This is a genomic window from Bacillus massilinigeriensis (assembly GCF_900111815.1).
GTDB lineage: Bacteria > Bacillota > Bacilli > Bacillales > Cytobacillaceae > Mesobacillus_C > Mesobacillus_C mediterraneensis.
Window position 1 is genome coordinate 1,281,996 of sequence record NZ_LT630004.1, and the last position, 115,343, is coordinate 1,397,338.

Below are 115,343 nucleotides of genomic sequence, written 5' to 3' on the forward strand. Positions count from 1 at the left end.
TTGAAAAGGGACGTATCCCAATTCATCCAGTATAAGCAAATCGCACTTCTCAATCTGCCGTTTTAATCTTTGTAAGGTACCTTCTTTCATCGCTTCCTCTAATTGTCCCACCAAATCAGCCACCCTAAAGAAACGAACCTCAAATCCCAGTTCACATGCCTTAACATCTAAAGCCGTTCCTAGATGCGTTTTTCCTGTGCCTGGCGTCCCCATAAGTAGTAGATTCTGTTTTTCCTTTATAAAACGAAGGTCACAGATTCCCTCTTTCGAGGTTGTCGCCGGTAAGTGCAGCTGGTCGACCATTCATAATCCCTAAGCCATTTAAGCTCTCTAAATTTAGCCTTTTTTATCAGTCTAGCGATTTTGGTGGTTTGTCTGGAATTGACTTCAATCGATAGAACATCACGTAAAAATTGTTCTTTGCTTTCAAAAGGGACTTCCTCAAACTCCTCGATAATATGGGCAAGGTGGAGTGTTTTACAAATGGCCTTTAAATCGGTCATCATGAAACACCTCCTTCTAAGGAAGGACAAAGCCTTTTATCATAAGTGTGCAAATCTGTTTCATAGTTAAGCAAAATATCAGGCATGTGTACTTCGGTTAATTTTTCTGGATAAGTAGCTTCCTTAGCTTCTAGGATATAACCCAATTCATGTGGTGCTCTTTCAAGCCGTTCTTCTGCTTCCAAAGACGAGTGAATATCATCTAGTGTATGCTTCTCCAATAATTTTCTGATGCCCTTAACCCGTGATCGGGTTTCCTCCGGGTGTATCGTTAGATACGCTTGAACCCTTTCCGGTAAATACTTAAAGAACCGTGAATAGCTGCCAGACCGCGGCTTTTTCTCCCAATCTATTAAAATATCATTCCATGGAATCGCTCTTTTCGTATTCATATATGGGCGGTCTTCTTGGTAAACAATTTCCCCATCGCTCGTAAAACAAGTGAATCGATCCCATTCCATTTTAAGGACTAATGCTTGTTTCATTCTCGCTTTATGGATAACAAATTTATCGCCGTCAACTTCACTTTCTCCATATTTATTAACCTTTGCGGATTTCACTGAATAAATCGGAAGGTCGGTTAAAGGCAAGGCTTTCAAATGCTCTTTATCCACTCTCCAAAGCTCATCAATCAACACCTTTTTTTCATAGTGGAGACGTTGCCGATCCTTTTCCATTTCCTCCTTCATCCAGTCCGCTAATTGTGAAAAACTCTCCATAATCGGTGCTGTTGTAAACAGGTTATTCCTTGTATATCCCACCTTTTTTTCTACATTTCCTTTCTCATGCCCACTTGCCGGATTACATGGCTGCACTTCAAAACCGTAATGGCATTTAAATCTTAGAAATGAGTCAGTGTAGGTCCGTTTGTCCCCTTTGCCAATTGAAATTACTGCCGCAGCCAGGTTATCAATGCGTAAATAGGTTGGGACCCCTCCAGCCTGGTGAAACAACTGTTTCAACCCTTCAAGGAAACACTCGGTATTTTCGCCCGGAAGCGGGTAGCCAAATCCAGCATTGCTGTGTGGAAAACTCAGGATTAGGCCTTTGATATCTTTATAGGCTCCGTCCTTTACAACAGTCATGTTTCCGAAGTTCACCTGTGCTTCACCCGGAGGGTGTTCTAAACGCTCATGTCTTTCAACCTTGGCTGCCTTGAGTTGGGGCTTTCGGTGCGGATATACTCGCATACAGTCCTATAGGATCCTCTAAAGTCATGATCATTACTAAGATGTTCGAAGATTTTCTTATTGGTTCTCCGTTCTTTTCTCTTGAGTTACATGTCCTCCTCAAGCCAATCGTCAACAATTTGCCCGAATCCTTCCTCGTACATCATTCCTCTTTTAGTGAACTTGAGGGTTTCTTCAAAACTATCTCCGTCAGCGTATTTCTTAACTGTCCTCCAATTACAACCAGTTTTTCTTGCAATTTCATTTATCGACAAGTCTTCTTCTTCTCTTAAATGTTTGATATAATCAACCTTAGGCATTGCTAGCATCCTTTCATGTCCCCCCACTGTTGTGATCTCTCAATCAATACAGTAGGAGATATTTTAGGGGCTGGCAAGCCTATTTTTTATGCAGTTGAGTTCTGCACAAATTCCTCGCAAACCTCTGTACTTTTATTTTGCAATAAACATCGTATTGTACATGATTCTTATCACATAATGATCGATGGCGAAGTTTCAATGCGAGAACGTCATGGATTGGTGGAATCTCCATGATTCCTATAGAAGTAGAGAATCGTATTGCCAAGTATATCTTTCATCATTTTCTTCCTGAAGAGGTAATGGAACAGCTTATAGAGTTGCTTTTACCTCTCTGTCTGGAAACAGACGAAGAGGAGGATTTAGACCAAGATGAGCTTGAACGACAAGCTGTCTTGATGATTGAAGCAAGATTAGAGGGAAAAAGCTTTAAATAACGAACATAGCCATCGAAGAGTTATAGTTTCGATGGCTATGTTCAATATAAATGTCAACGTAAATATGTACATTATTGCTCGTTTAAGAGTGTACAAAATTACTCGCTTTCTGTTGTAAAGTGATCCTTTAGGCGGTAAGAACTTCCCACCATTGCTACTACCGATGCATGGTGTAAAATACGGTCTAAAATCGCATTAGCCAGTTTGGCTTCCTGAAAGATCTCATCCCACGCTTTAAAATTTACATTTGTCGTAAAGATGGTACTTCGCTTCTCATACCTCTGATCAATCAGCTGAAAAAACAGCTTGGCATCCTCTTGATCAATGGGCAAATAACCAATTTCATCAATTATTAATAGTCTATACTTTGTATAATGCTTTAATCGGGCTTCTAGACGGTTCTCTAGTCGTGCTCGCCTTAAATTCTGGATTAAATCATGGCACTTTATGAAATAAGTACTTGTCCGTTTCTTTGCTGCTGTGATCCCTATCGCTGTTGCCAAGTGGGTTTTCCCCACTCCACTTGGCCCTAAGAAAACAATATTCTCATTCCTTTCTATAAACCGAAGGGTTAGAAAATCTAGAATCTGCTGCTGATTTACGGACGTTTGAAAGGTAAAATCAAAATCCTTTATTTCCTTTAAGTGCGGAAAACCTGCGACCTTTACCATTGACTGAATCATATTCTGCTCTCGTACATCGATTTCATAATTAGTGAGCTTGATTAACGTATCAATAAGCGACAGTTGATTCTGTATGCCAAAATCAACCACTTCATTTAGATGTAAGTTCATTTGTTTCAACTTTAGATATTCCAAATTTCTTACTAGCTGTTGATAATTAGTTGCTGGATTCATTACTTATACACCTCTCCAATCGTTGTTAGGTTCTTCTTCGCTAAATCATCAATTTCTGGATAGTTGGGGGCTGAAACCATTAAACCTGCTTTATAATGTGCCTCTTGATAATTTAGCTTTGCTTGACTGATTGGATGCCGTGCAATGAGTTTCGTGTTATAATAAATCCACAAATAGTCATCATACAGCTGTATATCTACTTTCTTTCCTTGATATTCTGGTGGTACAGAATACTGATTAGATTTGTAGGAAATCATGTTGGATGCATTGACTTTTACCGTTCTATGCTTGATACGATAGGAATCTCTTATTTTTTCAGTTGGTAGCTGGAGTAAGTGGTTCCTTTCTTTTTTAAATTCCATAATCGGAATCTTCCCCGTACCCTGATGGATCTGGTGATTAACTCTGTTAGCTAAATCCTGTATAAACTGATGCAGCTCCTCTAATGTAAATTGACCTTGGTAGGCATGGATTTCATCTAATAGCTTCATCGTGGTCTCTATCTTCCCCTTTGTCCGTGGTCGTCCTGCGATACACGCTCTTACTTTAAAGCCAAAGTCTTTTGCGAACTGTTCAAATTTTGCATTCACTTTCCCTGGAGAATGTTCTGTTCTTGCTTCATCCATCACTGTTCTCATATTATCCGTAAGGAGTTCCGCAGGTACACCACCAAATGCTTCAAAAGCTTCCGTTAAAAAGGAAAATAGAGTGCTTTGAGATTTAGATATACTCATATGAAAGGTGCGTATTCTTGAGGTAGAAAGAATGAGTGCAGCTACATTTATCTCGACCTGCTCACCATCTTTTGTCTCATAAAGAATGTTTTCTTTCCAATCCAATTGCGCTTGTTTTCCTGGTGGAGTTTCAAAACGAACCGTCCCCTTTGGGGAAGCTATGCGCTTGTCCTCCGTAAAGTAGGCATTAAATTCTGGTGTACGTGCAATATAGGCACGAAAGGTGGAAGCTCCACACTCCAACCCATGATTATCCTTCAAGTATTGCCATAGTACTCGTCGATAATAAAACACCTGCTTAGAATTNAACAGAGTTTGTTAAAGGTAAGCATTTTGCTAGTTTAGAAGATTTAACAAGAGAATTACAAGATTATGTTCACTGGTTTAATCACATTCGAATCCACGGAACATTAGGCTACATAAGCCCAATTGAGTACAAGCAAAAACACCTTAAAAAAATTGTCTAGATTAGTGTTGACATACCAGTTCTGTTCTTGCTTCATCCATCACTGTTCTCATATTATCCGTAAGGAGTTCCGCAGGTACACCACCAAATGCTTCAAAAGCTTCCGTTAAAAAGGAAAATAGAGTGCTTTGAGATTTAGATATACTCATATGAAAGGTGCGTATTCTTGAGGTAGAAAGAATGAGTGCAGCTACATTTATCTCGACCTGCTCACCATCTTTTGTCTCATAAAGAATGTTTTCTTTCCAATCCAATTGCGCTTGTTTTCCTGGTGGAGTTTCAAAACGAACCGTCCCCTTTGGGGAAGCTATGCGCTTGTCCTCCGTAAAGTAGGCATTAAATTCTGGTGTACGTGCAATATAGGCACGAAAGGTGGAAGCTCCACACTCCAACCCATGATTATCCTTCAAGTATTGCCATAGTACTCGTCGATAATAAAACACCTGCTTAGAATCCTCTGATAGTAAGGCAGCGATTACTTCATAATACTCATCTATTTTCGAAGACTTTTTTCTTGTCCTCTTAGGAATAAAACCGTTTAAATATTTATCAACAGTTCTGCGATCTACACCTAACTCCTCCGCTATTTTGCTCTTATTAATTTTCATCTTCATATGCTCCATTATTTGTTTGAATTTTGTTAAGTCTGAAAGACTATTAACCTTAAAATCAATATCCACATTTAATGATAGATACATAACTAGTCACCTCATGACTAGTATGTAAAATTGAAGCAAGGTTGTACATATTAATTCAAGCGTTAGTGTACATATTTAAAATAGCATTTCTAGTTCAACAGATAATTGGTGTATTGGTGGCTCTATTGCCCACAACGGTTGGCTCCTTCCTCATGCCAATACTCAAGTGGACATCTCTATTGGCAGAGGTGGACCAATTTGATGGCAGAAATGGACCAGAAACATGTCAAAGGTGGAACAATCGCATGGCTGTAGTCAGTTGACCACCAATTCCACTCAAACAGTTTTATTTACAGGATCTAAGGCCACCAAAAAAGAGCCACGTACTACTTACTGTTTGTGTCATCCACATTATGGCCAAGAGAGGTTCGTTTTCATGCCAGGGTTGGGAGTTCAAAAATCATGAGTTTTTTATTTTAACATAAAATATTATTAAGTACCTTGCTATTTTAAGTAATGTAACTTACAATGACAATGTACTTAATAAAGTTAAGTAGTTGACTGGGAGTGGTTGAGATTGAACAAAGAATTGTTAAAGGGAAATATTGATCTGCTGATTCTTTCTGTTGTGAAGGAAAAAGAGAGCTATGGTTATGAGATTTCAAAGACAATAAAGGATAAAACAGAAGGAGAATATGAGATTCAAGAAGCCACACTCTATTTATCGCTCAAAAGGTTAGAAAAGCAGGGAGCAGTTGTTTCTTCATGGGGAAAGGAAAGTCATGGGGGGCGGCGCAAATACTATGCGATTACAGCTGAAGGTGTTCAATTATTAGATCATCTAATAAGTGATTGGAAAAAAGTTACGCATATGGTTAAACAATTTATATAAGGGAGGACAAATGATGAGTCAACATATAAGAAAAATATTTAGTCTCAAAGATATTAAACATAGTTGGATATTGTTACTTTCAGTTACTCTTTTTGGAATATCGTTTTATATTGATCGCCTTTATTCGAATGATCCAATTTGGATACAAGGAAGTTTTTGGATCTCATTTACTCTTGCGGTACTATGGGGCGCACTAAATTATATCAGCCAGATTCGTATGAATAACATGTATAAAAAACAAGATGACATTCAAGAATATGTAAATCAATTAGCTATGAGTGAAGAGGATAGACTCGAATTACAAACTTATTTAGAAGATTATGTCCAAGATTTAACCGAACAAGGCACAACAAAAGAAGATGCTACGAGGGAAGCGATTAATCAATTCAAGGTTAAAGAATTTTTATCCTTATCAAAAAATACAATGTTCTTCAATTTGCATGCTCATTATTATTTAATTGGTTGGACAATCGTAATAATTTTTTCTTTTAGTTTGGTTTGGCTCATAGGAATTATTACTTTCCCTAAGCTATTGATAATCTTAACTATTGAAGTTACTTTGTTTGCATATGGTTTAGGATTTTTTGGAATGTTTTTCATGTATAAGTTAATCGATGCGATTATTTATCGAAAGTTCAAAGAGTTATTTTAATAAAAACTATCCTGAATGGAGGAGAATTTGAAATGGAAAATTGGATTATAAGTATAATGGAGCAATTTGGATATATAGGTATTATCTTATTAATAACCCTAGAGAATCTATTTCCTCCGATTCCATCAGAGGTTATCTTAACATTTGGAGGATTTATGACCACTCATACAAACTTAAATGTATTCGGGGTGGTTATGGCTTCCACAATTGGATCAGTGGCAGGGGCAATTGTTTTATATGGTATCGGGTTACTTATTGATATAAACAGAATAGAAAAAATTGTTGAGAAGTGGGGGAATATCCTTAGACTGTCAAAAGGTGATATTCATAAAGCAAATAGTTGGTTTGCTAAGTTTGGGGTATGGGCTGTTTTTTTGTGTCGTTTTATCCCTTTAATTAGAAGCTTAATCTCCTTGCCAGCTGGAATGGCACATATGAATTTTGGGATTTTTCTGGTATTAACAACTTTAGGAACGCTAATATGGAATGTTGTTCTCGTTAATATAGGTGCTGCGGTTGGGGGATCATGGGAAACTATTGTAGGTTATATGGACGTATACTCAAATGTAGCATATACAGTGTTGGCGTTACTATTGATGATATTTGTTGTTTTATTTATCAAAAAAAGAATAATATTAAATAAATGAGTATTTTTTAATAATGGAATACATTTTCAGAGTCAAATTTTTAATTGTCCTGTAAGGATTAAAATACTTCTTATTTTTTAGTGAATGAATACGCTAATATAGCCTCCGTGTTTAAATCAATACTTTGAAGTGATGAGAATTTTCTTTGTAATACTACACTAAGTGATCTTAAAGAGTCGGGTGCTTTAACAGAGCAAGATTAAAAAAGTTTTCAAGCTTTTTTTCAGTCGAATCAATGGCTTAAAACAAGCTGCCTGACGGGGGGTCAGGCAGGAGGTCTATCAGTCTTTAGCGGAAGAGCTTGTCGTCCATCGGCGGCGTATTATGAAGGCCAGAAGGAGCCGGCTTTAGGTTAGGCCGGTCACCTTCTGGTACAGGGGAGCTGATATATTCGTACTCACCCTGACCATCAAAAGCCTGCCCCTGTGCCCAGCGGCCAGTGCTGCTTTCCTCTCCTTCTGAAAAGTTATACAGCTTGTAGGATACATCTAGTCGTTCTTTTTCCCGTGGAAAAGTGCTTGGTACAAGAAGGCCTTCCTGCTCCTCAAGCTCGGCGATTGCTGCTGCCCATTGGTTCTGGTGGTAAGAATCCCTGGCGATCAAAACGGATAGAAGGTCTTTCACACCACGGTCATCGGACATTTCATAAAGGCGGACAGCCTGGAGCCGACCTTGAGATTCCGCATTTAAATTTGCCCTGAAATCCGCCAGCAAATTTCCGCTGGAGATAATATAGCTGCCCATCCATGGGTTGCCAACACTGTCACTTGGACGGGCGCCGAGTCCTGCAACGATGACATGCTGTGGATTCATACCGCCCATTACTGCACCAATAACAGGGTCCTTTGCTGCTTCTTCCTGGAGCTGGACAGGAGCATCATCAAGTAGACGGGAAACCATTGTAGCCAGCATTTCAATATGGCCAATTTCCTCTGTGCCGATATCTAGAAGCAAGTCTTTATATTTATCATTTCCTCTGACAGACCATCCCTGGAATAAATATTGCATTGCTACACTCATCTCACCGAATTGACCGCCAATCAGCTCCTGAAGTTTCTTTGCATAATTAGGATCAGGTCGCTCTGGTTTTGCTTCAAATTGTAGTTGTTTAATATGGCTAAACATATTCATTCCTCCTATTCATTTTTTGCCCAAGCTTTAAAAGCTTGTTCCAATCGGTCTATTCCCTTCTTATAGAGGAAATTAACGGCAGGAAAATATTGCCGTTTATAAAGGATATAGGATACCGTTCAATATTGAAATGGGAAGGAATAAATTGTAATAGTCATATTTATAAATAAAGGCAGTGGCGTCTTCAACAATGAACTCATAGACGGTAGTAGCCAATGGGGAAATGATGTTATCTTTAATAATGTATTAGATTTATTATTCTCAAGGGGTGATTAATTTATGGTTTTTAATAGAAGTGAAAAAGAGAGTTTAATGGAGACTAATCTATTCATTGTAAAGGTTGAAATTCCTGATTTCATTTGTCTAGCAACTGAGATGATCAAATGACAGTTATGAACAAGGAAACGAACTCACAGTGGACGAAGAAACGTAAAATGTGGGGTTATGGTGCCGCCATAGCAATAACTCCTTATCTGTTAATCAAAATCGTTTGGACTTTGGGTCTCTTCATGCCGACCGAGCAAATGGGAAATGCAAGTTGGCGGACCGCAAACGCGATAACCATGGTTCTCGCTGCGGTAGGCATCCTGCTAGCACTAGCGTTCAGCAGGCCGTGGGGTGAGCGGCTGCACGCTTGGCTGGTTGTCTTGCCCGTCTGGATGGGTACGGGCTTACTTATTCCCATGCTGCTGTTGGCACCGGTACTTGGCCCTGCTGCAATGATGCGTGACCAGGAGGCAGGATCCGCAGATATTTGGGTGTACGAGCAGATTTTAGTAATAGTTTCCCTGGTTGGAGTTGGTATTTGCCTTCCGATCGCCTTCGCAGGGTACGTTAAAGCACGTTGGCCAGAAGCGATAGGAGGTCCAATCGCCCTTGAAGCCCGTCCAGACAACAGTCAGCAACTGCAGATTACCCTAGGCAGGCTCGTAGCGGCCGGCTGCATCCTGCTTGGTGTTATTAAGGTGTATTGGTCAGCAGGCGGGACTGCCGGCATCAACCCTGGCTTATTAGAAAATCGCGATGTATGGTGGTACCTACTGTCGCTGAGTACCGGCGTGTGGGCATTTGCAGGTGCGTGGGGCCTGCTAGTTTTAACTACACGTCGCGGTTCCCGCAGGTTCCTGCCTCCCATGGTGGCATCATGGGTCTCGTCAGGAATGTTGTTCTCGTACAATCTATTTAACCTGCTTTCTGCCACTCGCCCAGATGCACAGCCTGCCCCAGAGTACCCGCTTGCAAGGGTTATGACTACAGAGGCCGGCAGCATCCTGGGTGTAATGATGGTAATGATCATTCTGATGGTGCTGCATGACCGTAGGCAAGGCCTGCGTTGAGCGGAATGTTAAACTTTGTGTACAAATAGATACCGGTGCAGATGACGAATATCTTATGTTTTTTGCACCAGGCAAGGACTGACAAGATTGCACTTTTAAAGTCAGTGATAATGTTAAAATACCATTAACTAAATAATCTAAAAACAAAGATCCGAGCTTTCGTATCGTATGAAAGCTCGGGTCTCTTCATGTCGTTCTCTACGTTTTGTTGAAATAGCTCCATGTAGTGGTTAAAAAATGGCTGTTGAGGAATCCCTCAACAGCCATATGGCGTCTTATTCACTTTGAATTTGTCGGATTCAAATTTGGTTCCAATTCAATTAACTTTCTCGTTATCCACTTCGCTTTTTTTCTCTTCCGTTCCTTCCCTTACGTTCAATTTATCAAGCATGGATATCGTGCTTACAAGATGATTATTGAAGATTTGCCTGGCAACCTGGAGCAGCTCAACAATCATTGGATCTTTTAATGAATAAATGACGCGGTTTCCTTCCTTGATTCCCGCAACAATATTCTTATTTCTTAAGATCATGAGCTGTTGAGAAACAGCTGAACCTTCACTTCCAGCTAGGCTTTGAATTTCATTCACACTTTTCTGTCCTTCTGCTAATATTTCAAGGATTTTTATCCTAAGTGGGTGGGCCAATGCTTTAAAAAATTCAGCTTTAAATTGCTGCATATCAAAATCCATCATTGGTATAGCTCCTTTAATCAAGTAGTAGAAAGAAACGTTCGGCTGTCAGCTTCTATTTTGGACTCTCCGCATAATTGTGCACATTCTCTAAAGGCAAAATGCTTGCAGCCCAAACACTTTTGTTTGTCTAGTTGCTTCAATGCGTAAGTAATAGCATCACCCGTATGTTCAAAAAGGTGATTCTCGCCAATCGTCCGGTATAAGCCAGTTTTTTTCATAACTTCTTTTGGCTGGCTGTTTAATCCTGTTATCAATACAATACCATGTTTGCTGAAATCAGCAATAATTCCAGCTAATCTTGCCTCGCCAGTTGTATCCATAAAAGGAACCTTGCCCATTCTTAATAGAAGTACTTTTGGTTTGTAGTTGATTGTACTCAAAATTGACTGTTCGAAGGTCATCGCAGCCCCGAAAAACAGTGGCCCTTCAATGTTATATATAGATATTTGCGGACAGTCATGGCCGGCGGTTACCATACCGATTTCAACTTTTTGATTTTTTTTCAAATTGGGAAGAGCTTTAGCTGTCACCATAATTTCACTCATTCTCTTTGTAAATAAAATAATAGCTAAAACAAGCCCAAATTCAACAGCTGTTGTTAAATTAACAAATACAGTCAGGAAGAAGGTAAGCAATAAAACGAGCGAATCGCCTGTTTTTGTTTTTAACACGTGCATGAAAACATGCCTTTCACTCATATTCCAGGCGACTACCATCAAGATTGGTGCCATACTGGCCAATGGGATGCTCGATGCATAAGGAGCAAATAGCAGAAGGACCAATAAAACGACAATCCCATGAATGACTCCCGATATTGGCGAGACTGCCCCATTCTTAATATTGGTTGCTGTCCTTGCGATCGCACCGGTAGCCGGAATACCACCAAACATCGGTGTAATTATATTAGCAAGACCTTGGCCAATCAGCTCTTTATTGCTATCGTGTTTACTGTTTGTCATGCCATCAGCTACAACAGCAGACAACAAGGATTCAATTGCACCAAGAAAGGCAATCACCATTGCTGGCTTGATCATATGTACAATGTTTTCAGCAGTTAAATTAGGAAGTGAAAACTGCGGCAATGTATTAGGAATTGATCCATATGCTGTCCCAATTGTGGCAATATGATCTGAATAAAATATGGAAGCAACTGCTGTCGAGAGTACTAACCCAATTAACGGCCCAGGTACCTTCGGAAAGAGTTTAGGTGTAAGGATCACAGTGATAAAACAGATCGCAGCAGTTATAATGCTGTACATATTCACACTATTCAGGTGATGAGCAATTTCGAGAATATTGTCAGTAAATGCTTCGTTCTTCTCAACGCCCTCCAATCCTAAAAAATTCGCAATTTGTCCCGTGAATATGATCACGGCAATACCTGAAGTAAATCCAATCGTTACAGGCTTTGGAATGAACTTAATCAGTGAGCCTAATTTAAATAGTCCCATTAAAAAAAGCATAATTCCAGCTAAAAATCCCGCAATCAGCAAATTTTCAAAACCATAGGTGGCAATGATTCCAAACAAAATGGGTATAAAAGCTCCGGTGGGACCGCCAATTTGGTATTTCGATCCGCCAAAAAGGGAAATGACAATTCCGGCTATGATTGTCGTGTAAATTCCATATTCAGGTTTCACCCCAGAAGCAATCGCGAAAGCCATCCCAAGAGGAATGGCTATAACTCCGACAACAATCCCTGCTATTAAATCCTTTTGAAATGCCTGGAGATTGTAACCTTTGAACTTATTGAACATAGAAAATCTTTGTTGCATGATTAAACCTCCTTTTTTAAATATTGTTATATTTGATTATTTGAATATACAATAATTAAATTTACTTCTTTTCTTTTAAATTGTCAAAAGGATTTTTTTTGGAGAATTGAGGTCGACTATTGAGGATATGCTTCCTGCTGATTATAGTGAAGATGATGTTAAATCTGTCCTTGAGAAAATGGGGAATCCAGCAATGCTCGCAAGCGGTTATCAGGATAATCCATTGCTTCTGATAGGACCACGATACTTCGAGGCATATCTTGCTTTATTAAAAATGATTCTGCCCATTGGGGCTTTGATTGCAATGATTTCTTTAGCTGCAGAGCATATATTTCGCTACAACGAAGGGGAAACAGTTCTTTTGACGTTGAACGGAATAATAATTGAAGGTGTTGGAAGTGTTTGGCAGTTTGCTATGGACGGCGATTTGGTCAACTGTTTATTTTTATATTCGCCGTAATAAGTGTATTCGATGGGTTCCGAAAAGCAAGGACCCGATAATCGTAGAGATAGAAAGATTGATAGGCTCTACAAAAGTGAACCCGGTTTTGGTGAGGGGTTCACTTTCTCTTTGAGGAGGGACGAATCGATCTAAGATTCTGGAATGATTGTCAATGCAACTGTACGGGTTGTAAGGTTTTTATCCTCGTTTTTTAGGTTGTAGTATTTATGCATTAGATCATTTAATTCTTGTTGGAATGCGTCGAAATCTTGATCTGAGATTTTCAATTCTAGTAAGGAAAAGGTCGCCTCATCATTGGTACTACTCTTTTTCTCTAATGTAGAAAGGTAATTTTGATATTGGGTCAACAAGGATAGCTGATAAGAAGAAATATAATTAAGTTTTTTATCCTTGGAGGTTTTTTTCCATTCTTCTGAATCAAGGCGAGCAGCACCCTCATTAAGCACATAATACTTTTCAGAAACGGACCGAACTTTCTTTTCTTTTACAATCCTAATAACACCAGCATCAAGCATCGTCTGGATATGTCTGTATAAAGTCGCCTGTGGAACATCTTGAATGATATCGAGCATTCCTAAAGGTGTAAGACCCTCCTCGGTATTTCTCATCAAAGCCTGTGCTATCTTCATTCTTACGGGGTGCATTAAAATTTCCGCTTTGTTTGTCATTGGAACTCCTTTACCATCTTATTTTAAATGGATTTCTATATTGATAATGATAACATTATCAATATAGAGAATGAAAGTGTCAGTCAAGTAATAATTGTTTTTTAAAGATGCAAAAAACTCGTAACTTTGTTATCATTATCAATAATGATAACAAAGTTACGAAAGGGGATATAAGGATGAAACTTCATTACGGGTGGAATGAACTTGACAATATTGATTTTATGGAAGTGCTGCCGGTTATTTTGCCGTTTGCAGTGGTTGGATTGGTGCTTATTTTTATTGCCTTGGTTGATTTGTACCACCATCGTAAAACGAGAAAGAACATTTTAATGTGGACATTGCTCATTTTGTTTTGCAATACAATTGGTGCTATTTTATATTTTGCAGTTGGACGAAAGGATGATTTTCCTTTATGAGATTAGAGATAAAGAATGTATCAAAGCGGTTTAAACAAAAGAATGCGGTCAGCGAGTTTTCAATGGAGCTTGAAACAGGCCAATGTGTAGGATTGATTGGGCCGAATGGTGCGGGCAAGTCTACGTTAATAAAGATTATTGCCGATGTATTTCGCGCTGATGAAGGCGAGGTACTTCTTGATGGGCAGAGAATCTCAAATATGAAGCGGGAGATCGGTTATTTGCCACAGTATCCAAATTTTTTTCCATGGATGACGGCGAAGGAAACGCTTCTTTTCATGGGGCAGCTTTCAGGAATATCGAAGCAAAAGCTGCTGGAAAAGGTTCCAGTTGTCCTAGAAAAAGTCGGCCTTACAGGGGAAGGAAATGTAAAAGTCCAAACATTTTCGGGAGGTATGAGACAAAGGTTAGGAATCGCACAGGCGATTCTTCATACACCAGCTTTCATTGTTATGGATGAACCTGTTTCCGCATTAGACCCAATTGGCCGCAGGGAAGTACTAAATTTGATTCGCGAAATAAAAAAAGAAACAACCATACTGCTGTCCACCCATATTTTAAGTGATGCAGAAGAAATATGTGAAAGATTTGTTATTATGAAAAATGGCAAAAAAATTAAAGATACGACGATAACAGAGTTGTTGAACCGAAATACAAGGGGGCCAGTCTCATTGGAGATTGCTCCAAAAGATTTGCAATGGATTCAATCAGCCAGAGAATTATCCTTTGTGAAAAAAATTGAAGTGAAGGGGAGCAAGGTGGAATTTACACTGGAATATCCCCAGAAACAAAAAAACATGTTATTAAAAAACGCATTGAATTGTGATGTTGATATTTTAAGATTTGAAGAGGACGGAAGAAAAACGCTGGAAGATATCTTTTTGAAATTGGTGGTGGAAGAATGAATTCCTTATTGGTTCTAATAAATAAAGAGCTTGTTCAGATGAAACGAGACTATAAAATTATTTGGCTTCCTTTAGTATTCATATTCTTAGGTGCGACACAGCCTGTAGTTATGTATTACCTCCCGGCTATTATAAAAGCTATAGGGGGAGGCCAGGGCATTACAATTGATTCTTCAATGGTTCAACAGGAGGGCGGTCAGATAATGGCGGCTACTCTTGGTTCCCAATTTGACCAGCTAGGCATGATGATTATTATTGTTTCAGTAATGGGGGTCATTCAGACCGACAAAGAGAGCGGGATGCTTGCCTTTATATTAACAAGACCAGTTTCGGTGGCAGCTTACATTTGGGGCAAGGTAATATCAAACTATATTATCATTATTCTAAGTGTATCTTGTGGCTTTATTGTTGCTTTTTTGTATGCAAGGTATTTATTCTCCAGCGTTCAACTCACCAGTGTCCTTGCATCTTTATTCATTTATTTTGTCTGGGTGTTGTTTATGGTCACCTTTACATCCATGATTAGTACTATTTTCAACAGTCAGGGCATTATTGCTTTAATCTCCATAGTGTTTCTGCTCTTAAATCGGATGTTAGTCGGGGTGCACCCAGTGCTCGATATGCTGAATCCAGCAGGAATGAGTAATCATGCAATGGAACTATTGAGCACCGGTTCAGCCGTGAATAGCCTATATGGAAACCTATTGATCACCATGCTTTGGGTTTTGGTGACACTAGGTATTTCATATTATTGGATCACTCAGAAGAAATTTCATTAGGCATTGATATCTAGGAAGAGTTCTATCTGATTTGGGAGATTCAAATAGAGTAAAATTTGTAAAATGTTTAAAGTCTGAAAGTAGTTGGGAAGGGAAAAGAGGATAAATGGGTGAATATATAAAATGACAGCAGTGTGTGTGTCAATAAATTTTTCGAGGTGAATATTACGGAAACTGTAGAACATGCATTAACCCAATCATGGACATTATCTTGTAGCCAAAAATTAAAGTTGTTTTCTAATCAAAATGAATACGTACTAATGTTAGAAGATGATAATGATAGCATTTTAAGGTTTAGCATCAATAGTGATGACGAGGTTCACTTTCAATATGTATCTTCCTGGAATACTCAATTTTCTGTAAACCAAAAAAATAGAATGATTAGAATGATAAAAGATCCAACACAGCTAGAAGAGGATGAATAACATACCACAGCTGTCAAGCACTTTCAGAATCAGTGTTTATGCTGTTAGAGGATAATGACGGCTCTTTTTAATTATGGTCATATTGAGGTAACAAAATAATTAAACCGCACAGTGACTTTTCACTTGAGCGGTTTTTGTTTGTTTTAAAAAATATCTTGGTGAATTTTAAAAGTTAAACAAGGATAAAGGTGCATTATGAAAAAGGTGGTACATTCTCGTTTATTCATTGACATTCAAATATATGTTTGAATAAAATATTATCAAATGGATGTTTGAATAAGGAGGTGTCAGCATGCAAAAAAATGATATCTGTCATGTTAATTGTGTCGACAAAATAAAAGTGGATCGTCTAAAAAGTGAATTGGAAAAGCAAGACGTTTTGGGATTAGCTAAAATTTTTAAAGCATTATCAGATGAAACCCGGATGAAGATTGTCTATTCCTTATATATTGAAGAAGAACTTTGCGTCTGCGATGTAGGAAGTATTGTAGGAGCCTCGACGGCTGCGGTTTCTCATCATTTGCGCCTCCTGAACAGACAGGGAATTGCCAAGTATCGCAAGGAAGGCAAACTTGTTTATTATTCATTGGTGGATGATCATGTCAAACAATTGGTTAGGCTGGCAAGTGAACACCAAAAGGAGGTTTTCAATCATGGCTGATTCTAACGGACAACAAGCAGAAAAGCATGTTTACCGGATTCAGGGATTCACTTGAGCAGGCTGTGCCACTAAGTTCGAAAAGAACGTAAAACACCTGGATGGTGTTTTTGATGCGAATGTAAACTTCGGTGCCTCGAAGGTGACTGTATACGGGAATACAACAATTGATGAATTGGAAAAAGCCGGTGCTTTTGAAAATCTAAAAATTTACCCGGAAAAAGGTGGAGTGGAGCAGAGGGGAAAGATTCTTTTATGGAAAGAGTATTCCACTCTCTTAGCATCTTTGTTGTTTATTATTTTAGGATACGTATCGCAATTTCTAAACGGGGAAGAAAATTTTTTTACCATTGCTGCATTCTTAGCGGCTATCGTTATCGGAGGGTTCTCTTTATTCAAGGTCGGGTTCAAGAATCTCATACGCCTGGAATTTGATATGAGGACGCTGATGACCATTGCAATTATAGGAGCCGCCCTTATTGGGGAGTGGAGTGAAGGAGCGGTTGTTGTCATCTTGTTTGCCATCTCTGAGGCGCTTGAGACTTACTCAATGGATAAAGCGAGGGCTTCGATAAGGTCTTTGATGGATATTGCCCCGAAGGAAGCATTAATACGGCGGAATGGGCAAGAGATCATGGTTGATGTGGAAGATATCGTAGTGGGAGACATCATGATTGTAAAGCCGGGACAAAAAATTGCCATGGACGGTGTGGTGGCAAAGGGACATTCTGCTGTAAACCAGGCTGCCATTACGGGCGAATCCGTACCCGTGGAAAAGAGTGTCGATGATGATGTGTTTGCAGGCACATTAAATGCCGAAGGGATTTTAGAGATTGAAGTTACAAAAAAGGTCGATGACACAACCATTGCAAAAATTATTCATCTTGTCGAGGAAGCTCAAGCGGAACGGGCACCATCTCAAGCTTTTGTTGACAAGTTTGCCAAATACTATACTCCTGCAATCATTGTGTTCGCGGCACTTGTTGCCATCATTCCGCCGCTCATATTTAGAGAAGAGTGGAGTGAGTGGGTTTACCAAGGGCTAGCCGTACTGGTTGTAGGGTGTCCTTGCGCTCTGGTGATTTCTACCCCGGTTGCGATTGTGACAGCCATCGGAAATGCAGCTAAAAACGGGGTGCTGATCAAAGGAGGCATTTACCTCGAACAGATTGGTGCTTTAAAGGCAATTGCCTTTGACAAGACTGGCACTCTAACAAAAGGGGTTCCAGTTGTAACTGAGTGTTTAGTGTTTAATAGCTGTAGCGAAAAGGAATTACTTTCTATCATTACTGCATTGGAATATCGTTCCGAGCATCCCCTCGCTTCAGCCATCATAAGAAGGGCAGAGGAAGGTAACATCCCTTATAAAGATTTGCCTGTAGAGGCATTCACTTCGATTACAGGAAAAGGGATTCAAGGGATCATCAATGGAACTTCGTATTATGTCGGAAGTCCTAATCTATTCGTTGAAATCTTGGCAAATGGCATTCCAGAGGAAATATTGATAAAGATTAAGGACTTACAAGCACAAGGAAAGACTATCATGGTTGCAGGGACATCATCCAATGTACTAGGGATAGTGGCAGTAGCCGATGAGGTAAGGGAATACAGCCCTGCCATGATCAAACAACTACATGCAATGGGAATTGAAAAGACGATCATGCTGACAGGAGACAATGAAGGGACTGCTAATGCTATTGGAAACCACGTTGGTGTGACTGACATAAAGGCAGAACTCCTCCCGCATGATAAATTAGAATTAATAAAAAAAATGCGCAGCAAGTACCATCATGTTGCTATGGTGGGGGACGGCATCAATGATGCTCCTGCACTTGCTGCTGCGACAGTAGGGGTGGCAATGGGTGGTGCAGGAACAGATATCGCGCTTGAAACAGCAGATGTTGCCTTGATGGGAGACGACCTGAAGAAGCTTCCGTTCACGGTCAGTCTGAGCCGAAAGGCGCTCGCCATCATCAAACAAAACATTGCTTTTTCCTTGGCAGTAAAGTTGTTGGCATTGCTGCTTGTAATTCCAGGCTGGCTGACATTGTGGATTGCCATTTTTGCCGATATGGGTGCAACCTTGATTGTGACCTTGAATGGATTGCGGCTGTTACAAGTGAAAAAATAGGGCTTCTCTTTTCTAGAGAAGCTTTTCTTAATGGAGTAATTGTTCTTATTTATTCAATAAATAGTAGTTGGAAGAATTGTAAAATACATCCACTAAGAAGTTCAGCTTTGGAGATTTTTATAGCCCTGTTAATGATAAAATCACGTTGTTCATAATTGTTCATTAGCCTAAAAATTTTTAATATTCGAGAAAATATCACTCTTCTTTAGAAAATACATATTATGAGAACAACTAGCACAGTGCTTTTTATGGGAAGGGGAAGCTATTCATGATGAATAAGGGAGCGATTAATATTGAAAATACTATTTACCAATCCACCTCCAATTATAAAATATGGAATGCAGGCAGGCTTTAAAAAAAACGGTTGGATAACCGATCGCTTAGAGGTCCCAGAACAGTCAGAAGAAGGATTGATAAAAAAAATTGAAGAGTTTAAACCTGATTATCTATTTACAGAAGGTGGAGTAGATACAAAAAAATTTGTCTTCCCTGTATTGGAAAAGTATTCAATCCCACATATTTATTGGGCTATTGAGGATCCGGTTGCCAATAGTTCACTGGCTATGGAATGGGCAAGAAAATCTGAACTGACGCTTACGCCTTGCATTGAGATGCTTAGAAATTACAAAGAGGAGAACATAACGGCTATTTGTATACCGTTTGCTATTGATCCGGATTATTATCATAAAAAACCTTTTAAAAAAAATTTTGCGGACTTGGACGCTGTTCATATTGGAAATAACTATGATGTTTTTGATGAAAGATATAATGCTTATAACTATATATTAAAACCTTTTATTGATAAGCAGAAAAAAATCGAAATATATGGTATGGATTGGCAAAATCCGAATCACCGATTTTTCGTCCCCGATCCTTATGCGAAAGGCTATATTGCCCATGAGGAAAGCGTTTATGCGTATTCTTCGACAAAAATCACCCTCGGCGTTCATTCTATCGAAAATTCACTTACCATGCAGTCAATGAGGACATTTGAGGTTTTGGGATGTTGTGGATTCTTTTTGACTCAACGAACAAAAGCAATTGAGGCGATGTTTGTGAATCACGAACATTTAGTTTCTTCGGGAAGCTACGAAGAAACGGTTGAATTAATGAATTTTTACCTTGCAAATCATTCGGCAAGAGAAAGAATAGCTATAAACGGACAAAAGCATGTGTATAACTATCATACGTACGAGCAAAGAGCTAAAGAAATAATAAAGGAGCTTTAAACTATAAATTAAAAAAGAGCTAGGAAAGAGGTATTTTTTTATGGAAGGAATCACTATTGTTTACCCCCCTGCTATTGACTATAAGTTCATGTATCAAAGGCCGCAGCAAATGATGAAGGTGCTTGCCGAACTGGGTGCCAATGTATTATTTATTAACCCGGAAACTTTTTTCAGACAAGATAAGGATATTGAGCTTCCATTTCCGTCACTCCCTAATTTCAAAGTATTGAAAAAGAATGTAGACTTATCTCCTTTTCTTAAAGGGAAAGTAGTGTTATGGTGTGCGGTTAACCAAGGAAAAGAGATCAATAGGCTGAAACCCGATTTGACAATTTATGACTCATGCGATCTTCCTTCAGATGAGTTTTCGGTATGGAAAGATTTAATTCCTGAAATGGAAGAAAAAAGCGACATTATTTTTGCTACTTCTCAGCCTATTTATAAATTCCACCGAAGAAAGGGAAAAGACGTATTGCTGTTACCGAACGGAGCGGATTATGACCATTTTAAAGTTGCGGAAGCACCAATGGGGGATCGCCCAAAGGATTTGCCAGTTACTGAGGGTAAACCTCTAATAGGCTATTATGGTGCCATTTATTCATGGCTGGATGTAGAGGTAATTAAAAAAATAGCTTCCTGGTATCCTGTTGTCCTGATTGGTTCAAAAACTATTGATATCCATCATCCGAACGTTACAATTCTTGATATGAAATTTTATGAAGACTTACCGCAATACCTTAGTTGGTTTGACGTTGCAATCATCCCATTTAAAATGACTCAAATGATTAAAGCTACTCATCCTATTAAATTCTTTGAGTACCTGTCTGCAGGGAAGCCTGTAGTAAGTGCCCCGCTGCCTGAATTAGAGAAATACAAGCATTTATGCTTCTTTGCTGATGAGAATAATGTGTTGCAAAGGATTCAAGCTGCGATTGAAACGAATTCTCCGGAAAAAATCCACGAAAGGCAAAAAGCTGCTCGGGAAAATTCCTGGTTAGACCGTGGAAAGGAAGCATTGCAGATCATTAAATACAAATTATGTGAAAATACCGTGTACTAGGAATTTTTATTCTTAAACACTAAGGCTAATAAACAGCGAAGCCATAGGGGGGAGAAACCGACAATGCGAACCGAGTTATGGGGGAAGTATGAAGTTAATTTGGCCCAAAAAGGATATGGAGGAACAAGTGCTGTATATTTTGGCATTGACTCGCTCAATCAAAAAAAGGTTGCCATTAAAAAAATGGCGAATATAGCCCTTGGACTTAAGGAAGCATGGATAATGAATATCTATGGAAAAAACGAGTGGCTCGTGGAGTTTTTCGATTTTTTTATCCATGATAATCATGCGTGTATTGTCATGGAGCAACTCAGTGGGAGTGTACTTGACTCACTAAGCGAAAAAGAAGCAGTCAAAGTTACGATAAATCTTCTTAAAGGATTACAATTCCTTCATTCAAAAGGTATCTTGCATGCCGATATCAGTCCCCGTAACATTATCCTTACAAATAAAAATACACTGAGCCTTAAAATTATTGATTTTGAATCCGCTAAATTAAAAGACCTTGAAGGAGTTTACAAAGGGGAGGTGAAAAACTGGATTTTCGCTCCGCCTTCTTCTAAGGAAATAGATGACAGTTATGATTTTTACTCAGCGGCTGCAGTATGTACGTACGTTTTGACGGGAGAAGTCAAGACGCAAAACATCACTCATGCAAAGTTAAAAGTTATATTGGAGAAAGCGATGAACAAGGATCCTAAACAACGATATAGGAAAGCAGCAGATTTTATTCAAGACTTAGAAACATATGACGTTTAAAAACATAATTGGGGAGGGTGTGCGAAGTATGGCTGACAAACTTATGGTTGTGGCCCACCCGGATGACGAGCTTCTTTTTGGAGGTGGAGAACTGATTAAAGAAACGGGCTGGAAGGTTATATGTGTTACAAATGGAGAAAACGCTCAGAGGGCAAAAGAGTTTCATCATGTAATGGACAAAGTAAAAGCAGAATATGAGATTTGGGATTTTATTGATGAGTGGAATGGAGATTTTGACAGAAACCTGCTTAGTCAAAAACTAAAGCAAGTATTGGAAGGGAATAATTACAGGAAAATTGTTACACATAATTTAAAAGGAGAGTATGGTCATACTCAGCATATTGCCCTATCCCAGATTCTTCATGGCCTTGTAAAGGAGAATTTATATGTGTTTGGAATTGGTGATCAAAAGCTTCCAACGGATATCTATACAAGAAAGCTGCAGCTTCTCCATCATTATTCCCTTTTTCGCCTTCAAAAAGATTACTTTTTAACACTAAAAGAGTTGGAATACGAACAATTCAAAAAAGTATCCTAAATTACTGGAAATGAACTGAAGAATTAGCTAGAAAGGAGGGATAATTGTTGAGAATTGTTATGCTGGCAGATCATTTGGTTCAGGGAGGATTGGAAACCCATATCACATCAATAATTAATGGACTAACCGGTCGCGGTAATGAAGTTCTTCTCTACTGTGCATCATGCTCGCCATCCATCATCTCCCAAATCAATTCCCGCCATTTTAAATTCTTAAGTTGGTCTGAAGATGCCTTTGATGAAATAAACAGGTTCAATCCGGATATTATTCACTCGCACCCCTTTACAGCGATCATTAAAGGAAAGGAAATCGCGACACTCCTACAGAAACCTTTCGTTGTAACCATGCACGGGTTATACGATTTTGGCTTTGACCAATCTCCGTTGGGCAATGAAATAAGCAACAGTGTAAAAAGGATTATTGCTGTTGACTTTAGAGTTGCGCTTCATTTGCTCAATAACGTTATACAACCTGAGAAGATTTCAATCATAAGAAATGGGATTGATCTTAATACCTTCCGTCCAAGGGCAAGGGATGAGCAACTGATGGACATTCTTGGACTGAACCGCAAAGGGTTTACCATCTCGCTCATCAGTCGTTTTGATGATGATAAAGAAAAACCTATCATCCAATTCTTAAGGTGCATTCCCGAACTAGCAAAAAGAGTGGAAGACTTAAATATTATTATTGTTGGAGATGGAGGGAAACGGAAGGAAGTCCAACATTCCTTTCCAATTGAGGTATCGAATGGGGTTAAAGTAAAGTTAATAAGTTGGCAAGAGAAAATAGAAGATATTTATAATATTTCAGATTTGGTTTTTGGTAGCGGAAGGGTTGCATTGGAGGCATTAGCCTGTAAGGTTCCAGTCTACGCGATGTGGGAAGGGTTTGGAGGACTTATTAGTAAAAAGAACCATGATGCCATAATGCAAGGGAGTACCTTTAGACAAGTAGACGATTATGAACTGTTATCGATCATTACCGGATTGATTAATAATCCGAAGGAGCTTAACCAGGCTGCACAGGAAGGATATGAAGCAGTATATAGGCATCATGATTGTAAAGAAATAGTGATCCAACTGATACGAACATACGAACAATATTGCATGGATAATTAACAAGAGAACGAAGCTTCAAATTAATGAAACAGCCTAGCACCGCCTCTTTAAAGAAGAATATTATATAGTATACACCTGTTGTCTCAGGAGAAAGGGGAAAGGTTATGAATCTGAACGAAATTAAAAACATGCTGGACCAAAGCGATAAAGATCACCATAATGACAAAAGGTCTCATAGAGACTGCCATGGCCATGGAGAGGACGATTGCGACAAAGACTGTCATCGCCATGAGGGGCAGCATTGTGATAAAAACTGTCATTATAAGAATTCTGGCAATTGTATTTGCAGAATTCTTCCTGATTTAGTAAAAGCACATAAAACCCTTCGATTAAGAACAAAAACAGCAGATGAAATCATTGGCACTATTAAGTGCTTCGATAAATGTACAGGATGTATTATTATTATCCAACCTGAAATGAAATCACCGAAACTTCCTGCTGTAGCAGTTATTATTTCTTGTGGGGATATTGAAAGCATTTCTTTTGAAGTCAAGAATAAATGTTATTGATTTAACTGGATTTGGTTGTGGGCAATAACGATGCAGCCTTATCATTAAGTGGACCACATTGTTATGTTGTATGTAATCATATTTATATTACATACAACATAACAATGACTTGCCTGCTTCATTTTCATGTTACTTTTTGACAGAGTAATGGCGATTATCTTCTGTAAGCAGTTTTAAAATGCCTTTAGCTTTTTCATTCCAACTATTATCCTGTGCTTCTTTCTGAAGCAAATCTTTAAGATTTTCATCATTCAGGATGGATAAAGCAAATTCTACCTTTGCTAAAAAGTCATTATGGTCATGAGCAATGAGAACTGACTTATATTTGAGACACTCCGGTAGAGCAGTTGTCACAATCGGATGCCCTAATGCCATATACTCAAATAGCTTGATGGGAGACGTGGAAATCGTTACCTCGTTAACAAGGAAAGGAATAATCGAAACGTCAAATTTTTTGGCGTAAAAAGGTAGTTGGATATAAGGAACCACACCTAGGTAATGAACATTAGGGAGAGAAAGGATACGGCTTTTTTTAATGCTTTGATCATAATCAAGTCCAATCAGGACAATCTGATAATCTACATTGCTTAACGCAAGCTTCTCTACAAGAAGATAATCGAACCAACTTGCCAGCGCACCGAAATACCCGATAATCGGTTTATTTACATGTATTAGATGATCCATTAAAGGAGTACATATATCTTTTGAAACTTCACTGAAATGTGGATAATCTACTCCATTGGTAATTAGTTTGGTACGAATGGGTTTCCTTTTATCCAAAACATCTTTGTATAGCTTATCTGCTGTGGCGATTACGTAACAGGATGGATTAGCAAGGATGCCGAAATGCCTTTCCATAACGCGCCGTGGTACCGGAATACCGGATATTGCAGGCGACAGTTCATCTATATACTCATATAGAAGATCAAACCCTTGATCAATACATGCTTTTACAAACTCATATCCCCTCGTTAAATCCCCTGAATATAAATGGACAATCACCCTGTTGCTTAAAACTTGCAAAAAAGAAAGGATAGCACTTTCGATTAAAGGATCACTCATATTTATCAAATAACAACAAGGTGCAATTTCTTCAATCGTCTCCACTTGATCATAAACATTTACTGTTCCAAAAAGATATAATCCACCTTCTTTTGCAAGATTCAATGCGATATGCTGAGGCCGTTGAAAAAGTGGGATATTCCAATCTAGCAGGGAAGGGAACAAGAAAACTATTTTGTTGGGTTGATTTTTGAGGATTTTTTCCAATTCTTTTAAGATATCTTTCTTTGTAGCAGAAATGGAGCTAAATGTTCCCTCCTCATCCACTGTTTTTCTGTATTCCAAATTCCTTCTCAGCCGTTCTATTTCCGAATAATTTTTATCCATTGCCAACTACCCCCAATTAATTGACATATTCTAAAAAACATTTTGTCTTTACAAGAGGGAGACAGTGGCTTTTTAATCGTCTGTTATCAGCGTCTGAAGTATGATGATAGTATGGATAGCGGATATGTACGTAATGATCCGGAGTAGAAGCATACATTCGTATACGGAGCTTTTTACACTCCTCCAAAAAAGCAGTATCTTCGCCCAACGAAACAGGTTGGAATATCACTCTATCTACTATTTTCTTTTTAAAAATCAGTGTTGATCCGGCTAATGTATCGGATTGGCTTTTGATAAACCTATTTTCTTTCCCAGGAAACAGCAGTGACAATTGCTGGTCAACGATAAAATAGATAAAGAGAGATTGCTTTCCGATTATTTCTACGTCCTTCTCTTCCATTGTTTTAAGCGCTTCGGAAAGGTAGTGTGGACCATAATAATCATCGTCGTCAAATCTTGCAATAATATTGTATTTTGCCTGAAGGATTCCTTCATTTAAACAAGTGCCAAGGGGCTGTTCTATAGAAGAATATACAAGTTTTATTAATGGGTTATTCAGCAATTCACTGCTCAAGTTTTCGCTAAATCCATGTAAAATCAGAACTAGTTCTTTTTCTTTAATATCTTGATTTTCAAAATTACGAACGATATTTTGAAGGAAATCTGGTCTTTTCGTAGATGTGATGATTGATATCAAATCATCCCCCCCTGGGAATTTAGCTTTTCATTTATTTTTATGAAATATAACAATGAAAAATACTTAAATCATGCAAATATGGAACCTTGGGAGAAAACTATTTAATAACTTGTTCAATAATCCATTGACTATTACATATGACTGGGATAAGTTAAAGATAATCAAAAAAAGTTGATGAAGGGGCTGGTTGAGTGAAACAAGGTAAGAATCAAACTCCTCGTATATTTAGTGGCAATATCCCATTATATGATAATGCAGAAACTGAAAGGCTTGCAATGATAGCAAAAGCTCTTAGTGATCCGATAAGGATTCAGATGGTTTACTTTTTGCAAAATCGTTCCGACCTGTGTACTTGTGAATTTGAGGAGTTGTTGGGTCTAGCCCAATCAAAGGTGTCGTACCACTTAAATATTTTATTTAAAGCGAAATTGATAGAACGTGAAATCCATGGTTCATGGAGCCATTATAAACTCCGTGATCAAGATGTATTTCGTAAGCTGCAGACATTGCGTTCCAGTACGGTTAAGCAATCTTAAAATAGTTAGATACATTCAAGCGTTTTGGATGGGAAGCCATCGGGGCTGGGTAGGATAAATACACTTATGTGAAAAAATGAACAATAAAGTGAATGTTTGCGATAATACTGTAGATTTTTGTGGCGGCGAAATAACTTGGTTAAATGTTGATTAGGCCACTAGTTTTTAAAAAGAGGTTGTATCATTGAAACTAAACGAGGGAGCTACACCGATGAAAGGGACGCATGATTTAACTCTTGGTCCGATTACGCCTACGCTAATGAAGCTAACGCTACCGATTATTGCGACAAATTTCATATCAACTACCTATGGGCTTGTTGACATGATCTGGGTTGGAAAGTTAGGAAGTGGTCCGGTTGCAGCAGTAGGGACAGCTAGTTTCTTTGTCCATATGGGAGCTGCTTTGTTTACGATCATTTCGATTGGAATCGGTGTGAAGGTTGCTCATAATATGGGAGCCGGAAATGATGATAAAGCAAAAGAGTTAATTAATAATGGGTTTCTGATGTCTATTATATTGGCAGCTTTATACATGATATTTATCCTTTTAGCCAAAAATAATTTAATCGGTTATTTTGATCTAGGCAGCAAAGAAATAGAGCAGGAGGCTACAAAATTTCTAGTCATATCGATGATTGGGACGATTTTTACTTTTTTTAATACTTTATTCAGCATCGTCCTGAACTCAATGGGTAGCAGCGGAAAACCGTTCCGTGTCTTTACAGTGGGGTTTCTCATCAACATGATTCTCGATCCATTATTAATTTTTGGAGTGAGAGATTTTAACGGATTAGGTGTGTTGGGGGCAGCGCTTGCGACATTAACAGCAAATATAATCGTCACCTTATTGTTTTTCATCCAAACGAGGAACCTACACATGTTCTCCAAACGGATTACCTTCAAAATGAGCTCCATAAAAGCAATCCTCTTAATGGGGCTTCCTATCACGGTACAACGGATTACTTTTACTGTTATTTCGATTATTATTGCTAAAATTATTGTCCATTGGGGGTCGGACGCCATTGCGGTTCAAAGGATTGGTGTCCAGATTGAATCCATTTCGTATATGACGATTGGCGGGCTTCAAGGTGCAGTTGCTGCCTTTATTGGGCAAAACTATGGAGCAAATAGGATGGACCGAATTAAGAGCGGCTATCAAAAGGCATTGATGATTACAGCTGTTTTTGGTGCAATGGTTTCCGTATTTTTCATCGCATTCCCGCAGGAAATTTTCTCCTTGTTTCTTTCTGACAAATCAAGCCTACAAGCAGGCACTAGTTATATGAGAATAATTGGATTATCACAATTGTTTATGGGTATGGAACTAATGACAGTTGGAGCATTCAATGGAATTGGCAAGACGCATCTACCTCCTATTTCCAGTATTATTTTCACTGCGTTAAGAATCCCTTTAGCGATTGTATTATCAGCTCCATTTGGCTTGAATGGTGTATGGATGTCTATTGCGATAAGCAGTGTAATAAAAGGAATTGTTCTCGTCTGCTGGTTTAAATGGTACCTGAGAAAATGGAATTGATCGATGTTTGAAAATACTTAACAGATGAATAAAGGCAGGTCATTAAAATGGGTTTCATGAATGAGGAATTATTAAAATTAGTATTGGATTATAACTTAAATAAAGACATTCTGCTTGGCAGATTTGGACTTGAGAAAGAGAATGCTCGAGTTGACCAGAATGGAAAGCTTGCGCTCACACCACATCCCAAGGCTTTCGGCTCCAAAACTGAACATCCATATATCAAAACGGATTTTTCGGAAAGTCAAGTTGAAATGATCACTCCTCCATTAGATACCATTGATGAAGCCTATCATTTTTTAGAGACAATCCATGATATTGTCACTATTGAATTAAGTGATGAAGAGTATTTGTGGCCGAGCAGTAATCCACCAGCATTGCCTATAGAAGAGGAAATCCCGATTGCCATCATGAATGACGCAGTGGAAGACAAGTATCGGAATCAATTAGCAGAAAAGTATGGGCGAAAGCGACAATTAATTAGTGGTTTTCACTATAATTTTTCATTTCATGAACCCTTTTTGTACAGGCTATACCAAGCGATAGAGAGTAATAGCAGTTACACGGAGTTTAAGAATAATATTTATTTGAAAGTTGCACGCAATGTTTTAAAATACCGTTGGCTGCTTGTCTATTTGACTGCTGCAAGCCCTGTTTTTCATAAAACATATCTGGAAGAATGTGTGGAGTCTGGTAGTCAACTAGATGAAGAGAGCTATCATTTTCCTAATATGGCTTCCATTCGAAATAGCAAATATGGCTATCGAAATAAAAGACCTTTCTATGTCTCGTTTGATTCGCTAGAAGAATATGTCCGTGATTTGCAATCGCTGATTGAATCAAAGGAATTGTTTAGTGTTAAAGAATTTTATAGCACTGTCCGCGTAAAACCAGCAAAGGGGAAAGACCGTTTGCAAAAATTACTCGAGAATGGAATAGAGTATTTGGAACTTCGCATGGTCGATTTAAATCCACTTGATAAAATTGGAGTCAGCAAAGAAACGTTGGTATTCCTCCATCTGTTTTTAGTTTTCATGCTGTTGATGCATGATGAACCATTTGGTGAAAAGGAGCAAGAAATCGCGACTTTAAATTTGGATACTCTCTTAAGCAAAGGCATCCAGGGTTTGCTGCACGATGAGGATAATCGCTCTATGGAAGAAAAAGCGCTTGAGAGTATCGTAGAAATGGAAAAAATGGTAGATACACTAACGCCTAGCAGCAGAGAATTCATTGATATACTGGAAGAGCAGAAGCAGAAAATACTAAACGAAGAACGGAGCTTTGCTTCAGTGATAAAATCGGAAATACAACAATCCTCTTATTTATCTTATCACAGCGATAAAGCAAAGGAATATGCCGAGGAAACCATTGGGAGCGGTTATCTATTTAAGGGATTCGAGGATTTGGAGCTGTCTACGCAAATATTATTGAAAGCGGCGATCAAAAGAGGAATCGAGTTTGAAATGATTGATCGAGATGATAACTTCATTGCGCTAAAAAAAGGCAAACATACTGAATATGTGAAGCAAGCAACAAAAACTTCATTGGATTCATATAGCACCGTTCTGATTATGGAAAATAAGATAGCTACAAAAAAGGTTCTTCAACAGCATGGCTTGCGGGTGCCGGATGGGAAGGCTTATCGCAATCTTGGAGAAGCGATGGCCGATTTCGAAACATTTCAGGAAAAGCCAATCGTTATAAAACCAAAATCGACTAATTTTGGGCTTGGCATTAGTATTTTTACTTCCGACTTTTCCAAGGAAGACTATCAAAAGGCATTTAGAATGGCCTTTGAACATGATCGAACCGTTCTACTCGAAGAATTTATGACAGGAAAAGAGTACCGTTTCCTTGTCATGGGTGATGAGGTCGTTGGAATCTTACATAGGGTTCCAGCCAATGTTGTTGGAGATGGAATTCATACGATTGAACAGCTTGTCGCAAATAAAAATAAAGATCCATTAAGAGGGAAGGGCTACAAAACACCATTAGAACGGATTGTCTTAAGTGAAGTGGAAGAGATGTTCTTGAAAAACCAGTCTAAGCATCGGAATGATATTCCGCTTGCTGGTGAGACGGTGTATTTACGGGAAAACTCCAATATTAGTACTGGAGGAGATAGCATCGATTTTACAGATGACATCCCAACAAGCTATAAAAATATTGCCATCCGTTCGGCAAAGGCTGCTCGTGCAACATTATGCGGTGTCGATATGATGATTGATTGCATAAATGAAGAGGCAACTGCTAGTAATTACAGCATCATCGAAATAAACTTTAATCCAGCTATCCATATTCATTGTTATCCGTATATAGGCAAGAATAGAAAGGCGGATGAAAAGATTCTTGATTTGCTGTTTGGAGAAGTAAAGTGATTTGTGGAGAAAATATGTTTAACACTTTCACGTATTGACGAGTGAAAGAAACGCTGATAAAATTAGAAATTATCGCACAATAATGGACAAGGATAGAGGGGTTATTAATAATACTATTCTTATATCAAATTTTCATTGCCATGTGGAAAAACAATTGAATAGAAAGCTATGAATGCTATGGATTACACTATAGCAGGAGCGGCTTCTGGAGAGGACGCGGATATCCGCGACGCCGAAGGGTTCATAATCTCAGGCAAAAGGACAGAAGAGTACGGATATTATTTTATTATTCTGCAACAAGGATATATTCATAATATTTGTTATTCTTAAGTTTTAAGAGATTGGAGGAAACCAGTCTCTTTTTTTTCATGTTTTTTCATGGCAGGCAGCAAGAGAGTCCATTATGCAGTTGAAAAAATGGGGGGAGTCAGCGTGGAACAGAAAGAATTGAAGAGAGATTTGAAAGACCGCCATGTCCAATTGATTGCGATTGGCGGGACGATTGGAACAGGTTTGTTTTTGGGATCGGGGAAAGCCATTCAGTTGGCAGGACCGTCGATTATTTTCGCCTATCTTATCGTCGGCTGCGCTTTGTTCTTTGTTATGCGCGCATTGGGAGAATTGCTGTTGTCAAATGCAGGGTATAAGTCGTTCACTGATTTTGCCGAAGATTATATTGGTCCATGGGCCGCGTATGTGACAGGATGGACTTATTGGTTCTGCTGGATCATGACTGCGATGGCGGATATTATCGCCGTCGGTGTATATGTACAATACTGGTTTGATATTCCGCAATGGATTCCAGCATTGGCAAGTCTCGTCTTCCTATTAGGACTGAATTTGCTCACGGTAAAGCTATTTGGAGAATTGGAGTTTTGGTTTGCGCTTATTAAGGTTATTACGATATTAGCGCTAATTATTGTCGGCATTGTCCTGTTGGTGATAGGATTCAAGACGGATGCAGGAACTGTTTCCGTGAAGAATCTCTGGGACAATGGCGGTTTATTTCCGAATGGCATCAGTGGATTTTTGCTTTCCTTCCAGATGGTAGTGTTTGCTTTCGTCGGTGTAGAGCTTGTTGGAGTTTCTGCGGCTGAAACAGCAAACCCAAAGAAAAATATCCCTTCCGCCATCAATAAGATTCCCTTACGGATCCTATTTTTCTATGTTGGTGCACTGTTCATCCTGCTAAGCATCAATCCGTGGACAGAATTGAATGCTGCCAACAGCCCGTTTGTTAGGACATTTACTTTAGTTGGTATTCCGGTTGCAGCGGGAATCATTAATTTTGTAGTTTTAACGTCTGCTGCTTCTGCTTGCAATAGCGGACTATTCTCCACAAGCAGGATACTGTTTAATTTAGGGAAACAGGACCAGGCTCCAGTGAAATTTGCAAGGCTGAACAATAACCATGTCCCAAGCAACGCTTTGTTGATATCTGCACTGGTATTGTCAGTAGGAGCCCTCCTCAGCAAGCTTTTACCAGAACAGGCTTTTGGTATTGTCACGACCATCAGTGCGATTTGTTTCATTTGGGTTTGGAGCATCATTCTTATCTGCCATATTAGATATACAAAGATGAGGCCAGATTTAAGAAAAAAATCAACCTTTAAAGCGCCATTGACGCCATTGATCAATTATGTCGTACTAGCATTGTTCGGTTTTATTTTGATGATTATGTTGATTGTTGAAGAAACAAGAACAGCTTTGCTGATGACACCGTTATGGTTTGGTCTGCTCTTTGGATTATTTGCTAATCGTAAGAGAAAAGAAAAAGACATCAGTTTAACAGCATAGACGAGCATTACTTCCTTGCTTTTCCCGCTAGAACTGTTATGGTAGAACCATACTTATCCATTTTTATTTATCCAAGGGGGGATATCATGAATCTTGGGTTAGTGTTGGTTGCTGTCATTATATTCGGTTCGGCTATTTCCACCCTTGCTTTGGCTGGAAAAGGGGATGAGAATTACCGAAATTCCACAAAGAGGAATACCACAAATTTGACGGTAATATACATTGTGGTAATCTTAGTGTCATTCATTGCTGTTGGTGTTTATATCAAATGGTTTGCGTAGTATCTAGAGTACTGCATAATGAAACAGCAATCGTTATATTTCTCTAATAATTGGATTATGATTTCGTTCTGCTCCTGAAAGTCCCTTTGTGCCAAATTCGGTATTTCCCGCATATCCAAGCAGCAAGTAATTCAGCAATAAGCTAAAGAAATATACAGGGCTTACTCTGCATGAGTGCCGAGCAACGAAAGAAATCCTGTTTTACAGGTGAATTTTTGTTGAACGTTTCAGAACATTTTGTTACTATGAATATGTAAAAAAAAGAATAGACGCTATCACTAGGGGAGCCCTTGATTAGGGCTGAGAAAAAAGTAGTTACTTTGAAACCCTCAAAACCTGAACAGGTTCGAACCTGCGTAGGGAAGTGTACTTGTACATACGTATGTTTTTTCTGCATGCATGGACAATGCCGCTTTCCTATAAGGGAGGCGGCATTTTTTCTTGGATGAAAGGGAGGAGAGAGATGAAGCTTGCTGCTGTCACCAACGGTCTCCAAACAATAGAAGAAATGGCTTCTTCTATTATGGAGATTGAGGCTTTCGTCGACTATATCCATATTCGCGAGAAGCAAAAATCAGCCGGCGAGCTTTTCTGCCTGCTGGAATTATTAACAAAGAAAAAGGTGGAGAGAGAGAAACTCGTTATTCATGACCGTTTGGATCTTGCGCTGCTCTGTGAACATACTAATGTGCATTTGCCAGGAAGCGGGCTTCCTACCTGTCATGTAAAAGACAAGTATCCATTTTTAAGAGTAGGTCGCTCTGTACATTCTCTTGAAGAGGCGCTTCGTGAAGAGGAAGAAGGTGCAGATTACCTTTTTTATGGTCATATTTTTGATACTCCTTCAAAAGAGGGACTTCCGCCACAAGGGATCCATCCATTGAAGGAATTAAAAAGAAACATAAAAATTCCGATTTATGCAATCGGGGGAATCAAACTGAATGATGTCTCCCGTATTGCTTCCATTGGTGTAGAGGGTGTTGCTGTTATGTCAGGAATTTTCTCTGATGTTGATGCTGCTGATGCAGCAGCAAAATACTACATGAAAGCAAAGGAGGCTGACGATGGAGAAATCGTGTGAAGTTGCAGTGATTGGAGGTGGAATCATTGGTTGTTCGATTGCTTACCACTTAGCTAAAGAAAAGGTGAATACAGCCCTTTTGGAGAGCGGGACAATCGGTGGGAAGGCAACTAATGCAGCAGCTGGGATGCTTGGCGCGCATTCTGAGTGTGATGATATGGAAGTGTTTTTCCCCTTCGCTAGAAACAGTCAATTGGCTTACCGAAAATACGCAAAGGATCTGCGCGAAATAAGCGGCATTGACATAAGGCTGACGACCGGAGGCATTATAAAACTCGCCTACACGAAAGAAGAACTCAAAGAGCAATCCACCCTCTTGCTGCTTCCGTCAGTAGAACCGCTTTCCCTTTCTGAAATAAAGGATAGGATTCCTGATATAAACAATGCTGTAATTGGTGGGGTATACATCGCTGATGATGTACATGTTCACCCGCTCCAAACCTGCCGGGCATTTGCGAGGAGTTCGATGCGTTTAGGTGCACATATTTATGAAAATACACCTGTTGTAGATATAAAAAAAGAAGGTACAGGCTTCCTCATTCGGACTCCGTCTGGAGATATAAAAGCATCTTATGTTGTTATTGCTGCAGGTATTTGGAGTGGAAAGTTTTTAGAAGCAGCAGGGATTTCCCACCGAATGACTCCTGTAAAAGGACAGTGTATGGCAGTAAGGGGGGAAGGCATGGTCTTGGATCAAACACTTTTTCATAAACACAGCTACGTCGTTCCACGGAGTGATGGGACATTAGTGATAGGTGCAACTATGGAAGAAGACGACTGGAGTGAGAGTCCAACGGTTGGCGGTATAACGCAAATAACCCAACTAGCAGAAAAGTTTTTTCGCAATCCAAGAGACATGAAGGTGGATGCAATATGGACTGGTCTTCGGCCTGCGACATTTGACAAAAAGCCCTACATTGGCTTTCATCCAGAAAATCGGAAAATTATTTTTGCAACAGGACATTTTCGGAATGGAATCTTGCTGGCACCTGCTACGGGAAAAATGGTCTCAAGGATGATTCTTGGCAAGGAAATTAAAAAAGAATGGTTAGAGGCTTTCAAGGTAGACAGATTGCTTAATTTGGTATAAGGGGGACTTTGCTTATGAATGTCAGGTTAAATGGGAAGAGCATATCTTTGCCAGCAGAAATCGATACAGTCGCTGAACTTATTAGGCACTATGAATTAGAAAACCGTATTGTCATTGTAGAGATTGATAAGAACATTATCGAGAAAACCCTTTATGCTGAGACAGAGTTGAAAGAAGGATCAGAAATTGAAATGATCCATTTTGTAGGAGGAGGATAATGATGTTGAAAATAGGAGATAAAACTTTTTCTTCGAGGCTTCTGCTTGGAACGGGAAAGTATCCGTCGTTTGAAGTCCAAAAAGAAGCAGTTAGAGTGTCAGAAGCAGAAATTCTTACTTTTGCAGTTAGAAGGATGAATATTTTTGAAGAATCACAGCCGAACTTCCTTGAACAACTGGACTTGACAAAGTATACGTTACTTCCGAATACAGCAGGAGCAAGAAATGCCGAGGAAGCTGTCCGCATTGCAAAGCTTGCGAAAGCTTCAGGGCTTTGCGACATGATTAAGGTAGAAGTGATAGGATGCAGTAAAACGCTGCTGCCTGACCCCCTTGAAACGTTGAAGGCTTCAGAAATGCTCTTACAAGAGGGATTTACCGTTCTTACGTATACTTCGGATGATGTCTTGCTAGCGAGAAGGCTTCAGGAGCTTGGAGTACATGCTGTAATGCCAGGTGCATCCCCGATAGGCTCCGGTAAAGGAATTATGAATCCGCTTCAATTGCGCTTCATTATTGAGCAGGCAACAGTGCCGATAATTGTAGATGCAGGGATTGGTTCGCCGAAAGATGCGGCTTTTGCAATGGAACTAGGGGCTGATGGCGTTTTACTGAATACGGCAGTGGCTGGAGCAAAAGATCCTGTGAAGATGGCCCTTGCAATGAAATTGGCTGTTGAATCTGGAAGACTAGGATTCGAAGCAGGGCGGATTCCTGAGAAGGAATATGGAGAAGCTAGCAGTCCGCTGACAGGAATGGTGTCATCTTGAATGAACGTTATTCAAGACAAGAAAGATTCCAGCCAATCGGGAAGAAGGGGCAAGCAGGGATAAGAGATGCGCATATCTTAATTGTCGGAGCAGGAGCACTAGGTGCGGCAAATGCTGAAATGCTTGTCAGGGCAGGAGTTGGCCGGTTAACAATGATTGATAGAGATTATGTAGAGATAAGCAACCTTCACAGGCAGCATCTCTATAGTGAAAGTGATGCTATTGCAAAATTGCCGAAAACAATTGCGGCAGAAAAGCGTTTGAAGGAAATTAATAGTGAGGTCATTGTCGAAAGTGTCGTAATGGATGTGAATGGGCAAAACATTGAAGAACATGTTTCAGGAAAAACAATTATTATCGACGCAGTCGACAACTTAGAAACTAGATTAATCGTAAATGACGCCGCTACAAAGCATAATATTCCTTTTATCGTTGGTGCTTGCGTCTCAAGCTACGGCTTGGGCTTTCCGATGATTCCGGGAAATGGACCATGTCTTCATTGCCTGATCGACCATCTCCCAGCGCAAAGTGAAACCTGTGATACAGTGGGTGTCATTGGACCAATTGTGCAAATGGTGGCAGCACATCAGGTAACTGCATCATTAAAATTTATCACCGGGAAGAGTCTTCCGCCTATTCTTCACTCTATGGATATTTGGAAGAATGAAAGAGCGGAAATTCATGTCGGAATGCTGAAAAATCCTTCGTGCTCTTCATGTGGGACTGACCCCGTTTTTCCTTATCTATCACTTGAAAATCAAACTAAAGCAGAAGTGCTATGTGGTAGAAATACTGTTCAAATAAGGGCAGGAGCCCAAAGGATATTTCAATTGGAGGATATGGGGAAGAGATTAGCGGAGCTATCCTGTGAAGAAATTGTGCAAAATCAGTATTTGCTCTCCTGTCGATACGATGGATATCGAATTGTCCTTTTTAAGGATGGCAGAGCGCTTGTTCATGGAACAAATGACCTATACAAGGCAAGAGCTGTGTTTCAGCGGATAACAGGGTAGGCTGTAGCAATACACTATAATCAGTTTAAGTCATATTTAGATGATTTTAGTTTTTCTTATGCTTTTAAAAGTCATTTTTCATTCCAGTATTTTTGGATTGAAGAATGGCTTTTTAATGTGGTTCATCCTTTTCTTTCGGATACAGAGCCAGACTGAGCCGACTTTTCATAAAAAAGAATGATTAAGGAAGATGATAGCGCAAATGTATATTCCTCCAGATGAAGTAGTTTCTGCTAATGCGGTTAAGCATCCTAGAGGAAATTAATCTTCCTTAACCTACTTTTTACTAAAGATGAATGTTGAGGATAAATTCATTCAGTACCATAGACACGTAAGTAAGAGGAAGGAGAGAAAGCCGTGAGAGGGATTTTAAAGAGTAGTATATGTGTTGCAGCAAGTGTTTTGGCATTTTCGTTTATAGATTTGCATGCAAGCGCAATGGAAGGAAGCGAAGCTAAAGGGCAAAGCACAGATGTTGAAGTCATGTCATACAATATTCATCATGCAGTTGGAACGGATGGTTTACTAGATGTAGGGCGAATTGCGAAGATAATTGAAGAATCAGGAGCTGATGTTATAGGATTGCAAGAAGTCGATAAGCATTGGTCATCAAGAAGTCATTTTAAGGACCAAGCTAGGTTGCTTGCTATGCGTCTAGGCATGTTTTATGTGTATGGATCCAATTTAAATCTCGAACCGGCTAACCCGAGTGATCCTCGCAGGGAATATGGAACGGCAATACTAAGTGAATATCCAATCATCCAATCCGAAAACTATGCTCTTCCTAAAGTAGGAAATACAGAACAGCGAGGATTGCTAGAAGCGACTATCAATATAAAGGGAAATCAATTGCATTATTATAATACCCATCTTGCTCTAACAGTTACAGAGCGGATGCTACAAATGGAAAGAACATTAGATATTGTCGACAATAAAAAGGGTCCGAAAGTTATTATGGGAGATTTTAATGCCCTTCCTGAAAGTCTTGAGATGGCACCAATAATAAATCATTATCAGGATGTTTTTGCGGACAGTAAAGGGGCGTATACGTATCCTGCGAAAAAGCCTTCAAAGCGCATTGATTATATTTTTACATCAGATGATATAGAGATAAAAGAGTCAGAAGTCATTGTAACAAATGCCTCAGACCATTTGCCGCTGACAGCTGAATTGGAGCTTGAAAGGCTCGAGCCGAGTTCTAATGGTAATAAATAATTGAGAAATCCCGCTGTATTTGACTATGCCTTTCTACGCTCTTTCATTACCCCGATTTAAAGGGGATCTCTTCGACTTTACAATCTACAAATTTCACCTGGTGATGGAATGAATTGAAATCAACTAGTTAGAAGGAATAGCATACACTAAAGCAGAATGGTTGATATATTCGACTCTAAATGAGGCAAACGAAAAAAATGAGGAAGAAGAAGCTGTGGGTGTATGCAGGCTTTCTTTGGTTTTTATTTTCTTCTAGAATAAAAGGAAGTATTTTTGAAAATGAACCCCTCCTGTACCCGATATAATAAGGCGAGCAGGAGGGGATAGATAAAAAGATATCAATTAAGTTTGACTCTTTAAAATATACGTTTTTATTTCAGGCGGTTGATATGCAGCAAAAAGGTCGAGTAGTCCAGCAGGATCTTCGCTAACAAGGGCCATTGACCTGTATTTCTCTTGAAGGAATTGTTCATCGGCCATATGGTTCAAGAGCGCAACTAGTGGGTCGTAATAACGATTGATGTTTAATAACCCGCAAGGTTTTTTATGCAGTCCAAGCTGTGCCCATGTAAAGATTTCGAAGAATTCCTCCATCGTTCCGGCTCCGCCTGGCAAGACAATAAATCCATCAGCATATTCCGCCATTTTTGCCTTTCGCTCATGCATAGACTGAACAATAATAAGTTCTGTTAGGTTTTGGTGTGAAATTTCCCGTTTATCTAAAAAATCGGGCATAACTCCAATGACTTTTCCTCCTGCATCTAGCACTGCGTCTGCAACACTGCCCATTAAACCAACGCTAGCGCCTCCATATACAAGAGTAATGTTTCGTTTAGCTAGTTCTTTCCCTAGCAATCTAGCACTTTCGATGTATTTAGGTGACGCACCATTGCTCGACCCGCAAAAAATTGCCAATGATTTCATTTTTTGGCCTCCTATAGTGTTCTATAATAAAGTATATCCTATCGTATTTGGATATTAAATAGAAACACCTAAAAGCGAAGCTGAAAAGTGCAACTTAGTTTTCAATAGTATTTTTAACGCTCCTGCGCAAAGCTGCGGGAGCGTTTGTTTATCTGGATTTGCATAGTCCAAGCCGTAGAGGAATAGGATAGTATAACTTCAAAAAAGGAAGTGTTAGCATGGATGATCGTGAGCAAATGTTTTATACAAGAATGAAGAGTTACAAACCATACCATAGCCCGTTTGACCCCTGCCGTCCTATTGGAAAAAAATTCTACTCAACACCTCCAAACCTTTATTTTGGATTTCAGCCGCCTGACCTGCCGCAATATGATCCACACGAGGCGCTTAGGAAAGGGACATTATGGCCGGTTTTCTGGGATTTCTATGAAAATCCTTATGAAGCGAAGGGGTGAGAGAAATGCATAGTCTGCCAAAAAATTATTATGAAGAACTGGAAGCAATACAGGCGGTTGATTTTGTGCTTGTTGAACTGACTTTGTATCTGGATACTCACCCGGATGATCAAAATGCTATCCAGCAATTTAATCAATATGCTCAATACAGCAATCAGTTGAAGCGGGCTTTTGAAGCCCAGTTTGGTCCCTTGCAACAATATGGTAACAGCTTATCTGATAAGAATTGGAGCTGGGGGAGAGCTCCTTGGCCATGGCAAATATAAGGAGGTCGCATTACGATGTGGGTATATGAGAAAAAATTGCAGTACCCTGTAAAAGTAAGCACATGCAATCCAACTCTTGCAAAGTACTTGATAGAGCAGTACGGGGGAGCGGATGGGGAGCTTGCTGCTGCCCTTCGCTATCTTAACCAGCGTTATACTATTCCGGATAAGGTTGTCGGTTTGCTAACAGATATCGGTACAGAGGAATTCGCCCATTTAGAAATGATTGCAACAATGATTTATAAACTTACGAAAGATGCAACGCCACAGCAGCTTAGAGATGCAGGCCTTGGTGAGCATTATGCCGATCATGATTCAGCCTTGTTCTACCATAACGCTGCAGGAGTACCTTTTACAGCAACGTACATACAGGCGAAGGGAGATCCAATCGCAGACCTATACGAGGATATTGCTGCGGAAGAGAAGGCAAGGGCGACATATCAATGGCTCATTAATATGTCGGATGATCCTGATTTGAATGATGGACTTAGATTCCTTAGGGAGAGGGAAGTAATCCATTCTCAGCGTTTTCGAGAGGCTGTCGAAATTCTAAAAGAAGAGCGTGGAAAGAAAAAAGTGTTTTAACTTGTAAAAGCCCGACAAAAATAAGAGTCGGGTTTTTTCAAGACTTTCTTTGTCATCAAGCAAGCTATCAAGCTTTTGTTCTATTCGCTGCAATTGGGATTGTCTCTTTTTAATCGTTTTGATAAGTAGCACGAAGCGAGTAAGTAAACGTAAACTAGAAAAAAAGAAAAAAAACCATCGCTAATATTTATTTCCATTTTATTCACCAATGAGTTAATTACACACGAATGGGGAGGAAAATTCCCCAATTATGCTATCTCCTATATTTCTATTAGATTGGAATGGTTATTTTTTCAGCTAGATGAGGGAAGTCAATAAACGGATTTCGATTTCCTTGAATTTGATAGATGGCGGCATTTCGATGCTTTTCATACAAACTTACAGGGTTTTCTTTATTCCATTTAATGAGAAGGGGTATATCTACGTCTTCCTGGAATTCTCTCTTAACTGTTTCAGGGTAGCGCAGAAAATAATATAGCATGGCTCTTGCGGCAAGGCCTTTACCGTGCTCCGGTTCGAAACGGCTTTCTGCAGCAACGCCACAATTATTTTGAATAGGCTCATCAGGATTTTCTGGGATATATTCTGGAAAATCTGCATAATGAAAGTTGGAGCGACTGGAATTGCATTTTGGATCACAAGTAAATAAATGGTGCAAATCACCTTTCATGGGTTCAGTTCCGCCGAACCAGGATTGCGGAACAATATGCTCTGCATTGAATTTAATCCGCCATTCAAACGCCTCCAAATTAGAATATGCCGGGTCCTCTTTTTGAATTAGTTGTTGAATTTCGGCATACTTTTGGCGAATGTAGTCAGTGTCTTCAATGATAATTTCTTCCGGATTCTTTTTTTCGCCGGAATAGACACTTTTTAATGAGCCATCCGGATGCAAATCGACCCAAGTATATAAGTACAGGTCTTTACTGACAGAATACGGTATTCGATTTACATGAGTATTTTCTAAAAGCCCGCATAGGTCTGTGAAAGTTGGAGTCTGCTTCCAGTCGGGACCGCCAATTTTCTTATAATATTCTGCAATATCAGCTTGGTCTGTTTCTTCATCATAATAATTCTCCCGATCTTCGCGAAGCTTTTTTTGATTTTCCCTAAGGAAATCAAGCTGTTTCTGTAAATCTACAAATTCTGTGATTTTCAGTGTGGAAAACTTCTTTAGTATTTTCCCCATTAGCGCACCATCCTTGTATGTTATAGGCTTTCTCCGATGATATTCGTCATAAACTAGGGATATACCTGCTGTAAAATAGGAAAAACCGCATTCTAAGAATGCGGCAAAGTTATTAAAGGAAAACTCCCACTATGGAAAATAAAGTCACAAATGCAAAGAGACCTGTTATGTGGATTAAGGAATATAGAAACATCGTCCTAGCCCATTTTTTACTATCCATTTTCCTGTGACCTAATATACTCAGCACAAGCCAACAAATATTAAGAAGCAAAGCTGCACCCAGCAATACAGGACTGACGGGGAGGAAGAGGAAGCTTGCTGCAATGAGCAAAACCAGATAAAAATTCGTCTGTTTATATGTCCTTCTCATCCCTTTGATAACTGGGAGCATTGGTACTTTTGCATTTCGGTATTCTTCTTCTTTCCGAATGGCGATGGAATAGAAATGAGGCATTTGCCATATCAGCGTCATTGCAAACAAGCCTAAAATTGCAGGATCCGTTATATTGGTGCTAACTGCTGTCCAGCCAATTAATGGCGGCATGGCACCTGAAATGCTTCCAATCTCCGTATTATAAATGGTTCTTCTTTTGCTCCACATGGTGTACGGGAAAACATAAAAGAACAATCCAAGAAAACCGAATAGCGCAGCCAGCGGTTTAGCAATGTAAAGTGCATACAAACCTACGGTTGTCATCAGGAGGCCGAGTATTAAAACGGATCTAAAACTCACTTCTCCAATGACGGTAGGTCTCTCCTTCGTCCGCTCCATAAGAGAATCTATATCACGATCGTAAAGATTGTTGAACGCACCTGCTGCACCGATGATAAGGGATGACCCGCAGAGAGCTAATATAATATCCCATAGCTCATTCCAAGGATTTACCGAGTTTACATATAGTGAGAGCGACAGTCCTGCGACCACCGCTAGTAAATTCGATTTGATAATTCCTGTTTTTATTGTAGCCCCCAATATTTTCAAAGACAATAATGGATGGATTGCAGAGAAAGTGTTCTTCTCTCCCCTCATTTTAACCACCCTTTCTATTCTATTTATACTGTGACAATTTTCATTATACATGAAATAGGGGTTTTAGATGAAATTTGTGCTCATTTTAATAAGATCAAGAAGCAGCCTCAAGCTAACTGCCTATTCTATCCTGACCACTGCATTAGATCCAGTGGAAGACATCTATATTTTTTTAAAAAAATCACTAATTATCCGTTGACAAATAGTCGTTATAGATGATATTATTTAGTATTTTGCTTTTCATCTAACTTAATGTTATAATGAAAATAGACGATTCGGAGGTGGGATTTTTGTTCGAAGTTGGCGATCATATTATCTATCCTATGCATGGTGCAGGTATTATTGAAGAGATTGAGGATAAGGAAGTACTTGGCGAAATTAGACGATATTATGTGATTAATATCCCGGTTGATAACATGCAAGTAATGATTCCTGTGAATAGGGTGGAAAAATCTCATATTCGCGCGATTACAGACAAACTTGTACTGAAATCGGTTCTGGAGGTCTTTCGCAACGGAAAAACAGATCAAACCTTATCATGGAAAGATCGTTTTAAAATGAACACCGAGAAAGTTAAGAACGGAAAACTTAAAGATGTTGCGGAAGTAGTGAGGGATTTAAAAAGAATACACGAGATTAAGCCATTGAACTCTAGTGAAAAGCAACTTTTTGAAAGTGCAAAGAAGCTGCTAATTGGTGAAGTAAGCCTTGTAAACGGAATTTCAAATGTACAGGCAACAGAATTATTAAGAACGAATTTTTCTTAATCTGCTTTGCACCGGCCAGCATGCGCATCCGGCAGGCTGACTGGTCCTATTTTTAGGACTAATACCTCATGAAAAAACAGCCTGGCAAGCCGTTTTTTTTTTGCGAAAAAAGATAAAAACAGGCCCCCTAGAAGGAGCCTGTCATCATAGCTGTTATTAAGCTTTTTGAACGTTAGCAGCTTGTGGTCCACGAGCGCCTTGTTCTACTTCGAAAGTTACTTTTTCGCCTTCGTCTAATGATCTGAAGCCGTCAGACTGGATAGCGGAGAAATGTACGAATACGTCGTCTCCACCTTCGCGCTCGATGAATCCGAATCCTTTTTCTGCGTTAAACCATTTTACTGTACCTTGTTCCATTTTGTTGACCTCCTAGTGTGCAACGCACACATGTGTTACTATCCTTGCCCTTAGTGATCATTAAGACGAAAGTTGGAAACTTCTCAATCCTTTACACCGAACAAAAATAATTCTCTTACATCGTAACAGATAATGGAAAGGAATGCAAGTGGTGTATATCTTTTTTAGATTGTTTATTTTTAAACCGTTGAGGCATAAAGATAGAGAGTAGTTTCTTGTTTTCAGAATGGAGAGAAGGTTTAATGGTGATAGAACATAATTGGAAGGGGTTTTTATATGAAACAATATCAATCAAGAGAAGAAGTGCCCTTGCAGGAAAAATGGAACCTTGATGATATTTATCCTGACTTGAAGAGTTGGGAAAAAGATTACATAACGGTAGAAGGGTTGGCAGTGAAACTCTCGCATTTTGATGGTGCTATCAATAATGGAGGTGCATTGTTTTCGTTCCTAAAAACGAGGGAAGAGCTCTCATACAAACTAAACCATCTTCATGCTTACAGTATGCTGAAAAGCGATGAGGATACGAGAAACACTGAAGCACAGGCGTTGAAAGAAAGGGTGCAAAGTCTTGGAGTGAAAATTAGCTCCGCAACGTCCTTCTTTATGCCGTTTCTTCTTAGCCAAGAGGAAGGTACCTTGAAACGTTTCATAGAAGAAGATTCTGGTTTAAAGTACTTTGAGGAAGATTTATGGGACTCTTTTCGTTATAAGGAGCACGTATTAGGAAAGAGTGAAGAAGCACTGCTTTCACAGCTTGGAGAGTCTCTCTCTGCTCCATCTGAGATTTTTGGCATGATCAATAATGCCGATATTCGTTTCGGGGAAGTAACAGGAGAAGAAGGAAAGAAAGTTGAATTAACCCGCGGCATGTATGCCAAATTAATTGAAGATGACAATAGGGATATCCGCCGCGAAGCATATAAGGCTTATTATCAGCCATATATCCAAAATAAAAACACAATTGCCGCTACTCTATCGGCAGCTGTAAAAAGCAATGCTAGGATGGCAAAGATAAGAAGCTATCCTTCTGCGCTTGAAAAGTCCTTGTTCAGTGATAATGTACCACGGCAAGTATATGAGAACCTCATTGAGTCTACTAAGGAAAATATCGCACCAATGCATCGGTATATCGCGATTCGAAAAGAAAAGCTGGGACTTGACGAGTTGCGAGCATATGACTTGAGTGTTCCAATTGTGAAAGGAGTGAAGATAGAAATTCCTTACGAGGAAGCTTTCGAGACCATGCTGAAAGGACTCGCGCCTCTTGGAAAGGAATATATAGGCATTCTCGAGGAGTTTAGGGCGAAACGTTATTTAGACGTCCGTGAGACACCTGGGAAGCGTTCAGGGGCATATAATTTAGGAATATACGGTGTGCATCCATACATCCTGCTGAATCATAGGGATGACCTCGACAGCTTATTCACGCTCGTTCATGAGTGCGGTCATGGGGTTCATAGCACCTTAAGCGGAAGGCATCAGCCGCAAATAAGCGCACGGTACAGTATTTTTGTTGCGGAAGTTGCTTCGACTGTAAATGAAATTCTCATGATTCACTACTTGCTCAATAACGAAAAAGATACGGAAGTAAAAAGACACCTATTGAACCACTTTATTGACCAGTATAAAGGCACATTCTTTACGCAAGTCATGTTTGCGGAATTCGAATTAAAGACGCATGAGCTTGCGGAAAAGGGAGAACCGCTGAACGTTGAGGTGTTTAATTCTTTATATGAAGACCTTTTCAGAGAGTATAACGGAAGTGAAATCGTCTTTGATGAAGAGGTGAAATATGGTTGGTCTCGCATTCCGCATTTTTACCGTCCGTTTTATGTGTACAAATATGCTACAGGATATGCTTCCGCCATTCACCTGGCAAACAGAATTCTGAAAGGGGATAAGGAAACGATTGCAGCCTATCACGAATTCCTGCAAAGCGGCAGCAGCGACTATCCGTTAGAGTTGCTGAAGAAAACAGGTGTCGATCTAACGACTGCGGAACCAATCAATAGTGCACTTGCCCAGTTTACTGAGCTTGTAGAAGAATTTTCTAAGGCATAAGAAAACTCCCCTTTCCTTCGTGGATTGGGGATTTTCTGTGGTTATATTTACCTTATCGGATTTAATTATTTTCGGAGTTTGCTCCTTACCGATTTAAAAATGGTCCGAATAATCAGCTTCCTCATATTTTTTCACAGCTTTGGGCATACTTTCGTTGAAGGATGGTGTCTGGGATGAAGCGGAAGCTGATTGTAGTGTTAAGCCTTTCGTTTATTGCCTTTATGATTGGCTTATTTGTTTTTTATTGGATGAAGGATGATCAGTCTCGCTGGCAGGTAGCGCTTGGTGGGATTCTTGCAGGGGGACTGCCGCTTGTATTGCTATTTATGAAGAATATTCCTTTTAATATCCCAGTTCTACTGGGCTATTTTGTTTCCTTATTTTGTACGCTATATCTTGGATCGATTGCTGGGTTTTACTTGAAATTCAGCTGGTGGGATTCGACTCTCCATGTTTATAAGGGAATGTTAGTCGGCTTCGTTGCCATTGCGCTCTATTGTTATCACATACCTGAAACGAGCATAAAAGATGTTTCGCGCTGGATTCTCTTTCTCTTTATCTTGTCCCTTGCCGTGATGTCCAGTGTTGTTTGGGAAATATATGAGTTCGTCGGTGATCGTCTCATCACCCATACGATGCAGCGCGGCGGAAATAAGGACACGATGTATGATTTGTTATGCGGCCTTGCAGGGGGGCTCGCCGTATCAGTCTATGGTATCACAAAGGTAAGAGCATGATGGGGGTGTCAGGATGAACCGAAAAACCGTCATTGCCGTAAGTGGCGGGTATGTCGTGTTTATGGCTTTACTGGCGTTTTATTACTATGGGCAGGATGAATCTTTCGAGACAATGGTTGCGGCAGGTGGAATCGCCTGCGGTGTTGTACCGCTTTTATTAGCAACTTTTACAAGGCTGCAGTTTCATTTGCCTCTTGTCGGATCATATATTGTGTTCCTATTTGCTTCGCAATACTTAGGCTCAATCAGAGGTTGGTACGGGCTTGGCTGGTGGGATACTTTTCTACACTTTTTTAGCGGAAGCTTGCTTTCCTATTTGGCAGTTGCTTTATATGAACGTCTTGTTCGCAGGGGAGCTGGGGATCGCATTTCACCATGGTTTGTCTTCTTATTTACCTTTTCATTCGCGGTTCTTGGAGGTGTCATGTGGGAAGTATACGAGTTTTCTGCCGACCAGTTATTTGGAATGACGCTCCAAGGGGGAGGCAACAAGGATACGATGATGGACTTGATTGCTGATTGTGCCGGAGGCTTGTTAATCGCAATATTTGCCGCTATAAGGTCAAAGGCATTCAGGAAAAAATAGACTAACATGATGAGGCAGCCATTCTGTAATTGAGGCTGTCTTATTTGTGTGTTTAATTTTGGCTAATTGGAAAACATTATGAAATTATATTGCATAAGTGTACAATAGGCGCATATAATCAAATTGTAAAAAGTTGAAAAATAAAAATACTTAAAATGCAACTTTTAAAGCATGACAAACGTCATAAATAAAAAAGGTAATGGTAAGGGGAAAATGGAGACTAGAAAAAGAAGGAAAAGTAAATTAAGAAAAACTGCCTTGGTATTGTTCGTTCTTGCTGGAACAGTTTTTGCGCTCGTATTCTTGATTTCTGGTATGGCTAAAGAGGATGTCGGAAAAAGCAAATCGGCTTCATTAGATAGAAAAGAAAAAGATATACAGACGAAAGATAAACGAGAAAAAAAAGAAAAACCTATCTTTGTGGATATCATTGACCCAAATACGAAAAATGTTGTGATGACTTTTGAACCAAAGAAGATGGGTTACGGAACGAACGATGAATCGTTTCGGGGGGAAATCATCAAGTGGGCAAGAACGGCTGCAAGAGGGACTGATACCAATCCTGGTTATGATCAAAGAAACACGCTTGACCGGATTGATGCTAACGGAAATATAGTGAAAGGAAAACCAAGGGTCATACTAGAAGAAAAGGAACTTGCTGAAAAGGTGATCGAGGCTTCTGCCAAGGGTGGCAAAGTACAACTTCCTTTGTATGTAACAGCAAGCAACTATAAGCCTGGGGACGCTGCTCATTTGAATGAGGTTGTTGTGGCATCCTACACAACGAAATACAATAGCAATGTCTATGGCAGAAGCAAAAACATCGAGCTTTCCGCTAAAGCTATTGATAATGTAATCATAGGGATTGATGATTACTTTTCCTTCAATACGACAGTAGGTCCTAGTGATGAAGCACATGGCTACCAGCCAGCAGAAGAAGCTGTCAATGGGAAGCTTGTCATGGGGATTGGCGGAGGGATTTGCCAAACTTCCTCTACTTTGTTCAATGCAATAGATCAACTTGGTGTTGAGTATGTTGAAAAACACCATCATTCCGTTAATGTCGGTTATGTTCCAAAAGGACGTGATGCAACAGTGTCCTTTGGTGGTGTTGATTTCCGTTTTAAAAACACTACTGGCACACCGCTCTTGATTCGATCAATATTTGGGAACGGAACACTTACCATTGAAATCCGTACATCCAAGATATATCAGGACGCAGTAAAAAAAAGGTTATAAACGAAAACCCCTGCGGAACATGCCTAGTGTTTTGCAGGGGTTATTTATGTATTCGCCTTTTTTTCTATTATAGTGGACAAACGTCTAAGCGTGTCCGAATTACGAGCATAGTATACGAGTGTAATAGCTATTACGAATAATTAGAAGAGAGGAGGATTCCACATGGATTTAGGACTTGGTACTTTTCTCGTTGTCGTGTTGCTATTAGTAGCATGGTTGCTAATTTCCATTTTGAGTCCACAGAACGATGACACTCAAAATGCATTGAAAACAGCTGTATGTAATATTCTGGGCTGTTAAGGGAAAGGATACGGCTGCAGAGATACCCTCTGTCGCCGTATCCATTTTTGCTGTTAATATGGCTGAAAATTAGTATAACAGAAAAATAGCATATGTGTATGTAGCTGCACATACTTGGAACAATGATGAATCACTGATATTACAAATAAGCCGGTTGTTGCTTTTTTATGTTTAAAAATTCCACCATCTTTTCTTTTTCGAAGTCTCCATCATGTGCATAAGAATCTCTTTCATATACTCATTTTGTGACTGCATGGAAATTAACTGGAGCTTAATTGCTGCCATTTCCTCTCTTATTTCCTTAAGGAGCAGGTTGGTTTCCTGACCTTCCTGTTTGGCATGCTCGGCTTTGTCATCTTGTTCTTCATTTTGAACTCCACCAATTAGCTTAACGGTGTTCATCATATCCTCGCTTGATATTAGGCTGGTTGCCATACGCATAATAGACCCTACATCTAGAGTACTTTCATCAGAGAATAAATTTGTCGCTAGCTTTTTAATAGCTCTGTTCTGTTCTTCCAAATCAACTGAGGATAAAGGGGCTTTATCAGATGATTCACTGTTCACGCTTTTTCGCCTTCCTTTCCCAAAAATGCAGTTATATGAAGTACCTCCCTCTATAACATATGTTCCTTTCAGCTAAATGTGCCTATCCATAAAAAAGAGAGCGTGATTAAGAGGAATAAGGTTAAGAAAAGCCGAGTTGGGAATATTATCGACAGGAGGTGTTTTCATGCCTGAAGGGAAAGAATTAGAGCAGCTGCCGATGGCTAACACGCTCCCTGGAATGGGGGACGATGAAAGTAAATTCAGCAGAGAGAAGCTTGTTTCTCTACCATCGAAAGATATTCCGAGACCTGCAGAAAAAGGACAGTCGAGGAATCAATAATTTAATGAGAAAAAACTCGCTTTTTATACAAAAATGGCGGGTTTTTTCTCATTATGATGCTATAGTTAAAAAGAAAAAAAAGACATATTCAAAGGGTCAATATTACCTTAATCGGGAAGGTGTCAACTTGGAAATTACTGAAAAGCTGATGCTGAATCTCTCACTCTTGCTAGTTCTCATGTTCTTTTTTCAAGTACTGCAAGAGCGACAGGGACGCAGTGTATTAAGACAATATATTTTGCCATTATACTTCGTTGTCTCCATTTTTCTCTGCATGATTTTTTCTGTTGAAGCAGGTGGAGGTGTGAGATTTGATCTTCGGCAAGTCCCAATTATTCTAGGAAGCTTATATACAGGGAGGGTTTTCTTATTTGCTGGAGCTGCAATCCTAATGCGTGGATATATGGGCGTTGATGATGGCTTTTGGACTGCAATGCTCTACTTTACTTCTCTTGCATTCGTTCTGAAATGGATTCACTTATGGTATGTGCAACTGCCAAGCAGTCAGCGGATCTTTGCGTCTGTCCTTGCAACATTTGCTTCTTCTGTTGTTTTATTAGAAATTATTTTTATTCTCCATACTCCTCAACGCAACATGGAGACTATTTTGAGTTATACTTTGGTCCCGGCAGTAGGTGCTGCCCTTATCACTTACTTTATCGAAATGATAAGGCAGAATATCCTGATACGCAATCGACTAGCGAGATCAGAAAAAATGGAAGCTGTCAGCCATATGAGTGCAGCGATTTCCCACGAAATCCGCAATCCGCTTACTTCAGTAAAAGGATTTTTGCAATTAATCCAGGAAGATTCCTACTCGGAAGAGAAAAGAAAGGAATTCCTCCAGATTGCAATGAGTGAGATTGTTAGAGCCGAGCAAGTTATGAATGATTATTTAACCTTCTCAAAAGCGGCACTTGATAAAGAGGAAGAACTTCATGTGGCAGAAGAATTGAGCAATGTGTTGAAGACATTTGAATATCTTGCTGCAGAAAAAGGAATTAAGATAAATGCCTCACTAGGTGAAGACTTAATGATAAAAGGGGACAAATCAAAATTTAAACAGGCCGTAATCAATCTTGTGAAGAATGCACTTGAAGCAATGCCGGCAGGGGGAGTATTGACAGTCCGAGCAAATAAGGTACAACAATCTGTGCAACTCCTATTGCATGACACTGGGATTGGGATGTCTGAAGAGCAACTGAGCAGGCTTGGAGAACCTTATTATTCGACAAAGGGGAATCAGGGAACCGGCTTGGGTCTTATGGTCACATTTAGCATAATCCGAGCTATGAAAGGAAAAGTTCAGGTGAACAGTCGTCCATGCAGAGGCACAACTTTTCGCATTACCTTCCCTTCATATAAGGGGGAATGATGAAGCTGAGGATAGCGATAGAAATGGTGGCAGGCCTTTGTTAAGATTAGAACAAAGGTTCTGTCGACTCTTTTTTGTGATTTTGTTTGCTATAATGCTAGTTTAGAAGTAAGTTTGGAACAGACCGAAGCAATTCAAAAAGAGGTGGAAATTCCATGAAATTTATACATACAGGAGATTGGCACTTAGGAAAGCTAGTCCACGGAATGTACATGACGTCAGATCAGCGCCATGTATTAGATCAGTTTATAGAACTTGTAGCGGAGGAACAGCCGGATGCTGTCATTATCGCTGGAGATCTTTATGACCGTTCTGTTCCGCCAGTTGAAGCGGTGGAACTGCTTGACGAAATTTTGTTCCGAATTAATGTGGGACATCATACGCCTGTTATCGCGATTGCAGGAAACCATGATAGCGCTGAGAGGCTTTCGTTTGGAAGTTCGTGGTACCGTCATAACCATTTTTATCTATCGGGAAAGCTGGAAAAAAATCCTTCGCCGATCCATATCAATGGAGTTCATTTTCACCTTGTCCCTTATGCAGAACCTGGCACTGTCCGCTACCTTTTTGATGATCCTTCCATCCATTCGCACCAAGATGCTATGAAACGTATTATCGGAAACATCGAGGACAAAATGGAGAACAGGGAACCGAACGTGCTTATTGGCCATGCTTTTGTGCAAGGCGGAGTGACATGTGATTCGGAGCGGATCCTTTCTGTAGGGGGATCAGGCTGTGTTTCGGCAGAACTTTTTGAGCCATTTTCTTATACGGCTCTCGGTCATCTGCATAGCCCGGATGCTATCAATCATGAGAAGGTCAGATACTCTGGATCCTTAATGAAATATTCATTCTCCGAAGCAAAACAGCGAAAGGCTGTTGCAATTATCGAAATGAACGAAGACGGTACATTCAAAACAAGAAGCAAGAGCCTAACTCCAAAGCAGGATATGCGGGAGCTCGCGGGATATTTGGACGAACTTCTCGACCCCGCTGTCTATCAAAAAGAAAAAACGGATGACTTTCTGAAGATCACCTTGCTTGATGAAGGTTCGTTAATTGACCCTATCGGAAAGCTTCGCCAAGTATACCCTAATGTCCTTCATCTCGAAAGAAAGCTAGAATTGAAAGATAAGAAGGAAAAGAATAAACTTTCTAACGTTAATACAGAAAAAAAGTCAGATTTAGAGCTATTTGAACAGTTTTATCGTGAAATGACTACAGCTGAATTTAGTGAAGAAAAACGGAGAGTAATGGCTGGTGTGATGGACTCCATCTTGAAGGGAGAGGCAGTGAAATGAAGCCGTTAAAACTCACGATGCAAGCATTTGGACCATATGCTGGTTCTGAAACAATAGATTTTACCATGCTCGGTAACAAGACAATGTTTGTTATTTCCGGAAAGACTGGATCGGGTAAAACAACGATTTTTGATGCAATCAGCTATGCGATTTATGGGAAAGCAAGTGGTGAAGATAGAAGCGGCTCCGACTTGAGAAGCCAATTCGCCATGGATAGTTTATTGACGGAAGTGTCCCTTGAATTTATGGTGCGAGGAAAGATATATAGAATCAATCGTTCACCCCAACAGGAAAAGCGGAAAGAACGTGGTGATGGGTTTACAACTGTCGGAGCGAAGGCGGAGTTAGTATTAATCAATCGGGACGGCAAGGAAACGTTACTTGCGGCAAACGTGAGGGATGTGGATGAGAAAATTCGTGAAATCATGATCATTGATAGCACCCAGTTCAGGCAAATTCTAATGATTCCACAAGGGGAGTTCCGTAAATTACTTGTTTCTGATAGCAAAGAGAAGGAAGTAATTCTTCAACGGCTTTTTCATACAGGCATCTATAAGAGAATTGAGGAGAGGCTGAAGGAGGATGCTGCAAACTTAAAGCAACTAGTTGAAAAACAGGTAGAAAGCCGCAACAATGAATTGAGAAAAGTGAATGCTTATAAAAGCGAGGAACTGAAAAGCCTTATCGAATCTGAGAGTACCAATGATAATTTGCTCATTCCACTTATCAAAGAAGAGCTCGAATTGATGGTTGATGACTTAAATAAATTAGAAGAGGAAAGAAGTCATAAACTCGCAGAACGCGACCTGCTACAAAAAAAGCTGTATGAGGCGGAATCGTTAATAAAACAGCTGGACACTCTTCAAAAGCTAAAGGATAGAAGGGAAGTTCTTAAAAGTCAGGCATCTGAAATCGCAGAATGGGAAGCAGCGAGTCAAAGAGCAAGGAAGGCAGAACTCCTTTCTACCCAGGAAGAGCTATGCCACCGGCTCAAGAAAACAGCAGATGCTCTTACTAGCGAGCTTAAAAGGGCCGATGAAAAAATCGTAGTTTTGGAAAAGCAGACAACAAAGCTGGAAAGTATCCTTGGGGAGCTAGCGAACAAAGAGGCTGAGAGAACAGCTGTTTTCGATAAAATCGGCTGGCTTGAACATATACGCGGCGATGTGGAAGCGTTTGAAGAAATGAAGAATAGGACAGAAAACTTGTCCTCTGAACTGAAAAGAAAACAGCAAGCAAAAACGAAAGCCGAAAAAGAATGGAAGGCTCTTTCTGAAAAATTAATATATCTAAGAAAAAATAGAGAAGCGGCCGAAGCGGCTAAACTCAATGGAATAGAAAAAGAACGGGAATTAGATAAGGCAGAACTATTATTAAAAAAATTGTCTCAAATGAGCGCTCATTTCGAGAAAGAACAAAGCGTAGTGATGGAGGTCGAAAGCAGCAGGGAAAAGTATGATTATGCCTGCAGACGCCTTGAGGATGCGAAATTAACAGTGGAAGAATTAGAGAAGCGCTGGATGGAAACCCAAGCATCTGTATTGGCTTCTTCCCTCGAAGCAGGACACCGTTGCCCTGTTTGCGGTTCTGCTGATCATCCATCACCAGCACATAAGATAAATAGTATTGTAGTCAGCCAGGAAGACTTAAAGGCCGCCAGGCAGCATTCAAGTCTCCTAGAAAGGGAAAAATCTATAGCAGAGAAGCAATACATCAGTCTGCAATCCCGTTATGAAGGTTTGAAACAAATAGGGATAGAGTTGTTGAGCGAGCTTAAGGAACTATCGGGTTTTTCAGAGAGTACCATTGAAAAGGAAATAGCAAACGCGGAAGTATTGGTTTTCGATTTAAAAACAACAGTCGATAAACTAAATACTGCTGCTAGGAACGCTATGAGTATAAAAAAAGAAGTGGATGCTACCGAGGAGCAACTCGCAAAAGCGGAAGAAGCAATGAAAGAAATTGGGGAAGCCATTAATATTCTATCGAATGAACATAGTGCTAAAGCAGCAATGCTCGACCGACTGGTACGTACACTGCCTGAAAATCTTCGTTCATTAATGGAGTATGAACATAGCCTTAAGGAAGCTAAGTCAGCCTACCAAAAAATGATGGATGAACTAGAGAAAGTTCAAAATCAAGCACAGATAACAAAAGAACAGCTTGGAACCGAAATTGGGAAGAAGGAACAGCTACTGAAACAGCTCGAAGAAAGAATGCGAGAACTCAAAGTGGAGCGGCAGCAGTTCAAAGAAAATATGATTTCACAGGGTTTTGAAACCTATCAGAGCTATCATGCCTCTAAGGTTTCTTCAGAGAAAATTGCCGAACTGGAATCTAAAACTAGAGCTTACCGAGAAGAATGGAGATCCGTTAGCGATCAAGTGGACAACCTGGAAAAATTGCTTAAGGGCATTCCATCCCCTAACATTGAAAAAATAAGGGAAGAACTGAATAACAAGGACAAAGAAAGAAAGCTGCTTGATGAAGAGTGTAAGCTGTTAGCTTTTAAAAAGCAAAATAATGAAAGTATTGTCTTTGCTGTAGAAGAGCTCAATGGGAAAATACATGGACTAGAGGAGCAATATCGATTGATTGGCCATCTTGCTGATATTTCAAGGGGACAAAATACGTATAAAATCACTTTTGAACGGTATGTGCTTGCCTCTTTCCTTGATGATATTCTTGCAGAAGCGAACGGGCGGCTGGCAAAAATGACTGGAGGCCGCTATCATTTAATCCGGAAGACAGATCGTTCGAAAGGTAATGTACAAAGCGGCCTAGAGTTGCTCGTATTTGACCAATACACGGGACAAGAGCGCCATGTAAAAACCCTTTCAGGAGGGGAGAGCTTTAAAGCTTCTTTATCACTTGCCCTTGGCCTTGCGGACGTTGTTCAAAGCTATGCAGGGGGAGTTTCGCTTGAAACGATGTTTATAGATGAAGGATTCGGTACACTTGATCCAGAGTCGCTTGACCAGGCTATCGAGTCTCTAATTGATATCCAAACAAGCGGGCGGCTAGTTGGCATCATTTCTCACGTTCCCGAGTTAAAGGAAAGAATTGACGCAAGGCTCGAGGTCATATCCACACAAGCAGGAAGTCGAACAGAGTTTGTCCTAACTAACATTTAATAGAGTGCAGGGAGAAAGTAAATGGATTTTCAAGTGCAGTTTTTGTCATTTTATCTCGTAACAGTGGATGGGAAAGGCGAGCAGGCAGATAAGCGCTGCAAACACTTTCAAACATTGACGGAAGAAGAATACGAGGATAGCTCGCTGAAAGATTTTCTTAATGGGGAATTTACGAAAATCATGAAAAGGAAAGCAGAACGCCATCCTAAGACAGAAGATGTTCCCACAAAAATCGGATATTTTATTGTGGAAGAGGGGCATGATTTAAGCTCCAATCCAAACTACAACTTATTTTCAAAAGCAAGAAGGGCTGAATCCAAAGAGTCTTTTATGGAAGAAAGCCAAAAGTTTGCGAAAGCGTATATCGAAACGAGCGCAGTGAGAGGGGGAGTGTTCATTGTTGCTCGTTCAAAACTTCGGAAGTATTTTGATGATTCCTTTATCTTCATATTAAAATGTGACTTTGAACCTAAAGTTGCCGCCATTTCCGATGAATCTACCTTAATTCGCAATGTAGAAATGGCAATTACCACAAAAGGAATGAAGTCGATTGTATATCCTTTCATGCCAGAAGAAGGGATGATAGAGGACCGGGAATTAAAGATCAATCAAGCTTCCCATTCTCGTTACTTTGAAGATTTCCTGAAATATGTTGAATTCAGGGAATCTATGCCTGAAATTGTAAAGACTCAAGTGATAGAGATGGTTCGGCATCAAATGGAAGACATGTATGAACCAGAGAGTGATGAAAGAAACGAATTGGAAAATTCAATGGAAATATGGGCAGCTAGTGAAAAAAGAGAGCTGCAGGAACGATTTGAGCCTGAGCAGGTAATGGAAGCGGCAGCTCAGATAATGGAGCATGCTCCTGAATTGGACTTGAAAATGAAGTTGGACCACGTTTCTGTGAAGGGGCTTCTATCCGATTTTGGGGAAAGCATCCATTTAGCAAAGGCAGAGGGAAAGTATATCCTTATGATAGAAAGCGATTCGGTTGTATTTGAAAAAGGATTCTCTCCTGTCGAATTCGTGAAGCCAGTGGAAGTAGAAACAGTGATGGAAAGAATAAGAGATAGAAAGTAAAAGGGAGCAGCGGCGCTGCTTCCTTTTTTAACTTAATTCTGATACTGTGACAAACTCATAACCTTCTGTTTTAAGGAATTCAAGTACTTTTTCCAGCGCTGATGCTGTTGTTGGATGGATATCGTGCATTAAAATAATTGAATTATTTTGGGTATTAGCCTTAACAATTGATAGGATTTGCTCAGGGTTTTTCGATTTCCAGTCAAGCGTATCGACTGTCCAAAGAACAGGTTCTCCGCCAGCTGAATTCTTTACCTGGTCATTTACAGCTCCATACGGAGGACGGTAGACCGTTGAAGGCGTTCCTGTTGCTGCTGCAATTGCATTGTTTGTCTTTTGAATTTCATCTTGAACTTCAATGGGAGCAAGTGTAGTCATATCTCTATGGTCCCAAGTATGGTTTCCTAGTTGATGACCTTCTTGTGCGATTTGTTTGGCTATATCAGGGTAAAAGTCCACACGGCTTCCAAGCATGAAAAAGGTTGCCTTTGCATCATACATCTTCAACATTTCTAAAATTTTTGGAGTATTGACTGGGTGGGGTCCATCATCGAAAGTCAGGGCCACTTTTTTGGCGGGCTGTTTTGTTGCACTATCCTGAATGTGTTGATTATCTTTAAGGTTGTTTTGTTCGTTTTCTTTTCTTCCAGGCGGCTGTTTAGCACTGTTAGGCTTCGGTTCGTCTTTTACTTTTAGCCTGTTCTTCCACTCTTTCCCCAATAATTCGCATACCTCTCCCCACGTTACCGTTATTTCCGGCATACCTGCAGCTCCTGCGGTGACAAGGTATTTTCCAAATTTGAAATGAATGCCTTTATCCGTTAAATACATATTGGAAATATCATTGTTTTGAACGATATGCTCGTAAAGAGCCTCATCAAAATAGTAACCGCGTATTTCTATTGAGCTTCTAAACTGTCTGTCCAGAATTTGAAATAGCTGCTTTTTGTTTTCTTTAAAATTAGTGAACAATAACTTTTGGTCAATGAACTTGCCTTCTCTTGTATCTACAATAAAAACTTTGGTGTTGCTATGTCCATTCGCACCATTGATAAAGCTTTCCTCAGTAAAAACAATAGAATATAAATCTTCGCAACCTTTAAATATTTCAAATGATAATAATAATGTGGCAGGAGTTTTCTTTAGTCTTTTCGGATTTTCTATTTCAACGTCATGATCGAATGTATTTTGAACATCGATAATATATTTTTCTATCTTTTTATTTAAGCTGTCCTTTTGAAATACTGGAAAGTGGACGGCGCTATGGAAAGTATCTTCATCCCGAATATTTGATTTGATGTCCACTCCTTCATACTTAGAGTGTTCAAGAGTGGTATTATTGATTTTTCCCGCTGCTGTTTTTTCTGCCAGATTGAACTTGATGAGGTAAATCAATCCTATTGCTAAAAGTACCAGTACTAAAGTCAGTGTTGTATACTTCGATGGTTTCATGCTATCATCCTTCATTTTCTATTGAATGGGGTTTCCATTCCAATTCTAAATCGGACTGGAAAAGCTCCGTACCTTAAAGGGTTTACTTTTTTATTTTCATATCTTCAAAAAATAGAGGAGGGAAAAATGCATTTATACTGGTAAAATATACTCCCTCTAAATATCGGGTATTTTTACCGATTTTTTAGCAGTTTAAGAAAGTTTCTGTAAGGATATGATGCTTTCTTGAACTCCTGACCATTAAGCGATAAAGTAGGAAAAGAAGAGAATTTAAAGTAGGTGGCTACAGGGTGAAACGATATTTTACCATTGGAATGGCTGGACATATTGATCATGGAAAGACTTCGCTTACAAAAGCATTGACTAATGTGGACACAGATCGGTTGAAAGAGGAAAAAGAACGGCAAATATCAATAGAACCAGGTTTTGCTCCTCTTTACGAAGATGATGATGTTCAAATATCTGTTGTTGACGTACCAGGACACGAGCGTTTTATCCGACAAATGATTGCCGGTGTAGCTGGAATTGATTTAGTAGTCCTTGTTGTGGCTGCAGATGAGGGCGTCATGCCTCAAACAAGAGAACATCTTGATATCTTAGGATTCCTTGGCATTGAATCAGGCATTATTGCAATCACGAAGATTGATCGTGTTGAAGAGGAGTTTATTGAGCTCGTTAAGGATGATATTCTGGCGGAGCTAGAAGGAAGCGTGTTTCAGGATGCCCCTTTCTTGCTTGTCGATTCCATTAAAAAAAAGGGGACAGAGGAACTAAAACAAACGATCGTCACTATGTTGAAGTCTCGGGAAATGCGGGATTTCAGAGGAGCATTCCGGCTTCCGGTTGACCAGGTATTTACTGTGAAGGGACAGGGAACGGTTGTAAGGGGGACAGTTTTCGAAGGTTCTGTGGAGGAAGGGAAGATGTTGAGGGTCATGCCGCGGAATCTGGAGGTGAAGGCAAGGCAGCTTCAGGTACATCACAAAGCAGCAAACATTGCTTTTGCAGGCCAACGTGTTGCAATTAACATAGCCGGGGCTTCAAAAGAAGAACTAAAACGAGGCGATGTCCTAGTATCCTCGGATAGATTTATTGTTACAAGAACGATTGATGTTGCTATTGTAACGGCTGGTGATCTCGAGTATCTCGTCAAGCAGAGAACTCCTGTCAAATGCCATATTGGAACAGCAGAAGTAATGGGCAGGATTGTCTTTTTTGATAGAAATGAGCTCAAGGAGAATACAGAAGAAATTCTCTGCCAGCTAAGACTCGACGAAGAAATTGTTACGAAGCGCGGGGACCGGTTTATTATCAGAAGACCAAGTCCTCAAGAGACAATTGGCGGCGGCTGGGTAATAGACCCGCGTGGTAACAAGTACAGATATGGAGAAAAGACAATCAAAGAGCTTCAAAAAAAGAAGGTTGGCACTCCACCCGAACGGATAGCTGCAGCGCTATTTGAAGGCAAGATACTATCCTTGGCCCAATTGAGTAAGCGAACTGCATTGGATGAAGGTATCTTAAAAGATTATCTCGGAAGTGAAACAATCGTTAAAGTCAACAGCAAGGAATTTACGATTAGAAGTCTTGTTGATGCCATGAAAGATGATCTTGAGGATAGGCTAGATGAATTTCACCGCCATAATCCGATGCGCAAGGGAGTGAATAAGGCAGAGCTCTTACAACCGTTGCAGGAAATGTTCCCGCGTACTCTTCTAGAATTTGTATTGGAAGAAGGATTGAGTGAGGGACTTTTTAACCGGGAAGGGCAATTTGTCAAACTTTTATCTTTCCAACCTCATGTCCCGAAAAATTGGGAGAAACGGACAGAAGGTATGTTAACAGCTCTTCAACATGACGGTTTGCATGTCCGCTATCTTTCGGATTATATCAAGGATGCTGGTATACCAGAGCATATTGCTGGTGAGCTAAAAAAGTTTCTGGAAGAGAGTCGCATGATTGTTCCTCTTGATCAGCAGTACTACTGGCATTCAGAGTTATTTGACAGCACTGTTGAAAAATTGAATCGTGGAACCGGGACAGAATTTGAGGTTGGCGATGCAAAAGCTATCTTAGGGTTATCCCGAAAGTATCTCATTCCGCTCCTTGAAAGATTAGACAGCTTGAACTATACAAAAAGAGCTGGAAATAAGAGAATTTGGCTTCCAAATCCTTTAAGACGCTAGCTTTATTGAGGCAACAGAAAAAATTGTAGATTAGATGAAACTTTCTTTCTGCCTACAACAAAAAAGTCATGCTTCCATCCGACTTGGATGGAAGCATGACTTTTTCAGCGGCATCCTTGAATGTACTTTGTGTTAGCAAAAGAATTGCAAAACACACGCCTATGATTATTAATGTTGAATTTCTTTATAGCGAGCACATATCTCATTCGATTTTTCACAAAGCTTCAATTCTACATCCGTGTCGTCGAAGAACCACTGATCGTTTGTTTCTACAAAAAAGGTGACACCATTTTGCTCCTGCTGTATGGATGGATTTGCTGGTTCTTCTATCGAGAAAGCAAGGCTGTATCCTTTGTTTTTTTCACCAAAGCCTGCGTATTGTGGATATAGTCGGATTGTATATGGTTTCTGGGCATCAAATTCCCGTTCGAACCAACCTAAAGCTCTGTCATCGATAGTTATCATTTCCATGCACCATCCTTCAACCTATTTTTATAGTAAAACATCATAGCAGAAAGCTTTTTCCCTTGACTTCTTTCTCATAGCTTGAGCCCTTGCTTTTTGTTGCGTTCATTTCGACAAGCCAACATTTATTGTACTTATAAATTCATTATAAAATTGTTGAAGGAATGCAAATGTAAGTATTGTTACAAATAATCTACAATCTAAAAGTAAAATTTTTCTCTCTGTATATATATTCCATATAGCTCGCATAATAATGTCATTATTGTTATGGGGGAGATATGTTTGCCGGAATATACCAGTATAGTCGTTCGTTCTTTCATATTTTTATTTCTGCTTTTTGTCATAACAAAGCTTGTAGGGAAAAAACAGCTTGCAGAGCTTTCATTTTTTGAATACGCATCTGGAATAACAATTGGAAGTATTGCAGGGGAAGTAATAATGGGGCTTGAAAATAATATTATGCACGGAGTTTCGGCAATAATTATATTTGGAGTATTGACTTACCTCGTGGATGTATTGTCGATTAAAAGTAAGAGTTTTCGTGATACCGTGGAGGGAAAAGCAACCATACTGATTAAAGGGGGAAAAGTATTAGAAGAGAATTTAAGAAAAGAAAAATACTCGATTGATGAATTATCTTCGCTTCTTAGAAAAAAAGGAGTATTTGATTATGGAGATGTAGAATTGGCGGTTCTGGAGCCGAAAGGAGATTTGAGTGTCTTGCTAAAACGCAATAAACAGCCGTTAACCCCCGGTGATTTTAATATGCACTTAGAGAAGGAAAAGGAAACCCATATCATTATCATGGACGGTTATATTCTTGATGGCCCGCTAATGGATGCTGGTAGGAGTAAGAAATGGGTTTACGATAAACTCGGAAAAAAGGGGATCAGTGTAAAAGATGTGTTTATAGGTCAAGTTGATAATGAAGGAAAAATGGAGATTGACCTATATGATGATGGAGAGAGAAAGCAAGGTCAAGAAAAAGGTAAACATTAAGATTGCATTACACTAATATTACATAAAAATTTCAAATATGAAGAAAAAAGCTGGAATCCCTTATTTATCAATAGTATAGCCATTTTCTTCAAGAGAAGCTTTGATATGTTGATGGTAAAATGTGGTGGATAAGCCACTTTTTTTATATACCATGGAGGCAACTGAAGCGATAGTATTGTTCTGTAATACTATTAAGGAGTTGCTATCATGAAAAAACATCTAGTAACGGCTGCTGCTATTGCAGGGGTATTGATCACTAGCTTTAACGGGACGGCAAGTGCCCATGAACAGATTCATACTGTTAAAAACGGAGAAACATTATGGAGTCTTTCCAGATTATACAGTACAACGGTAGAAAACCTAAAGCAATGGAATAGGCTCAGCTCTTCTGCCATTTATGTCAATCAAAAATTGACAACGATTGCTCCTCATTCTCACACAGGCACCCAACAACAGGGAGCATCTACATCTACGGCTTACACAGTAAAAAGTGGTGATTCACTATGGAATATTGCTAGAAATTATTCTATGACTGTCAGCCAATTAAAGGCGCTGAATAATCTATCATCCGATACCATTTATCCTGGACAAACTTTAAAGGTTAGTGGAAATGTGACGGCAACGCCATCCTCGCCCGCTCCATCTTCTTCCAAAGTAAATTCACTAGTGTTAGAAGCAAAAAAATATATCGGTGTTCCATATGTATGGGGAGGAAGTACACCTTCCGGCTTCGACTGCAGCGGATATTTGCAATATGTTTATAGCAAAGTAGGAGTTTTCATTCCTCGAACTGTTGCAACCATTTGGAATGCAACAACAAGAGTATCTTCACCAAGCGTTGGGGATATCGTATTCTACGAAACTTATAAAACTGGTCCTTCGCATGCAGGGATTTATCTGGGTAACAATAAGTTTATTCATGCTGGCTCTTCGCGCGGAGTCGAAATCAGTGATATGGGCAACAGCTATTGGAAGGCACGCTATCTTGGTGCAAAGGCGGCATTGTAAGTAAGATATTTGAAGGGATTTAGCTCTCATTACTCTATTAAATATGAATAGAGCCCTAAAATTTGATAACTGAATGCTCTTTGACATATAATTCTATTAAGCGATTGCATTCATATATGCACGCTTTTTTCTTTATTAGGTAAGATGTCTGTAAATGCTCAGCAACTGGGTTGATCGTAGAAATAAAAGAGTTGGAGGCAAAAGAACAGTGAGAATTCCAATATTGAAGATTAAAGAATATTTATTGGTATCGATCCAGGTGGAACTTGATGATCAGACTGTTCTTGAATTTCAGGAAGATTTGCTGAACAAGATTGCAGAAACAGATGCTAGAGGCGTTGTCATTGATTTGACGTCTGTTGATATGGTTGATTCTTTTATTGCTAAAGTGTTAGGAGACGTCGTGACAATGACTAGTTTGATGGGGTCTGTAACAGTCCTAAGCGGTATTCAGCCTTCTGTAGCCATCACGCTGATTGAGCTTGGTATCACTCTTGATAATGTGCACACAGCTATGGATCTTGACCAAGGCATTCTTATTTTGAATCGTTTATTAGAGGGCTGATGTATGGGCGAAACGATACGGATTGTCATTAATAATGAGATTGACATAGTAGTTGCACGCCAAAAGGGAAGAGAGTTATCAAAAGCAGTCCATTTTGGCATTGTGGACCAGTCGAGAATTACAACCGCGATTTCGGAGCTTGCCAGAAATATTTATCTGTACGCTAGCCATGGGGAAATAAGGCTGTCAATCAAGGAAGAGAACAGGAAGAAAGGTCTCGAGATTATTGCAGAGGATAAGGGACCGGGGATTGATGATATAAGGAAGGCGCTTGAAGATGGCTATACCACCTCAAATGGACTTGGTGCAGGTCTTCCCGGTGTCAAACGGTTAATGGATACCTTTAGTATTGAATCAGTTCCTGGAGAAGGAACAAAAATAACTGCATTAAAATGGACAAAATAAAAGGCTGATGGAGGAATTCCTCTATCAGCCTTTTACATATCCACCCATTGTCTTCGTACTTGCTCCCGTGCAATGTTAATAATTTCATCTTCTGTCGCCTCTGTTGAGGCAATAACATTTGTGATATATTTTTGCCCTCCAAGGTCAATACTTACAGTGAATTCTCTCATTTTTTCCTTCCTTCTTTCATGTTGTTCATTTGGTCACAAGGGGTTAGTAATTACGTGATATATATATACCAATAACCTAATAGTTTTAAACCCTGAAGAAAAGCTAAGTTGAGTTTGCAATAAAACAATGTACTGATGATAAATACAAGCAACAAATATTCGAAGAACCCCTGGTCTAGGTCCATGATTTTGAGTAACTTTCCCAAATTCGACAAATTGCTACAATCCGGAATGATATTATATGGAAAGCTTATTTATGCCATCTATACAAGGTTCAATAGCAAGTATTTTTGAAACCAGACGGCTATAAATCCTTCCGGCAGCTTGATTTGAATAAAATAGACAAATGTGTTTACGTTCTTCAGTGAAACCAGCAATGAGGGTCTCAAGCATATCTAAAGAAACTCTTTATGAGAGGCGAAAGTCTTGATGTCCCCGGGAATGAAATAAACAATATTTCGCTATTTTAAAATGCTAATCTATCTTTTTTTCTCTTAAACATGGAAAGTTATTCCTCTATGAAAATAGTCTGAAAGTCGGAAGGGTTTTCCCAAACTAATTCAATAAGCTAGTGATTGCGGAATTTCGAAAATTATAATTATAATAAAAATGCAGCAACCGATGCTGCTAAACTTTTGGAAGAGGTGAAGGGTTTGAGGAGAAGAAAGGTATTAAATAGTGCACTACTAGGCGTCATGTTGTCAGCATCTGTTTTTACAACAAGTGCATTTGGACAGGAACAGGAGCAGGTAAATCAGGATAGCAGCTATCGAGTGCTAATCAAAGGGGAAAAAGCTGCTAAGTCTATGGCTCAGAAGAATTATGGAAAACGCTGGGACTTTGGTGGGGAAGGCTTTACGACTACTGTGAATGCTAAGCAATACCTAGCATTAAAGAAAAACAAAAATTTAAAAATAGAAACTATTAAAGAAGTTAGCCTAGATCCTGTTATCCAAAGAAAGAAAGTAATCACAAAACCGAAGGCAGCACCTTCCGACCAAACACCATGGGGAATTGCCGCCATCTATAATGACCAGAATATTACCTCTACATCCGGAGGAGATGGTATCAAGGTTGCCGTGTTGGATACAGGGGTAAACCGCAATCATCCTGATCTTGTAGGAAATATGGAACAATGTAAGGACTTCACTCAGACAAGCGCTCCTATCGTTAACGGCTCTTGCGTTGACCGCCAAGGACATGGAACACACGTATCTGGCACCGTGCTTGCGAATGCTGGAAGTGCAGGAACTGGTATTTATGGAGTAGCACCTCAATCAGAACTTTGGGCTTACAAAGTATTGAATGATAATGGCTCCGGTTATCCTGATGATATTGCGGCAGCAATTCGCCATGTTGCTGATGAAGCAGCACGTACTGGCACAAAGGCTGTTATCAATATGTCACTCGGTTCCGATGCGAAAGATACTATGATTGCTAGTGCAGTAGATTATGCTTACAATAAAGGCGTGTTAGTCATTTCTGCAGCAGGAAACAGCGGACCAAGTGCAAATACGATTGGATACCCTGGTGCACTTGTCAATTCAGTTGCGGTAGCTTCACTAGATAATTCTATTGTCAATGGCACACATAGTGTTTCAGACTTTTCATCCAGAGGAAATCCAAATACGGATGGAGATTATATCATTCAGGAAAAAGATGTTGAGCTTTCAGGCCCTGGTGGTGACATCTATTCAACATCTGTTACTGGCGGCTATACAACGATGAGCGGAACTTCCATGGCCACGCCACATATTGCAGGTCTTGCTGCTAAGATTTGGTCTTCAAACAAATCTTTGACAAATGTTCAGATGCGTGCTGAGCTGCAAAAACGTGCGAAGCTATATGATATTAAAGGTGGCACAGGAGCAGGAACTGGTGATGATTATGCTTCTGGTTTTGGATTCCCGAGAGTAAAATAAAATTTCTAGCAGGAAGCAGCCTAAGTATTAAATAGGGCTGCTTTCAGCCTTAATATTAAGAAAAAATTGAAAAATTAGAAAAACAGGACTTTTTTACTGTTTACCTTCCTGAAAAAAATGTTACATTTATAAGAAACGGCAGGTGAACACATTTGGAATTCGGTCCGCTAATTAAATATTATAGGACACAGCATGGCTTGACACAAAAGGAACTGGCGGCAGGGATTTGTTCTGTGCCACATCTCAGCAAAATAGAAGGAAATTCCAAGGAAGCGAACCAAGAAACGCTAAAACTTCTTCTTGAGCGTCTTGGAATCGACCAAGAAGAAATTCAGGGGCACGAAGGCCAAATAAAAGAGCAACTTACAGAGCTGAATGAACTTATTGATTATCATTTGAAAGAAGAAGCCTCAGAGCTTATGGAAAAGATGAAAGAAATGGAAAATGTCATTCCGTTTTCATCATCCCTATACTTATATGAACTTACAAAGCTAAGATACTTCATTTTTACCGAGCAGCTTGAAGAGGCACAGCAACAAAAAGAAATGCTTAATAAACAAAAGAAAAATTTTTCCCAACATGAAAATAGTTTATTTCGCTACTTGAATGCAGTATTATTATTAAAAAAAGGAAATAATCAGAAAGCCGAAGAATTATTAGAAGATCTTCTAAATTGCTGGAACGATGTAGTTGATAGAGGAGAACTATATTATCATTTAACTCTTACAAAAACATCATCGGATAAAGTTGGATATGCTATATTCTTTGGAAATCAGGCAATACAATCTTTCAAAAATAGTCATAACTTCATCAGGATCTTACATACACTAATGGTAATGGCATTAAATTACACACATTCAAAAATATATCAAGAGGCTTTAAATTGCTATCAGCATTTAATTAGAAATCTTTCTTTATTGGATAATACAATGATGAAAGCTACTGTTTATCAAAATATGGGTTATCTGCAAGAAAGAATGAATGAAGTTAGTAAGGCAAAGATCTATTATCGAAAGAGCCTCGAGCTTCAAGAACCCAACAGTTACAATTATTTAATAGCCCTATTTTCAATAGGAGAAACGGAGTTTTACCTTGATGAAAGTACAGCGAAACAGACTTTTATCAAAGTGCGTGAACTAGCTAAAAAGCTTGAAATTAAAAGATACCAGATTCTTGCTACCTACTATTTGTTAGCAATTGAGTCGCCAGAAAAATCGGTTGAGTATCTAGAGACAAAGGTTTTACCAGCAGTCGATGGTTATAATGTATATACCGTTGACCAATCCAAATTTTATAAGCTGCTTTATGATCATTACCGAAACATCGGAAATGCTGAAAAAGCAGTCTTATATTTAGAAAAACTGACTAAGGGGGAGGAAGAAAGATGAACAAAACAATTCAAACTGCAATGGTGCCAATTCAGCCTCCAATTTAAGAGGGAACAGTTTCAAAAAAAGACCCAGCCTTTAGGGGTCTTTTTTTTTATGCAAAATTTTCCATTATACCCCCTAAATAAGTCAGATCCTACGAATGGTATAGTGTACTGGCATTATATGAAAAAGTGAGGTAAAGGGGAGGGCCAGCAATGTTGTTATTGTGCATGGAGGAGATTGAAGAGTTGCTGGAAGCTACAGAGGAGATGGAGATGGAGATGGAGATGGAGAAGGATAAGCATACTGTTGTAATGAAAAACATTGAAATCGACCAGCTCTTAGAAGCTACTCGTCACTGGTAATGCTTTCCGTCAAGTTTATTAAATTTACTTCAAGGGTATTCATTACTACTGCAGCTTGTTTTTTTCGGCAGCCGTGAATATGATTGTTGGGAAAATTTTTAAAAGGCTGCCATGAGTTTAGTTAGTCCGTTTGTTGTCATGTCGTGTGGATTTAAACAATCACAAAGGGGTTAACTTATGGCAGAGGTCAAAGAAATAACTATCTTCAGGGAGGAGCTAGGCCGACTTCTCCATGATTACGAAAGATGCAGTGACAAATCTGTAAAAAATCTAATTAAAGAAGACATCTTACTAATTAGGGCAGCGATGATCATTGTCGCCTATTGTCCATGAAATTGCCGCTTCTCTTGAAGCGGATTTCTTTCGAAAAAAGTCTGGAGATCATCCATGGTCTCCAGACTTTGTCACTTCAATATATACAATATGGTGCCCATCAATCTCTTTTACTTTAAAAATGTAGCCTTCCTCCCGTATCTCATCATTTAATTTAACATCGTATTGATGCGATAAAAACCAACCGCCAATTGTATCGACCTCGTCCTCATTTAGATGAATACCCAAGAGGTCGTTTACATCCTCCATTAATACTCGTCCACTAAGTAAATAGTGGCAATTGCCAAGCTTGCGAATTTCAGAAACCTCATCAGCATCAAATTCATCACGAATTTCTCCGACAATCTCTTCTAATATGTCCTCAACAGTAACAAGACCTGCAGTACCACCATATTCATCAATCAAGATTGCCATGTGGGTACGCTCTCGCTGCATTTTCAACAAAAGGTCATGTATTGGTATCGTTTCGATTACCCTAATGACCGGCTTGATTAGCTGGGAAAGTTCTTCCGTATTCTTAGGTCTATGTTTGCTGATTGATGCAACAAGTATATCCTTAATATTCATCATGCCAAGGACGTTATCCTTATCACCGCAAACCACTGGATATCTTGTATATTGTTCTTCCTGAATTATTGCAAGGATATCCTCAAGCGTATCCTCAATTGAAATTGTTACAATTTCTGTCCGTGGGACCATAATTTCCTTGGCAATTCTATTGTCAAATTCAAAAATATTATTTACATAAGTCAGTTCTGATTTGTTAATTTCTCCGCTCTCATAGCTTTCGGATAATATGATTCGAAGCTCCTCCTCCGAGTGTGCTATTTCATGCTCAGAAGCAGGCTTTAAGCCAAAAAGGTTTGTAACCCCACGTGCTGAAGTATTAAGAAGCCAGATAAACGGATAGGCAATTTTATAAAACCATATGATCGGTTTTGCGAGCAAAAGGGTCATTGCTTCGGTCTTTTGAATGGCAACTGTTTTAGGAGCCAGTTCCCCTACAACAACATGAAGGAAGGTAACGATAGCAAAAGCCAGTATAAACGATAAAATGTCCTCAACCGAGTTGTTCAAATGCAAACTTTTGAACAGCGGGTGAAACAAATATTCAAAAGTAGGTTCCCCAAGCCAACCTAGGCCAAGAGAAGTAATGGTGATACCAAGCTGGCAAGCGGATAAGTATTCATCCAAATGGGTAATGACGGTTTTTACAGCAATCGCATTTCTGTTTCCTTCTTCAATCAGTTGATCAATTCTAGATGTCCTTACTTTAACAATTGAAAACTCGGTTGCAACGAAAAATGCTGTTAATGCAATCAATAAAAAGACAAGGATTAAGTTTAAAATCTCCAAATTATCGCCTTATAGTAAGGCTTACACCTCCTGTGCAATAGTGCCATTCATATTATTTTCCTGTTATTTGTTGAGAACCAGGATTTCCTCCATCATCTAGCACTCCACGCTTACAAGGTGAAGGTCTTATCTTAGTATAATACTTTGCTTATTGCTGGACAAACAACCTAAGTGAAAGAGGATGGTATTGAGATTATTCCCTCTGATAGACCGAGAAAACACAACAAGTTTCAAAACATCAAAAAAAAGAAAAAAATCTTGCCGGATTAACGGCAAGATAAGAGTTAGATCCATTTATTAGGCGAAAAGAGCGTCAATTGGCTGGGACTGATGAACGATCTCTTCTACTTCATCACCTTCCAATGTCTCTTTTTTCAGCAGCGCTTCGACAAGTTCACGGAACTGAATTTCGTGTGAACGGATAATTAGTTCAGACTTATCGAGTGCTTCATGGAACAATTCCTGCATCTTGGCTTCCTTGTCACTCTTATTGAATGTCAGAGTAAAGCCGTCCTGAAGTAGACCAGTATCAACCATTCTTTCTATAATTTCTTTTGCCTGCTGCACATCACCACTGACGCCGATGCTATGTTCACCTAAAATCAATCGCTCTGCTACACCACCAGCAAGAATCATAGCAACCCGATCCAATAAGTCACTTGTGGTAGAAAGTTGAAGTTCTTTCGGAATCGGAGCTACATATCCAAGTGCTTGTCCCCGAGGAATGATGGTTGCTTTTCTGACAGAGCCTGGCTTGGTTACAGATGATACGAGCGCATGGCCAGCTTCATGGATGGCCACTCTACGCTTTGTTTCCAAATCTTGAAGGGGACGGTTTGAATTGCCAAGAATGGTGCGGTCAAGCGCATAGTCTATGTCACTATTAGTAATAATATCTTGGCCATTCCGAAGTGCCCTGCGGCTAGCAGTATCAAATAAAGAACTCAGTTCTGCCCCGGAAAAGCCTGATGTGCTCTCTGCTAAATGATCAAGAGAATCAAGGACATCCTCTGCAATATTTTTCCCTTTAACATGAATAGAGATAATTTCCTGTCGCCCCTTCATATCAGGAAGCGGAACTTGAAAGCTGAAGTCAATTCGGCCTGGTCGAAGGAAGGCATCATCAAGCATATCGCGTCTATTGGTAGCTGCAATGAAAAGAATACCGTCATTTGTGTGTCCACCATCGAGCTGTACAAGCAGTTCAGTCAGTGTCTTTTCCGCTTCCTCGCCGCCATGCGGTTTTCTTTTACCCGCTAGGGCATCAACCTCATCAATAAAGATTACTGCGGGTGTCTGTTTCCTGGCATTTTGGAACAAGCTCCGGACACGCGCAGCTCCGACACCAATGAACATTTCATTGAATGCAGATCCGCTTGCCGAAAAGAAGTTTGCATTGAGTTCATGTGCAATTGCTTGTGCTAGCAGGGTTTTACCAGTTCCAGGAGGACCGTAAAGAAGTATGCCCTTTGGCGGTTTAATGCCCATTCTTGAAGAGCGTTCTTTGTCTTTAAGAATGGATAAAGTTTGAAGAATTTCTTCTTTCATCTCTTCCTGCAATCCCCCGACATCATTTAGCGTAATATCGGGAAGGGGGACAGGCTTTGCAATACCTGACTTCATTTTACCTGCCGTCCCTACTCCACCAGATTTTCTTTGGATCACAATTGCTGTAGCGGCCATTAATACAAGCACACCGGCAACTATCCATGTACCATACATGCTTCCATTAGAATATTTATAGTTAACATTGTTATTTGCGACAAGTTTTTCTACCATTGTATTTTCGGGAGGAACCTGGGAAACATAGGAGATCCTGTCTTTAGTTTCTAAAACGAGCGTTCCATCATTCTTTTCAGTCAGTGTTGCGGGACTCCCGTTGAGTTGTTCAATCTTATTTGCCATAGTTGAGAAAGGGACGGATATTTCCTGGCTGGAGGTTCTGAAAAACCAAACTGTTGTAGCAATGATGACAATCGCAGCCAGAATTAGCAAGGGGACAAATTTCACGAGACGTTTGGAAGTATTGGAATTCACATTACCCATCTCCTTATTAAATCTACTTCCCATTATAAGTAATAAAGTCAAGTTATAAATAGGAATATCGGAAAAAACGGGTGGTAAATTAATGAAAATCTCTTTTACATGTTTAAAATGGAAAAAAGCTCTCCAGAAAGGCCGGAGAGCTTGGGTTTTATTGATTATCTTAAAAAGAAAGCCTTGACACAAAACTGTCAATCATTATCGGTATGTGTTATAGTCTCAATTTCTTTGTTGAGTTTTGTAAGGTAATCTTTCAAGGCATCTTTCGAATTTTCTCTTCGGAAGGCGAAGTCTACATTTGTTTTCAAAAACCTAACTTATCACCGGCTTATCACAGGAAGAAAAGCGGAATAGAACGTGCAAACTTAGCAAACCTTATTAGTAACGAGCTTTCCCGAAGGATTAAGGGGGTGTAAAGATGGTTTCACTTGGACAGAAACAAGAAAAATGGTGGATTACAGGGGCAATGGCTCTTCTCTTACTGTATCTTTCGCCGTTATTGATTCTTGGAGAAAATGCCCATATCAGGGTACATGACAATCTAGATTCTAACCTTGCCTGGTATAAGGTTCTTGCTAACAGCGGTGAGTTGATGGGAGATGTGAATGCGCGCATCCCTCAAATTATAAATGGCGAGCTTCAAAGAAATGCATTTGGAACTGAGTTTTCTCTTATCGTTTGGCTTTACACCTTATTCCCAACAATGACTGCTTATTTCTTAAGTCAGGCAATCACTAGGCTTTTTGCTTTTTTAGGTATGTACCTGTTATTGAAAAAGCACTTCCTAAAAAGTAAAGAAGCTTTACCAATTATCATATTGACATCGCTAGCTTTTTCTCTGACACCTTTCTGGCCTTCCGGAATGCTAAGCACTCTAGGTATGCCGCTGGCACTTTGGGCTTTTCTTAATATAAGGAATAAAGTAGGAAGCTGGAAAGAATATGCCGCATTAACACTGCTCCCTTTTTATTCAAGCATTGTCCTTGGATTCTTCTTTTTTCTTGCTGCAATGGGGATACTTTGGGTAGTGGATGTTGTAAGGGGGAAAGGATGGAATTGGAGTTTTTTGTTTTCTATTGCTTATATGACAGGTGTCTACTTGCTTCTAGATTACCGACTCGTATTCTCCTTCCTATTTGATCATGAACCAAACAGCAGGGATGAATATTTTCATGCCAGATTGGATTTTTTCCATTCTTTAAGGCTCGGGTTAAAAAATTATGTTTTTGGACATACGCATGTTTTGACAATCCATACTCTTATCATTCTACCAATTACATGTATTGCTTTTGTGCTTGTTTGGAAGCGGCATAAATGGAAAGAGGAATATCGGTTTTTAGCATTTTTTTTATTGAATATTGCATTGTCGTTCTGGTATTCTTTCTGGTTCTTCAAAGGCTGGCTTCCACTTACAGAGCGCTTTCATTTTCTGGACACCTTTAATTTTGCCCGATTCCATTTTCTTCGTCCTTTTCTTTTATATGTTCTTTTTGCATTAGCCTTAAAAATCCTATGGAATGAAGGCAGTGGTTGGAAGCGAGTGATCATTCCAATTGCCATTTTGCAAATTATTGTACTGTTCCTTGCAAATGATGAAATTGTGTATCGGAAAAAACCGAGTGTGAAGGAATTTTATGCCGAAGAACAGTTTAAGGAAATACGCGAGTATATTGGTCTTCCACTTGAGGACTATAGAGTGGCAAGTTTTGGTATTCACCCGGCAATCTCTCAATACAATGGTTTTTATACACTGGATACGTATAACAATTTTTATCCATTATCCTATAAAAGTGAGTTTCGAAAAATTATCTCGAAGGAATTGGAGAAAAGTAAGCAGCTTAAGGTTTACTTTGACGATTGGGGAGGGCGCTGTTACCTGTTCAGTTCGGAACTCGGCAAACATTATGCTTTTAAGAAAACTTCTAAAAAAACAGTAAAACATTTAGAATACAATATCGATCAATTCAAAAAGATGGGCGGCCGTTATATCTTTTCAGCATTGCCAATTGAAAATGCACAGGATAACGAGCTGATTCTTGAAAAAGTATTTCACTCTAAAACTTCTGCTTGGAAAATTCATCTCTATAGAGCACTATAGCAACGGAGGAGGCAGCAATGAATATACCAACACTTACAATCGTTATACCTTGCTTTAACGAGGAAGAAATTTTGCAAGTTACAATAAAGGAACTTTCATCTCTTCTTGAAAGGATGATGGAGGATGATCTTATAGCGAATGGAAGCAGGCTGCTGTTCGTTGATGATGGCAGTAAAGACGAGACATGGAGCATCATCTACCGGGAAACAATTAAAGGTGGGTTGGTGAAAGGGCTTAAGCTGGCCAAAAACGCGGGTCATCAAAATGCATTGCTAGCTGGCATTGCTGCAGCGAAAGAAACCTCAGATTGTATTATTACCATTGATGCCGACCTTCAGGATGACATTGCCGTGATCCCTCAATTTATCGAGAAATACAGGGAAGGCTGCGAAATTGTGTATGGGGTCCGATCAAAGCGGGATACGGATACCGTATTCAAACGGACCACCGCCCAATGTTTTTATAAATTTATGAGCATCATGGGTGTCGATTTAGTCTATAACCATGCAGATTTTCGTCTTTTGGGAAAAAGGGCTGTGGAGGAACTTGCTAAGTTTAGCGAGTCAAATATGTTTTTAAGAGGAATTGTACCACTATTAGGTTTCCAGACAAGTCATGTTTATTATGAGCGCAGAGAGCGTTTAGCTGGGGAGACAAAATATCCACTCAAAAAAATGTTATCCTTTGCTTTTGACGGTATCACTTCATTTTCCATTACCCCTATACGGACAGTTCTTTTTCTAGGGATTCTCTCTTTTCTCGGCAGCTTGATATTTGGAGCATACTTTCTCTTTTTGAAGCTTCTTGGACATACGGAAACTGGCTGGACATCCCTTATTCTATCCATATGGTTGATTGGCGGGCTGCAATTGATGGCACTAGGACTTGTGGGAGAATATATCGGTAAAATATACAAAGAAACAAAAGGGCGTCCAAAATTCATTGTAGATTTAGATCTATATAATTTTGCGCGGACTAAAAAAAATGGAGACCAGGAAAATGATGTTTTCCATATCCAAAATACACGTCTTTCTGAAACAAACTAACTCTTTTTTTCGCTTCTGTCTTGTAGGCATTGTCAATACTGCCGCAGGTCTTACAGTAATTCTCACGCTGATTCATTTTGCAGGAGCGCATTATTGGGAGGCTACGATGGCAGGTAACACGGTAGGAACGCTTATTAGCTTCCTCCTCAATCGAGCATTCACCTTCCGGAGCGAAGTGAGTATAACAAATTCATTTCCTCGTTTTTTAGCCCTTACTTTTGCTTGTTTTGCATTCAGCTACAGTTTAAGCAGTATATTGGCACGTATACTGTTTTCACACCTTCATCTGTTTTACTTATCAGAAGATACCTTTGCAGTATTATTAGGTTTAGTTATCTATACACTAATAAATTACAGTGGTCAAAAGCTTTTTGTATTCCCGGAAAAAGGGCAAAATTAAGATGCTATAATAGGCCTCGATTTGAAGGCCTTTTTTTGTTTTGAGGACAAAGGCCTTTCTTTTGGTAATGCTACTGAAACCCTTAAGCTTTCCACTACTGCTTAAAGTAATTAATTACTTTCACTTTTACAAAAAAGTTGAATATGTTAACGAGTGGATATGTAAAAAGGGAGGAATGGAAGTATGTTTTACCATATAAAAGAACTCCAATATAGAGCTAAACCTGATAGGCCGGATCCCCTATTTGCAAAACAATTGCAAGAGGTGTTGGGAGGACAATTTGGAGAGATTTCCGTAGCGCTTCAATATTTGTTTCAAGGCTGGAGCGTACGTGGAAATGGCAAATATAAAGATCTGTTGATGGATACCGGAGCTGAGGAGCTTGCACATATAGAAATGCTCGCGACCATGATTGCCCGGTTACTTGATGGGGCTCCGGTAGGGGATCTAGAGGACGCAGCAAAGGATCCTGTTATTGGTGCTATTCTTGGTGGAATGAATCCGCAGCATGCCATTGTATCTGGATTAGGAGCTATGCCAGCAGATAGTGTCGGAAACAGATGGACAGCGGATTATATAATTGCTAGTGGAAACCTTCTCGCAGATTTTAGAGCTAATTTAAATGCCGAGTCGCAAGGAAGACTTCAGGCAGTAAGGCTATATGAAGCAACATCTGACAGAGGGGTCAAAGACATGCTTTCCTGGCTGATCGCTAGAGACACGATGCATCAAAACCAATGGCTTGCTGCAATCAAGGAACTTGAGGAGAAAGAAAATATCGTTGTTCCAAGCACGTTCCCTCGAAACTTGGAGAAAAGGGAAGTATCTCACGTCCTATTTAATTTTTCAGCAGGCAATGAAAGTGCAGCGGGGAGGTGGGCCAGCGGGTCAAGTATGGATGGCGAAGGGGAGTTCAAATTCGTTGAAAATCCGTTGCCTTTTGCGAAAAAACCGGTCCTTAAACCAGCACCTGCCTATATCCATGATACACCGATTTCAGTTATTAAAGGGGGACCGGTGCCTCCTCCTAACAAAGCCTAATAGAACAAAAAGACGCAAAAGGAGGCGTCTTTTTGTTCTAATGCAGCATGTTCCTTACCAGCGATGGGCTTTGGCATTTCCTTTGGCAATTATTGTATTGAGGGTTACACGCGTCTCGCCGTTGACTTGTGAATTCATGTGCTTCGGCCTTGTCCATGGGTAGTGGAAAAGTTTAGATTGCGGATCTAATTGATCTTTGTAACTCATTTACAATCACCCCTTAGGAAATCGTTGGAACAGCTTGATATTCTGATGAATATCAAGCTTATTATTTGTTTTTTTAGCTAGCATTATTCGGTTTTTATCCAGACAAAAGAACTATTTTTTCGGAAATATATAGACATTTTCGCACTGTCAATATAATATAAATTATGGAAAGGGAGGTTGATTTTTGAAATGGCAAGGGGAAGAAGAAGAAATACTCCAGCATTTACTATGCTTGCATGGATGGGACTAATTTTATTTGCTTGTTTGAATCTTGTAGGCCTTTATACATTGAAAGAACCATTGATGGTAAAAGGTTACTACCTAATGGGAATGGTCGGACTTATCGTTTCTTCATTCACTGTCGCAAAGGTTGTTAGAGACAATGAAGAAGATGAAAGTGAATTCCAAAAACATCATGTTGAGACAAAGTAAAATCTTGCTTTCAGAAAAGGAATGTCAGTATATAAAAAACAGCCCCGCATAATGTTGTGGGGCTGTTTGGCACTTATTCACCTGATAATCCTTTTACTTTTTCCTTTATTTTTTCACCGAGGGCTCCGGCATTTTGTTTAGCCTCATCGAGGGCTTGTTTCCACTTAGGAGCTTCTTTCTTCAATTTCTCTTCTACCTTATCGGCTCTTTCCCTCAGTTTCTTCTCCAGTTCCTTTGCTTTCTCTCTGAATTCTTTTCCATTGTTGTTTTGTTCCTCGTTCTGTTCATTTATGGAAGAGACTTCAAACTCCCGCTTCTCGATATAAGGGGAGGCTTCCTCCATGATTTTGCGGAACAGAGGAACAACATTTTCTGAACTGCTGCTCGATAAGTAATGCTCTCTGTCCGTCTTATCATATCCAAGCCAGACGGATCCTACTAGCTCTGGAGTATAACCGACAAACCACTGGTCCTTTGTACCATCAAGGTCACTGTATGGGAGCTGGGTAGAACCAGTCTTTCCAGCGATTTCAAGCCCGGGAATATTTGCTCTGCTTCCCGTTCCGCTTTCCACAACATTGAGGAGCATGGACGTCATGTCTCTTGAGACCCGCTTAGTAGTTACTTTTACAGCATTTTCTTCGTGTTCTCCAATAATTTTCCCAGTTGGGCCAACAATCTTTGTAATGAGATGGCTATCTTTCCGAATCCCTTCGTTAGGGAAAACAGAGAACGCTTCTGCCATGGTTAGTGGTGATACACCATGATGAAGTCCGCCCAGCGCTAATGCTAAGTTTTCATCCTCTTTTTTAACCGGTATGCCAAAGCGCTTAACTTTTTCGACACCTTTATCGAGCCCGATTTTATCGAGAAGCCAAACAGCAGGGAGATTTAGGGACTTTTCGATTGCCTCATACATTGGCACTTCTCCAAAGTAAGTTCTGGAATAGTTTTGCGGCTCATACTTGCCGAAGGATTGTTGTTTGTCCTCCAGCATGGAAGTTGGTTGATATCCTTCTTCAAGTGCAGCCGTATACACCGCGAGTGGTTTCATTGTTGAGCCAGGCTGTGCTTTCAAGTGAGTCGCACGATTAAAGCCTCGGAAAACATGCTCACCTCGACCGCCAACAAGTGCTCTTACACCGCCTGTATTGGCATCAAGAAGGACGCTTCCGCTTTGAACAAGCTTTCCGCCACGTCCAGCAGGGAACATCCAATCCTGCGAGTACACTCTTTCAAGGCTTGCTTGTAGGTTTTGATCGAGTGCAGTATAAATCTTATATCCCCTCGTGAGAATTTCTTCTTGTGTTAAGCCATATTCATCAATCGCTTCATCAAGCACAGCATCCATATAGTAAGGATATTTGCGGTCGACTAAGCTCCCGCCGCCATCGTTCAGTGCAATGTTTTCATTTACAGCTGTCTCATATTCTGCAGTGCTAATCATCTTATGTTCTTTCATTTTTGCTAGAACTACATTTCGGCGGTCCATAGCGAGGTCGTAGTTCTTGTAAGGGTCAAGCGCTGATGGTGCCTGAAGTAAGGCAGCAAGCACTGCTGCCTCACTGATCGTGACATCCTGAATATCTTTATTAAAATATTTCTTAGATGCATTGCTGATGCCCCACGCACCGCTTCCGAAGTACACTTGGTTTAAGTACATTTCCATAATCTCTTCTTTTGTATACGCTTTTTCGATCTCGACTGCGAGAAACAGTTCCTCTATCTTCCTTTTATAGGATCGCTCCGGGGAAAGGAGAGCGTTCTTTGTCAGCTGTTGCGTAATCGTGCTTCCGCCGCCGGTAATTCTTCCTGCAAAAAGGTTTCCAAAAAACGCCCTGGCAATACCTTTTATATCGAAGCCTTTATGTTGATAAAAGCGTTCGTCTTCAATTGCCACTACTGCATTTGGCACATGCTTTGGCAAATCGTTAAAGGATACTCCGTCCAACCGGTCTGTTGCTACTTTTCCGGCTCTGTCACCATCTTTATCGTAGATAACAGTTGATTGCTTCAGGCCATCTTTCAAGCTTTGGACATCCGTCCTGCTGGCAATAAAGGCAAACCAAAGAATCGTGAGCAGCACTGTGACGAGTCCGACTAGTAAAATAATCTGGGTAAGGTGCTTTCGTTTCCAGAATAGAATGAAACGATCCCATAACTTTCGCATTAATTCCATATTATCTCCCAACTTTTCAGGCGGGGCAGGGAAGTACCACCGCAAATAATGATAATTTAAGAGCTTGTTTGCTCTTTGATTTATTTATTATAAAGGATTATTTTAAAAAGTGGTATCTTATTGTGGTGATTTGGAAGATACCGGAATCGTCATTTACTTTAATAATATTATGTAAATTACGTATTTGTTTGTATATTAAACAATATTCATCAGATAAGCAATCCGTTAATTGGATAGGATGATGTAGTAATAAGTTAGAAAAAAAGCGTTTTTTTTAAAAAAGGGTTTGTCGTTTTTTCTTTTGAGGAGTAAGATGTAATAGGAATAAAAGGGTTTCAAATAAAGGAGTTGATATTGTTGAGTTATTCGTCAGAACCTGAACCCGACAGGAAAGAGGGAGCCAGGGTTATCTTTGAATTGATAAGATTGGATATAGCAAGAATATCAACATTCCAAGGTAAGAAGGCTTCCTCATAGAAGAGAGGAGGTTAAAAGAATGATTGAGATTTTCAAAAGTACGGAACAACGTGACTGGAATGTATTGGACAAAATTGAAAAAGGGTGCTGGGTGAACATGGTGATGCCATCATCCCAGGAAATTGCCAGAATAACGAATGAAACTGGCATTTCGCCAGACTTTATCCGCGACGCACTTGATGATGAAGAAAGACCGCGGATTGAAAAAGATGAAGGTATTGTTTACATTATTGTCGACTATCCTTATTTTACCTATGATGAATCTGGTTTTCCTATTTATGAAACGATTCCGATCGGGATTGTTCTTACACAAGAAGTGATTGTGACAGTTTCTCTAAAGGAGACGCCTATTATTCACACATTTAGGGAAAATAAGGTGAAAGAGTTTTTCACTTTTAAAAAGACGCGATTTGCGCTTCAAATACTTTTTTCCATTTCGTCCTATTATCTTCGTTACTTGAAACAAATTAATAAAAAAACAAATGAAATAGAGCGTCAGCTCCACCAATCCATGAAGAACAAAGAACTATATGCTTTTTTAGCATTGGAGAAGAGCCTTGTATATTTCACGACATCGCTTAAATCCAATAAAGTAGTTTTGGAAAAAATAATGCGATTTAATTATATTCGGATGTATGAGGAAGATAAGGATTTGCTTGAGGACGTTATTATCGAAAATACCCAGGCAATTGATATGTCAGACACTTATAGCTCCATTCTTAGCGGAATGATGGATGCTTTTGCTTCTATCATCTCTAATAATCTGAATATCGTTATGAAGTTTTTGACATCTATTACTATCATTCTGTCTTTCCCTACTATTGTTGCAAGCTTTTATGGGATGAATGTCAAGCTTCCTTTTGCAGATAATCCCTACGCCTTCTTTATGACGATTATTGTTGCAACGTTCATGGCATCATTGACTGCTTTTATTTTTTGGAAGAAGAAATATTTTTAATAGATGCTGAGCAATACGCTGCTAACTTGCTAAAAAACCTCCAGGAACCCTGTTACTGGAGGTTTTTTTTATTCCACTGCAGGTGCTTCTCTTTCTGCAGGAGAGATTAGCCTTCTTGGAAGGTTTCGCGTAAAAGGAATCATAAGTGCCTATTTAAACCAGCCTTTTTTGTTGAAATAGGAATACATGACTATCCCGATGCTGCCCATAATGAGAAGAGCCAAAAAGTAACCGTACTTCCATTCGAGCTCTGGCATATTTTTAAAATTCATACCATATATACCTGCAATAAACGTCAAGGGCATGAAAATAGTAGTAATAACAGTAAGAACCTTCATTACCCGATTTGTTTCATGGGCATTCATAGAAAGATAGCTATCTCGGATATCAGTCGTTAACTCCCGATTGGAATCTGTCATTTCATTGAGCTTCAGCAGGTGGTCGTGAATGTCATGAAAGTATTCAAGCTGCTTCAAAACAGATGTCAGTCTATGCGAATTTAGCATTCTGTAAACTAAATCCCTCATTGGAACTACTGTATGACGGAAAGAAAGCAAATCATGGCGAATATCAAATAGCTGGTCCAGGAGCTCCTCCATAGATTTTCCAGAGCTATTTTCCTCTAACTCATTCAGTGTATCCTCGAACTGATATACAATGGGGAAATAGTTATCGACAACTTTATCGAGCAAATGATAGAGCACTAAGTCAGGGTTCCATTTATTTAGGCTGTTTGACTGCAGCAAGCGGCTCCTAACTTCTTGAATTTCTGCTGAGTGATGATAATGAAACGTAACAATGTAGGAATCACCAAGAAAGATATCTATTTCTTCTTTTTCGAGTGTTTTTTGGTTAAGTCGATGGATGACAAAGAAAGTCTGTTCGTTATAGTAGTCCAGCTTAGGTCTTTGGAGTGTATGGATACAGTCTTCTATAGCAAGCGGGTGGAACTTAAATGGATCTGCCAACAATTTCATTTCTTCTTCACAAGGATTTTCGAAATCCACCCAAAACCAAGCGAAATCTCCAGAAACCAGTTCTGCTACCGGTACGTCCTTGAACAGCTCGCCTTTTTTCGTAACAGCAATGGTTGTAATCATATATAACTCCCCAATTTGTATATTTATATCAGCAAAGAGTATGTTTAGAACCGACTATTCAGTCTGGCTTCTTATCCCGCTTGATTTTCCCTTGACCGAACAAAGACGCCAAGGGAAATTTGCTGATATCATATTTCTATCCAATGAAGATTTCATTACATTAACGGAAGCTATTTTACTGTATTTGAAGTATGGTGGTCAATTGTTTATAGAACGTATATTGTCCAATATCTTTCCTAAATGGAAGGTTTTTTATGAAAAGATTTTATTTCATAAATAATAGATAGCAGGTCGGAAAAACAGGAGTATACGTTCCGATATTTTGGTATGTTAAATAGGAGAGAGGAAAAGGAGGAATATCAGTATGAGCGAATGCAAAATGGATCATAGTGTTGATGACGTTAAGAAAAAGTTTGCAGAACAGAAAGACAATTTACCACTAGATTTACACCCGCTTTTTCAGCAATTTTTAATGGAGGAACATACTCAAGATATTTTGAATGAAGTGTTCCACTTATTGAAAAAATATGACCTAGCTTCAGAAGTAGAGCGAAGTGAAAGGAATAAGAGACTTTACATGGTAGTGAAAAACGTTTAATAGTATCGTTTCTATGTAAATGTTGTTTTTAAGGCTGTTCGCAATGTGAGGAAACTCACGTTGCGAACAGTCTCTTTTTTTGACCGGAAGTAAACTCAATTCATTCGTCAAAAAATGACAAAAGCAGGAAAACCCCATGTGATGGAGAATTGTAACTAATATCCGCAGTGCACCTTGGGAGGGAATGAAGAGATGAGCCTAGAATTAGTTCTGACCATGATTGCTGCTGTAATAATCCTTCTTGTTATCATTGAAGAAGCTGCGCAAATTGTTCTTAAAAGGTACTTGCTGGGAGAGGGAGCAATGCATGAGGAATTAATTATTCAGTACAAAAAATTTATGATAAAACCAAAGAAATCTTCCCGTTAAACGTGATGATAGGGAGATTAACCAGGATGGTGTGGGATGGAAATTACCATAACGCGCATTATTACCTCTCAGGGGAGTCCAAGAAAAGTGGTGGAAATCGTTCATGGTTATGGCGGCCTTGTCTTTTACAGATGTGAGTAATAAGAAGGTTGCGAGAAAGGCTGCCGAATCGGGAGTGGATGGTTTAATCCTTGTAGCTAGCGGATCGGGATGGCATGATGGAAAAATAAATGGATTTGCTTTTGTAGACATGGTGAGTGAATTTCCCAGCTCTCAGATGAATACAAGGATGCTTCCATAAGGATTTTATCCGTTGCAACGCTATATCAAGGAGGCAGGATAACCTAATTGTAAAAAAATCGAGTAAATGGGTGAAAATCACTGGTAAAAAGGAATGTTATTCGTTATAATGGCGATAATATATCGTAATAGTAAAAGTCAATGACAAAGAGAGTAGCTTTCTTGCGAAGATAAAGCGAACCGGGGATGGTGGAAGCCTGGTACGGAGCGGGGAGTGAAGCGCCCTTTCGAGATGCATTCCTGAAAAATTGCTGTAGGGAATGCCGTTCCTTCACGTTACGAAGAAAAGTTGGCCTATATTTTTAGGCAAATGGAGTGGTACCGCGGGATTATAACTCTCGTCTCTTTAATTAGAGACGGGAGTTTTTTATTTTCTAAAAAAGGTGGAGAAATCGAATGATTGATTTTAAAAAGGAATTTGCACAGCTTTTAGTAAAAGAACTGGAGGGCAAGCTACAACTGTCTCAAATTATGCTATCGCTTGAAAAACCAAAACAGCCTGAACATGGCGACTTAGCATTTCCATGCTTCCCATTGGCAAAGGTTTTGCGTCAGGCTCCTCAGAAAATTGCAGCAGAGCTTAGCGGAAAAATATCTTCCCCTTTATTTGAAAAAGTGGAGGTGGCAGGGGGGTATCTTAACGTATTCTTCAATAAAGAAGCTGCTGCCGTGGATATTTTGAAAAAAGTCCTTACGGAAAAAGATGCATACGGACAGTCCGATGAAGGAAATGGTGGAGCGGTAACAATCGATATGTCATCCCCAAATATCGCTAAACCATTTTCAATGGGACATCTTCGTTCGACTGTAATTGGAAATGCGATTGCTTTGATAGCCGAAAAGAATGGCTATAAATCAATAAAAATTAACCATCTTGGTGACTGGGGAACACAGTTTGGCAAGTTAATTACTGCTTATAAACTTTGGGGATCTGAAGAAAAAGTGCGGGAGAATCCAATCAAAGAACTGCTTTCTCTTTATGTAAAGTTCCACGAAGAAGCAGTAAATAGCCCTGCTCTTGAGGATGATGGACGTAAATGGTTTAAAGCATTGGAGGATGGCAACGAAGAGGCTGTCGAGCTTTGGAAATGGTTCCGCGATGAATCTTTAAAGGAATTTTCCCGTATTTATGAACTTCTCGGGATTGAATTTGATTCCTATGCTGGGGAAGCTTTCTACAATGATAAAATGGACCGGGTTATTGATTTGATTGAGGAAAAAGGTCTCCTAGTTGAGTCTGATGATGCCAAAGTGGTTGATTTGTCCGACCTCGAACTTCCGCCATGCCTCATCAAGAAGTCAGATGGCGCAACGCTTTATGCAACACGTGATCTTGCTGCAGCTCTATACCGTAAAGAAAACTATGATTTTGTCAAATCACTCTATGTCGTAGGTAATGAACAGAGTCTTCACTTCAAACAGTTGATTGCAGTGCTGAATAAGATGGGCTTTGAATGGGCAAATACCATGAAGCATATTCCGTTTGGTATGATGTTGAAAGACGGCAAAAAAATGTCCACACGTAAAGGAAAGGTTATTCTTCTCGAGGAAGTTCTTGCTGAGTCGATCCTAATGGCTGCTAAGAACATTGAAGAGAAGAATCCGAACCTTGCAAATAAAGAGGAAGTTGCAAAAATGGTTGGTGTTGGAGCAGTTGTTTTCCATGATTTGAAAAACTATCGTCTGAACGATATTGAATTCTCACTTGAAGACATGCTTCGTTTTGAAGGAGAAACAGGACCGTACGTTCAATACACTTATGCTCGTGCGTGCTCCATCCTTCGCAAAGGGGAATGGGATAAATCAGAAATTCCGACAGAATTCCCATTGTCTTGGACAGAAGAGTGGAAAGTCATTACAGCACTTTCTGAATTCCCGAATGCTGTCAAGCGTGCAATGGATAAATACGACCCATCACAAATTGCAAAGTATGTAATTGACTTATCCCGCGAGTTCAATAAATACTATGCCGAAGTCAAAATCCTTGAAGCGTCTGATAAGAAGCCTGCCCGTCTGGCGCTTGTCTCCGCTGTTACAATGGTTGTAAAAGAAGGACTCCGCCTCTTGGGTATGGAAGCTCCTGAAGAAATGTAAAATACTCTTGCCCGTACAGCATGCTGTACGGGCTTTTTGTGTCCCTGATAGTGTAGATGCAGGATGAAGTTAGGAATTTAAGGTAAATTTTGTTATGGGCTTATTCAGTGTCCACCTGTCTTTTCCATAGAAATGAAGGAGCATCTTTCAAATTCGAAGCTCCTTTTTTCATGCAGCCTTGTTTTTATATTTTCTTCCTTTTTGCTGTCGTGCGAGGAAGACAAATACTCCTGAAAGGACAAGTACTCCGCCGCAGGCTTGAATGAGACTGATTTCTTCATCAAGCAGCAGCACAGCAAGGATGGTCGCACCGACAGGTTCTCCAAGGATGCTCATGGAAATGGCGGTTGCATTAATATAGTTGAGAAGCCAGTTATTGATAAGATGGGTGATGGTAGGAACTATTGCAAGCAATAGAAAAATGCCCCAATCATGCTTGCTGTATCCGAGAATCTCTACTCCTGCCAAAAGGTTATAAAGAGTTAGCGCAATGGCTGCAAAAAAGAAGACACTGAAACTGTATATCCAGTGAGAAACTCGTTTGACAACACGCTGTCCAATCAAAAGGTAACCCACAACTGCTATGACGCTTAAAAAGCTTAGGATATCGCCAATGATAGCATCCCCGCTTAATGCAAAATCACCCCAACCGACCATGATAGCGCCAATCACTGCAATTCCCATGCTTATTAAGGCAGCAAGGTTCGACTTTTCCCTGAAAATGAAGAAACCGCCAACAAGTGAGACAATTGGCTGAAGGGCAAGGATAATCGTCGAGCTAGCAACTGTTGTTAATTTCAAAGAACCGAACCAAAGTGCAAAGTGCAATCCAAGAAATAGTCCGGAAGACAGTAGAAATACTGAATCTCGTTTTGTTATTTTTTTAAATTCCGTTCGTTTTTGCCAGACGATAGGCAAAAGGAACAAACTTGCAAGCCACATTCGATACATGCTAAGAATCGTGGCAGGTGCGTCGGACCATTTTACAAAAATCGCTGCAAACGATACTGCAATGATGGAAATGATCAATGGTATGGCAACGGACCGTTGCTGCAAAACAATCCCCTCTTTTACTTGTTTCTCTTTTTAGTACGTTCGTAGTGTATCACAAAGGTGTACTGTTTTGGAGGGGAAATTTCAGTATTTGAAATAGTAATACAAACACAGCAGTAAGGATAGTTAGGTTTGTTCAATTGGAATGGGAAGCATTAATAAAGCTATTTATTTTAATCTCTTTGCAATAATAGCGAAAAGAAGAGGGAATAGGCTGCAGATAAACAAACCTGCTGCAATGCTCCCGATTGCAATGCCTGCCCAAGGATCATACATAGCTGCAATGAAAAAACTAGATGCAAAAAGTGTAACCGCTAAACCGATGCTGATTAATCCTGGGAGAAAGACTTTTCCTTTACGGAATAAATAGGTAAAAAGACAAACGATCAGCGAATACAATCCAGCAACTGTCCAAGTACTATTTAGAACAGAAGCAATGGAATTCATAAAAAGACTGCTTTTTTTTGCTTTCGGAAGATCGAGCTGAATCTCTTCTGTTTTCTTTGTTCTAAGGTCAACTGTCATTAAGCGATACTTTTCAGGTGTTCCTGCCGAGTTGGAGTAGTGCAAAAAAACAATGGAATTCTCATGAGAGAAAAAGACTGGAGAAACAATAGAAGACTTCAAATTTGTTAGTCTCTCTTTTTTACCGGTCTTAAAATCTTTTAGCATTAGCTCATAAATAAATAATGAACGATTCCTGGACTCTTTTGTTACTTCTGTATAGGCAATTTTTTGCCCGTCACGAGAAATAGCGACATTGTATTGGTCCCTAGTAAGCCCAGGGAGTAATCCGGTTGGGGAAACATTCGCACTTCCAAGTGAATATTCCATCCAACCATCATCTTTAAAAAGAAGCACTTCTTTTTTTGAATCAAGAAGGAAATTATGAGTTGAAAATAAATCCTCATCAGTAAGTTTCTCTATATTTTTTCCGTCAAGGGAAACAGAAAGTAAATCATATCCTTCTTCTCCTTCACCCTCCAGTTTTCCTAACTCTTCTGCAGGCAGCGCGCCGAATAATGCTTGTTTCCCATCAGGTGAAAAGATGGCCTCTGACACGTGGATATCTTTTCTGGTCAAAGCTTTTTCGCTGCTACCATCGGAGGAGATGATATATAAACTTTGCAAATTTTCTTTGTCTGTTTTTAAAAACAATATCTTTTTTCCATCAGGAGAAAAAACAGGTTGGCGATGATCTTCTTTTTTAGGATGCGTCAGTTTTTTTACTTTGCCGCTTTTTATATTAGCGGTGTAGATGGCTTCTTTCCCGTCTTGATAATAAGAAAAAGCTAGATTGCTATCATCCGGAGACAGGGTCATTTTCTCCCCAAAACCGGTAAAGTATCGATAAGGATCTTGGTCTCCTGCGATATTAAAAACTATAGTGCCGATTAGTAATATAACAGCGATAAAGATGAGGGATAGAACGTTGCGGTTTGCTTTGATAATAAATTCCTCCTTTCCTAAATATATACCTATCTATTCATTATACAACATGAGGATGTAACTTAAGAGAAGATGATTTATCGTAATGATTTCTTCCACTGTTGATCCAATGAGGAAAAGCGTGTCTGATTAAAGGATTTTCCATTGCATCGTCGAAATAGTAGGTTGGGAGAAAGTAATAAGGGGGTTAACGTTATGGCAGAGAAGGTTATACACGCGATTCAAGATGATTACCATGAGGATTTTTCCTGGTGCTATGGGTGCGGAAGATTGAATAAGGAAGGCCATCATTTCCGTACAGGCTGGGAAGGGGAAAAAACGATTACCACTTACCAGCCTAAAGAGGAAGAACTTGCAGTGCCAGGATTTGTTTACGGAGGAGTAATCGCATCCTTGATTGATTGCCATGGCACAGGTTCAGCATCCTTGGCACTACATAGAAAGAATAATCATGAACCTGGCGACGGTGCTGAGCCGCCTCGATTTGTCACAGCTTCCCTCCAAGTTGATTTCATCAAACCAACACCACACGGAGTGCCGCTCAAAGCTAAAGGTAAAATTTCCGAAATTCATCCGAAGAAGTGGAAGGTTGATACAGAAGTCTTTGCTGAAGGAAAGCTTGTTGCAAAAGGGGAAGTAGTAGCAGTTGTTATGCCAGATAGTTTCCTTAAGGGGTAATGTGGTGCTATGCATTCTCATTTGTCAATAAAGAAAGAAAAGCCGCCACTGGATTTATAAGGGCGGCCCTTTCCCATTCTATTCTTTATGGCACAGCCCGTCTCTTTGCATGTTCTTTAGGATAGTGTCAACATCAAAGATGCTGTGACCCAGGACAATCCCGACTGCTTTAGAGATTTTACTTTTAACAGGGAAAAAATCTGCATCCAACAAACCGAGAGGAATAAATTGCTCTTGGTCTATATATTTGCTAAGTAGTGGAATTAGTTTATCGAATTCTCCTTCCCATTCGAGATTACAAAAGCGCAGTTTTGCTTTTCCGTATCTTTCCACAATACTGTCGTGCAGCAGGAGACTAGCAGTTGACCCATTGAAACGGACATTAAGATCAATAAAATAATGCCTGCTGCCGCTAATTAAAACATCAAATCCCGCCATTCCTACATATCCCTTTTTTACAATATTTTTCATCACTTTAAATCCATTCTTGACAATACTTTTCCACTCTGCTGGAACATCAGTAGTTACCCAGCTGCCTCTGAAACAACCGTCTTTATTCACAAGCTGTTCAGAGATTCCTAGGAAAATGATATTTCCGTTATAATCGGCTGCATAATGAACAGAAATATTGTCCTCATGGCGTATGAATTCTTCTACAATAATATTAGACAAATCTCCAAATGTTTCATCGATTTGTGCTAGCTGCTCGCGGTCTTCCACAAGAAGTACACCTGAACCGCCTGAAGTAGGGCGACCGTCACCGGTTTTCAATACAAAAGGTGCTTCTAAGTTCGATTGTAGTATCTCTTCTATGCTCATCACTTTTCGGAATGGTGTATTTTCGGGTGGAACTAAATCTGGTATGCTGCGTTTATCGCATAAATATGCTTGTATCTCCGGGTCAATCCACGAAACAGCATGAGAAGCAATATTGGAAGGGTGAGGATATTGAAAAATTATTTTTTGATGCTGTTGTGATATTTGGGTTAATAATTCTTTATATTCTTCCTCCGTTCTGTAGGTGTAAAGAAATGGTGTTGGTGCAAGCCCCGCTTTTTCCATGAGACAAATGGATTCGTCTGTAGCGACACCTGCATGGCAAATGACAGGCATGTCACCAATAACGCCAAGTTCCCGGCCGGTTAATGCTTCCAAGCTTAAGAGGTCAGAAGAGAAATGATCATAATTATGGGAGTAAAGTTTTGGATTATAAATAAAGTTTCCTCCATATATATCCTCCATGCTAATCGACGGTCTGATGCAGTTACTTTCTGAACGATGAATGGATACAGCTGTTTCTACCATCGTATAACCTCCCTATGAAGATAATATATTGTTTAGTAGTATACCTGTAGCCAAAAATTAGGAGGTTCAAACTTTTTTCGTAAAATATTTACGGTTATGATAACGCCTCTTTACAAAAAATTCATTAATATAAATTTAACTATGTAGGGCAGAGGGTAACACAAAAGCCTACCGTACCGGCAGGCTTTGAGCAATTGTTATTTCTCCTGTACGTTTGTGATGATAAAGCCACTTTCGGGCAATGCTGGCATTTTTGATAAGCTATAGTTCAACTCTTGCGATGGAACGTCATATTCCACTTCATTTACCAGAAAGTCAAGGCTTGCTTTCATCACTTCTACTGTAATTCCCTCTCCAGGACAACGGTGTCCTTTAGATGGATCACCTCCTCCTTGAGGAATAAAGTCAAACAGGCTGCCTTCCCAATCCCTGAAACGTTCTGGCCTGAATTCATTTGGATTTGTCCACAGCTTTTCATCATGATTGGTGCCATACATATCAAGGAGTACAGTTGTACCTTTCTTGAACTCCACATCCTTCCAAACAAAATTTTTTTTAACTATTGCTCCAAGGAAAGGGCCGAAAGGATAATACCGGCGTACTTCATGGACGAACATTTCCATATATTCTTCATCACTTTCTCGCAAACGTTCTTTTAATTCTGGATGCTCATGGACGGCAAGAGCCGAAAATGTAAGGAAGGTAGCGATCGCAACAATAGGTCTTAGTACATTGATCAGTTCTATTGCAGCCATTTTGGAATCAAGCAAATTCCCTTCGTGGTCTTTATGAAATGCCATTTCGTGAAGAGCGGATCCTTTCGCAGCTTCCAACTCTCCGTTGCGAACATTTTCAATCACACCATGTATCCATTCCTCAGTTCGATTGCGTGCTGTTCGGCCTTTCCAGTGGCGCGGGCCAACCGCACCAAATGCATCAACCATCGCATGGAAATCATCTGCACGTTCTTTTGTTTCTTCTTCAGCCAGCGGTACTCCTGCCCAGTCGCAGGCGATGCGACAAAGAAGAGCTTTTGCCTCTTCAAATAGAATGATATGTTTCTGGGTTTTCCAACGTACGAAAGCGGTTTTCCATTGTTCAGATGCAAGCTGAGCAAGCCGTTTTTGATGGGGAGGAGTCATAAGGGACAGGAATAAGAGCTTGCGATGAAGGTGCGGGTCACCATCCATTGTCTGGATTGCATCCACACCGAAAAGTGATTGTTGAACTCTGTACGGTATAGCTCCGTTTCGTTGAAAAAGTTCTTGATTATAAAACAACTTGGCCGCTTCCTCGCCTCCCATGCAGATGGACTTCTTACCAAGCACCCTCGCTTCATATACATCTGACTTTAATTCGTCGCGTTTCTTTTTAATAAACAAATAACCATCTCGCATAATATCCAGCGTGCTGTCGAGCTTATTATCCATTGGTGTTTGTTTGTTTATTGTCATGTATCTGCTCCTTTTTCCAAACAATTCTATTCTCTACTTCTTTATAACCCTAAAATTAATCGCCGAAAACCTATGCTTACCATTGTGAGATATATAGGGAAGAAATAAACATCAAAACGATGAAGGAAAAAGAAACCATAAAAGCGAATGGTACTATAAAAATACAAGGGGGAAGAATGATGGAACCAATTTTAATGGATTTTCCGACAGAATTTACAACAGAACGTCTATTCATTAGAATGCCTCTCCAAGGGGATGGAAAAAAAGTCTATGAAGCTTTAATGGCTTCAATGAGTGAACTGAAACCATGGATGCCTTTTGCGCAGAGGGAGCAAAAGGAAGAAGAAGTGGAACTCAATATTCGGCAATCTCAAATAGAGTTTCTTCAACGGAAAGATTTGCGATTATTAGTCTATTTAAAGGAAACAGATGATTTTGTTGCTTCAGCAGGTCTTCACCGAATAGCTTGGGACGTTAGAAAATTTGAAATCGGCTACTGGATCGATTCTCGATATAGCAGGAAAGGCTATATGACGGAAGCGGTGGAGGGAATAACGAAATACGCGGTAAAAGAGCTTGGAGCACGCAGGTTAGAGATACGGTGTGACCCACTGAATAAAAAGAGCCGGGCAATTCCTGAAAGGCTCGGCTTCATTCTTGAAGGTATTTTGAAACAGAATGCAGTTTCTGCTGATAGGGAAAAAGGATTAAGGGATACTTGTATATATGCAAAGACTTTCTAAATAAACAACCTGGCTGGATGGCCAGGTTGTTTTATCAATCTTTCAATCGGCTGATTTTATCTTGTGCTTCGCCCTTTAGCTTATCCAGCTTTCCCTCAGCTTGCAGTCCAGGATCATTAGTAGCATTTCCTGCTTGATCTTTTGTTTCACCCTTAACTTTGTTTACAGCACTTTTTATTTTATCGGACAAATCTGCCATGATAAAACCTCCTTTTAGTCTGCTTCTATTATTCTACCCATGGGAGGATCTAGTAAACTTAGTCAGAGCTTTTTGCCAGTAGAAGAGGATTATAGACCAAAGAACATACCGATAATAGTCTTCCTTTTGAATTTGGACAGAAATGTAGATTCTTCTTTTTTAGATAAATTAGGTAGGAGCTCAAGTGTTGCTGGCTTCTTTTGTTCTAGGCTTTCTATAACAGTCATTAGCTTTTGTATTTGATTATGGAGATCTTCTATCTCACGACGATGTTGGAGAAGTTGGTAGGTAACAACGTCATCAGCTTTTCCTTCCATCTTTCTTTCAAGTTCCTTCACCTTTTCAGAAAGAATCTCGTAATCAGGAGAAGTTTCCGTCTTCTTAACAGACCCAGAACGTGAGGGTTGTCTGGCGGCAGCTATTTCCTGGAGTAATACGCCATTATTTAATTGTACTTGGATTGACTTTAATACTTCAATACATTCTTCTGAAAAAACATAATGGCCAAGTTCATTGCGTTCCATTGTAAGGTTGGCTTGTTTTACCCAACGTTGGATTGTACTCTGCGATACCCCGAGCATTTTAGCAACAGCATTCGTATTCATCCTCATCCCTCCTATTGTAGAATGATTCGCTTTTTTAATTAGTAATCCTTCGTGGTTGACAAAACAAGTCTTTTTTCAGCAAAGGTAGTGGGGTGACAACGATTTTCACGTTACTCCTGTCGAAATAACAAATGATTGGTTTAATGAAAAGGGTATAAGGGAAATTTAACGAAAAAGACCGGTATATGACAAAAGAAGAAAAAATCTTTTATAATAAAAAAAAAGCATAGTGAAAGGCGTGAAATAACATATGAGTATTCAGAATGAAATTATTCAGGCACTCCACGTTAAATCAGATATTGATCCTAAAGAAGAAATAAAAGAACGTGTAGAGTTTTTAAAGGCCTATTTAAAAAAATCTGGCGCAAAAGGTTTTGTGCTTGGTATTAGCGGAGGTCAAGATTCAACCCTTGCAGGAAGGCTCGCGCAAATAGCTGTTGAAGAAATGAGGCAGGAGGGCGGAGCAGCAGAGTTTACCGCAGTTCGTCTCCCATATGGAAACCAGCGGGACGAAGAGGATGCACAGCTTGCATTGGATTTTATCAAACCTGATAAAAGTTATACTTATAACATTCAAGAATCTGTTGATGCGGCAAAAGGTGAGTTTGACAAATGTGGCGGACAAACCCTAAGTGATTTCCAAAAAGGAAATATCAAAGCAAGATTAAGGATGATTGCACAGTATGCATTTGCAGGGGAAAATGACCTCCTTGTTATCGGGACAGACCATGCTGCAGAGGCAGTAACTGGATTCTATACAAAATTTGGTGATGGTGGTTCTGATCTGCTTCCACTCTCGGGATTGAACAAGCGTCAGGGAAGAAGGCTGCTAAAGGAACTTGGTGCAGAAGAAAGACTTTACCTTAAAGTTCCCACTGCAGACCTGCTTGATCAAAAGCCGCTTCAAGCTGATGAAACCGAGCTCGGGATATCATACGATGTGCTTGATGATTATCTTGAAGGAAAAAAGGTCAGCGAGGAAGCAGAGGAAAAAATCGAAAAAGGTTACAGAATGTCAGAACATAAACGAAGAATGCCGGCGTCCATGCATGACAGCTGGTGGCGGTAGCTGAAAGAGAAGCCCGGCGGTTTATTCTGGGCTTCTCTTTATAGTAAAGTAATCCGCCATAGATAAATTTTCCTAATTCTAAGGGGGGTGTGATTACGTGCCCTATTTTTGAAACTGATTGAGTACTAGATCTAACTTTGTACTGAGATTTATAGTAATATCATGTCCAAAACCATATAACAGGCCTGCCGAAATCATTTGTTGCCTTAAGGTTTCAATCTGATTCAAAAGCATGATTAACCCCCTTATTACCGAATCAATCTTTACAATAATTTTAGCATATCATATTTGCTAGATTGCTAGATTATTTGAATATTTTCCAAATAAAATGAGTAAAATAAGCACTTGCATAAAGGGGAGAGTTGTTCTTTATTTATAAATGGTACTTTAGAATTTGGGTATATACATTAAAGCAGGCATTGAAAACTATCGGAATGAACAGCATTCAAAAAAATAGAGCAGCAGCTTTGTATCGACATTAATGTTTTCCTGATACAAAACTGCTGCTTTTATTTTTTCTTTACAATCCTATCAGAGGAAAATACTTGCACAATGACGTTTCCTGCAATAGTTTTCGCCCTGATGAGAACAGGCTGTTGATAATTATTGCGGAAGACGAAATCAGGACCTGCCCAACTTACTGCTGCATCTCTTCCTAGTGGTACATAGGGTACTTCCTTACTATGTTTGAAACGTCTGACTACTGTTAACCCTGAATTGTCAACAGCATTAAAGAGTGTTGATGAAACTTGGCAAATCCCTCCTCCAACTCCCTCACTCAATTCGCCCTTAATAATCACCGGAGCAGATTTATACCCTCTTGCGGGTGTTCTCTGACCAACAACCTTATTGAAGGAAAAACTTTCACCAGGAAAGAGTACTTTGCTGTCGATAGCCTTAGCTGCAAGCTCGATATTATGTGATCTTTCCCTATTTCCAAGATTAAACCTCGTTGAATATTGTCCGATCAGTACAGAACGAATGTCATTTAATAATTCACTGTCTACTTTCGCATAAAGCGGTTTAACAGGGAGTTCAAAGCTGGATACTTCGGCCGAGTAAAAAGATTGAAGGAATGCTGATTTAAACATGAGATTATCAAGAACAGTACCATGTTGTTCAGGTACTATACTTTCGTTTTCGGCAAAATAAGCATTCTTGGGAGGTTTAAAGGCGTATTTTTCCATTTTTTTTGCTAGTTCTTCAATCTTCTCTTGATTTGCAAATGTTAGGCTGCTGGCAGGGAAAGTGAGTTCCTCCTTACTGACGATGGCAACAGTCTCATTCGCAAAGCGAATGGTAATAGAATCCGGCTCGATAAAAGGTGGGGTGGAAGCAGATGCTTCACCCGCTGCTGTGAATAAAAGTAATAAAAAGCATACTATCCGTGTATGTGCCAAAAGAAATCACCTCTTTTTTAATATGAACCTTATAATAAATTTCATGTGTAACATAAATGTAAAAAAAGCTTCCGTTTTTATCAGGAGTAGCATATAATCATACTGTATTAATCATATTAGTACACTTGATACAGATTGGGGTGAATTAGTTGTTCGAATTAGATTTAAGAAGTCGAAAGCCTATTTATGAGCAGCTGGTCGACAAGTTGAAGGAACTTATTATAAACGAAGTGTTTAAACCGGATGAACAGCTCCCTTCTGTAAGAGCCCTTGCCCAGGATTTGACTATTAATCCAAATACAATTCAAAAAGCGTATAGAGAACTGGAAAATCAGGGGTTTATTTATTCTTTGAAAGGTAAGGGGAATTTTGTGAGCCAAAATAACGGAGTCATGGACACACAAAAAATCGATCTTGTACTGAATGAATTAGAAAAGCTTATACAGGAAGCATTCTATCTTGGTGTAAAGCCTAGTGATTTAATAGCGGTAATCGAGAAGCTAAAAGCTCCGAAGGGAGGGGATGAATATTATGATTAAAATGGAAAGGATACAAAAGGGTTTTGGTAAGGAGATTGCCCTTTCCAATGTTAGTTTGAATATTGAAAAGGGCTCGATTTATGGATTAATTGGTTCAAATGGTGCAGGAAAAACAACTGTCATGAAGCTTTTAGCTGGTATTTATAATCAGGATGCTGGTGAAGTGACGGTGGATGCTCAAGCTGTTTATGAAAACGTGGAATTAAAGCAGCGAATGTTTTATATTCCTGACATTCCAGTATTTTTTACCCAATATACAATTGCCCAAATGGCCTCGTTTTATCATAGCCTTTATCCTAATTGGTCAGAAAAAAGATTCATCCTGTTAGTGGAATCGTTTAATTTTGATCTTAATAAAAAACTGCATACCTTTTCGAAAGGCTGGCAAAGACAAGCAGCTTTTATTCTTGCCCTTTCCTCCCAGCCTGAAATTTTAATATTGGATGAACCAATGGATGGATTGGATCCTGTCGTTAGGAAAAAAATAAAAAATCTTCTCGTTTCAGACGTAGCTGAAAGGGGAATGACCATTTTAATATCCTCGCATAATCTTAAGGAAATTGAAGATATTTGCGATACGGTCGGCATTCTTCACAAGGGAGAAATCATTCTTCAAAAAGAACTTGATGAATTAAAGTCTGATATTCATAAAATCCAGGTTGCTTATAAAGGAGTATTGCCTAGTGGATTATTTAAAAATCTAACGCTTGTACATACTGAAAAGCGCGGAAGCATTCTCTTGTGCATCGTTAGAGGAGAGGAAGAAGCGATTTTTAAAGCTGTAAGAGAAACCAATCCGCTTATTTTTGATATCCTGCCCTTGACTCTCGAAGAAATATTTATTTATGAAATGGGGGATATCGGCTATGCCATTGAAAACGTCATCACTAAATAAAGAGCTATTGATGAAAATAGCTCGAAATGTTTGCTGGCTTTCTGTTATTTATTTTCTAGGTCTTTTGTTTGCACTTCCATTCAGAATAAGCAATCAATATAATGAATTGATTCGATATCGTGCAATGAAGGAAGAAATCCACAGCCTATTCTATTTTGATTTTTTAATACAAAATGTTTTGATGGTAACTATTCCGATTTTAGTGGCAGTATTTCTTTTTAGGTTCCTTCATGTACGAAACGCTGCTGATATGATGCATAGCATGCCACTGAAAAGGCAGACGTTATTTCATTATCATGTTTTAACTGGGTTTATGTTCCTAGTTCTCCCGGTTTTATTCATTTCGCTTATTTTACTTGTTCTGTATGGAGCAATGGATTTAGAGTTATTATTTCCAATGAAGTATATTGTCACATGGGCAGGATATACAATTTTGTTTAACACTCTTTTTTACATGGTTGGCGTATTTATTGCAATGCTTACTGGGATTTCTGTTTTTCATGCCATACTAACGTATATTTTGCTTATTCTTCCGACAGGGCTGGCTCTTCTTATTGTGGAGAACCTACGACTACTGCAGTACGGATTTCCTAGTGATTACTTGATAACAAGCAATCTAGAGACATTATCTCCATTGTTATCTGCATTTATGATGGATGATAAGGGCATCAGCCTAAGAGCTATTGTTATTTTTGCGATCATCCCTGTTATTCTATATGGATTGTCCCTGTACTTATATCAAAAGAGAAAGACCGAGGTTGCTTCTGAAGCAATTGCATTCAAAAGCATTCAATATGTTTTTAAATATGGAGCCACGCTATGTGCGATGCTTTTATGTGGAATTTACTTCAGTGAAATTCAAAACAGCGCAACAGGCTGGACAGTTTTTGGCTATGTAGCGGGCGCAGCTCTGGGATATTTCATTTCTGAAATGATTCTCCGTAAAACATGGCGAGTGTCTAGAACATATAAAGGTCTATTAGGTTATGGATTAATTATCGCTGCTCTTATATCCGTTTTGAATATCACAGGATTGTATGAAAAAAATATCCCTGTTGCTAGTGAAGTCGATGAAGTGCTTTTCACCGATAATTTGGATTATGTGATGGGATATTATTCGGAAGATCAAGAAGTGTTTCCTCCTTCTCCTGTGAAGGGAAAGGAATTAATTGAACAGATTACTAAATTGCATAATCAGATTGTAAAAGACAAAAAGATTAACTTAGAGAATAATAATGACGAGACTGTGACACTATTTTTTAAGTATAAGTTAAAAGATGGAAGCAAAGTCATTAGGAGCTACTCCGTCAATGAACGTCTTTATGAGGACATGCTGAAACCAGTACAGAGCTCAGTTGAATATAAACTAGCAACAAATGCAGTCTTTAAGTATAGCCCTAAAAAAATTAATCGCCTTGAGATTGGCCATTATTATCCTGTTGGTAATAGCTTAATGATTACAAATAAGGAAGATATCTCATCCGCTTTTAAAGCGCTTAAAAAAGATATATTGGAAGAAAGCTATGAAGAAGGCAAGTATTTTTCTAATAGGGGTTTTCATGTTAATGTTGTGCTTAAAAAGGAAAACAGTTTGGATGTGGAATTCAAGCCTTCCTATAGGCACTTCCAAAAATGGATACAGGAAAAAGGAATGGGGAATATCGGAACGGTTAATACAAAAGATGTTGCCTACATAATCATCGGAGATAAAAAGATTGTAGATTATGAAATGGAAAAACAGGTAGAGGAAAAATTAAATAAAGTGGGTTCGTCTGTAAAAATAAAGGATAAAGAATTGATTGATTTGGCGCTGAAAAACGCTTCTGGTTTAGCGCAACGCTATACTGCCGTAGTTACATATAAAGGCGGCATCTATCAAGAAGTACTGTATTTTGACGGGGCACATTTACCGAATGAGATTAAAGATAAGATGAAGAAATAATGGAGTGGGGAGCATGAAAGAAGTTGACTTTAATGATATGTATAAAACTTACTATAAACGACTGCATTATTTAGCTTATTCGATTACGAGAGATAGCCACCTTGCAGAAGATGTCGTTCAAGAGACCTTTATTAAAGCATTCAGAAAAAGTGAAACGATTGAAAGTACGGAAAAAATAGGGGCTTGGCTAACTGTAATAGCAGGCCGAACTGCAATAGATTTCCTTCGTTCAGAAAAGCGAAAGCAATGGCTGCCTTCTGATCAAACAATGATGGAACAAATGATGTTTGAGGTGAAAAGCGGGATGACGACAGAGGAGGAAGTTGACATTTTGCTTTTCAAAGAGGCATTGAACAGATCGGTAGTCACTCTTTCAGCGGAATACCAGCAGGTTCTTATCATGAAATTGCAGTTTGGACTTCAGGAAAAAGAAATAGCAAATCTCTTGAAATTAAATTCAGCAACGGTTAAATCACGATTGCATCGTGCTAGAAAGCAGTTGAGACGTAATATTGCTGATAAAGAAACAGCATAGCGATGATTAGCAAAGTTGAAGAATTTATTAAAGAAAAGGTTCCTTGAATCCTTACTCCGGATTCAAGGAACCTTTTCATTTAACTAATATTGCCGACACGTTTCAGTTTAACTCCACAGTTACACATCGTACTGTGTTTAAGTTGTTTTATTTTTGAATGGCATCGTTCGCATATTTTTGCGGTTTGATTCATGGAAATCACTCCCATATCTTGATTGCATGCATGAATATAATACTTATTATATGTGATTTTTAATAAAAGTAAATACTAAATTAAAATTATTTTAATTTAGTATTTGTATTTACCCATAGTTAGCATCGAGAGAGGGTGCATTAAAAGTAGACGGCAGCCTTGATGAAAGACTGCCGTCTACGATTATTTTTTTACAATAATTGTCTTGGACTTGTGCGGCAAGTATATAGTAATTAACTCGAAAACGAGACCATAGACAAAGGTCGTCAGAAACATGGAACCGAACATATCCAGAATGTAATGTTGCTTGACAAAAAGTGTTGAAATGATAATCAATGAGCCTGTAGATGGAATGAATAAGGAATGAAATACAGATTTATTTTTAATATGAATGGAACCTAGCATAATTGCAAATGTAGTGAGAACATGAATGCTAGGAAAGCAATTGAACGGCTGATCATGCTGGTAAATCATTCCGACCAAGTCGATAAGCAGCCCGTCGCCATGGAGTGCAGGTCTCGGAACTGTTGTTTGAAAAAAGAAATAAATGAGAAAACAGACTAATTCACCAATGAAGATTACTGTCAGAGTCTGAATATAGACTTTCGTATCTTTAAAACAAAAATAAACAAGATACCCTACAATAAAGACATACCAAAAAATGTACGGTAGGATAAAAGCCGGTATAAAGGGAATGCCTGCGTCTACTTTTGTTGAAAGAACGACCGCATCCCGAGGATTATTGTTTAAAAGTTTATAGATTCCGCCAAGTGCGGGCATAACGAGGAGAAAAAGCAAAAAGGGAGCTCTTTGCAGTTTATCTCTCATTTTTTCTCCCTCCCTCTCAAGGTAGCTTGATACTTAAATACCACCTTAAATAAAAATTAATCATTTGATTTGCTTATGCAAGAAAAGTAGTGATGAAAAATAAGTAATATGTACATGTCTTTTAAACTATTATAATCTGAAGAACTTAGTTTGTCTGTATGACATTTGTAATACTCAGCATGTTTTTGAATAAATTAGTAGAAGAAAAAATGGAAAGGTTTTCGAACGTATAACTCTTTCAAGAATTAAGACGAAAAGAAACAACATCAAGTTACACCAAAAGATAAAATTATTCACCACCCTAAAGCGTGCCTGACCCCCAGTGCGGTGATGCGGTAAACAGAAAAAAGCAGAACCAGCTTGCTGGTTCTGCTTTGATTTACGCTTCTTTTGCCAGTTCTGTCAGTTGACCATCTTCTATACTAATGACTCTATCGCAAAGGTCAAGCATACGCTTATCGTGTGTTACCATGATGGCAGCCTTTTGACTTAGCTTTACTTCTTCGGCAATCATTTTGACAACCATGCGTCCTCTCTCTGAATCCAAGCTTGCTGTCGGTTCGTCAGCGAGAATGATTTCCGGGTTATTCATCCACGCACGTGCGATGGCAACACGCTGCTTTTCTCCTCCCGAAAGATGTTCAGGATATTGATCCGCACGATGTGCTAATCCAAGCCGTTTTAGAAGGACAGCTGCTTTTTCTTCATCCTCTCTTGTCTGCCTCCCAGCTAGCTTAGAAATAAGAAGCAATTGCTCTTTGACAGTCAGATAAGGGATCAGGTTTGCTGACTGGAAAATAAATCCAATATTCTCCATCCTCACTTTATTGAGCTTCTTCTCAGAAAGTTTATTAATTTCTTTATCAGCGATGATGATTCGTCCTTCTGTTGGACTTAATAATGCCCCAGCAATGGAAAGAAAGGTGCTTTTACCTGACCCGGAAGGTCCGACGATCGCAACCAATTCACCGGTTGCAACTTTCAACGATACGGAATCTAGTACTTTGATAGAACTGTCTCCATCTCCATATACCTTGCTGATATTTTCTAATTCCAATTTGTATCCCATTATACAGCCCTCCCAATTGCATCAATTGCATCCACTTTGGCAACACGGTATAGCGACAATGCTGCTCCTCCTAGTGAGACGATAATAAATAAGAGAGAGCAGATTGCAATCACTTCTGGTGTAAGTACAAAAGGCATGCTATCAGGCATGATTTGGCTCAACCCATAAGTAATAGAAATGCTGATGATAAGGCTGACAATCGTCAGGACAGCCACCTGAGAAACAATATTTGCGGAAAGATAGCTTGTTTTAGCGCCAATTGCTTTTAAAACGCCAAACTGATTGATTTTCTGCAATGTAATGACATAGAAGAATACCGCAAGAACGATGGCGGAAATAAGGAAGAGAAAGACAATCATCATCATCAAGGAGCTTTGTTCCTGCGAATAGCCAGGTATTCCTTGCAATGCTTCCTTAGTTGTCAGGACATTGACACCCTTCATTTCTTTTTCGACAGCTTTTATTGTTTTATCTGTACCCTTCAATGCAATTGCTGTAACAGAAGATTGTTCTTGTCCTATGCTCTTCTGCAGGTCTTTCCAAGCATTGAAATTTACATACACAACTGGTGTGTGGCTAAAAGAAACACCTTCAGTAAAACCTTTAATCATAAAAGTTTTTCCAGATGCCTGATCTTTTATTTCTGAGCCGATTTTCAAACCTTCTTGTTTAAGAGCAGCATCTGCAATCACTTCATCTTTGCCTGTTTTCGAAATGCTTTTTCCTTCAATTAGGCTAGGGGAGAGGAACCCATTTGGATCTACTGCGAAAAATGTAACATCTACTTTTTTATCTGTATCGATTTTTTCTACCGTAGACATTCGGACGCCGAGATCCTCTGTGTTATCATCACCTGCAACCTCTTTTGCCTGCAATAATTGTTTTTCATCTAGTTCTGATTTGCTAATCTGATTGTCGGAATCCTTTTGCAGCACTAAGTAATCTGCGTTCATATTTTGGATAGCCGAAGCATTATCAGAAGCTAGTCCGTTTGCAAGTCCTGTAACGAAGAGGACGAGCAAGGAGATCAGCACCATTATCAACCCAATTAAGGAATACCTTAGCTTAGCATGCCTGATTTCACGCAATGCGAGAAACATATAATCCACTCCATTCTAATTGAAGATTGTAAGCGAATATCTTTTCGCTTAACTCTTGTCCAATTATAAGAATGGAATATGAACAGAATATGAACAAGGGTTTACAATTTAGGAATAGTGACAATGAACGTTGTACCGACACCTTGTTCGCTTTTCACTTCAATTATGCCTCCATGGATTTCGACAATTTTCTTTACGATGGCAAGGCCTAATCCGCTGCTGCCTTCCTTTCGATTTCTAGCTTTATCTTCTTTATAAAAACGGTTGAATATATTTGGAAGACTGTCAGACGATATTCCAATACCTGTATCCTTTATGATAATTTTGCATTCTCTTTCTGAGTTTTTAATCGCAACAGATATAGTACCTCCACTCTCGGTAAATTTAATACTATTTGTGATGAGGTTAATCCACACTTGCTGTAATAGTTTCTCGTCTCCATAAATATACGTTTCAGGCAAATCAAGATCAAACGCGAGTTCCTTTTCCCTCCAACTCCATTCTGTCATAAACATCACCTGTTTGATTTGGGAAGATAAATTGAAGGTCACTTTTTCAATAATCGATTCTTCCTTGTCAAGGGAAGCTAGCATGAGCAATTGTTTACTCAGTTGCGAAAGTCTGCGGCTCTCTTCCTCGATAATGGACAAATAACGTTTCTTTGTTTCGTCTGGCAATTCTTTCTCACGAAGAGTCTGAGAGAAACCCTGGATGGAAGCAAGAGGTGATTGGATCTCATGCGAAACATTCGAAACGAATTCCTGCCTCATTTCCTCGAGCTGTTCGATACTTTTCGCCATACTGTTAAAGTGGTCTGCAAGTTGGCCAATTTCATCCCTTCTTTTCACATCCAATTCATACTGATAATTACCTAGCGCAATCTGCTTCGTTGCCTCCGTTAACTTGCTGATTGGTCTCACAATATAACGAGTACTAATCATGACAAGGATAATGCTAATGACAACCGAAAAAGTCAAGACAACTGCAAAAAAGATGCGCATTTCACCGAATTGATAACCGACATCAGGACGAACAAACATGGCATATTGCTTTCCTTCTGCGATGATTGGCATCCCAATCGTATTGATCACAGAGCTATCAAAAAATCCGGTGATGAACGTTTTAGATGGGAAATCTCGTATTCCGTGATAAATTTTTCCGGTAAAAACGGCATTAACAATATCTTGATCAATTTTCTTCTTGCTAAATTTCCCGCCGTAAAAAGATTTTTGTCCTTGTTTATCCACAAGGAAAATCTGATAGCCTAGCTCACCGGCATGTGCAAGATAGTTGTCTTTATCCAGTTCGGGATTTTGTCGGTAAAAATCCGAAATATCTCTTGCCATCGCTGTTACTTTATCGTCGTTGTAATCTTTTAGAAAAACTTGATAATATACATTCGATATCAGAAAAGACAGGAGACCGCTCAAAAGCATTGTTGCTAGGGTGACTGCTAGAATATGGGAGTAAATGGACTTCACTTTTTAGCTACCTCCAATTTATAACCAAGACCTCTAACCGTTTTGATGGAAAAATCGTCCGTCTTGCCAGTGAAACGATCTCTCAACCTTTTGATATGTACATCTACTGTCCGATCATCCCCAAAAAAGTCGGATCCCCAAATTTGATGGATTAATTCTTCTCTCGTGAAAATTCTGTTAGGATAACTCGCTAGTTGGGCAAGTAGCTCAAATTCCTTCATCGGCAGCATCAAAACCTGACCATTACAATTTACCTCATAGCTATTTTGATCAATAACAGTATCATGCAGCTTAATTTTGTTACCTGTTACCATTTGGTACCTTCGAAGCAATGCGCGAATCCGAAAGAGGAGTTCCTTAGGTTCAAAAGGCTTTGTTAAATAATCATCTGTACCAACGGAAAATCCCTTCTCTTTATCTCTAAGCTGATCTTTCGATGTAAGCAAAATAATTGGAAAGTCATAATGCTTCCGGATCTCCTCTGTTAGTTCGTATCCATCCTTATTCGGCATCATGACATCGACAACAGCTAGATTGATCTGTTGATGGAGAAGAATCGAACTGGCCTCCTTTCCATCTCTTGCTTCATGAATAGCATAACCTTCAGCTTCCAGATAGAATTTCAATAATTCTCGTATATTTGGATCATCATCTGCGACTAAAATATGCAGCATTACAAAATCTCCTTTTTACTCTTTGTTTTTTGGATGAAAATGTATGAATACAATAAGCAGAACGCACTGGTTTGCATCACCATTTCATTATAAAATGAAAGAAAGATTTTTTCATGTGGCATTGTGATGTCCATGCTAAGCTAAGTTGCTAAATATTTTTAGAAATGGAGGAAGCTGCATGGAAAATATACCTGTTGATTTCGGCTGTAACGAAACTGTTGACTTCTCCTTCTTTGATGCTGTAGCTTCCGGCATCGTCATCCGCAATTTAAAAGGTGAGACGCTTTTCGTTAATCAATCGTTTTGTCGTCTTTTTAACGTATCTAAGGAAGCAGTTAAAGGATTGAAATCCTACCGTCCCTATATCACTATTTCGACGGAAACAGGGGAGGATTACATTGATTATAAGGATTATTCTGCTTATAAGGCAGGGGTTACGGGAAAATCTGATGAAACATGTTTGAAGATCCAAACCGAAGAGGGAAAAGTAAAATGGATCAAAGTCAAGACAGAATTAACCCTTTTAGATCATAATAAATATATTGTCTCCACTATTATGGACATTACCGAAGAAAAACTGGCGAAGGAACGCTGTATCACCAGTGAACAAAGGTTAAAATATTTAATTCAATCAATGGACGAGCTTATTTTTACGATTGATCGTAATTTACGTTACACATCTGTTTATGGTCGCTGGCTCAAGAAATATGGACATTCGGAAACGACTATTGTTGGAAAAAGTGTTAATGAAATTGTAGATGTTTCAGGAAATCCGCTCCATACAAAGGCCATGAAGCAAGCATTTTCTGGTAAATCTTTTACCTATGAATGCCAACTGCAATTTGCTGGGAAGTTAAGTGACTTTCATGTATCTTTTTCTCCAATACGGTCTGAGGATGGGGAGATTGAATCCATTCTTGGAGTAGCAAGGGATATTACCTGTGAAAATAGGATGAAAAGACAGTTAAAGCTAAGCCAGGATTTATATGAAAAGCTGATTGAATTGTCGCCAGAAATGATTTATCTGCAAATGAACGGAAGCATTGTCTATATGAACGATGCAGGGATAAAAGCGCTTAAAGCCAACGGTATGTCAGAATTAAAGGGGAAATCCATCTATCAAATCATTCATCCGGAATATCACGAAATAATTAAGAAGCGGCTATCTCAACTAAAACAAAATAAGGATGTAGGATTGTTAGAAGAAAAGCTCATTTGTTTCGATGGATCTATAAAGTATTTTGAAGTTTCATCATCTCCTATCAAAATGGGAAGGAGATCTGGTTCAATTGTGTTTGCAAGGGATGTTACCGTCAAGCGGCAAGCAGTAGAACTTTTGAAGGAAAGCGAAGAGAAGTTTCGGCAGCTCGCAGAAAACATAAACGATATTTTCTGGATGAAAGACATCGCAACAAATAAATTTATTTATATTAGCCCTGCCCTTGATAAACTTGCAGGACCACTCCAGCATAAAAAATATCCGAACGCAAGTAGTCCTCTGCAGCACCTTATTCTTGAAGAAGGCCAGAAAACGCATGGCAATACGGAGGATTTAACAAGATCCTATAAAATCAAGACGAACATGGGCAAGGAAAAGTGGATGAAAGAAAGAATATTTTATATTCACAACGAGAAAAACGAACCGATCCGGATTGCGGGTGTTGCAGAAGACATCACAATATTAATGGAGACACAGGAGCTCTTGCAGAAACAAAAACGTCTGATGATCATACAAAACTTGGCAGCAGGCATCGCACACGAAATTAGAAATCCATTGACTACTATTAAAGGATTCATGCAATTGCTTCAAAATTTTATTCCGGAAAATTATTTTAATATCATGGAAAGTGAAGTAAATAATATAGACAAATTTATTGACCAAATGCTTCTGCTTGGTAAAGACACAGCGAAGAAAGAAAAAAGGGATGTAGCAATGTATTCATTACTGTCAGACGTCATATCAGCATTCCAACCTAAGATGGATATTAATTTTGAGCGCGGTAATCTTAAGGAAACGGATTTAGTGCAATGCCATGCAGACGAGTTAAAAGAAGTGCTGTTTAATATCCTTGATAACGCATGCAGTTCATTTAGCGGCAACGAAAATAGGGAGATTTGGCTAAAGGCTGAGGTGAATGGAAATAATGCATTGATAACGATAAAGGACAATGGCAAGGGAATCAGTGCGGAGCGAATAAAAATGCTAGGCGAACCGTATTATGCCAACAATGAAAAAGGAATTGGCTTTGGATTGATGATATGCCAGAAAATTATTGAAAACCATCATGGAGAACTCACTATTTTGAGCAAGAAAGGGGAGGGAACGACTGTTAAAGTTCAATTGCCATTAAAGACAGCGCTTAATCTATCAAATAGTATCTAATAATTCAAAAACTACAGCTTATACTGAACAGCCTTTAGGGGCTGTTTTTTATATGTTCATAAGGCAGGTTTGGAATAATTTTTCCTTTATAGATTAAAGCTAAAGTAAAAGCTGGACAAGCTGAGGTGATAAATTGTTTTCAAAGATTTTAGAATACATGCCAACATGGCAAATGGTTGTACAGGCTGGTGTCACACTAGCAATTCCAATTGTGTTAACAAAAACCTTTGCAGCAATAGATAAGGAAACGGAGGTGGAAGGCGATGGGCAACGGAGAAAAAAAGAAGCCAATTCAAGGGCAAAGTAAAGCTCTTCGTCTTACAGGTGTATTCCAGGACGACATCGCTCATATCCAACAGCTGCTTGAGGAAAATTCGGACGTTCTATATCGCAATTTCCGTTTGAGCAATACAAACAAGCGGGCTGGACTTTTTTTAATAGACGGATTAGCGGATAAAGAACTTGTGGATAAGTTTATTTTAAGGTCCTTAATGGCTCCCTTTTCTGAAGAGGACCATGAACTAATTGAGCAAGAGGGTCTTAAAAATTACTTAAAGAATACTGTGCTATCTATTGGGGAAGTTAAAGAAACCAATACGCTTTCAAATGCAGTAAATGAAATCCTTGATGGCATGGCCGTCTTGATAATTGAAAGTGTGACGGAAGCTATCATCCTCGGCATCAAAAAAGTCAAGTCAAGAAGTCTAGAAGAGCCCATCTCCGAACCACTTGTAAGAGGTCCAAGAATAGGATTCACGGAAGCTCTAAAAGATAACACAGCTATATTAAGGAATCAAGGGCAAAATGAAGACTTGGTCATGATCAATAAAACCGTCGGTAAAAGAACAAAGAAGAAAGCAGTCATTACCTATATAAAGGGTGTAGCAGATCAAAATCTTGTTGATGAAATTGTAAAGAGGATAGATCGTATTGAAATAGATTTTCTGCCAGAGTCAGGGTATATCGAGCAAATGATTGAAGATAACTATATCACTCCCTTTCCGCAAATTCAAAATACAGAGCGGCCAGATCGGGTAATTGGAGCGCTTGCTGAGGGAAGGGTGGCCATCCTACTTGATGGGACTCCATATGTTTTGATTGCACCGGTAACCTTCAGCATGCTCTTACAGTCACCAGAAGATTATTACGAGCGTTGGATGCCGGGATCTCTGATAAGAGTACTCCGCTTCCTTGCAGCGTTTATCTCGCTCTACGGTCCCTCAATTTATATTTCTTTTATCTCTTTTCACCCTGGGCTTATCCCGACAAAATTGGCGATTTCGATTGCCAGTTCAAGGGTAGGAGTACCTTTTCCCGCTTTTTTAGAGGCTCTATTGATGGAAATTGCGATTGAAATTCTCCGTGAAGCGGGATTAAGACTGCCTAAACCGATTGGACCAGCAATTGGTATCGTAGGCGGTTTAATTATTGGAGAAGCAGCTGTTACAGCTGGAATTGTAAGTCCTTTTATGGTTATTGTTGTTGCTTTAACTGCAATTTCCTCTTTTGCAATTCCTCAGTACAGCGTTGGTATCACACTTAGAATGTTGCGATTCATCTCCATGTTTGCTGCTGCTGTTTTTGGTTTGTATGGTGTTATTCTTTTTACATTATTACTGTTATCACATTTAGTCCGGTTAAAAAGCTTTGGTGTACCGTATATGAGTCCTTGGACGCCGCTTTCAATCAAGGATCTAAAGGACTTCGTTCTACGTGCTCCGGTGTTCAAAATGAAGCGTCGGCCAATGATGCTTGATACGAAGGATGTTCGGCGAAAAGGCTAATGAAGAAAGAGGGGCATACAATGATTACACATAGCAGCAATAAAATATCAACAGTTCAAGCAGTCCTCATTGTAACGAATTTTATTCTTGCCTCAGGGATTCTAACATTGCCAAGAAAAGCGGCAGAAGCCGTGAAGACACCCGATGTCTGGATAAGCATCATCATTAGCGGCGGAATCGCCATACTGCTTGGCATTATAATGGCCAAGCTGAGTCAATGCTACCCAGACAAGACATTTTATGAATATAGTGCAAAGTTAATGGGAAAATGGCTTGGAATGGCAGTAAGCATATGTTTCGTCATTTATTTTTGCATCTTGTCTGCTTATGAAGTCAGGATAATGGCCGAGGTTACAGGATATCTTATTTTGGAAGGAACTCCTTCCTGGGCCATAACCATACCATTCTTGTGGGTAGGCTATTATTTATTAATAGGTGGGATTACATCTATCGCAAGGCTTTTTGAGGTTATCTTTCCAATAACAATCATTGTGTTCCTGCTGGTTATAGCAATGAGTAAGGAAACGCTTCAACTAAATAACTTACGACCTGTTTTAGGACTAGGGTTCAGTCCTGTATTAAAAGGATTAAAACCTACTATTTTATCCTTTATTGGTATTGAAATTATTCTATTTATCGTTGCCTTTATGGAAAAACCTAAAAGAGCAGTCAGAGCTGTAACGATTGGTTCACTCATCCCTATATTTTTTTATATCATCATCCTGCTTACTGTTATAGCGGCATTATCTGTAAATGGAGTTGTCCACCGCACTTGGCCCACATTGGATCTAATCAGGGGGTATGAAATAAAAGGCTTATTATTTGAAAGGTTTGAATCGTTTCTTCTAATAATCTGGACAATGCAGATATTTGCTACATTCGTGATTACTTATTTTGCTGCATCCCTTGGCATCTTTCAAGTTTTCAAAGTGAAGGAAAGGAAAGTGTTTTTAGGATTACTGCCAGTATTATTCTTCATCTCCATGATTCCAAAAACGCTTGATGAAGTATTTATGATAGGTGATATGCTTGGAAAGGCAGCAGTCATTCTTTGTGGTGTGTTGCCATTGCCGCTCTTGATCCTTGCTAAATGGAAGGGGAGAATGAAATGAAAAAAACATTCTTATTAACTTTTTTATGCTCATCTTTCCTTTTGTCTGGCTGTTGGAGCAGCAGGGAAATCGAGGAACTCGGCTTGAATGTTGGTATTGCGCTCGATAAAGGAGATAAGGTTGCGGAGAATATGGGAAGGGTTGAAGAAACACCTGACTCCTCTGGATTTCTATTCACAAATACCTATCAGTATGTAAATATTAGTGCCGTTCCCTCGGGATCTAAGGATGGAGGCAGTGGACAAAAACAATATGTGAATATATCAGAGGTTGGTGGCACAAACCATCAAATTATTAGGGAAGTTTCTCTGCGAGAGGAAAACCCTATCATGTTCCAGCACACAAAGGTTATTGTCGTAAGCGGAGACTTGTTGAAGGATACTAGTATGAGGAAACTGCTGGATCTATTCCTCAGAGACAATGAAATGAGACTCAGTTGTATTGTCTTGGTCACAAAAGGATCTGCAAAGGAAGTGCTTAATTTAAAAGATCCTTCTGTGATTCCATCTTTACGTTTAGTGGGGATTGGTGATAATGTTTACAGATCAACCAAAATCCTCAAGCCCATGACACTTACAAGATTACAGGGAAATATATATTCAAATAACAGTTATCTCATTCAAAACGTTGTTTCAAAATCTGGAGAAGTCCGATTTTCAGGCGCGGCAGTATTCAGCGGAAAAACAAATAAGCTTATTGGTTATTTGAAGGAAGAAGATCTTACGGGTGTCACCATGATAACAGGAGAGGCTAAAGGCGGAATTATTAAAGTAAATGAGGGTAAAAAAGGAAGGCAACGCGATTTTGAAATTAAAACAATTAAGAGTACAATCACGCCTAAAGTTCTTAACGGAAAGATTTCTTTCCATATTAATATTGCCGCACAAGGTAGATTATCGGAAAACTGGTTTCTGTCCCATAGGCCAATTAATCAAGTTTTGACGCAGTCGGAAAAAGAAATAAAAAAATCAATGGAACAGCGCCTTACTCAAGCATTAAAAATGACGCAAAAGAAATATAAAGCAGATGTAATTGGGTTGGGTGAGAGGTTGAGAATCAAATATCCAAGAACATGGGAAAAAGTAAAAAGTAATTGGGATTCTACTTTTGCAAATGTTCCGGTTACCTACTCTGTTGAGGTAAATATAACGGATTATGGATATAACGATCCAAAGTCGTAGTTTTCTCAGGATTATAGGAATTGTAACAGGTACTCAAATAACATTGTGTACCTGTTTTTGTGTGTATTTCTAAAAAAACTCCTCTCAATGGCAAAAAATCTCGTTATTTTATTGTATTTTTTTATAATCTTTATTATAATAAATAAGTCGTTGAATTTCATTACATGTCTCAGTAGCTCAGCAGGATAGAGCAACAGTTTCCTAAACTGTAGGTCGGGGGTTCGAATCCCTCCTGGGACGCTAACAAAAACCTTGAGAATTCAAGGTTTTTCTTTTTAGCCACTTACTAAAACAACCCGCTTCTAGCATGTTTAATGGTAACGTAAAATGGGCTTTCCTTATGAAAATTGCCAGGCAGGCCTGACGAAAATATTCATCAATTGCTTTTGCTGTGTTTTTCTTTTGCAAATTGCTCCAATGCCTGTTGAGATATGGCAATATGCCCATCTTGACTAGGATGAACTCGATCAACGGACAGATGATCCGGGTGGCTAGAATTAATTACCTTGGTTGTTTGGACTACCACAGAGTGATTAAAGTTTTGGGCAAATTGATAAAGCCGTAAGTTCCATTTAGGTAACAGTTTATCGGATAAGGAGTAAAACGTATGGTCGATTGGGAGCGGATTGTATAACTCTAAAAGGACAATTGTTACTTGGGGATTGAGGGTAAGGATAATGTCACTGACACCTGTCATATTATCAACAAATTCAGACTGTAATGTATCAAATGTACCGATTGCCGTAGCAAAATCAGAATGGCGTGCTGCACGTAATATATCATTGCCTCCGACATTTAGGATAATAACCTCGGATTGCTTAATTTCTTCGTCCAATCGTCCCCTTTGAACGATATCGTACAGCTTTTTGCTCGTTAAACCATTTATTCCTTCATTCCTTAAGAAGACTTCCTTTCCGGTCTGCTCTGAAAGACCAGCAGAAAAGCTTTGAACAAAATTAGCTTTTGGATCAGTTCCAAAACCGGTAATGACCGAATCTCCTAGCGCAAGCATGTGTATTGTATCGATTCCCGACTCTTTAAGATAAGTGATATGGGAAGGGGAACCTTCTTCCGGCTGACCCATTGTCTTATTTTTTAATGAACTTATTTGGTAATAGGGAAGGTAAAGCCATAATGCTGAGGCAATCCCGCCTAATACCAACAATACAATGCAGATTTTCACAAATTTCTTCAATAATACCACCTCGTTATATCGTATTCTATCAGGTTTATTACGATACATGGATAGGAGGTTTGTGCCAATAATTTATAAAAAAGAGCCGATCCATTCAAAAGAATGGCGGCACCCCTTCACTAATTCCTTTCACTATGGCTGAAATTGATTGAATTTGATGATCATCAAGGTCGAAAGCATCCTTTACTTTACTTTCAAGGTTAGCTGTAACCCTGCGTTTTCCCACCTCGACCAGGGCAATGAGGGCAAAGCTTACATCCACTAGTTTTGCAAATTCTCGTTGATTCAGATTATAGCTTCTTCTTAAATACTTTATAATATCCTTGTTCACATGTTACACTCCTTTAGAAAAAGCTAATAATAAATTAACTTATATTCCGAAGGTTGTCAAAGTGTAAAAGGAAGTTGATTTCGAGGAAAAACAGCGGAATTAATGGATATCTCGCTTTTTAAATCTTCCGCCACGTACTTCTGAAATGCTTGCAACCGCAAGAAAGGCAGAATTATCAATTTCTTCGATGATGGATTTTAGCTTTGCCTCCTCTAAACGAGTTATAACACAGAAGATTACTTTTTTGTCGTCCCCTGTGTATGCGCCCTCACCTTTCAAGTAAGTTACTCCACGGCCAAGACGGGCAAGAATGGCATCTCCAACTTCCTGATGCTTATCACTGATAATCCAGGCAGACTTTGATTCATCTAATCCCATGATGACAATATCAATTGTCTTGAATGCAATAAAGTAGGCGATGAATGAATACATAGCTCTGTCCCATCCAAATACGAATCCAGCAACACTAAATATGAAAATATTGAAGAACATAATAAATTCACCGACAGAAAACGGCAGTTTTTTATTAGCAAGGATAGCCATTATTTCCGTTCCATCTAGAGATCCGCCATATCGAATAACAATACCTACGCCAGCGCCTAGAGTTATACCGCCAAAGACCGTTGCAAGCAGCAGGTCATCTGTTAATGACGGGAGATCGTGCAGCAAGGAAGTAGTGATGGAGAGGACAAGTATCCCCAATAGTGTAGATAATGAAAAAGTTTTCCCTATTTGTTTATATCCAATAAAGAAGAATGGGATGTTTAATAGGAAGATGAAAATTCCGAGGCGAAACCCTGTTAAATGAGAAAGGATGATGGAAATGCCAACAATTCCTCCGTCAAGAATTTTGTTGGGTACGAGGAATTCTTCGAGCCCGACACCCATCAAGACAGCGCCCAGCACAATGAAGAATATTCGGGTAGCGAGCTTGGTCTTTGGTAATCCTTTATGCTTTTTTTGCAGTGCCTGATCGTTCAGTGTGTTCATATTTTTCCTCCTTCTAGTCATTTGCAATACGAGGCTATATATATATTTTAACATAATTAGCGTTATCTTTAAAAATTCACTAATCCTTGTATTGTCTAACAGCCTCAGCGGGTAAAGGAACAGTAAAACTGTGATAAAGGATGTTGTGCGTGAATCTATTACTAGCTACTGGACTATTTTTGTTAATCTTGTTTTTTGTAGGTATTATTGGTACAAAAGTAATTAACCTCCCCGATATTTTGCTCTACATCATCCTCGGTCTCGTACTGTCCAATATATTTAATGATAATAAGGTAATTGAAACCGCTGGGGAAATGGGACTTGTGTTGTTGTTTTTTATACTTGGTATGGATTTTTCGGTTAACAGGCTAAAGAAAAATGGCAGGCGGGTCTGGAAAGCAGGGCTGCTCGACGTGCTTCTTGGCATCGGTGTTACCATGCTGATCTGCAAGCTGTTTGGGTTAGACTGGGTTTCCTCCCTGCTGATCGGCGGTATTGTTTATGCTACAAGTTCCTCTATTACAGCAAAACTGTTGCAAGATAAAAACAGGACAGAGAATAAAGAATCGGAATTTCTCTTCCTTATTCTTATTTTCGAGGACTTGATTGCTCCTATTCTTGTGACCGTCCTTATCGGTGTAACGGGAAAGGGCTTCTCACCGTACGATTTTGGGAGTCTTCTTCTTAAGGTAATCGTTATGGCTGCAATTGCTGTGCTTTTTGCTAAAATAGTAATGAAGAAGGCGGAACCAATTTTGAAAAATATCCGGAATGATGACATTTTTATTGTTCTTATCGCTGGTGTTGCCCTCTGTAATGCAGGGATTGCTGTTTTCTTTGGCTTATCGGAAGTGATTGGCGCATTTTTAGCTGGGCTCATGTTCTCAGAAACAAGCATGAAGGACAAAATCGAAAAAGTAGCAATGCCGCTGCGCAATGTCCTCTTACCCTTTTTCTTCTTGAACTTTGGGACCCACGTAAAGCTGACAGGGGAAATTCCATACCCAGTTCTTCTTGCCGTATTGGTTGGATGGAGTATCATTCATAAGGTAGCGGTAGGTTATTTCGGCGGAAGATGGTATGGTCTTTCGGGCTATCATTCATTAACAGCCGGGTTATCTTTGACCCAACGCGGAGAATTTTCTGTTATTATTGCAGGACTTGCGGCGGGAGCTTTGAACGTTTTTGCAAGTATCTATATTTTAATCATCACCATTATTGGTACCATTCTATTTCAGTTAGCGCCAAAGCTGAATAAATTGGTATACGACAAAAAGATCAGATTCAGGCAAACGTAGTGGGAGCAGGTATTGCAATTGCTTCTATTGATGTTAACGATCTGCTGCATCCTTTTGTCAACGTATGTGGCCGATAAGTTGTGTAGCATAATCGCATGATGCAAATTAATGAATATCGTGGTCTGGAATGAACTGGAGAATAAGGTGGTTTTCAGAATGCAAAGGACAAAAGAGTTAACGGAATATTTACTTGAGAATGCAGAAATATTAACGGAGCAATGGTTAGATTTACGTGAAGAAAATCAATCGACATACGGCAAGGAAGCACCTATAGAGGTGGAAGAAGATATTAAGGAACAAAATATGAAACTGATTCAAACTGTGGCCCATGCGCTGTTAGGGGAATCAGATTATAAAGAATGGGCATTTGAAACATCGACTAGGCGGGCGAAAATGAATACGCCGCTAGAAGAAGTGCTTCGAAGCTTTAAGCTTTTCAGAGAAACTTATTGGAGCTATATTGTGAAGTTTGCGATAGAAACCGGTGGGGATACAATTGAATTGGGCAATTGGGGAGAGAGAATCAACTTTATATTTGACGATATTATTGAAGTGTTTTGTGCTCATTATCAAAAAGTCCACGAGGAAAACGTCAGAGCACAGAAGGAAATGATGCTTGAAATGAGCAGCCCAGTCATACCTGTCTATAGTAATGTTGGGATTCTTCCGCTTGTAGGAGATATTGATACGTACAGAGCAAAAATCATCAGAGAAAAAACATTGCTTCAAGTAAGCAATTTGAAACTTGAGCATTTAATTGTTGACTTGTCCGGGGTTCCGATTATTGACACGATGGTAGCACATGAACTGTTTCAGATTATTAAGGCACTGTCCTTGTTGGGAGTGCAAGCCGCTATTACGGGTATAAGTCCTGCCATTGCTCAGACATCCGTTAATTTGGGATTAGATTTCAGTGGTATTGCAACTTACTCCAGCCTGCAACAGGCATTGCTCTTCTATATTCGTACGTAATAAAATAAGGTAGTGTTACTACTATCACAAGGAGTGTGGAAAATAGTTGAACAGCAAAAAGGCCGTAGTAGAATATTTAACCATCAATTCGCGACAGCTGGCGGCGCAATTGGTTGCAGATATTATAAATAGGCTGTATATGGAAATACCCCAGCGGGAAATCGAGCATTCCATTGATATGTATGAAGAATTTTTCGGATTTTTAGGCGGGCTTGTTGAGGGAAGTGAGGAAGCTCCCCCGGATGCACTCATTCAATGGAGCCGCAGCAATGGGGAACGAGAAGCATCACATGGGGGAAGGGTTTCAGAAATTTTAATTCGCTATCCTGATACTAGGATTGCTTTTTCTCGTCTATTGTCCAAGATTGGCAAGGACCATGGATTATCTGTGGAAGATATGATTTGGCTTGTTACAAGGGTGAATTATTTTCTTGACTTGAGCTTGAATGAGACAGTGTTTGCATTTGAGCGCCTATCAGAAAAGCTTCTTCAGGAAACGAAAGAAGAAATTGATTCATTGTCTGCACCTGTGGTTCCTGTTCAAAAGGGGCTTGCAGTCCTTCCTTTGATTGGTAACCTTGATCATGAGAGAGCGACGCGTATTATGGAAACAGCTATTCCGAAGATTGCTAAGCAGAAGTATAACAGCCTTATTATTGACTTTTCAGGTATCGTAAATATCGATGCGACTATCGCGAAACATATTTCTGATTTTAATAATATTCTTAGATTGCTTGGTATTGAATGCATAGCGA

The 115,343-nt window shown here is 39.4% G+C and carries 111 protein-coding genes, 1 tRNA gene, 7 pseudogenes, 2 riboswitches and 1 other annotated feature (2 of these 122 cut by a window edge); of the genes and pseudogenes, 79 read left to right on the plus strand and 40 right to left on the minus strand.

What is annotated here, in order from left to right; genetic code table 11:
* Positions 1-506, minus strand: a pseudogene (locus BQ5796_RS06790) (ATP-binding protein); its annotated part reaches 6 nt to the left of the window's first position; the annotation flags it as partial.
* Positions 503-2,001 (minus strand): annotated as a pseudogene (gene istA / locus BQ5796_RS06795) (IS21 family transposase). The pseudogenes istA (BQ5796_RS06795) and BQ5796_RS06790, both read right to left, overlap by 4 nt.
* A 141-nt stretch (positions 2,002-2,142) precedes the next feature.
* Here istA (BQ5796_RS06795) and BQ5796_RS18815 point away from each other — a divergent pair.
* A pseudogene (locus BQ5796_RS18815) lies at positions 2,143-2,226 on the plus strand (AAA family ATPase); the annotation flags it as partial.
* Positions 2,223-2,426 carry a hypothetical protein gene (locus BQ5796_RS06800; RefSeq protein ID WP_071459549.1) on the plus strand — a complete coding sequence of 68 codons (204 nt, stop codon included), beginning with the start codon at positions 2,223-2,225 and terminating at the stop codon, positions 2,424-2,426. The pseudogene BQ5796_RS18815 and the gene BQ5796_RS06800, both read left to right, overlap by 4 nt.
* Positions 2,427-2,524: 98 nt before the next feature.
* Here the strand turns inward: BQ5796_RS06800 and istB are convergent, their stop codons facing one another.
* Positions 2,525-3,283 (minus strand): IS21-like element helper ATPase IstB, encoded by a 759-nt coding sequence (istB, locus tag BQ5796_RS06805; protein ID WP_071459550.1) that lies wholly within the window; start codon positions 3,281-3,283, stop codon positions 2,525-2,527.
* Positions 3,283-4,323 (minus strand): annotated as a pseudogene (istA, locus tag BQ5796_RS06810) (IS21 family transposase); the annotation flags it as partial. The pseudogene istA (BQ5796_RS06810) and the gene istB, both read right to left, overlap by 1 nt.
* Before the next feature lie 2 nt (positions 4,324-4,325).
* Between istA (BQ5796_RS06810) and BQ5796_RS17325 the strand changes: the two are divergent.
* A pseudogene (locus tag BQ5796_RS17325) lies at positions 4,326-4,484 on the plus strand (IS3 family transposase); the annotation flags it as partial.
* A 19-nt stretch (positions 4,485-4,503) separates the two neighbouring features.
* Here BQ5796_RS17325 and istA (BQ5796_RS06815) read toward each other — a convergent pair.
* Positions 4,504-5,181, minus strand: a pseudogene (istA, locus tag BQ5796_RS06815) (IS21 family transposase); the annotation flags it as partial.
* A gap of 517 nt (positions 5,182-5,698) precedes the next feature.
* Here istA (BQ5796_RS06815) and BQ5796_RS06820 point away from each other — a divergent pair.
* From BQ5796_RS06820 to BQ5796_RS06830, 3 genes are read left to right on the plus strand one after another with little or no spacing between them, the layout of a single operon-like run.
* Positions 5,699-6,013: a PadR family transcriptional regulator gene (locus BQ5796_RS06820; RefSeq protein WP_071459552.1), complete on the plus strand. Its 315-nt coding sequence runs from the start codon at positions 5,699-5,701 to the stop codon at positions 6,011-6,013.
* A 10-nt stretch (positions 6,014-6,023) separates the two neighbouring features.
* Positions 6,024-6,665 carry a hypothetical protein gene (locus BQ5796_RS06825; protein WP_141769928.1) on the plus strand — a complete coding sequence of 214 codons (642 nt, stop codon included), beginning with the start codon at positions 6,024-6,026 and terminating at the stop codon, positions 6,663-6,665.
* Between the two features lie 32 nt (positions 6,666-6,697).
* On the plus strand, positions 6,698-7,312 hold the full coding sequence (locus tag BQ5796_RS06830) for a DedA family protein (protein WP_071459554.1): 615 nt from the start codon (positions 6,698-6,700) through the stop codon (positions 7,310-7,312).
* Positions 7,313-7,600: 288 nt separating this feature from the next.
* On the opposite strand, the gene BQ5796_RS06835 is transcribed toward BQ5796_RS06830, so the two are convergent.
* Positions 7,601-8,437 (minus strand): manganese catalase, encoded by an 837-nt coding sequence (locus tag BQ5796_RS06835; RefSeq protein WP_071459555.1) that lies wholly within the window; start codon positions 8,435-8,437, stop codon positions 7,601-7,603.
* Between the two features lie 389 nt (positions 8,438-8,826).
* On the opposite strand from BQ5796_RS06835, the gene BQ5796_RS06840 reads away from it, so the two are divergent.
* Entirely contained in the window at positions 8,827-9,780 is a 954-nt protein-coding gene (locus BQ5796_RS06840) for a hypothetical protein (protein ID WP_071459556.1), read from the plus strand.
* Between the two features lie 316 nt (positions 9,781-10,096).
* Here BQ5796_RS06840 and BQ5796_RS06845 read toward each other — a convergent pair whose 3' ends face one another.
* Together BQ5796_RS06845 and BQ5796_RS06850 are read right to left on the minus strand one after the other, a co-directional pair.
* On the minus strand, positions 10,097-10,471 hold the full coding sequence (locus BQ5796_RS06845) for an ArsR/SmtB family transcription factor (RefSeq protein ID WP_071461183.1): 375 nt from the start codon (positions 10,469-10,471) through the stop codon (positions 10,097-10,099).
* Between the two features lie 20 nt (positions 10,472-10,491).
* The gene (locus tag BQ5796_RS06850; RefSeq protein WP_071459557.1) at positions 10,492-12,249 is read right to left on the minus strand and encodes a SulP family inorganic anion transporter; all 1,758 of its coding nucleotides are present in this window, start codon (positions 12,247-12,249) and stop codon (positions 10,492-10,494) included.
* Positions 12,250-12,352: 103 nt separating this feature from the next.
* Here BQ5796_RS06850 and BQ5796_RS18820 point away from each other — a divergent pair.
* Positions 12,353-12,575 (plus strand): annotated as a pseudogene (locus tag BQ5796_RS18820) (hypothetical protein); the annotation flags it as partial.
* Between the two features lie 265 nt (positions 12,576-12,840).
* On the opposite strand, the gene BQ5796_RS06860 reads toward BQ5796_RS18820, so the two are convergent.
* Positions 12,841-13,380 (minus strand): helix-turn-helix domain-containing protein, encoded by a 540-nt coding sequence (locus BQ5796_RS06860; protein WP_071459559.1) that lies wholly within the window; start codon positions 13,378-13,380, stop codon positions 12,841-12,843.
* 176 nt (positions 13,381-13,556) lie between these two features.
* On the opposite strand from BQ5796_RS06860, the gene BQ5796_RS06865 reads away from it, so the two are divergent.
* From BQ5796_RS06865 to BQ5796_RS06920, 11 genes are all read left to right on the plus strand, one after another.
* Positions 13,557-13,796, plus strand: a complete 240-nt coding sequence (locus BQ5796_RS06865) for a PLD nuclease N-terminal domain-containing protein (RefSeq protein ID WP_071459560.1) — start codon at positions 13,557-13,559, stop codon at positions 13,794-13,796.
* Positions 13,793-14,701, plus strand: coding sequence for an ABC transporter ATP-binding protein (locus BQ5796_RS06870; protein ID WP_071459561.1), 909 nt, complete (start codon positions 13,793-13,795; stop codon positions 14,699-14,701). Before BQ5796_RS06865 ends, BQ5796_RS06870 begins: the two co-directional genes overlap by 4 nt.
* Positions 14,698-15,480, plus strand: a complete 783-nt coding sequence (locus BQ5796_RS06875) for an ABC transporter permease subunit (protein ID WP_071459562.1) — start codon at positions 14,698-14,700, stop codon at positions 15,478-15,480. Before BQ5796_RS06870 ends, BQ5796_RS06875 begins: the two co-directional genes overlap by 4 nt.
* A gap of 717 nt (positions 15,481-16,197) precedes the next feature.
* Positions 16,198-16,566 carry an ArsR/SmtB family transcription factor gene (locus tag BQ5796_RS06885; RefSeq protein WP_071459564.1) on the plus strand — a complete coding sequence of 123 codons (369 nt, stop codon included), beginning with the start codon at positions 16,198-16,200 and terminating at the stop codon, positions 16,564-16,566.
* Positions 16,559-18,694, plus strand: coding sequence for a heavy metal translocating P-type ATPase (locus BQ5796_RS06890; protein WP_083413056.1), 2,136 nt, complete (start codon positions 16,559-16,561; stop codon positions 18,692-18,694). Before BQ5796_RS06885 ends, BQ5796_RS06890 begins: the two co-directional genes overlap by 8 nt.
* A gap of 293 nt (positions 18,695-18,987) precedes the next feature.
* Positions 18,988-19,923, plus strand: a complete 936-nt coding sequence (locus tag BQ5796_RS06895) for a CgeB family protein (RefSeq protein WP_071459565.1) — start codon at positions 18,988-18,990, stop codon at positions 19,921-19,923.
* A gap of 40 nt (positions 19,924-19,963) precedes the next feature.
* Entirely contained in the window at positions 19,964-20,983 is a 1,020-nt protein-coding gene (locus BQ5796_RS06900) for a glycosyltransferase family protein (protein WP_071459566.1), read from the plus strand.
* Between the two features lie 63 nt (positions 20,984-21,046).
* Positions 21,047-21,742, plus strand: coding sequence for a serine/threonine protein kinase (locus BQ5796_RS06905; protein ID WP_071459567.1), 696 nt, complete (start codon positions 21,047-21,049; stop codon positions 21,740-21,742).
* Between the two features lie 28 nt (positions 21,743-21,770).
* Positions 21,771-22,280, plus strand: a complete 510-nt coding sequence (locus BQ5796_RS06910) for a PIG-L family deacetylase (RefSeq protein WP_071459568.1) — start codon at positions 21,771-21,773, stop codon at positions 22,278-22,280.
* 47 nt (positions 22,281-22,327) lie between these two features.
* Positions 22,328-23,398, plus strand: a complete 1,071-nt coding sequence (locus BQ5796_RS06915; RefSeq protein ID WP_071459569.1) for a glycosyltransferase — start codon at positions 22,328-22,330, stop codon at positions 23,396-23,398.
* 104 nt (positions 23,399-23,502) lie between these two features.
* Positions 23,503-23,907, plus strand: a complete 405-nt coding sequence (locus BQ5796_RS06920; protein WP_071459570.1) for a hypothetical protein — start codon at positions 23,503-23,505, stop codon at positions 23,905-23,907.
* 129 nt (positions 23,908-24,036) lie between these two features.
* Here BQ5796_RS06920 and BQ5796_RS06925 read toward each other — a convergent pair whose 3' ends face one another.
* Both BQ5796_RS06925 and BQ5796_RS06930 read right to left on the minus strand, forming a co-directional pair.
* Positions 24,037-25,296 carry a glycosyltransferase gene (locus tag BQ5796_RS06925; RefSeq protein WP_083413058.1) on the minus strand — a complete coding sequence of 420 codons (1,260 nt, stop codon included), beginning with the start codon at positions 25,294-25,296 and terminating at the stop codon, positions 24,037-24,039.
* A gap of 16 nt (positions 25,297-25,312) precedes the next feature.
* Positions 25,313-25,993, minus strand: a complete 681-nt coding sequence (locus BQ5796_RS06930; RefSeq protein ID WP_071459571.1) for a glycosyltransferase family 2 protein — start codon at positions 25,991-25,993, stop codon at positions 25,313-25,315.
* Between the two features lie 191 nt (positions 25,994-26,184).
* On the opposite strand from BQ5796_RS06930, the gene BQ5796_RS06935 reads away from it, so the two are divergent.
* The 11 genes from BQ5796_RS06935 to BQ5796_RS06985 all read left to right on the plus strand — a co-directional run bounded on the left by BQ5796_RS06935 (position 26,185) and on the right by BQ5796_RS06985 (position 37,912).
* Positions 26,185-26,529, plus strand: coding sequence for an ArsR/SmtB family transcription factor (locus BQ5796_RS06935; protein WP_083413059.1), 345 nt, complete (start codon positions 26,185-26,187; stop codon positions 26,527-26,529).
* A 184-nt stretch (positions 26,530-26,713) separates the two neighbouring features.
* Positions 26,714-28,066 carry an MATE family efflux transporter gene (locus BQ5796_RS06940; protein ID WP_234969316.1) on the plus strand — a complete coding sequence of 451 codons (1,353 nt, stop codon included), beginning with the start codon at positions 26,714-26,716 and terminating at the stop codon, positions 28,064-28,066.
* 47 nt (positions 28,067-28,113) lie between these two features.
* Positions 28,114-30,447, plus strand: a complete 2,334-nt coding sequence (gshAB, locus tag BQ5796_RS06945; protein WP_071459572.1) for a bifunctional glutamate--cysteine ligase GshA/glutathione synthetase GshB — start codon at positions 28,114-28,116, stop codon at positions 30,445-30,447.
* Between the two features lie 195 nt (positions 30,448-30,642).
* Positions 30,643-30,722: riboswitch (glycine riboswitch) on the plus strand.
* A 157-nt stretch (positions 30,723-30,879) separates the two neighbouring features.
* Entirely contained in the window at positions 30,880-32,244 is a 1,365-nt protein-coding gene (locus BQ5796_RS06950; protein WP_071461186.1) for an amino acid permease, read from the plus strand.
* Positions 32,245-32,330: 86 nt separating this feature from the next.
* Entirely contained in the window at positions 32,331-32,525 is a 195-nt protein-coding gene (locus BQ5796_RS06955; RefSeq protein WP_071459573.1) for a hypothetical protein, read from the plus strand.
* Between the two features lie 270 nt (positions 32,526-32,795).
* A riboswitch (TPP riboswitch) is annotated at positions 32,796-32,905 on the plus strand.
* Positions 32,906-32,988: 83 nt separating this feature from the next.
* Positions 32,989-33,606 (plus strand): thiamine phosphate synthase, encoded by a 618-nt coding sequence (locus BQ5796_RS06960; protein WP_071461187.1) that lies wholly within the window; start codon positions 32,989-32,991, stop codon positions 33,604-33,606.
* On the plus strand, positions 33,590-34,696 hold the full coding sequence (gene thiO / locus BQ5796_RS06965) for a glycine oxidase ThiO (RefSeq protein ID WP_071459574.1): 1,107 nt from the start codon (positions 33,590-33,592) through the stop codon (positions 34,694-34,696). The genes BQ5796_RS06960 and thiO overlap by 17 nt, the downstream gene beginning before the upstream one ends.
* Before the next feature lie 14 nt (positions 34,697-34,710).
* Entirely contained in the window at positions 34,711-34,914 is a 204-nt protein-coding gene (gene thiS / locus BQ5796_RS06970) for a sulfur carrier protein ThiS (RefSeq protein ID WP_071459575.1), read from the plus strand.
* Between the two features lie 2 nt (positions 34,915-34,916).
* Complete coding sequence (locus BQ5796_RS06975) at positions 34,917-35,684, plus strand: thiazole synthase (protein WP_071461188.1); 768 nt, start codon at positions 34,917-34,919, stop codon at positions 35,682-35,684.
* Positions 35,681-36,697 carry a ThiF family adenylyltransferase gene (locus tag BQ5796_RS06980; protein WP_071459576.1) on the plus strand — a complete coding sequence of 339 codons (1,017 nt, stop codon included), beginning with the start codon at positions 35,681-35,683 and terminating at the stop codon, positions 36,695-36,697. Before BQ5796_RS06975 ends, BQ5796_RS06980 begins: the two co-directional genes overlap by 4 nt.
* A gap of 357 nt (positions 36,698-37,054) precedes the next feature.
* Entirely contained in the window at positions 37,055-37,912 is an 858-nt protein-coding gene (locus tag BQ5796_RS06985) for an endonuclease/exonuclease/phosphatase family protein (RefSeq protein ID WP_234969317.1), read from the plus strand.
* 342 nt (positions 37,913-38,254) lie between these two features.
* Here BQ5796_RS06985 and BQ5796_RS06990 read toward each other — a convergent pair whose 3' ends face one another.
* On the minus strand, positions 38,255-38,836 hold the full coding sequence (locus tag BQ5796_RS06990) for an LOG family protein (protein WP_071459577.1): 582 nt from the start codon (positions 38,834-38,836) through the stop codon (positions 38,255-38,257).
* Positions 38,837-39,087: 251 nt separating this feature from the next.
* Between BQ5796_RS06990 and BQ5796_RS06995 the strand changes: the two genes are divergently transcribed.
* From BQ5796_RS06995 to cotJC, 3 genes are read left to right on the plus strand one after another with little or no spacing between them, the layout of a single operon-like run.
* On the plus strand, positions 39,088-39,291 hold the full coding sequence (locus BQ5796_RS06995) for a spore coat associated protein CotJA (RefSeq protein WP_097678019.1): 204 nt from the start codon (positions 39,088-39,090) through the stop codon (positions 39,289-39,291).
* 5 nt (positions 39,292-39,296) lie between these two features.
* A complete protein-coding gene (locus BQ5796_RS07000; RefSeq protein ID WP_071459579.1) occupies positions 39,297-39,557 on the plus strand; it encodes a spore coat protein CotJB in 261 nt (86 codons plus the stop codon).
* Between the two features lie 15 nt (positions 39,558-39,572).
* Positions 39,573-40,142, plus strand: a complete 570-nt coding sequence (gene cotJC, locus BQ5796_RS07005; RefSeq protein WP_071459580.1) for a spore coat protein CotJC — start codon at positions 39,573-39,575, stop codon at positions 40,140-40,142.
* A gap of 271 nt (positions 40,143-40,413) precedes the next feature.
* On the opposite strand, the gene BQ5796_RS07010 is transcribed toward cotJC, so the two are convergent.
* Both BQ5796_RS07010 and cyoE read right to left on the minus strand, forming a co-directional pair.
* Positions 40,414-41,331 carry an endonuclease I family protein gene (locus tag BQ5796_RS07010; RefSeq protein WP_071459581.1) on the minus strand — a complete coding sequence of 306 codons (918 nt, stop codon included), beginning with the start codon at positions 41,329-41,331 and terminating at the stop codon, positions 40,414-40,416.
* 112 nt (positions 41,332-41,443) lie between these two features.
* Positions 41,444-42,361, minus strand: a complete 918-nt coding sequence (cyoE, locus tag BQ5796_RS07015; RefSeq protein WP_071459582.1) for a heme o synthase — start codon at positions 42,359-42,361, stop codon at positions 41,444-41,446.
* A gap of 290 nt (positions 42,362-42,651) precedes the next feature.
* Between cyoE and BQ5796_RS07020 the strand changes: the two genes are divergently transcribed.
* A complete protein-coding gene (locus BQ5796_RS07020) occupies positions 42,652-43,128 on the plus strand; it encodes a CarD family transcriptional regulator (RefSeq protein ID WP_071459583.1) in 477 nt (158 codons plus the stop codon).
* Positions 43,129-43,284: 156 nt separating this feature from the next.
* On the opposite strand, the gene BQ5796_RS07025 is transcribed toward BQ5796_RS07020, so the two are convergent.
* Positions 43,285-43,485, minus strand: coding sequence for a cold-shock protein (locus tag BQ5796_RS07025; RefSeq protein WP_071459584.1), 201 nt, complete (start codon positions 43,483-43,485; stop codon positions 43,285-43,287).
* A gap of 276 nt (positions 43,486-43,761) precedes the next feature.
* Between BQ5796_RS07025 and pepF the strand changes: the two genes are divergently transcribed.
* The 5 genes from pepF to BQ5796_RS18075 all read left to right on the plus strand — a co-directional run bounded on the left by pepF (position 43,762) and on the right by BQ5796_RS18075 (position 48,411).
* Positions 43,762-45,549, plus strand: a complete 1,788-nt coding sequence (gene pepF, locus BQ5796_RS07030) for an oligoendopeptidase F (RefSeq protein ID WP_071459585.1) — start codon at positions 43,762-43,764, stop codon at positions 45,547-45,549.
* A 173-nt stretch (positions 45,550-45,722) separates the two neighbouring features.
* On the plus strand, positions 45,723-46,286 hold the full coding sequence (locus BQ5796_RS07035; RefSeq protein WP_071459586.1) for a DUF2238 domain-containing protein: 564 nt from the start codon (positions 45,723-45,725) through the stop codon (positions 46,284-46,286).
* A 13-nt stretch (positions 46,287-46,299) separates the two neighbouring features.
* Positions 46,300-46,872: a DUF2238 domain-containing protein gene (locus BQ5796_RS07040; protein WP_071459587.1), complete on the plus strand. Its 573-nt coding sequence runs from the start codon at positions 46,300-46,302 to the stop codon at positions 46,870-46,872.
* A 213-nt stretch (positions 46,873-47,085) separates the two neighbouring features.
* Complete coding sequence (locus tag BQ5796_RS07045; RefSeq protein ID WP_071459588.1) at positions 47,086-48,111, plus strand: VanW family protein; 1,026 nt, start codon at positions 47,086-47,088, stop codon at positions 48,109-48,111.
* Between the two features lie 162 nt (positions 48,112-48,273).
* Entirely contained in the window at positions 48,274-48,411 is a 138-nt protein-coding gene (locus BQ5796_RS18075; protein ID WP_159430982.1) for a hypothetical protein, read from the plus strand.
* Between the two features lie 171 nt (positions 48,412-48,582).
* Here BQ5796_RS18075 and BQ5796_RS07050 read toward each other — a convergent pair whose 3' ends face one another.
* On the minus strand, positions 48,583-48,978 hold the full coding sequence (locus BQ5796_RS07050) for a hypothetical protein (protein WP_071459589.1): 396 nt from the start codon (positions 48,976-48,978) through the stop codon (positions 48,583-48,585).
* Positions 48,979-49,144: 166 nt separating this feature from the next.
* Between BQ5796_RS07050 and BQ5796_RS18265 the strand changes: the two genes are divergently transcribed.
* The 5 genes from BQ5796_RS18265 (at position 49,145) to BQ5796_RS07070 (ending at position 56,193) form a co-directional block, all read left to right on the plus strand.
* Positions 49,145-49,300 (plus strand): hypothetical protein, encoded by a 156-nt coding sequence (locus BQ5796_RS18265; RefSeq protein WP_200792867.1) that lies wholly within the window; start codon positions 49,145-49,147, stop codon positions 49,298-49,300.
* A gap of 127 nt (positions 49,301-49,427) precedes the next feature.
* Complete coding sequence (locus BQ5796_RS07055) at positions 49,428-50,675, plus strand: sensor histidine kinase (RefSeq protein ID WP_071461190.1); 1,248 nt, start codon at positions 49,428-49,430, stop codon at positions 50,673-50,675.
* A 155-nt stretch (positions 50,676-50,830) separates the two neighbouring features.
* Positions 50,831-51,976 carry an exonuclease SbcCD subunit D gene (locus tag BQ5796_RS07060; protein ID WP_071459590.1) on the plus strand — a complete coding sequence of 382 codons (1,146 nt, stop codon included), beginning with the start codon at positions 50,831-50,833 and terminating at the stop codon, positions 51,974-51,976.
* Positions 51,973-55,110 carry an AAA family ATPase gene (locus tag BQ5796_RS07065; protein ID WP_071459591.1) on the plus strand — a complete coding sequence of 1,046 codons (3,138 nt, stop codon included), beginning with the start codon at positions 51,973-51,975 and terminating at the stop codon, positions 55,108-55,110. Before BQ5796_RS07060 ends, BQ5796_RS07065 begins: the two co-directional genes overlap by 4 nt.
* Before the next feature lie 21 nt (positions 55,111-55,131).
* A complete protein-coding gene (locus tag BQ5796_RS07070) occupies positions 55,132-56,193 on the plus strand; it encodes a DUF3900 domain-containing protein (protein ID WP_071459592.1) in 1,062 nt (353 codons plus the stop codon).
* A 27-nt stretch (positions 56,194-56,220) separates the two neighbouring features.
* On the opposite strand, the gene BQ5796_RS07075 is transcribed toward BQ5796_RS07070, so the two are convergent.
* Complete coding sequence (locus BQ5796_RS07075; RefSeq protein WP_071459593.1) at positions 56,221-57,645, minus strand: polysaccharide deacetylase family protein; 1,425 nt, start codon at positions 57,643-57,645, stop codon at positions 56,221-56,223.
* Positions 57,646-57,935: 290 nt separating this feature from the next.
* On the opposite strand from BQ5796_RS07075, the gene selB reads away from it, so the two are divergent.
* Positions 57,936-59,831 carry a selenocysteine-specific translation elongation factor gene (selB, locus tag BQ5796_RS07080; RefSeq protein ID WP_074033916.1) on the plus strand — a complete coding sequence of 632 codons (1,896 nt, stop codon included), beginning with the start codon at positions 57,936-57,938 and terminating at the stop codon, positions 59,829-59,831.
* Between the two features lie 168 nt (positions 59,832-59,999).
* Here the strand turns inward: selB and BQ5796_RS07085 are convergent, their stop codons facing one another.
* The gene (locus BQ5796_RS07085) at positions 60,000-60,302 is read right to left on the minus strand and encodes a HesB/YadR/YfhF family protein (protein WP_083413063.1); all 303 of its coding nucleotides are present in this window, start codon (positions 60,300-60,302) and stop codon (positions 60,000-60,002) included.
* Positions 60,303-60,578: 276 nt separating this feature from the next.
* On the opposite strand from BQ5796_RS07085, the gene BQ5796_RS07090 reads away from it, so the two are divergent.
* From BQ5796_RS07090 to BQ5796_RS07105, 4 genes are all read left to right on the plus strand, one after another.
* Positions 60,579-61,295: a DUF421 domain-containing protein gene (locus BQ5796_RS07090; protein ID WP_071459594.1), complete on the plus strand. Its 717-nt coding sequence runs from the start codon at positions 60,579-60,581 to the stop codon at positions 61,293-61,295.
* Positions 61,296-61,502: 207 nt separating this feature from the next.
* Positions 61,503-62,303, plus strand: coding sequence for a C40 family peptidase (locus BQ5796_RS07095; RefSeq protein WP_071459595.1), 801 nt, complete (start codon positions 61,503-61,505; stop codon positions 62,301-62,303).
* 208 nt (positions 62,304-62,511) lie between these two features.
* The gene (locus BQ5796_RS07100) at positions 62,512-62,868 is read left to right on the plus strand and encodes an STAS domain-containing protein (protein WP_071461193.1); all 357 of its coding nucleotides are present in this window, start codon (positions 62,512-62,514) and stop codon (positions 62,866-62,868) included.
* Positions 62,869-62,871: 3 nt separating this feature from the next.
* Positions 62,872-63,273, plus strand: a complete 402-nt coding sequence (locus tag BQ5796_RS07105) for an anti-sigma regulatory factor (protein ID WP_071459596.1) — start codon at positions 62,872-62,874, stop codon at positions 63,271-63,273.
* 32 nt (positions 63,274-63,305) lie between these two features.
* On the opposite strand, the gene BQ5796_RS17800 is transcribed toward BQ5796_RS07105, so the two are convergent.
* A complete protein-coding gene (locus BQ5796_RS17800; protein ID WP_097677985.1) occupies positions 63,306-63,443 on the minus strand; it encodes a BA3454 family stress response protein in 138 nt (45 codons plus the stop codon).
* A 653-nt stretch (positions 63,444-64,096) separates the two neighbouring features.
* Between BQ5796_RS17800 and BQ5796_RS07110 the strand changes: the two genes are divergently transcribed.
* The 4 genes from BQ5796_RS07110 to BQ5796_RS18270 all read left to right on the plus strand — a co-directional run bounded on the left by BQ5796_RS07110 (position 64,097) and on the right by BQ5796_RS18270 (position 67,433).
* Positions 64,097-65,365, plus strand: a complete 1,269-nt coding sequence (locus BQ5796_RS07110; protein ID WP_071461194.1) for a S8 family peptidase — start codon at positions 64,097-64,099, stop codon at positions 65,363-65,365.
* 152 nt (positions 65,366-65,517) lie between these two features.
* Positions 65,518-66,753, plus strand: coding sequence for a helix-turn-helix domain-containing protein (locus BQ5796_RS07115; RefSeq protein WP_071459597.1), 1,236 nt, complete (start codon positions 65,518-65,520; stop codon positions 66,751-66,753).
* A 197-nt stretch (positions 66,754-66,950) separates the two neighbouring features.
* Complete coding sequence (locus BQ5796_RS18080; protein ID WP_159430983.1) at positions 66,951-67,100, plus strand: hypothetical protein; 150 nt, start codon at positions 66,951-66,953, stop codon at positions 67,098-67,100.
* Between the two features lie 177 nt (positions 67,101-67,277).
* Positions 67,278-67,433, plus strand: a complete 156-nt coding sequence (locus BQ5796_RS18270) for a hypothetical protein (protein WP_200792868.1) — start codon at positions 67,278-67,280, stop codon at positions 67,431-67,433.
* Between the two features lie 48 nt (positions 67,434-67,481).
* Here BQ5796_RS18270 and BQ5796_RS07120 read toward each other — a convergent pair whose 3' ends face one another.
* Positions 67,482-68,789: a hemolysin family protein gene (locus tag BQ5796_RS07120; RefSeq protein WP_071459598.1), complete on the minus strand. Its 1,308-nt coding sequence runs from the start codon at positions 68,787-68,789 to the stop codon at positions 67,482-67,484.
* 297 nt (positions 68,790-69,086) lie between these two features.
* Positions 69,087-70,835, minus strand: coding sequence for an AAA family ATPase (locus tag BQ5796_RS07125; protein ID WP_071459599.1), 1,749 nt, complete (start codon positions 70,833-70,835; stop codon positions 69,087-69,089).
* A 415-nt stretch (positions 70,836-71,250) separates the two neighbouring features.
* Here BQ5796_RS07125 and BQ5796_RS07130 point away from each other — a divergent pair, with 415 nt between their 5' ends.
* From BQ5796_RS07130 to BQ5796_RS07145, 4 genes are all read left to right on the plus strand, one after another.
* The gene (locus BQ5796_RS07130; protein WP_071459600.1) at positions 71,251-72,930 is read left to right on the plus strand and encodes a DUF6044 family protein; all 1,680 of its coding nucleotides are present in this window, start codon (positions 71,251-71,253) and stop codon (positions 72,928-72,930) included.
* 17 nt (positions 72,931-72,947) lie between these two features.
* Positions 72,948-73,976 (plus strand): glycosyltransferase family 2 protein, encoded by a 1,029-nt coding sequence (locus BQ5796_RS07135; RefSeq protein ID WP_071459601.1) that lies wholly within the window; start codon positions 72,948-72,950, stop codon positions 73,974-73,976.
* Positions 73,933-74,376, plus strand: coding sequence for a GtrA family protein (locus tag BQ5796_RS18825; RefSeq protein WP_428839316.1), 444 nt, complete (start codon positions 73,933-73,935; stop codon positions 74,374-74,376). Before BQ5796_RS07135 ends, BQ5796_RS18825 begins: the two co-directional genes overlap by 44 nt.
* Positions 74,377-74,559: 183 nt before the next feature.
* Positions 74,560-75,417, plus strand: a complete 858-nt coding sequence (locus BQ5796_RS07145) for a manganese catalase (RefSeq protein WP_071459603.1) — start codon at positions 74,560-74,562, stop codon at positions 75,415-75,417.
* A gap of 54 nt (positions 75,418-75,471) precedes the next feature.
* On the opposite strand, the gene BQ5796_RS07150 is transcribed toward BQ5796_RS07145, so the two are convergent.
* The gene (locus tag BQ5796_RS07150) at positions 75,472-75,624 is read right to left on the minus strand and encodes a YpzG family protein (RefSeq protein ID WP_071459604.1); all 153 of its coding nucleotides are present in this window, start codon (positions 75,622-75,624) and stop codon (positions 75,472-75,474) included.
* A 189-nt stretch (positions 75,625-75,813) separates the two neighbouring features.
* Here BQ5796_RS07150 and BQ5796_RS07155 point away from each other — a divergent pair, with 189 nt between their 5' ends.
* On the plus strand, positions 75,814-76,056 hold the full coding sequence (locus tag BQ5796_RS07155) for a YiaA/YiaB family inner membrane protein (protein ID WP_071459605.1): 243 nt from the start codon (positions 75,814-75,816) through the stop codon (positions 76,054-76,056).
* A 73-nt stretch (positions 76,057-76,129) separates the two neighbouring features.
* Here the strand turns inward: BQ5796_RS07155 and BQ5796_RS07160 are convergent, their stop codons facing one another.
* Positions 76,130-78,235 carry a transglycosylase domain-containing protein gene (locus tag BQ5796_RS07160; protein ID WP_071459606.1) on the minus strand — a complete coding sequence of 702 codons (2,106 nt, stop codon included), beginning with the start codon at positions 78,233-78,235 and terminating at the stop codon, positions 76,130-76,132.
* A gap of 496 nt (positions 78,236-78,731) precedes the next feature.
* Here BQ5796_RS07160 and BQ5796_RS07165 point away from each other — a divergent pair, with 496 nt between their 5' ends.
* Complete coding sequence (locus BQ5796_RS07165) at positions 78,732-79,670, plus strand: magnesium transporter CorA family protein (protein WP_071459607.1); 939 nt, start codon at positions 78,732-78,734, stop codon at positions 79,668-79,670.
* 149 nt (positions 79,671-79,819) lie between these two features.
* Here the strand turns inward: BQ5796_RS07165 and corA are convergent, their stop codons facing one another.
* Positions 79,820-80,770 (minus strand): magnesium/cobalt transporter CorA, encoded by a 951-nt coding sequence (corA, locus tag BQ5796_RS07170; RefSeq protein WP_071459608.1) that lies wholly within the window; start codon positions 80,768-80,770, stop codon positions 79,820-79,822.
* 364 nt (positions 80,771-81,134) lie between these two features.
* On the opposite strand from corA, the gene BQ5796_RS07180 reads away from it, so the two are divergent.
* The 4 genes from BQ5796_RS07180 to argS all read left to right on the plus strand — a co-directional run bounded on the left by BQ5796_RS07180 (position 81,135) and on the right by argS (position 84,131).
* Positions 81,135-81,368, plus strand: a complete 234-nt coding sequence (locus BQ5796_RS07180; RefSeq protein WP_071459610.1) for a group-specific protein — start codon at positions 81,135-81,137, stop codon at positions 81,366-81,368.
* A gap of 192 nt (positions 81,369-81,560) precedes the next feature.
* Positions 81,561-81,737, plus strand: a complete 177-nt coding sequence (locus BQ5796_RS18085; protein ID WP_159430984.1) for a hypothetical protein — start codon at positions 81,561-81,563, stop codon at positions 81,735-81,737.
* A 103-nt stretch (positions 81,738-81,840) separates the two neighbouring features.
* Positions 81,841-82,038, plus strand: coding sequence for a hypothetical protein (locus tag BQ5796_RS07185; protein ID WP_071459611.1), 198 nt, complete (start codon positions 81,841-81,843; stop codon positions 82,036-82,038).
* 131 nt (positions 82,039-82,169) lie between these two features.
* Positions 82,170-82,386 (plus strand) — a binding site (T-box leader).
* A gap of 50 nt (positions 82,387-82,436) precedes the next feature.
* On the plus strand, positions 82,437-84,131 hold the full coding sequence (gene argS, locus BQ5796_RS07190) for an arginine--tRNA ligase (protein WP_071461195.1): 1,695 nt from the start codon (positions 82,437-82,439) through the stop codon (positions 84,129-84,131).
* 168 nt (positions 84,132-84,299) lie between these two features.
* On the opposite strand, the gene BQ5796_RS07195 is transcribed toward argS, so the two are convergent.
* Both BQ5796_RS07195 and BQ5796_RS07200 read right to left on the minus strand, forming a co-directional pair.
* On the minus strand, positions 84,300-85,187 hold the full coding sequence (locus BQ5796_RS07195) for a DMT family transporter (protein WP_428839291.1): 888 nt from the start codon (positions 85,185-85,187) through the stop codon (positions 84,300-84,302).
* A 165-nt stretch (positions 85,188-85,352) separates the two neighbouring features.
* Positions 85,353-86,507, minus strand: coding sequence for a TolB family protein (locus BQ5796_RS07200; protein ID WP_071459613.1), 1,155 nt, complete (start codon positions 86,505-86,507; stop codon positions 85,353-85,355).
* A 321-nt stretch (positions 86,508-86,828) separates the two neighbouring features.
* Here BQ5796_RS07200 and BQ5796_RS07205 point away from each other — a divergent pair, with 321 nt between their 5' ends.
* The gene (locus BQ5796_RS07205) at positions 86,829-87,311 is read left to right on the plus strand and encodes a PaaI family thioesterase (protein ID WP_071459614.1); all 483 of its coding nucleotides are present in this window, start codon (positions 86,829-86,831) and stop codon (positions 87,309-87,311) included.
* 78 nt (positions 87,312-87,389) lie between these two features.
* Here the strand turns inward: BQ5796_RS07205 and BQ5796_RS07210 are convergent, their stop codons facing one another.
* Positions 87,390-88,616 (minus strand): ATP-grasp domain-containing protein, encoded by a 1,227-nt coding sequence (locus tag BQ5796_RS07210; protein WP_071459615.1) that lies wholly within the window; start codon positions 88,614-88,616, stop codon positions 87,390-87,392.
* Between the two features lie 197 nt (positions 88,617-88,813).
* Complete coding sequence (cypC, locus tag BQ5796_RS07215; RefSeq protein ID WP_097678020.1) at positions 88,814-90,064, minus strand: CYP152 family fatty-acid peroxygenase CypC; 1,251 nt, start codon at positions 90,062-90,064, stop codon at positions 88,814-88,816.
* A gap of 185 nt (positions 90,065-90,249) precedes the next feature.
* Between cypC and BQ5796_RS07220 the strand changes: the two genes are divergently transcribed.
* Positions 90,250-90,813: a GNAT family N-acetyltransferase gene (locus BQ5796_RS07220; protein ID WP_071459617.1), complete on the plus strand. Its 564-nt coding sequence runs from the start codon at positions 90,250-90,252 to the stop codon at positions 90,811-90,813.
* A 34-nt stretch (positions 90,814-90,847) separates the two neighbouring features.
* Here the strand turns inward: BQ5796_RS07220 and BQ5796_RS07225 are convergent, their stop codons facing one another.
* Together BQ5796_RS07225 and BQ5796_RS07230 are read right to left on the minus strand one after the other, a co-directional pair.
* Positions 90,848-91,012: a CsbD family protein gene (locus BQ5796_RS07225; protein WP_071459618.1), complete on the minus strand. Its 165-nt coding sequence runs from the start codon at positions 91,010-91,012 to the stop codon at positions 90,848-90,850.
* Positions 91,013-91,101: 89 nt separating this feature from the next.
* Positions 91,102-91,617, minus strand: a complete 516-nt coding sequence (locus BQ5796_RS07230; protein ID WP_071459619.1) for a MerR family transcriptional regulator — start codon at positions 91,615-91,617, stop codon at positions 91,102-91,104.
* A gap of 250 nt (positions 91,618-91,867) precedes the next feature.
* Here BQ5796_RS07230 and nadE point away from each other — a divergent pair, with 250 nt between their 5' ends.
* On the plus strand, positions 91,868-92,686 hold the full coding sequence (nadE, locus tag BQ5796_RS07235) for an ammonia-dependent NAD(+) synthetase (protein WP_071459620.1): 819 nt from the start codon (positions 91,868-91,870) through the stop codon (positions 92,684-92,686).
* Positions 92,687-92,788: 102 nt separating this feature from the next.
* Here nadE and BQ5796_RS18830 read toward each other — a convergent pair whose 3' ends face one another.
* Together BQ5796_RS18830 and BQ5796_RS07240 are read right to left on the minus strand one after the other, a co-directional pair.
* Positions 92,789-92,920: an aspartyl-phosphate phosphatase Spo0E family protein gene (locus BQ5796_RS18830; RefSeq protein WP_083413068.1), complete on the minus strand. Its 132-nt coding sequence runs from the start codon at positions 92,918-92,920 to the stop codon at positions 92,789-92,791.
* Between the two features lie 275 nt (positions 92,921-93,195).
* Positions 93,196-94,086 (minus strand): VanW family protein, encoded by an 891-nt coding sequence (locus tag BQ5796_RS07240; protein WP_083413069.1) that lies wholly within the window; start codon positions 94,084-94,086, stop codon positions 93,196-93,198.
* 149 nt (positions 94,087-94,235) lie between these two features.
* Here BQ5796_RS07240 and BQ5796_RS07245 point away from each other — a divergent pair, with 149 nt between their 5' ends.
* The 4 genes from BQ5796_RS07245 to BQ5796_RS07260 are packed head-to-tail and all read left to right on the plus strand — an operon-like array spanning position 94,236 to position 97,997.
* Positions 94,236-94,625: a GntR family transcriptional regulator gene (locus BQ5796_RS07245; protein WP_071459621.1), complete on the plus strand. Its 390-nt coding sequence runs from the start codon at positions 94,236-94,238 to the stop codon at positions 94,623-94,625.
* Positions 94,618-95,520, plus strand: a complete 903-nt coding sequence (locus BQ5796_RS07250) for an ABC transporter ATP-binding protein (RefSeq protein WP_071459622.1) — start codon at positions 94,618-94,620, stop codon at positions 95,518-95,520. The genes BQ5796_RS07245 and BQ5796_RS07250 overlap by 8 nt, the downstream gene beginning before the upstream one ends.
* Positions 95,492-97,462, plus strand: coding sequence for a hypothetical protein (locus BQ5796_RS07255; protein ID WP_071459623.1), 1,971 nt, complete (start codon positions 95,492-95,494; stop codon positions 97,460-97,462). Before BQ5796_RS07250 ends, BQ5796_RS07255 begins: the two co-directional genes overlap by 29 nt.
* 13 nt (positions 97,463-97,475) lie before the next feature.
* Positions 97,476-97,997, plus strand: coding sequence for an RNA polymerase sigma factor (locus BQ5796_RS07260; protein ID WP_071459624.1), 522 nt, complete (start codon positions 97,476-97,478; stop codon positions 97,995-97,997).
* Between the two features lie 376 nt (positions 97,998-98,373).
* Here the strand turns inward: BQ5796_RS07260 and BQ5796_RS07265 are convergent, their stop codons facing one another.
* The 5 genes from BQ5796_RS07265 to BQ5796_RS07285 form a co-directional block, all read right to left on the minus strand.
* The gene (locus BQ5796_RS07265; protein WP_071459625.1) at positions 98,374-99,018 is read right to left on the minus strand and encodes a phosphatase PAP2 family protein; all 645 of its coding nucleotides are present in this window, start codon (positions 99,016-99,018) and stop codon (positions 98,374-98,376) included.
* A gap of 379 nt (positions 99,019-99,397) precedes the next feature.
* Entirely contained in the window at positions 99,398-100,087 is a 690-nt protein-coding gene (locus BQ5796_RS07270; protein ID WP_071459626.1) for an ABC transporter ATP-binding protein, read from the minus strand.
* Positions 100,087-101,187, minus strand: a complete 1,101-nt coding sequence (locus tag BQ5796_RS07275; protein ID WP_071459627.1) for an ABC transporter permease — start codon at positions 101,185-101,187, stop codon at positions 100,087-100,089. The genes BQ5796_RS07270 and BQ5796_RS07275 overlap by 1 nt, the downstream gene beginning before the upstream one ends.
* Positions 101,188-101,288: 101 nt before the next feature.
* Positions 101,289-102,668 (minus strand): sensor histidine kinase, encoded by a 1,380-nt coding sequence (locus BQ5796_RS07280; RefSeq protein WP_071459628.1) that lies wholly within the window; start codon positions 102,666-102,668, stop codon positions 101,289-101,291.
* The gene (locus tag BQ5796_RS07285; RefSeq protein ID WP_071459629.1) at positions 102,665-103,342 is read right to left on the minus strand and encodes a response regulator transcription factor; all 678 of its coding nucleotides are present in this window, start codon (positions 103,340-103,342) and stop codon (positions 102,665-102,667) included. The genes BQ5796_RS07280 and BQ5796_RS07285 overlap by 4 nt, the downstream gene beginning before the upstream one ends.
* Before the next feature lie 178 nt (positions 103,343-103,520).
* On the opposite strand from BQ5796_RS07285, the gene BQ5796_RS07290 reads away from it, so the two are divergent.
* The 6 genes from BQ5796_RS07290 to BQ5796_RS07310 all read left to right on the plus strand — a co-directional run bounded on the left by BQ5796_RS07290 (position 103,521) and on the right by BQ5796_RS07310 (position 110,042).
* A complete protein-coding gene (locus tag BQ5796_RS07290; RefSeq protein ID WP_071459630.1) occupies positions 103,521-105,725 on the plus strand; it encodes a PAS domain-containing protein in 2,205 nt (734 codons plus the stop codon).
* A 133-nt stretch (positions 105,726-105,858) separates the two neighbouring features.
* Complete coding sequence (locus BQ5796_RS18090; RefSeq protein WP_159430985.1) at positions 105,859-106,032, plus strand: hypothetical protein; 174 nt, start codon at positions 105,859-105,861, stop codon at positions 106,030-106,032.
* On the plus strand, positions 105,989-107,509 hold the full coding sequence (locus tag BQ5796_RS07295) for a spore germination protein (RefSeq protein ID WP_074033919.1): 1,521 nt from the start codon (positions 105,989-105,991) through the stop codon (positions 107,507-107,509). The genes BQ5796_RS18090 and BQ5796_RS07295 overlap by 44 nt, the downstream gene beginning before the upstream one ends.
* Before the next feature lie 20 nt (positions 107,510-107,529).
* The gene (locus tag BQ5796_RS07300; protein ID WP_071459632.1) at positions 107,530-108,621 is read left to right on the plus strand and encodes a GerAB/ArcD/ProY family transporter; all 1,092 of its coding nucleotides are present in this window, start codon (positions 107,530-107,532) and stop codon (positions 108,619-108,621) included.
* Positions 108,618-109,802, plus strand: coding sequence for a Ger(x)C family spore germination protein (locus BQ5796_RS07305; protein WP_071459633.1), 1,185 nt, complete (start codon positions 108,618-108,620; stop codon positions 109,800-109,802). Before BQ5796_RS07300 ends, BQ5796_RS07305 begins: the two co-directional genes overlap by 4 nt.
* A 166-nt stretch (positions 109,803-109,968) precedes the next feature.
* A tRNA-Arg gene (locus tag BQ5796_RS07310) sits at positions 109,969-110,042 on the plus strand.
* 136 nt (positions 110,043-110,178) lie between these two features.
* Here the strand turns inward: BQ5796_RS07310 and BQ5796_RS07315 are convergent.
* The 3 genes from BQ5796_RS07315 to BQ5796_RS07325 all read right to left on the minus strand — a co-directional run bounded on the left by BQ5796_RS07315 (position 110,179) and on the right by BQ5796_RS07325 (position 112,318).
* Positions 110,179-110,997 carry an SGNH/GDSL hydrolase family protein gene (locus BQ5796_RS07315; protein ID WP_071459634.1) on the minus strand — a complete coding sequence of 273 codons (819 nt, stop codon included), beginning with the start codon at positions 110,995-110,997 and terminating at the stop codon, positions 110,179-110,181.
* A 94-nt stretch (positions 110,998-111,091) separates the two neighbouring features.
* The gene (locus BQ5796_RS07320; protein ID WP_071459635.1) at positions 111,092-111,328 is read right to left on the minus strand and encodes a helix-turn-helix domain-containing protein; all 237 of its coding nucleotides are present in this window, start codon (positions 111,326-111,328) and stop codon (positions 111,092-111,094) included.
* Between the two features lie 99 nt (positions 111,329-111,427).
* Complete coding sequence (locus tag BQ5796_RS07325) at positions 111,428-112,318, minus strand: YitT family protein (protein ID WP_071459636.1); 891 nt, start codon at positions 112,316-112,318, stop codon at positions 111,428-111,430.
* Positions 112,319-112,467: 149 nt separating this feature from the next.
* Here BQ5796_RS07325 and BQ5796_RS07330 point away from each other — a divergent pair, with 149 nt between their 5' ends.
* The 3 genes from BQ5796_RS07330 to BQ5796_RS07340 all read left to right on the plus strand — a co-directional run.
* Complete coding sequence (locus tag BQ5796_RS07330) at positions 112,468-113,616, plus strand: cation:proton antiporter (RefSeq protein ID WP_071459637.1); 1,149 nt, start codon at positions 112,468-112,470, stop codon at positions 113,614-113,616.
* 156 nt (positions 113,617-113,772) lie between these two features.
* Positions 113,773-114,588 carry an STAS domain-containing protein gene (locus BQ5796_RS07335; protein WP_071459638.1) on the plus strand — a complete coding sequence of 272 codons (816 nt, stop codon included), beginning with the start codon at positions 113,773-113,775 and terminating at the stop codon, positions 114,586-114,588.
* Between the two features lie 46 nt (positions 114,589-114,634).
* On the plus strand, positions 114,635-115,343 hold the 5' portion of the coding sequence (locus tag BQ5796_RS07340) for an STAS domain-containing protein (RefSeq protein WP_071459639.1). 113 nt of this gene lie beyond the right edge of the window; the window shows 709 of its 822 coding nt (coding positions 1-709); it begins with the start codon at positions 114,635-114,637; the stop codon falls past the right edge of the window.

Coding starts and splice junctions, on each gene's coding strand:
- BQ5796_RS06800 (WP_071459549.1), top strand. CDS start 2,223: ATGATTCCTATAGAAGTAGAGAATCGTATTGCCAAGTATATCTTTCAT.
- istB (WP_071459550.1), bottom strand. CDS start 3,283: ATGAATCCAGCAACTAATTATCAACAGCTAGTAAGAAATTTGGAATAT.
- BQ5796_RS06825 (WP_141769928.1), top strand. CDS start 6,024: ATGATGAGTCAACATATAAGAAAAATATTTAGTCTCAAAGATATTAAA.
- BQ5796_RS06830 (WP_071459554.1), top strand. CDS start 6,698: ATGGAAAATTGGATTATAAGTATAATGGAGCAATTTGGATATATAGGT.
- BQ5796_RS06835 (WP_071459555.1), bottom strand. CDS start 8,437: ATGTTTAGCCATATTAAACAACTACAATTTGAAGCAAAACCAGAGCGA.
- BQ5796_RS06840 (WP_071459556.1), top strand. CDS start 8,827: ATGACAGTTATGAACAAGGAAACGAACTCACAGTGGACGAAGAAACGT.
- BQ5796_RS06845 (WP_071461183.1), bottom strand. CDS start 10,471: ATGGATTTTGATATGCAGCAATTTAAAGCTGAATTTTTTAAAGCATTG.
- BQ5796_RS06850 (WP_071459557.1), bottom strand. CDS start 12,249: ATGCAACAAAGATTTTCTATGTTCAATAAGTTCAAAGGTTACAATCTC.
- BQ5796_RS06860 (WP_071459559.1), bottom strand. CDS start 13,380: ATGACAAACAAAGCGGAAATTTTAATGCACCCCGTAAGAATGAAGATA.
- BQ5796_RS06865 (WP_071459560.1), top strand. CDS start 13,557: ATGAAACTTCATTACGGGTGGAATGAACTTGACAATATTGATTTTATG.
- BQ5796_RS06870 (WP_071459561.1), top strand. CDS start 13,793: ATGAGATTAGAGATAAAGAATGTATCAAAGCGGTTTAAACAAAAGAAT.
- BQ5796_RS06875 (WP_071459562.1), top strand. CDS start 14,698: ATGAATTCCTTATTGGTTCTAATAAATAAAGAGCTTGTTCAGATGAAA.
- BQ5796_RS06885 (WP_071459564.1), top strand. CDS start 16,198: ATGCAAAAAAATGATATCTGTCATGTTAATTGTGTCGACAAAATAAAA.
- BQ5796_RS06900 (WP_071459566.1), top strand. CDS start 19,964: ATGGAAGGAATCACTATTGTTTACCCCCCTGCTATTGACTATAAGTTC.
- BQ5796_RS06905 (WP_071459567.1), top strand. CDS start 21,047: ATGCGAACCGAGTTATGGGGGAAGTATGAAGTTAATTTGGCCCAAAAA.
- BQ5796_RS06910 (WP_071459568.1), top strand. CDS start 21,771: ATGGCTGACAAACTTATGGTTGTGGCCCACCCGGATGACGAGCTTCTT.
- BQ5796_RS06920 (WP_071459570.1), top strand. CDS start 23,503: ATGAATCTGAACGAAATTAAAAACATGCTGGACCAAAGCGATAAAGAT.
- BQ5796_RS06925 (WP_083413058.1), bottom strand. CDS start 25,296: ATGGATAAAAATTATTCGGAAATAGAACGGCTGAGAAGGAATTTGGAA.
- gshAB (WP_071459572.1), top strand. CDS start 28,114: ATGGGTTTCATGAATGAGGAATTATTAAAATTAGTATTGGATTATAAC.
- BQ5796_RS06955 (WP_071459573.1), top strand. CDS start 32,331: ATGAATCTTGGGTTAGTGTTGGTTGCTGTCATTATATTCGGTTCGGCT.
- BQ5796_RS06960 (WP_071461187.1), top strand. CDS start 32,989: ATGAAGCTTGCTGCTGTCACCAACGGTCTCCAAACAATAGAAGAAATG.
- thiO (WP_071459574.1), top strand. CDS start 33,590: ATGGAGAAATCGTGTGAAGTTGCAGTGATTGGAGGTGGAATCATTGGT.
- thiS (WP_071459575.1), top strand. CDS start 34,711: ATGAATGTCAGGTTAAATGGGAAGAGCATATCTTTGCCAGCAGAAATC.
- BQ5796_RS06975 (WP_071461188.1), top strand. CDS start 34,917: ATGTTGAAAATAGGAGATAAAACTTTTTCTTCGAGGCTTCTGCTTGGA.
- BQ5796_RS06990 (WP_071459577.1), bottom strand. CDS start 38,836: ATGAAATCATTGGCAATTTTTTGCGGGTCGAGCAATGGTGCGTCACCT.
- BQ5796_RS06995 (WP_097678019.1), top strand. CDS start 39,088: ATGAAGAGTTACAAACCATACCATAGCCCGTTTGACCCCTGCCGTCCT.
- BQ5796_RS07000 (WP_071459579.1), top strand. CDS start 39,297: ATGCATAGTCTGCCAAAAAATTATTATGAAGAACTGGAAGCAATACAG.
- cotJC (WP_071459580.1), top strand. CDS start 39,573: ATGTGGGTATATGAGAAAAAATTGCAGTACCCTGTAAAAGTAAGCACA.
- BQ5796_RS07010 (WP_071459581.1), bottom strand. CDS start 41,331: ATGGGGAAAATACTAAAGAAGTTTTCCACACTGAAAATCACAGAATTT.
- cyoE (WP_071459582.1), bottom strand. CDS start 42,361: ATGAGGGGAGAGAAGAACACTTTCTCTGCAATCCATCCATTATTGTCT.
- BQ5796_RS07025 (WP_071459584.1), bottom strand. CDS start 43,485: ATGGAACAAGGTACAGTAAAATGGTTTAACGCAGAAAAAGGATTCGGA.
- pepF (WP_071459585.1), top strand. CDS start 43,762: ATGAAACAATATCAATCAAGAGAAGAAGTGCCCTTGCAGGAAAAATGG.
- BQ5796_RS07035 (WP_071459586.1), top strand. CDS start 45,723: ATGAAGCGGAAGCTGATTGTAGTGTTAAGCCTTTCGTTTATTGCCTTT.
- BQ5796_RS07040 (WP_071459587.1), top strand. CDS start 46,300: ATGAACCGAAAAACCGTCATTGCCGTAAGTGGCGGGTATGTCGTGTTT.
- BQ5796_RS07045 (WP_071459588.1), top strand. CDS start 47,086: ATGGAGACTAGAAAAAGAAGGAAAAGTAAATTAAGAAAAACTGCCTTG.
- BQ5796_RS18075 (WP_159430982.1), top strand. CDS start 48,274: ATGGATTTAGGACTTGGTACTTTTCTCGTTGTCGTGTTGCTATTAGTA.
- BQ5796_RS18265 (WP_200792867.1), top strand. CDS start 49,145: ATGCCTGAAGGGAAAGAATTAGAGCAGCTGCCGATGGCTAACACGCTC.
- BQ5796_RS07060 (WP_071459590.1), top strand. CDS start 50,831: ATGAAATTTATACATACAGGAGATTGGCACTTAGGAAAGCTAGTCCAC.
- BQ5796_RS07065 (WP_071459591.1), top strand. CDS start 51,973: ATGAAGCCGTTAAAACTCACGATGCAAGCATTTGGACCATATGCTGGT.
- BQ5796_RS07070 (WP_071459592.1), top strand. CDS start 55,132: ATGGATTTTCAAGTGCAGTTTTTGTCATTTTATCTCGTAACAGTGGAT.
- BQ5796_RS07075 (WP_071459593.1), bottom strand. CDS start 57,645: ATGAAACCATCGAAGTATACAACACTGACTTTAGTACTGGTACTTTTA.
- BQ5796_RS07085 (WP_083413063.1), bottom strand. CDS start 60,302: ATGGAAATGATAACTATCGATGACAGAGCTTTAGGTTGGTTCGAACGG.
- BQ5796_RS07095 (WP_071459595.1), top strand. CDS start 61,503: ATGAAAAAACATCTAGTAACGGCTGCTGCTATTGCAGGGGTATTGATC.
- BQ5796_RS07105 (WP_071459596.1), top strand. CDS start 62,872: ATGGGCGAAACGATACGGATTGTCATTAATAATGAGATTGACATAGTA.
- BQ5796_RS17800 (WP_097677985.1), bottom strand. CDS start 63,443: ATGAGAGAATTCACTGTAAGTATTGACCTTGGAGGGCAAAAATATATC.
- BQ5796_RS18080 (WP_159430983.1), top strand. CDS start 66,951: ATGTTGTTATTGTGCATGGAGGAGATTGAAGAGTTGCTGGAAGCTACA.
- BQ5796_RS18270 (WP_200792868.1), top strand. CDS start 67,278: ATGGCAGAGGTCAAAGAAATAACTATCTTCAGGGAGGAGCTAGGCCGA.
- BQ5796_RS07125 (WP_071459599.1), bottom strand. CDS start 70,835: ATGGGTAATGTGAATTCCAATACTTCCAAACGTCTCGTGAAATTTGTC.
- BQ5796_RS07130 (WP_071459600.1), top strand. CDS start 71,251: ATGGTTTCACTTGGACAGAAACAAGAAAAATGGTGGATTACAGGGGCA.
- BQ5796_RS07135 (WP_071459601.1), top strand. CDS start 72,948: ATGAATATACCAACACTTACAATCGTTATACCTTGCTTTAACGAGGAA.
- BQ5796_RS18825 (WP_428839316.1), top strand. CDS start 73,933: ATGTTTTCCATATCCAAAATACACGTCTTTCTGAAACAAACTAACTCT.
- BQ5796_RS07145 (WP_071459603.1), top strand. CDS start 74,560: ATGTTTTACCATATAAAAGAACTCCAATATAGAGCTAAACCTGATAGG.
- BQ5796_RS07150 (WP_071459604.1), bottom strand. CDS start 75,624: ATGAGTTACAAAGATCAATTAGATCCGCAATCTAAACTTTTCCACTAC.
- BQ5796_RS07155 (WP_071459605.1), top strand. CDS start 75,814: ATGGCAAGGGGAAGAAGAAGAAATACTCCAGCATTTACTATGCTTGCA.
- BQ5796_RS07160 (WP_071459606.1), bottom strand. CDS start 78,235: ATGGAATTAATGCGAAAGTTATGGGATCGTTTCATTCTATTCTGGAAA.
- BQ5796_RS07165 (WP_071459607.1), top strand. CDS start 78,732: ATGATTGAGATTTTCAAAAGTACGGAACAACGTGACTGGAATGTATTG.
- corA (WP_071459608.1), bottom strand. CDS start 80,770: ATGATTACAACCATTGCTGTTACGAAAAAAGGCGAGCTGTTCAAGGAC.
- BQ5796_RS07180 (WP_071459610.1), top strand. CDS start 81,135: ATGAGCGAATGCAAAATGGATCATAGTGTTGATGACGTTAAGAAAAAG.
- BQ5796_RS18085 (WP_159430984.1), top strand. CDS start 81,561: ATGAGCCTAGAATTAGTTCTGACCATGATTGCTGCTGTAATAATCCTT.
- BQ5796_RS07185 (WP_071459611.1), top strand. CDS start 81,841: ATGGTTATGGCGGCCTTGTCTTTTACAGATGTGAGTAATAAGAAGGTT.
- BQ5796_RS07200 (WP_071459613.1), bottom strand. CDS start 86,507: ATGACCCTGTCTCCGGATGATAGCAATCTAGCTTTTTCTTATTATCAA.
- BQ5796_RS07205 (WP_071459614.1), top strand. CDS start 86,829: ATGGCAGAGAAGGTTATACACGCGATTCAAGATGATTACCATGAGGAT.
- BQ5796_RS07210 (WP_071459615.1), bottom strand. CDS start 88,616: ATGGTAGAAACAGCTGTATCCATTCATCGTTCAGAAAGTAACTGCATC.
- BQ5796_RS07220 (WP_071459617.1), top strand. CDS start 90,250: ATGGAACCAATTTTAATGGATTTTCCGACAGAATTTACAACAGAACGT.
- BQ5796_RS07225 (WP_071459618.1), bottom strand. CDS start 91,012: ATGGCAGATTTGTCCGATAAAATAAAAAGTGCTGTAAACAAAGTTAAG.
- BQ5796_RS07230 (WP_071459619.1), bottom strand. CDS start 91,617: ATGAATACGAATGCTGTTGCTAAAATGCTCGGGGTATCGCAGAGTACA.
- nadE (WP_071459620.1), top strand. CDS start 91,868: ATGAGTATTCAGAATGAAATTATTCAGGCACTCCACGTTAAATCAGAT.
- BQ5796_RS18830 (WP_083413068.1), bottom strand. CDS start 92,920: ATGCTTTTGAATCAGATTGAAACCTTAAGGCAACAAATGATTTCGGCA.
- BQ5796_RS07250 (WP_071459622.1), top strand. CDS start 94,618: ATGATTAAAATGGAAAGGATACAAAAGGGTTTTGGTAAGGAGATTGCC.
- BQ5796_RS07255 (WP_071459623.1), top strand. CDS start 95,492: ATGCCATTGAAAACGTCATCACTAAATAAAGAGCTATTGATGAAAATA.
- BQ5796_RS07260 (WP_071459624.1), top strand. CDS start 97,476: ATGAAAGAAGTTGACTTTAATGATATGTATAAAACTTACTATAAACGA.
- BQ5796_RS07265 (WP_071459625.1), bottom strand. CDS start 99,018: ATGAGAGATAAACTGCAAAGAGCTCCCTTTTTGCTTTTTCTCCTCGTT.
- BQ5796_RS07270 (WP_071459626.1), bottom strand. CDS start 100,087: ATGGGATACAAATTGGAATTAGAAAATATCAGCAAGGTATATGGAGAT.
- BQ5796_RS07275 (WP_071459627.1), bottom strand. CDS start 101,187: ATGTTTCTCGCATTGCGTGAAATCAGGCATGCTAAGCTAAGGTATTCC.
- BQ5796_RS07285 (WP_071459629.1), bottom strand. CDS start 103,342: ATGCTGCATATTTTAGTCGCAGATGATGATCCAAATATACGAGAATTA.
- BQ5796_RS07290 (WP_071459630.1), top strand. CDS start 103,521: ATGGAAAATATACCTGTTGATTTCGGCTGTAACGAAACTGTTGACTTC.
- BQ5796_RS07295 (WP_074033919.1), top strand. CDS start 105,989: ATGGGCAACGGAGAAAAAAAGAAGCCAATTCAAGGGCAAAGTAAAGCT.
- BQ5796_RS07300 (WP_071459632.1), top strand. CDS start 107,530: ATGATTACACATAGCAGCAATAAAATATCAACAGTTCAAGCAGTCCTC.
- BQ5796_RS07305 (WP_071459633.1), top strand. CDS start 108,618: ATGAAAAAAACATTCTTATTAACTTTTTTATGCTCATCTTTCCTTTTG.
- BQ5796_RS07325 (WP_071459636.1), bottom strand. CDS start 112,318: ATGAACACACTGAACGATCAGGCACTGCAAAAAAAGCATAAAGGATTA.
- BQ5796_RS07335 (WP_071459638.1), top strand. CDS start 113,773: ATGCAAAGGACAAAAGAGTTAACGGAATATTTACTTGAGAATGCAGAA.